This is a genomic window from Sphingobacterium rhinopitheci (assembly GCF_022627575.1).
GTDB classification, from domain to species: domain Bacteria; phylum Bacteroidota; class Bacteroidia; order Sphingobacteriales; family Sphingobacteriaceae; genus Sphingobacterium; species Sphingobacterium rhinopitheci.
Genome location: NZ_JADEYQ010000005.1, coordinates 1 through 110,012, shown reverse-complemented (window position 1 = coordinate 110,012; position 110,012 = coordinate 1). Strand labels below are relative to the sequence as shown.

Here is a 110,012-nt window from a genome sequence, read left to right as displayed (position 1 = left end):
ATAGTGTTTTTCATAATTGGATTATTCTAATAAGTAATTGTATATCTTTTTAAGATAAAAATACAATACTTATTTTTTAATTAAATATTGACGTTTAACGATTTTTAAAATAAAATATATAATTATGTATTTTGATTATTATTTGTATTACTTGAGTTACTTTGGATCTGTCTTTAGTGGATATCCTTTGATTATTCGTTTGACAGTGATTATGGTTGCTATTTTGGCGATCGTGACATTAATCGGATTCATAAGCCTAATTTTAGCAGCTTATAAAGTTAATAGAAGAGATAAAAGAATAAAGGTTACCACAGATTTTTTTGAAGACAAATTGTTCTTTATAATGAAGAGTAAAACGAACTATGAATTAAGTGAAATAAAAGAGTTACTTCAATATGAAGTCAGTAGAACGAAATCCTGGAGAGGTGATATATTGACTGATATCGTGCTTAACGTAAAAAATACACTGGATAAAGAAGGTTCGTTGAATAAGATCAATTATAAGACTTGCTTAGAAGCACTTCGTATAATGGGATTTTGGGAGAAAAGAATAAAAAGATCTAGACTTTCTAGACGTCGTGAAGCGATGTTAGTAGTTGGGCAGATCGATAATGGAGTAGATATCGGTACGCTTCACCGCTCTACTTTTCATAAAGATAAGCATTTACGAAAAACTGCTAGGGAGTTATATACAGGTAATGACAATTATGACCCATTCAAATTTATGGAAGATAATTTTGATGAGTCTTTCACGCAGTTAGATAAGTTACGTCTTCACTCCACATTGATCAAACGTGATAAGGAAGTTAAATTACCTAATCTATTACGTTGGATAAATAACACTAAAAATATAGATTATATAACTTTTATTCTACGTGAGGTAGCTTTCTTTAAGCAGCATGAAGCCATTCCTACCTTGTTGCTTATGTTAGATAAGCAAGAAAATGTGTTGATTCGTGCACAGATTGTTAAGACTATTGGCAATCTTGGTGACCTAGAATGTATTCCTTATTTGATCAATCGTTTTTCTATAGAATCAACATTAGTGAGGGACGCTATTATAGTGGCTTTAGGTACACTAAAAGACGAAACTTCTTTGAATTTCTTGACTGAAACCTATAAGTCTACAGAAGAATCAAACATAAAAATGGTAATTGCTAGAGCGATTAAGAATCATGGTGAACAAGGAAAACGCATACTTAATAATCTCCAACAGAATGCGAAAAATAATCAAGTAGAAGATACTTTGTTGAATCATGTTATCTCGGAGAGAGAAATATTACCAGTTTAATATTTAATTTATGAATTATTTTTATTCTTATCTAATTTATTTTTACGCTACCATTCTGGCTTTAATTTATTTATGCTTGATGGTAATGAGTTATTATAATACTATTAGATATAAATATCGGTATACAAAGAGAGAAGAAGAGTACCTGAATGAATTTCCAGATGCTGCCCCGGGTATATCAATTGTAGCTCCAGCCTTTAACGAGGAAGTGATTATTTATGATAGTGTTTCTTCTTTATTAAATCTTGATTACCCAAATTTTGAAGTTATTATCGTAAATGATGGTAGTAAAGATTCTACCTTGGGAATATTAATCAGGGAGTTTGAATTAGAAGAGGTTCCGTATTATTATATTTATAAAATCGCGTGTAAGCCTGTGAAAAGAGTATTGCGTTCTCGTAATCCGCTGTACAACAAGTTGATTGTTGTCGATAAATTTAACGGAGGAACAAAGGCGGATGCGATGAATGCCGGTATAAATGTAGCACAGTTTGATTATTTTGTTAACACTGACGTAGATTGTATTTTAGCAAAAGACACATTAAGCAAAATTATCCTTCCGGTTTTAGATTCAGATAAACAAGTAATCGCTGTTGGAGCAACGATGCGAATGTCCAATGGATGTGTATTGGAGAATGGTCGTATTTCGGAGTTTAATCCCCCCAATAGAATTATTCCTCTTTTTCAAGAAACAGAATACCTTAGATCCTACTTGGTATCTAAGATGGGTATGTCTATGATAAATGTGGTAACCAATGTTTCTGGTGGATTCGGTTTATTTAATAAAGAAATAGTGCTTTCTGCTGGTGGTTTTGACTCTGAGTCCCATGCCGAGGATATGGATATGACGCTACGGATGATTGCCTATATGCGGGAGAATAAAAAACCGTATCGTATTGTGCAATGTCCATATAGTTTGTGTTGGACGGAAGGTCCTTCAACTATTAAGTTCTTAAAAAGTCAGCGTACGCGATGGGGAAGGGGAATGATTCAATGTATCCTAGATCATAAAAAGTTCTTTCTTAATAAGAACTATGGCAGATTAGGTTTTGTTATAATGCCATATATCATTTTCTTCGAATTTCTGGCCCCAATTATTGAGGTATTAGGATTGCTTTATCTGTTGTTCTTATTAATTACAAGTCAGGTAAATTTCGATACTTTTTGGATGATGGTCGCTTATGCTTATTTAATAGGTTTATCGGTATCTATTATTACGGTATCCTATGACCTTGTATTGGGTAAATTGTACAAGAACTTTTGGCAATATCTCAAGCTTGTTTTATTCGCAGCGATCGAGGCTGTTGTCTATCACCCTCTTGTTGTCATCTTTACATTGCAAGGATATTTCCAATATTTAACACGAAAAACCATTAAATGGGGATCGATGCGAAGAGAAGGTTTCTTTCCATCATAGTATTTTTATACCTATAAAAAAATGTTTGAGCTAGTAAAAAAAGTCAAAATATTAACTGTTATTTGTTGTATATGTTCCATACATCAATTTGCTTTTGCACAGCGGGTTGAATCTTCTGCTGAGCGCAATGATGAAGTAAAGGAAATAAATGGTTTATATAACCAAGGAAAGTGGGAAGAAGGGAAAGGGAAAGCGGAAGCTATCCTTGAAAAAAATCCTAAAGATGCAGATATACGTATGCTTCTGGGCAAGTATTATTTAAATACAAAACAATACGATAAAGCCCGTTTTCAACTGGTGAAATCATTGGAAATTATGCCTGATATGGTAGATGCTAAGCATTTATTAGTGACGGTAGAAACAGAAACTAAGCGTTACTCAAGTGCTATATGTTATATCAATGAGCTATTAGAGGTCAACCCATATTGGAAAGGACTTTGGCGTAAAAAGATTGATTTGTACCGTACGGTCGGTAATCATGTTGAAGCAGATCGTTTATTAAAGCGTATTTCTCAGATTTATCCTGAAGATAATGACTTTAAGAAAGATGAGATGTATATTTTAGAACAGCGTCAAATTGCTGTTCAAAAAGCAGGTAAAGTAGATCAAGCTATTGATTATGCTAAAAGCCGCATTGCTACAGAGCCTAATAAACAAGATTCTTACCAATCTATAATTGATAATTATATAAAAGCAGGCGATTATAATAATGCTTTAGTCTATACAGAAAGAGGACTTAATAACTTTCCTAATAGTGACTATTTTGTACAGAAAAAGATCGCTATTTTGGAACATCAAAAACGCTTTCCTGAAGTACTTTCTTTTTTAGAACAACAAATGAAAAAAGGAGGTGCTCCACGTTCACAATACAATTATTTCTTGTTAGAAGCTGCCAGAAGTGCTAAACAAAATGATCCTGCAAGTTTATATGGTAAGACTTTTGAGATAGCACCCAGTAATAAAGAAGCCTTTGATTATGTGTTTAATGATTTAGTATCCAAGCAACAATATGAAGAAGCTATTCTTTTGGTAAAAAAACATAGGAAAAGTGTTGGTGATAGAAAAGAGTTGGATATGCGAGAATTGACTCTTTATAAGCGGTTAGGAGATAAGGCTAAAATAGCATCTCTTACGCGTGAATATTTCATGAAGTACCCAGGGGATAGTGACCTTCGCGATGCATACATTAGCGTTTTGACCCAAGAGGCGAAAGCTAATATGCAAGATGAAAACATAGAGGAAGCCAATAGAAATTGGAAAGAAATTATCCGCTTTGGAGATATGGAAGCTATTGCATTAGCAAAAAGAGGCCTTTATAACACCTATGTTTCTGGCAATAGATTGCAAGAGGCCATAAATGTATTGGATGATATGTTATTAGATCAGCCTAGTAATATAGATTTGATGCTTAAGAAATCTGATTTATATGATAAACTTGGAGATCACGAATCTGCAATTAGTATCTATGAGCAGGTTTTAGGGTTGGCAATGGAGGACGATAGAGCCCGTTTATTAAGTGGTTATAATGATTTACTTCTTTCACGGGTTAAAAGCTTACGTGAGGAATATAAATTACCTGAAGCAAAAAGATTATGTGAGCGTTGGTTATCGATGGATACAAATAATAAAGAAGCTCTTCTTTATATGATTAATCTATGTTACCAATTGAAAGATACCGATGGAATGTTGCGCTATGCGCGAATTGCAGAAAGCGAGTATGAAGAGGATGTGTTTTTCAAAATAAAATTGGCTGAAGCTTTGAATCAAGTACCGGCTAATTTTGAAGATTCTTGGGCGATGTTGCATAAGGAAGTACAGACAAAATCTTATCATGAGCCATTGGTAAATAGTTTCATTAATTCAACAGAAGAATATGCAGGCCAATTGTTAAAATACAAAGATTTTAATACGGCATTAATTGTCTTAGATACTGCTCTATATTATAAGGACAATAAGTCTTTAAAGTATATGAAGGGCCTAGCGTATGAAGGATTGAAAAATTATGACTCAGCGTATGTATATCAACAGTTTTTTGAACCATCGCTATTGGAACTCGATGATTTTAAAAGCCATTTGAATTTCTTAGCCTCTAAAACGTATCATAATAATATAAGTATTTCACACTTGCGTGCTAGATTTGGTGATGGATACGCTATTTCATCTATCTCTACTTTTGAATATAGTCGGCTTAATTCGAATGGATCATCCTACGTTGCGCGAGCAAATTATGCTGGACGAGAAGATGGTAAAGGTATTCAAGGGCAAGTAGAATGGACACAACCTTGGGGGACAAAGCTTTCTACGCGTATCGATTTAGCTTTATCAAATAAATATTTTGCTAAAGTAATGGCTAATGCCACCGCTTTATACGACTTTAAGCCTACTTGGCAAGCCGAAGTCGGGCTCGGTTTTAGAGCATTGTATACGGAGCAAAATTTATTCAACCTCAATGTAGGATTAACGAAGGATTTTGAAGATTTCAAATTGTCTGCTAAGTTGAATAATTTCCTTTTAGATAGTGATGGTGAACGTATATATTTATACAGCGTCGGACTAAAAGGACAGTACTTTATGAACAATCCAAAGAATTATTTACTTGCTGTAGGAAGTGTTGGTAACTCTCCAGATATTGAATTGTTGAATAATCAATTTTATAATAGCTTTAGCGTATTTAATGCAATGGTAGGGGCCGGAGTAGGGCGATCTTTGGCGAAGAATATAGGTGCTAGTGTAATGGGAACATGGTATAATTTTAGAGGAGAATCTGTACTATCTCCTTCGTCCTTTAGGGATTTCTATAATTTATATTTTCAGCTGAATGTATCGTTTTAGTGCCTTTTTAGCATTATTATTTTATCTATTTGGAACATCTATCAGCCAGGCAGAAGGATTTGATTTTTCGGACAATAAATTATTAGTTCTTTCAAATGGTGATGCAGCTAGTTTAGAAGCCGCTAAATATTTTTTCTACCATCTTGATAAGAGAAACCTTAATAAGGAAAAGCTGGCGATAGCTTATACCGAGCAGGAGGATTCTAGTTTTGAGAGGAGCAAGATTTATATAGAAATAGTGCCTGATTTAGATTGCGATTACGAAATCATCAACGCAAAAGGTCAACTCTCTATCTATGGTAAAGATAGAGCCGTCTTACGTTGGATTTCGTATATGCTGATTGATTATATGGCGATATATCATCAATTGGATGTTTCTGATTTGGTCCCTAATTATGTAGATTTTAAAACAGGAAAAGTAAATTTTGCATTTCAGTATAGAGATCCACATTTAAGACCAAATATGGATCAAGATATTTCTGGAATGTTGTTTACTAATAATGTAGATCGTGACTGGAGTATTTGGGGACATAACCTTGGGAAAGTATTCCCGGTAGGATACAGCAATAATATATATGCTTTAGTAGGTGGAAAACGCGACAACGAGCAATATTGTTTTTCAGCAATAGAAACAAAGAATGCTATTGTACAATATATTGTAGATAATCATGGGATTGATAATCGTAATCCACAATGGTTTACGATTTCTCCAAATGATAATGATAAGGTATGTATGTGCGATGCGTGTTTAAAACTAGGGAATAAAACCAATAATGCTACGCCTGCTGTTATTGCATTAATGAATCAACTGGGAGAGCAATTTCCCAAGGATCATTTTTATACGATTGGATATCGTACAACAGAAGAAGTACCTTTAGTGAACATGGCACCGAATACTGGAGTTTTGCTAAGTACAGTAAATATTTCGAAGGCGCCAATTTTGGATAAAGGAAATAGCCATGTTCGTCGTTTTTCTACGTTGCTAGGGCAATGGAAGAAAAAAACACCGGCTGTATATTTGTGGGATTATATTTCAAATTTTGATGAATATTTGACGCCTTTCCCAAATCTAATGCGTGTCCAAGAGCAGCTTCTATTTTTTAAAAATGAAGGAGTAGACGGTATATTTATGAATGGTAGTGGATACGATTATGCGCCATTTGATGATGTCAAAACATATGTGCTTAGTGCAATAATGATTGATCCGTCATTATCAGTTAATGATTTGGTAAAGCGTTATTATGAACGATTTTATCCGGTTAGTGGTACACTGATTTCGGATTATTTCCTTGATATGGAAAAAGGGATGTATGATCGAAATATGAATATTGATATGTATAGTTCTTTTCGTACAGCGATGTTGACGTATTTAAATCCCGCTAAGTTTAAGCGCTTTTATGCAGATCTAATTGCTATAGAAGGTCAATTGAAAGGCAATGAATATGAGCAGGTAGACCAGTTAATAAGTGCACTTAGTTATGTGCAGTTGCAATTGAATTATCATCAAGGGAGCTTGCAAAATGGCTTTTTGAAAAATAGTAATGGTATTATCGAGTTCTCTTCTGACAATGATGCTACTTTAGTACGTTTGAGAAAAGCATTGACGTATGATATTTTGAATTATAAAGAAGAGAAGGGCGAGTTAAAGATATTTTTGAAAGAATGGGATGTACTCAAAAAAAAGCGTTATCCGATTAATAAAATTAAATCAATCCAAGCTAAGGGGATTTTTTCCGGAGAAGAGATTGATCATTCGAGTCTTCTTTATGACAATATAAAAGGATTTGAATCTGACTTTCATCAAGGGTGGTTTCTTGCAGGAGAAGATGTTCTTTTGAGTTGTGAATTGAATACCTTGACTAAACGTGATGCTATATTAGAGCTTTCGTTTTTGATTAATAAAAGGCATCGAATGTTATCGCCCCAAATGGTGGAAGTACTAATAGATGGCAAGATAGTACATACTTTTGGTGCTGCAGATTTCGAATATAAAGAGAATGTCGTAAACCTTAAGAAAGAAATAGCTATTTCTAATGGTAAAAAATTGGAAATAAAAATATATAAAAGTAGAGAAGTAAATAAATCAATAATTGCTAGCGATGAAATACAGTTATATTAATTTTTTGTTTGTACTTAGTGTAATGGTACTAATGATCTCTTGTAAAGATATTTCAAAAGAGAAAACAAGTATGGAAGTACAAGATAATAATCGTCATTATTACCCTGTGCTTGCTGGGCAATTGAAGGATATATCCTTTACGCTAAAAAATACAGGTAAAAATCCTTTGGTAATTACGGATATTATTACTTCTTGCGGTTGTTTGAATGTTGAAGAAGGCTTTGGTATGTTTACTATTCCTCCGGGAAAAGAACGTATTCTTACCTTAACTTATAACAGTGCTAAGAATATAGGATACGTTAAACATTTTATCACACTATATGGTAATTTTGAAAACGAATTATTTAAAGAATTGGTCTTTGATATTAATGTCGTCCCAAATGCATTATATACCAAAGATTATGAAGAAATGTATAGCGAAGAGGTAAAAGCTTCGGGTGGTATTAAGGAATTTGTTGATGGAGATGAAAGCTCCAAAGGATATTATTTAGATGAGGATTTGAATAAGGGTATTCAATAATTATACTATTTATTATTAGAAAGGGACTTTATTATTTATAATAATTAAACTAATTCAAGGAAAAATGTAATGAAATTGTGATATTTGACAAATATTTAATGAAAGTTTTGCTTTTTTTACATTTAGCCTTTTTAAATGAGTCAAATATCATATAATTCAAAGGAGTTACTATCCACATTGATTGAGGTAGAAGCTAAATTGAATACTGTTGTTAATAATAATTATTCACAAAAGGACTTTGTCTTTGGTGAAGATACAGATGCTGCATTAGAGCAGTTTTTGCAGTACCAGAATGTAGAGGATAATAATGCTGGATATATATCTACAGAATTAGCTTTTTTCTATTTACGTAAAGAGCTAGATAAAACGATAGATGTCGTCATTGTTGCGAATGATTTACGTGCGTATTATGATTATAATAAAGAAACAATAGGAAAAGAAAAAGTGGAGGTCGTTGAAAGCTCAAAATTTACATGGATTTTGATTGGAATACTAATTGGTATAGCTATCTCAACGATTATTTTTTACGTTTTTTAATGTCTAAAATCAACAACTAACTATTAGGCTGCCAAATCGCCTTAGCAGTAAACTTCTTCCTCTTTACCATTATGCTGTCATTTGTCTTGATATAATGACTGTAATATTTAGATTAATGGTGTGCCTTTCTGATTTTTATCATGATCAATACGCCTAGCCCTAATAGTGCTATTATAAAATAACCGATGGCAAGGTTTTCTTGGGATACGGGTTTCATGAAAGTAACAACCGTATAACTGATTGCTGATGTCAAGACGTAAGTGACGCCACCCGTGAGCCCTCCAGCTATTCCTGCGGCATGTGGAAATCTTCCTAAACAGTAGGAAAAATAATTGTTAAACATAAATCCTGCTGTTACATGAACCAAAAAAGCAAAAATGGCTAAGGTATATAGTGTAGATATCCAAAATGAGCTTCCTAGCATGATAATAATGAATAATACCTGCAAATAATTGGCCATTTTTATTTTCGGTAAAAATGCTTTATTAATAAGTGCTTTCCCAAAAAATCCGCCACACATCCATGCTAAGCCCATTAATAGGGAAATATACCCCGTAGTAATAGCAGAATATCCTAAGGTCGACTCGATAATAAATGGGCCACAAAGGTTATAAAACATTATTAAGCTATAGCTGACAGCACATATCAACATCCCATAGAAGAAATCTACCGTTTTGAACATCTCTTTGAAAGATGTAAACAGGAAGTTAATACTGATTGGATTACGTGTTTTGATCGTTTCTCCCGAAAATATAAGCTCTAGTATTAATACCACTAAACAATAGATTCCTAATGCGCTGAAATTTGCCTGCCAATCAAAATGTATCTGCAAAAAACCGCCTATAAAAGGTGCTATAATAGGGGCAAGTGACCAAACAATAGTCATGATGCTCAGATAGTGTCTTCTTTCTTCTCCTTCAAATACATCTACAAAATAGGCCCGTTTAGCAACAACAGCAAATCCTGACAGTATCCCCTGAACTATTCGCATGAAGTAGATTAAATATAGGTTGCTGGTGTTGGCGGTGATCCAAAAGGACAGAACGAAAAAGAATAATGAAAATATTGATACCCTATATCTACCGTATGTATCTACTATTGCTCCAGTGAAAAATTGGGTTATACCATAGCTTATTAAAAATAAAGATAGCGTTAGTTGAATTTGGCTTTCTGAAGCTCCTAATACCATTCCCATATTGGGCATCGACGGGAGGTATATATCCGTTGCTAATCCAGATATTGGTATTACAGCAAAGGCCAAAATAGTGGCTATTGTTTTATTCTTTTCTTTTAATGTTTTATTCAGCATGTAGGCGTATTCTTTTATTAGTATTGCGCGTAGATATTAGTATTATGGGGAGATCCGTACTTCGTGTTAATCATTTCTTCTACATAGAAATGTATGCTTGTCGACGTCTTTTATGAATTGCTATTAAGTAATAAATGATACATTTATATTGTTTTAGTTTTAGGACCTAATTACCCCAAATACTATTAAAATAAAATTTTTATATACTATTCCTATAGGTAATAAATCCAGAATATAAGTATTATGAGAATGATTGCGTTGTATTAATATCGTTTTTTTAGCTATACTATTTCATAGAAATATATGCTGGCAATATAATAATGTAATTTGCTATCGGTCAAAAATATGAATTTATGCAGTACTTACAAATCCGTTTATTCTATTTTGTTTACATTGATTAAAAATGGAGTTGCGGTTTCATAGTATTTACCTATTTATTATATGTTTAAATGAGCTATCTTCTCAAGAGAACAAGTTTCTATCGGGGTTAAACTATTGCATTAAGTAGTAAATTCAGAGCTTTCCTAAGCTTAATTTTTTTTTTTACTTATTTTACTACAAAATGTATTTTCTATTGTTTACTATTCATACGATAATTAGTAAATACTACTTTAATATGAGGAAAATAGGTTTTGGTGGTGGTTGTCATTGGTGTACAGAAGCAATATTTCAATCCTTGAAAGGGGTGCACAAAGTAGAACAGGGCTGGTTATCTTCAACGCCTCCTAATGCTAATTTTTCTGAAGGTGTGATCGTACATTATGATGAGGATATTGATTTTGAAACGCTCATAGAGATACATTTGTTGACACATAGTAGTGCGAGCAATCATAGCATGCATCACAAGTATCGTTCGGCAGTTTATTATTTTGAAGAACAGGATAGGGAGGAGGCTATATTCATTATCAATAGCTTTAGGATAGTGGATCATGTTGATTATATTACACAAGTGCTGCCTTATGTAGATTTTAGATTGAATACTCAACAATATCTCAATTATTATAAAAAAGATAAGAATAAACCTTTTTGTCAGACCTATATAAGTCCGAAATTAAGGCTTATTCGTTCGCAATTTGCAAAATCTGTGCGGGATGATTATTAATGGATACCTGTTGTGCTTCAGGCATCCATTAATTTTAATTTGCTTTATATACTGTTTCTCCTGCGATTACGGTCCTTAATGTTTTTGTGTCTCTAATCTTGCTCGATTCGGTAGTCATAATATCATTGTCTAGAATGACGAAATCGGCATCTTTACCCTTCTCAATAGAACCTCGCTTATCTTCTTGAAAACAGGCATAAGCAGCCCAAATAGTCATACCCCTCAAGGCCTGTTCTCGGCTTATTCGTTGTTCACTTTGATAACCACTAGAAGGATTTCCATTTTTATCTTGTCTATATACGGCAGCATGAAAACCATACAATGGATTTATTGACTCTATTGGAAAATCACTGCCTATTGCTATTTTTCCGTAGGCATCAAGAAGAGTGCGGTAGGCATAGGCGCCTTTGTTTCTTTCTGCTCCAAGCCTATCTTCAGCCCAAGACATATCCGAAGTAGCATGCGTTGGTTGAATAGAAGGTATAATCTGATAGGTTTTAAATTTGATGAAATCTTCCAACGAAACGACTTGGGCATGTTCTATACGCCAGCGTCTGTCATTATTGCCTTTGAGGTGTTTGCCATATAAGTCCAATATTAGACGGTTGGCAGAGTCACCGATAGCATGTATAGCGACTTGAAATGGACTTGCGGCTAATTTTTGTAAGGAAACATCAAATTCTTCTGGCGAATGTAATAAAAATCCTCTTTTAGTGCTATCGTCACTATAATTGCTTAATAATGCAGCACCTCGCGATCCTAATGCTCCATCAGCCATAAATTTTATAGATTTGATAGATAATCTATCGGTTTCAAAAACACCTTCTTTTATGATACGTTCTATTCTATGCGGTTCCGCATAAATCATAGCATAATTCCGGATTTTAAGGGAATCATTGAGATAGAATGTTTTTATATGATCTAATTGTTCCTCGTTCAATCCTGCATCTACAATACTTGTTAATCCGACAGCAAATAAAGAATCTTGTGCCTGTTGTAGATAACTTAATAAGTCATTCTCTGATTCTAAAGGGATAAACTTCTTAACCAGTAACATAGCATTGTCGATAAGTACGCCCGTAGGATGGCCTGTCGTATCCCCGACTATCAGTCCTCCCTCGACAATTTGTACAGTATCTATTTGTGCGATCTCTAATGCTTTTTCATTTACTAGGGCAGCATGATAATCGATGCGCGATAAAAATATCGGGGTATCGGGGAAGTATTTATCTAAGCTATCTTTTGTAGGAAAGGATTTGTCTTCCCATATATTTTGATCCCAACCGGCACCAACAATCCATTTTTTATCGGGATTTTTTTGCTTGTATATTTTTAGGCGTTCTACTAATTCATCCATAGATTTTACATCCGTCAAATCTACTTCCTGGAGGGCATGAGCATATAAGAAAGAATGACCATGCGCATCATAAAAACCAGGGTACACTGCTTTTTGATGGGCATCTATTGTTTCCTTTGCATTATAGCGTTTTAGGATATCTTCGGATTTACCAATATCGATAAATATACCATTCTTGACAGCAAAAGCTTCAGCTGTAGAAAAAGTAGAATCAACGGTATATATTTTTGCATTATAAACTATTAAGTCTACTTCTGTATTTGTAGTGCATCGCGTAAAGAGTAATAGTAAAATTAAATATACCGTGTTTTTCATATGTAAAGGACGTTTATTAATTTAAAATAATTGTTGTAATTCTTTTAGGTCAATGATCATATTGTTGATGTCTTTGGGCTTTTGTACACCAATTGGATTGAAAAATATAGCATCCATACCTACATTTTGGGCACCACGAACATCAGCATCAATATTGTCACCTATCATAATGGAGGATTCTTTAGCTGCTTTACCATTATCTAAAGCATATTCAAATATACGAGGGTCAGGTTTATTTACGCCATATATTTCTGAGATGACAATAGTTTTAAAATAAGGTCCCAATTTGCTATGCTGTAGCTTGCTTTGGCAGGCTTCTTTGAAACCATTAGAGATCAAGTGTAAGGAGTATTTATCCTTTAGATAGTCTAATGTTTCGATAGCATGTGGAAATAAGTTTGTTTTGGTAGGACATATTGCCAAATATTCGTCCTCAAAAGAGCTAGGGAATAGATCTGGATCAACACCCAACTGCGTAAATGTATCTGCAAAGCGGAGTTTGCGAAGCGTAGCTTTATCGATTTTTCCATGATGGTAAAGATCCCATACACGGTGGTTGTTAACGGTATATACTTCAATAAATCTATCTGCAGTTTGCTGCTGAAACAAATCGTCAAATTTGAACTTAAAATACAATTCATGAAGGGTTTCTTCAGCATTCTTATCAAAATCCCAAATGGTATGGTCTAGGTCGAAAAATATATCTTTTTTATGTGTAAACATATACAAATATACAGAAGGGAATTAGGCTTTGTAGTATTGATTTTCCTATTATTGTCATAAAATCTGTAGCATTTCTTAAAGATAGGCGATTTGCCTATTTTTGTTGAAAGGAGATTTATGAAGAGAGCGTTTTTTTGGTTTTATGTACTCGTTTTTTACGCGTTATGCCAACTGATAGGCTGGGGGTATATGTTTATTAAATATGTGCCTGATCGCAAAGGGATGATAATCGGTGAAGGTATGATTTTTTTAGTCATATTTGTACTTGGTGTTATCCGTCTAAAAAAGCATTTGAGCCACGAGCGTTACTACGCTAAGCAACAACAGAATTTTTTGTTAGCGGTGACGCATGAATTAAAGTCCCCATTAGCTTCGGTCAAGTTATACCTTCAAACGATATTGAAGCGTGATTTGGATCGTGAGCAACAAAAATCTTTTATTAGCAATTCGTTGAAAGATATTGAAAGACTTGACTATTTAGTCGAGAATGTACTCTTAGCGACGAAATTAGAAAATCGTAGTTTTAATCTTCCTAAAGAGGATTTTGACTTCTCGGCCCTAGTGAATGAGATACTAGACCGTTTGCAAAAGAACTCTTGTAAGACCGAAATATTAAGACCACAGATAGAGGAAGGGATTGTACTGCATGCTGATAAATTTGCTATTACCAATGTAGTAACCAATCTCGTCGAAAATGCCATTAAGTATTCGCCACCCTGTGCTCATGTAGAGGTAAAACTGTGCCGAAAAGGTAAAGATTTGATATTTGCTGTCGCAGATCGTGGTGTGGGTATTCCTGATGACGAAAAAAAGCTTATTTTTAACAAATTTTACCGCGTAGGAAATGAGTCTACGCGCAAAACCAAAGGTACTGGTTTGGGGTTATATATAGTAAAAACGGTATTACAAAAACATGATGCTTCGATAAAGGTATTAAACAACGATCCTTTTGGAAGTATTTTTGAAGTAACATTTGAAAATTATGCAAACTAAACAAAGAATACTTTTAGTTGAAGATGAGGAGCACTTATTAGAGGCTATAAAACTGAACCTAGAATTGGAAGGCTACCGCGTAACTACTGCTACGGATGGTAAAAAAGCCTTGAAAATATTTAAAGAAGAACGTTTCAATCTTATTATTTTGGATGTCATGATTCCCGAAATCGACGGCTTCCAAGTAGCTGAAACAATACGTCTTCAGAATACTGAAGTCCCTATTATGTTCTTGACAGCTAAAAATAGTAGCGAGGATCGTATTACAGGTCTTAAAAAAGGTGCTGATGATTACTTAGTAAAACCATTCAACCTAGAGGAATTAATATTACGCGTAGGTAATTTGATTCGTCGTGGTATGAAAGGTGATGATCTCAAAGAGTTGAACTCTTATACTATTGGTGATAAGACGATCTATTTCAATTCCTACGAATTGCACCAAGGCGATGGCTCGGTTACTTCATTGACTAAGAAGGAGACTATGCTCTTGAAATTGTTGATAGAGCGTCGCAATGAAGCAGTATCGCGTGAGCAGATATTGGAGACGGTTTGGAATTATGATGTATATCCATCGACACGTACTATTGATAACTTTATATTGACCTTCCGTAAATATTTTGAACCAGATCAAAAGAATCCAATTTATTTCCATTCTATTCGTGGCGTAGGATATAAGTTTACGGATAGTAATGATGAAGGCTCTGTAAATTAATAATGAATACAAGGCGTAGATTTATAATAATCGCTATTGCTGCGATAGCGATAGCTTATTGTTTGGTGTACGGATACTATAACGTTACAATTTACCTGTTAGGAATTGTAGGGTATGTTGTCTGGAGCCAATACAGAGAAGGTACAGTTTTTTTGGCCACGCAGGCTTTTCATAATCAAGATTACGAAAAAACAAAAAAACTGCTCGCGGAGATCAAGAATCCGGACCATCTGCGTAAAGGAAGACGTAATTTTTACGAATTTATGCAGGGTAATATTGCACTCAAAGACGGGAAAATCGACGAAGCAGAGGTTCATTTTCAGCTGGCTTCGCGTCTACCATGGAAGAGAGATAACGAGAAAGCAATGGTCTTGATCAATCTTGCCAACATCAACTTGCGTAAGAAAGCGTACGACCGTGTGAATGCATACGTAGAGCTAAGCGAAAAACTAAAGCTTACCGAGCGACAAAAGGATATCTTGAATAAGATAAAATACGAAGTGAAAAAATATAATTAGGAAATAGTGAGTACAATTTTACAAAACGATTTGTTTATCAAAGCTGCCACATCGCAGCTAACGGAAAGACCTCCTGTATGGATGATGCGTCAAGCAGGACGTTTTATGCCTGAATATTGGGAGATAAAAAATAAATATACATTCTTAGAGATGTGTAAGACACCGGAGATTGCGGCAGATGTTACCATGTTGCCTGTAAATCTTTTAGGTATTGATGCTGCTATTTTGTTCTCGGATATCTTAGTTACTGCAGAAGCAATGGGTGGAGATCTTTCTTTTGAGCAAGGTGTAGGTCCACGTTTTTCTAACCCTGTTCGTAATTTGGGCGATGCCCAAAAATTGGCTGGTGCGGAGAGTGTTGACAAATTGCAATATGTAGCAGATGCTATCAAAGAGATACAGCAGCGTTTGCAAGGCTCTATTCCTTTAATAGGTTTTGCCGGTGCTCCCTTCACGATATTAAGTTATTTGGTGGAAGGTGGTTCTTCTAGAGATTTTAAACTTACCAAATTGATGCTCAATAATGAGCCTCAATTGGCGCATTTGATCTTACAAAAAATCGCTGATTTGACCATTGCTTATTTAAATATGCAAATTGATGCTGGCGTCAATGCTGTTCAGTTATTTGATAGCTGGGCTGCTGCATTATCATGGAATGATTACACTGAATTTTCGCACAAATACAACAAATACATCATCGCTAATTTGAAACGTACAGTTCCTGTAATTTCTTTTGCTAAAGGTGCTTCGGTATTTGCGCCATTAATGGTAGAGACTAATCCTGATGTTATTTCTGTAGATTGGAATGCTGATTTGTTGAACTTAAAGAAAACATTGCCGGAAGGAATCGCTGTTCAAGGAAACTTGGATCCTTTTATTATGTATGCTAATAAGCCTGTGATCAAAGCTAAGATTCATGAGTTATTTGAGCGTATGCGTGGTGAAAAAGGATTTATTTGTAACCTAGGACATGGTATTTCACCAGATATGCCTTTTGATAACGTGAAATTCGCTATCGATACCATCAAAGAATTTAGATACTAATCTCTTTGGATTACTGTCTACTATAGAATAAGGAGCAAAGCGTATTTGCTCCTTATTTTTTATTAAATATTTTGATTCGAAGAATCATAGAATAAATTAATTATTTTAGCTCTTAATATCTAAATATACTTTATGATTTATTTATACGCCAAGGCAGTCCATATTATATTTGTTATTTGTTGGATGGCAGGTCTTTTTTATATGCCTCGATTATTTATTTATCATACCGAAGCCAAGGATAAAGGAATCGAAGCTTATACTATTTTACATCAACAGTTTGTGATCATGGAGAATCGATTGTGGTGGGTGATTACCACTCCAGCGATGATCATTACTATATTGTCAGCCTTATTGATGTTGCATTATAATCCTGCTTTATTAAGTATGGGATGGATGCAGCTGAAGTTGGTTTTTGTATCTTGTATGGTAGCCTATCATTTCAAGTCTCAACAGCTTATGTATAAGCTGCGTGACGAGAAGTCTACATGGACATCAGGGCAATTGCGTATGTGGAATGAAGTTTCTACTATTCTGCTCTTCGCCATTGTTTTTTTAGTAATTTTAAAATCTACGTTAAATTGGATTTTCGGTGTTGTAGGATTATTAGGATTAGCTATTACGTTAATGTTATTGATCAAGGTTTACAAAAAATATCGTCAATCCAAAGGAGAAAAAGTAAATTAAATTATTCTATATGAAGAAGATAATATTAGGCGCATTTGCTGTTTTATTTGCTATTTCTAGCCATGCGCAAGAGTATAAATGGGGATTTGGTTTTTATGGTGATATACAAGCATCGAGCAATGCTAAGCATACTTTTGGGATGCAAGGTAAATATGACCTCGACAATCATAGTGCTCTACAAGCACAAGTGTTCGGACGTACAAATTATGTCGGTATAGGAGCTGATTATTTGTATTCTTTTATGAATAAAAAGAAAAGTGACTTCAATGTATTCTTAGGGGTTGGTGTGGAAGAGAATTTTTATTGGGATACGGAAGATGATGGTATTCTCCGTCCTGAGCCACAAGCGAGTTATTTTAATGGTGCTGGTCAAGTGGGGCTAAGCTATTACTTTAGACCTGTGAGACTTTCTCTATATGGGGCTTATAAAGTAAAATATGACTTCAATAACGACGAGGTAGCACCCAATTTTATCTCTTTAGGTGTCCGTTACCATTTGTGGTAAGCACATTATAGTTTAACAAAAGCCCCGAAAAGAAGTATTCTTTTCGGGGCTTTTGTTTGTTGTTGCTATCCCTGATATGCCTATTTCTAAGGTATGTAGTAAGGTGCCAATCGTGTACTATTTTAATAGGTGTGAATCATGTATCCCTTATAATTTAGCGTTTTAATATAGCTACTACTTTTGCAATAGCATACTATTTTTAATCTTTTGATTTGTTGATTTTGAGTCATATAGGGCTGCATTCATTTAGCTGGATGGTTCAATATTGGCGTACTACAAAAAATGTATGGACTAGAATGTATTTCTCCAAATTTTTCAATCTCTGAATAGATACGTATTATCGTTTGACACGAATTAGCGTTTTTTTGAAATATGAGCTGATGTGTGAATTATTTACAATTTACATGTCGTTATCTGAAAGTTGTTTGTCTATGTGTATAAGTATCTGGCTTTCTTAAAGATATATTCTTTCTGGTTTGTATTTTTTCTTTTCTGTTTAATGTATTAATCGTATGTGATTAATTTGTGCATTTTATTATTCTTTATTTAGATATTAAAAACATATTTTCGCGAAAATAAATTGTGACAGCCGTCACTTTTGTAGCGTCCAAAGTTGTTAATATATTACCCTGTTCTATTATTTACTTCTCTTTAATGATAATTGATCCTTTAGGAAAAATTATTCTAATGAATAGGGATTTGTGATAATGGACATTTTTTTACACCTATGAAAAAAAAATACATTGCTCCAAAGATAGTTTCTTTGGAAATATTTGCGGAAAACTCTATAGCTGCTGGTTCTAATATCGAATCCAATTTAGAAATTAATCCTAACTCCAGTAGTATTACCCTTGAAGATTGGTCTTCAGAGGATGGATTTACAAATACGGAATACACTTTAAACTAAATAGTAGGCGTTTTTATGAAATTTTATTTTATCAATAATTTAGCTTCAATTAAATCTAGGTTTAATTTTGTCGTGTTTGTTTTGGCCTTTCTATTGTTCAACAGTTGCACTAAAAAAGAACAGTTAGGTAACCTACAAAATCAAACATTAGAAATAAAAGTTGTAGCGATAGATGAGGCTAGTGATATCGTAGCGGCAGCATCCAATAGGATGAGTGAACAGCTCAATAAAAAGGTAATTGACCATAGAGGGATTGCGATAAATTATGCTACTTCTTTTGATAAATCGTCGTATTCCAATAATGAATCCAGCATTAATACTGCAAGCCTTTCGCGTAAGCATGCTGCAACTGCTGTAAACAGTTTAGGCCTCAATATATATTATCGTTTTGTGTTATTTGTGAAAGAAGCTAATACGTATAAGTATGTAGGTCATAAAGATGCTTTGCAAAGTGCAAATTCTTTACCACTGGCATTTACGGTCAACAATGGTAGTAGTTACAAATGGATTGCTTATTCTTATAATACTTCTGATACAATAACGGATGTTTTAAATTCATCCAATTTGACGATCAATACTGCTATTGATAAAGATCTATTGTACGCTAGCGGTGAGATTAATATCCCTAGTGAAAATGAAAATCTTAAAGTAGATATCCGTTTTAAACATCGGTTAGCTCGTATAGGTATTACTTTGAAGGCGAATGATTTTCCCGCAACAATACCAGGCTCTGCGGCATTAAATACGCTAGATGTGAGGCTAGCGACAAACAGTCAAGGGTATTTTAAAACAGGACAATTGAACCTACTAGAAGATAAGATCACTAATGTAGTAAGTACTAATTTTACTGATAATCTACCTTTTGTTGATTCTGCAAATGAGAATGGTGACTCTACACGAGTAGCTTATTTATATACATCGGATTTTGAAAATGTATTAAAAGACATTACGCTTAGTGTTAATAATTTAGTCCTTCAAGATATATATACTTATAGGGATGGTAATTATCCAAATATCGCCAATGTCGATATCGTGGTTAAGGCTAATAGTATTGTTCCTAAACCAGGGTATTCTTACAATCCAACGGCCAATTTTGCAAATAATAGTGGTGTCAAAGTAGGTAATCTGATTTGGGCACGAGGCAACTTGACTTATATACCCGCAACAAATACCTACAAAATAAATAAAACGCCCAATGGTGTGTTGGTGAGTGCAGAAAATGATTATTGGCTATACAATTCGTTGACCCCTTGGGATAAAGATAGGATTACCGAGCAGACAGAGCAATCTAAAGTTGATTGGGCTGTAGAATATGATCCGTGTAGAAAAGTAGCGCCACAGGGGCTGTGGCGATTACCTACCGAAAGCGAAGTCGAAGCGCTAGGAGGATCTGAGGTGGATGTCAGCAAAAGAATGCAATCTGAAGAATGGAATAAGAATAAAATAGGTAAGGTGAAATGGTCATCAAAACGACCTTTTATTGATTTGCCACAGACTTTGTATACTTCATTTAAGGGAGATAATGGGGATTGGGTTACTTTCTTTAAAACGGCACAAGTAGAACTCACAGGAGAATACTATACTGATTTTAATGAGTGGGGATTAATTGTCGATGATTCTGTTTTTATAGGAATTAGTGATGGTAATGCGAATTCAAGCTTTAATTATGATCTGATGCAGATCGATGGTGAGCAAGATTATTTTAAACATAAAGCCGCTAATCTAAATGCTAAAATGACGATTCGTTGTGTAAGAACATATACCCCATAATAAATCGTTAGCTATCATCAAAAAGGCTATATCCTATTAGGATATAGCCTTTTTTATGATAGCATAAATCTATTTCTACCCTTTACATTGGCTTATCATTTTCTATTTTATAGCCTGATTTGTAGTCTTTTCTTTACAAATAAAAATGTTGTTTTTGTGATTTATTATTGAATAGCAATAAATAATAAACCTTTAGTTATCAAAATTCATTTCATCTGATCAGCATTCATTTAACTTCTTTGTTAAGTGAAATATTATTAACTTATGGTTTTTATTATTTTGGTATTCAGCATTTTAGGTTTTGAATTTTTATTGGCTAATAAAATATTTAGAATGATTTTCTCAGTACTTTTGGCCAATTATTATATCTAAATTTAAAGTAAACTAAATGAAAAGCCTAATTATTAATTCGGTTCTTTGCATTGCCCTAGTTCTGTTAGGAGCATGTAATAAAACCAAGGATCTATTCAAACCAACATTAGAGATTATTATATCTGTAGGGAATTTGGAATTTTCGGATCTTGGAGGTACTAAAACATTTGAATTTAAATCAAATTATGATTGGAATATCACGTCTTCCGATCCATTATGTGTGGTAAGCCCCGCTTCAGGCAAAAAAGATCAAGGAGCATTAATTACAGTTACTCTGCCGGAGAATTTTCAGTCGGAGAGAAAATTTTCACTGACTATAAACTCTGATGATAGCCAAAGAGTACTTGTTGTGAAGCAATCTGGTAAAAATGGGGCAATGACAGCAGCTGAAATTGTCGTTGATAATTTTGATATTCTACCAGAATATAATAACAGTATTTATATGCCTATATCGTTTGTACAAGAAATGGGGATTCAACGTATATTCAATAGTGAGCAAAAAATAGAATACTATAAGCATGATTTAGCTGATCTTGTAGCATCTTGGTCATCGAATGCTACAAAAGTAACCGTAAATAATACTATTCAAGAAAGTGGTATCACGAAGAATAACTACCAAGGTGAGGTTACGTTTAGATTTTATGCACTAGACAATAGTTATAAAGATTACAAAATAAAGCTTACTAATCCCGAAGATTCTTGGTCTGGATTACCGGTACTTGTTTTGACGACTGATGACAAGAAAGATATCGTCAGCAAAGAGATATGGTCTATGGGTAAATTTAAACTCGATCCTCAAGGAAATACGAATACAGCAGAATTGGAAGGGATAACAGAAATTCGTGGCCGTGGTAATAGTACATGGAATATGCCTAAGAAACCTTTTGCATTAAAGCTAAAAGATAAGGCTTCTGGTACTTTTATGGGTATGAACCCGCATAAAAGATGGGCATTATTGGCCAATTATTCTGATAAGACGTCTTTAAGAAATAAAGTAGCATTTGAATTAGGTAAAAAGCTTAATCTACCATGGACTTCAGATTCTAGGTTTGTAGAGGTAATAGTCAATGGTAAATTTATGGGGAATTACCTACTGACAGAACAAATCAAAATCGATAAAAATCGTGTTAATATTGATGAAATAGATAATAAAGAAACGGATCCTACCAAAATATCTGGTGGTTGGTTGATGGAGGTAGATAGGTATTATTCAAATGGTGAAACACGCTATTTCAGACCTGCTATTTCGCAAATACCAATTATCGTTAAAGATCCTGAAGATGCGAATACAGAACAGATGAATTATATCGCTAATTATTTCAATACTTTTGAGAAAATGATATTCCCTTCTTTACCGCAAGGAGTCGCTTACAATCAAAGTACTCAACATCTAGGTGGTACGCCGGATAGTACACAATATGGAAAATATATCGATATTAATTCCTTTGTTAATTATTGGATAGTACAAGAGATTACAGAAAATAGAGATAGTAGATTGCCTGGAAGTGTATACATGCATAAAGGTGTCAATCAAAAATTAGTAATGGGCCCTCTTTGGGACTTTGATCTAACTACATTCTTAGGCTCAAGGTCATGGTTGCATTATAATTATGTGCCGAGTGAGTTGGAGTATAATACCTTGGAATATAGGGCTGTCTATTACAATCAACTCTTTAAAGATGCTAAGTTTAAGGCTAAAGTAAAAGAACGTTGGAATGCGATATATAGCAGCCTATTGAATGATATTCCTAAGTTTATCGATAAGGAATACAACACGATTAAAAAATCATTGGATCTGAATTGGATTGATGTCGGTGAAACTGATAACCAAGGAATTTGGGCATTATCTGATGAGGATAAATCTAGTGGTGGGCGCAATCATGATAAGAATTTAAAAAGTGATGATGCGGTAAATAAACTAAGAAGTAACTATTTAATACGTATCAATTGGATGAATAGCCAGATTAATAGTTGGTAGTTGGAGCATGGCTCGCGGTAATATGTTTGTAAATAGCACTAAAATTGCGATTGCTTACATGGAACGTATCAAGTTATTATAAATAAATAAGGTGTCCCAAAAGGACACCTTATTTATTTATATATGTACTACTGCTGATGGCTAAGTAGTACATATCTTGTGTGACATAAAATTATTAATTACCGTAGCACAAATACTTTATCTCCATATATTCGTCTAGGCCATATTTTGAACCTTCTCTACCTATTCCCGACATTTTGACACCTCCAAATGGAGCTGAAGCATTAGATATTAAACCTGTATTGATACCGATCATTCCGGCTTCTAATGCCTCCGATACGCGCTGTACACGGCGTATATTGTCACTGTAAAAATAAGCCGCTAATCCAAAAGGCGTATCATTGGCTTGCTGTATCCCCTCAGCCTCCGTCTTGAATTTGAATAATGCGCATATAGGGCCAAATGTTTCTTCTCTTTTTAGGAGGCATTCCTCATTGACATTGATAAGCACGGTAGGACTAAAGAAATTGCCCTCAATGACTTTACCTCCCGTCAACACCTGGGCACCATGGCTAATGGCATCATCAATATGCTGTTGTACTTTTTGTACAGCCTTAGCGTTGATAAGTGGGCCTACTTGGCTTCCTGTTTCAAAGCCGTCGGCTACCTTAAGTTTCTCTACTGCAGTAGTTAGTTTTTGGGCAAATAAATCATAAACGGACTCTTGCACATAAAACCTATTGATAGAAACACAAGTCTGTCCGGCATTTCTGAATTTACCAGCTACAGCACCTTGTACGGCGCTATCGATATCAGCATCATCAAATACCATGAATGGCGCATTGCCACCTAATTCTAAGGATACGCGTTTGATCGTACTCGCTGCCTGTTCCATTAGTGTACGTCCTACTTCTGTAGATCCTGTAAAGGTAATCTTTCGGATCAATGGGTGCGTAGCTAGCTCTTGACCAATCGCTGCACTATCTTTGGAGGTGATCACCGAAAATACTCCCGCAGGTAGTCCTGCTTGCTCCGCCAATTTGGCCAATGCTATAGCAGTAAATGGAGTCTGCGAAGCTGGTTTCAGCACCATCGTACATCCTGCAACGAGTGCCGGCGCTAGTTTGCGGGTAATCATCGCTAGTGGAAAATTCCACGGTGTGACTGCAGCGACCACACCGACAGGCTGTTTGATCGTTGACAATCGTATCGTATTATTCAATGATGGTATCGTTTCGCCGTAGGCACGTTTCCCTTCTTCGGCAAACCATTCGACAAAAGAATTCGCATAATCTACCTCACCCAATGACTCCTGAAGTGGTTTACCACTTTCTAAGGTCATGATCTGTGCAAGCTGTTCTTTGTTTGTATTTATCAAATCATACAACTTACGAACGATGCTTGTACGCTCGTTCAAAGCTGTATTTTTCCATGTGCTCCATGCTTTGTCAGCGGCGATGATCGCCTCCGTACAATGTGCTACAGAAAGATCGGGTAGTGAGCCGATAGCCATGTTTGTAGCAGGATTTATTACGTTAAAGGTATCTGTGGAGCTTATAAATACTCCGTTGATATACGCTTTTTCGATAAATAATGGATTTTTCATGATTCTTCTTTTACTAGTTAACACGTATTGAATCCTAATGTTTTATACATAAAAAAAGAGGTATAAACCTCTTTTTTTAATATTATAAATTTTTCATTATCGTATGACCCATACGATCTCTTTTTGTTTTCAAATATTCCTCATTATAAGGATTCGATTCTATCTCGATAGGGATATTCTCGATAACCTCCAGACCGTAGCCTACTAAGCCGGCGCGTTTGGTAGGGTTGTTGGACATCAATCGCATTTTGGTAACACCGATAAAACGTAATATCTGCGCACCAACGCCGTAATCTCTTAGATCTGCTTTGAAGCCCAATTGGATATTAGCGTCAACAGTATCAACACCGTCTTCTTGCAATTTGTATGCATGCAATTTGTTGATCAGTCCGATGCCGCGACCTTCTTGATTCATATAGACGATAACACCTTTACCTTCTTTCTGAATCATCTCCATTGCTTTGTGCAATTGTGGACCACAGTCGCAACGGCATGATCCAAAGATATCACCTGTCATACAAGAGCTGTGTACACGTACTAATACAGGCTCATCTTCTGTCCATTCTCCTTTATATATAACAAGGTGTTGTTCACCTGTATTTTTTTGTGTAAAAGCCTTCATCTGGAAGTCGCCAAATTCGGTAGGCATATGTATAGATACCTCTTCTTTGATCAATGAATCGTGTTTCAAGCGGTATTCGATCAAATCTTCGATGCTGATGATCTTCAAGTCAAAGCGCTTAGCTACTTCCATCAAATCTGGAAGACGTGCCATCTCGCCATCATCCTTAAGGATCTCTACCAATACACCTGCAGGCTCAAATCCCGCCAAACGTGCTAAGTCCACCGATGCTTCGGTATGTCCTGTACGGCGCAATACACCACCATCCATCGCGATAAGTGGGAATATATGCCCTGGTCTACCTAATTCTTTAGGGTCAATGTTTGGATCTATTAATGCTTTGATCGTTTTGGAACGGTCCGAAGCGGAGATACCTGTAGTACAGCCGTGCCCTTGTAAATCTACCGAAACGGTAAAGTTAGTCTCATATACTGCTGTATTTTGACCTACCATCGGTTGAAGATCTAATTCCTGACAACGCTCACGTGTCAAAGGTGCACATACTAAACCACGTCCATGTGTAGCCATGAAGTTGATCACTTCAGGGGTAGCATTACGTGCTGCAGTTACAAAATCACCTTCATTTTCTCTATCTTCGTCATCTACTACGATGATAACTTTTCCGGCTTTTATATCTTCTATCGCTTCTTCTATCGTATTCAGTCTGATGTCCATTGAATATGTTGTTTTTCTTTCAGGTACAAAGATACCTTGGATTTTTATTGTTTGTATAATTATCTGGTCATTTTACTTCGGAGAAATATTCTTTTGACCAATATTGAGTTTGTTTTTTAACCAATTTAAAGCATATTGTACTTTAATTTTATATTGTCCTGCATCAAATAATGTCGAATCGGTGGTCGATTTATAGGTCAAGAAAATAGCAAGAGGCGTGAGTACAACGATAGCCATCCACATTCCCCAGAATGGGGTTATGGCGCCATCTTTGGCAGATTTCTCTGCTACTGTAGATATGATGTGATAGATCAAAAAGAATATAATAGACATCACCACGGGAGCCCCCAATCCGCCCTTTCGTACGATAGCACCTAATGGTGCCCCTACCGCAAATAATAGCAAACACGATATAGCTAAGGTAAATTTTCTATGCCATTCGATATCGTAGCGTAGGTCTTTGTCCAGTACATTTTGGTACTCCGAAATACGGTTAAACCCTCTATCTTTATATTGTTGTACCTGACTGATCGCACTTCCTATCACATTGCTTCTAGCATCTTTTGGAATATAATCCAGAATAGGACCTTTAGGGTCTATCTGTGCTCTTTCGGTATTATTTTGCCTAAAGTAGGAAGAGGTAAATAAATTGCTACTTTGTAGTTCTTGAGCAGATACTCTTGTCAAACTATCGATCACCATCTTATTGGTATCTGATTTTAATTTCAGTTGCCTAAGATTCAACATTTGGTGATGCTGCTTAAAGAGACTTTCATCTGTACGAACCAAATCAAAACCCGACATATCGAATTTTTGCTCTGTTTCTTTAAAATAGAACCTTGTAAACTGTTGGCGTTCGTCGTATATCTGTTGGTTTTCTGTTCTCGAATCTTCATAGCGAACACCATCTATTAATTTTAAGATCATATATTTTTGATCTCTAGAATTATAAATGTAACCTTTCTTTGCAATTAATACGTTGCTGGCAGCCTTACCGGAGCTTGGTGTATTCTGGTAGATGATTAAATCATTGAGAACGGTACCATCTTTACTTTTGCCTTTGGCACGGATGGTATATCCTTGGATAGCATTGTTGAAAATTCCCGGTTTAATCAGGAAATCGGCTTTTTTATTTCGTACATCCCACAGTAGCGAACCCATCTTGAGGTTTACCACAGGCAATATATAATCAGAGAACAAAAAAGAGGTTACCGCAAATAGCCCTACCAAAAAGAATAAGGGCTTCATGGCATTACGCAAAGAGATACCCGCAGCTTTGATCGCTACCAACTCGTAACTTTCGCCGAGGTTACCGAAGGTCATGATCGAAGACAATAACATGGACAAGGGGAGGGCCATGGACAGCTGTACAGCACATTGGTAGCCAATCAGCTCCATGATGACATGCCATTCGAATCCTTTGCCTATTAAATCATCTATATATTTAAATAAAAAAAGCATTAAAAGCACAAACATCACAATACAAAATGTGACTAAAAATGGCTTTATAAATGCTTGTAATATAAGTATGTGTACTTTTTTCATGTATCTTTGTGCCTTTCAAAAAATAGTTTACGTTTTGATAGACGTTAATACAAAGATAATTATTTTTTATGCACCAATTACACTTTGGAGATAGCTTATTGAATTATCCCATATTTTTTTTCTATCGTCTACATTTTCTTCTTTTGAAAAGTCCGTGATAGATAGTGCTACATCATTCGTTAGCTCATCTTGAATAATCTCCATCTCAAAATAATTCGGTTCATCATCAATCCACTTGAAACGTACCACTTTGTTCTCTTTATAGCTAACAAGTTTTGCACGATGCGTTTCATCGTCCCAAATAAACTCATAAATACCATCGTGATATAATACATCGTCAGCAAACCATTGGGCAAGATCATTTGGTTCTAATAAGTACGGGTATAATATTCTAGGAGACGAGTTTATAATATATTCTAGCGTAATTTTTGTCTTCTCTGCCATACAGCTCTCTATTTAGTTTAAATACTTTGGTAATGTCTTTTGTAATAATACATAATTTTGTTTTAAAAGTATAATACTTATAATAAAAATTATTTTTTACCTAAAATAATCGCATTTTATATATCTTTCATTTCTAGTGTTTTGTGTGTTTCTGGCATTTTGGGCGCATTATTTTTTGAAAAAAAATAAAAAACCTTTTGAAATCTATTCCTTATTCCTATATTTGCATCACGGAAACGGCGGGGTAGCTCAGATGGTTAGAGCGCAGGATTCATAACCCTGAGGTCGGCAGTTCGATCCTGCTCCCCGCTACTGGTTAAAGCTTCAAGGAAACTTGAAGCTTTTTTGCGTTTAAGCCTTTTTAATTCACTTTTTTACTCTTGTCAACTCGTTTATAATAAATAAAGTATAGTCGAATTGACAAATTACTGGATACCCAATAGTGTTCCATTGGCTTTATCGTTTCTCTTGTAGCGATATTTGTTGCACTTATGTCTAGGAGGGTAAGAACGAGGAGACAAAAATACTAAGCTGTATAATGGTTATAGAATATATATTGTATTTTTACGTTTATATTCTCATGTTAAACTATTATAAATGAAAAACATACTATCTATTGCGGCATTAGTTGCTATTTCTTTCTCCGCAAATGCACAACAGAATTTTACTATCGGCCCTAAAGCGGGGGTAAATTTCTCTACATTGTCAGATGTACCTAAAGGGAAAATGCTTCCTGGTTTCTATGTAGGTGCTGTTGCTGAATTGAAATTGTCGGACAAGTTTTCTTTTCAACCTGAATTAGTGTATTCATCACAAGGTGCAAAGAATATCTATTCCGAAACGGTAGCCTCTGTCTCTGTTCACCATCACAATCATGACAAATTGGAGTATATTAACCTTCCACTTTTGGCAAAATACTATTTTATAAAAGGCTTTTCTGTTGAATTGGGCCCACAATTTGGGTTACTATTGAAAGCTACCAACAAAGATGAGATTACCACAAATGGGGTAGAAGTTAAGGAAGATACAGATTTTAAAAAGGAAGTAAATACTTTTGATTTTGGAATTGGTGCTGGTCTGGCATACGATCTTCCTAATGGTTTTTTTGTTAATGCCCGTTATAATTTAGGCTTGACCAATGTCGGTAAATCTAATCAGTATTATGATGGCTCTAAAAATAGAGTAACGCAATTGGGCGTAGGTTTCAAATTCTAATATAACCTAAGATGGGGGAGGCCTATTTTTATTGTGCAGCCCACATTATATCGTTTTTTATAAAATATTTAGTGTTGATGAGTTCGATTTCCTATTGGACTCATTTTTTTATACGTTAGCTCTAATTCTTGTGTTAGGGTTTTTCAATTATTTGCTTCTTTGTATGCTAAAAATGATGTCGTCCGTACTCTACAGTAGTATTATTGTGCTACTATGGAGCTCCTGTAATACCAATGTTGAAAAGGCAGAAGAGTATGTCGCTATCTATAAAAAAGATACCGCTTACTTGTCACTAACTATTTATAAGGATACTTACCATGGTAATATGCGGGTGAAAGGCGTAGGAAAGGATACTGAACTGGGAAAGGTACGCGGTAAGATTATGGGCGATACCCTGATTGGGGACTTTATATATACTCCATATAGGACCAAGTACGAGAAGCGTAAGGCTTTTGTGCTCTTGCGTCAAGGTAATATCTTGCTGCAAGGGAATGGTCTCCAGCATGTATATATGGGCATTCCCTATTACGATCCCGCTTCTATCAGCTTCGATAATCCTACATTTGTGTTTCACCGAAACTAGTGTTTTTTTGGTATTCGATGGGAATATTAATATCAATTAAAATTAAACATTTATTGCGTTTATAGTTATTTAAACCTATATTTGCAGCACGAAAAACGGCGGGGTAGCTCAGATGGTTAGAGCGCAGGATTCATAACCCTGAGGTCGGCAGTTCGATCCTGCTCCCCGCTACTGGCTAAAGCTTCAAGGAAACTTGAAGCTTTTTTGCGTTTATACCTTTTTGGAGTATCTGTATGTGACAGATTACTAGTGCCTTTTGCATTTTATATTCACGCCTATGTATCTATGGTTACAGAAGGATCAAGGGTATTTTTAGATTGATTAGAACCTAGTCCACAAGATAAATCATTTACGAATAAAGCTGTTGAATGTGGCAACTTCTTAGATATAACTATCTGTGATCATTTGATCGTAACACCACACACTTATTTAAGTCTAAAAGATGAAGGATATTTTTAATTATTACATATCTTTACTCTAGTAAAAAATATTAAAGATAATAAGCGTTAGCTTGAAGTTCTTGTGAAAAAGAAAACCTAGGAAATTTTCTAATTACACAACAAGGATGGATAGGTTATGTCCTACGTTTAAAAAATTATTAACCAATCGAAAAGGGACTTTCGAAAATTCGATGTGAGTCACGAGCGAGTCAGAATTTTGTTCTGTACATAGAACAAAGTACACAGGATAAGGTTCTACTAAAGCTATTGATGCTGGAAGGGTATTAGATATCGAGGTTTAAGATTATTTGATAGTGAATGAAGAAGGGTATTATAGTTAATGCAAAAGACCTCGCTTAGAAAGTCTTAAACGAGGTCCAATATATTATGTTTTGCTATAAAATCCGATGTTGTGCAAGAGTGACCCATGTTGTCTGCAGGCTTTAAGTTTTTTTAATTCTATATATAATATACCAAGGAATCAGCACGAAGAAAAAAACACCTGGGATATTAGATTGTGTTCTTATGCTCTTTATTAACGATGAAAATGATAGTATTTCTTTATTATTTTTTACTATTTTATACAAGTCATTCTTCTTACCCCAACTTAAAATGCTCAACCATTTTTTTCTCGTATAAATTGTAACATAATCTCCTGTAGAAATATGGCTCAAAATGTAAGGGAATAATTCTTCATTTAAATCTTGCAATCTATATTCAATATTATTATCAAGTTTTATTTTTAGTGGGTATTGTTTATGGTATTGTCTTGTTCCTTGTTCGAATTTAATTCCAATTTCTGTTATTGTTCCATTTTTAGCTTCTAAATAATCTTCTCCTATATGAATTAATATTTGATGTCCGATAAAGCCCCAAAGGAAGAAAATACACAAAGAGGGTAAAACATATTTATGGAAAAATTGTGGTTTAGTTTGATTACCTAAATAATTCCAAAATTTTAAAAACCTATTTTTCATTCGAGATTTATGTTGTGTTAGGTTTGCAGATAAAAGGCATTTCGCCTCTACCAAGATAGAAAATAATCTTGCCATAATAAAATATTATGTCACACTTATTTCTTTACCTTGATAGAGGCTTCATAAAAGTTCCTTTGGATTTTAACTAGGTATTAGCATACCTGGTTAAAATCCAATCACTTTTAGCGATTAGGCTCGCCTGCGTGTCGCTCAGGCTTCGATGTTGTCACTATTTTTGATATCCCCATCACACAATCCTTTTTTCAAAAATACCGCCAACAGTCTTCGTGTACTACGTACATATCGTTGAATCGTCCTATCGGACTTCTCTTCAACGACACCTCGCTCAACTCGCAGGACGGCGAGCGAATAGGAGATAGCAAATAGAAATTTAGATCTAGCTACTTAGTAGGATTGAGCTTAATTGTTTTTGCTAAAGGGTCATTCATTTTCTGTTGAATTTTAGTATTTTTACCCTAAATATTATTAATTATAGCGCTCTACATGCGCTCTATTAATTGCTAAAAAGATACTTTAAGAAGCTTTTAGTTACGCGGTTTAAGGGTATTTAAACGCATTTCTTGTTATTTGAGATGCCTTTCATAACCCTGAGGTCGGCAGTTCGATCCTGCTCCCCGCTACTGGCTAAAGCTTCAAGGAAACTTGAAGCTTTTTTGCGTTTATACCTTTTTGGAGTATCTGTATGTGACAGATTACTAGTGCCTTTTGCATTTTATATTCACGCCTGTGTATCTAAGGTTACAGAAGGATCAAGGGTATTTTTAGATTGATTAGAACCTAGTCCACAAGATAAGGCTATTACAAATAAGGCTGTTGAAGCTGGTAAGGTATTGGATATTGAAGTGTGTGATCATATTATTGTGTCGGAAGATGGATACTATAGTTTAAAGGATGAAAGGGATTTTTAGATTGAAATTCAAGGCTCTCAATCCCACTTGTCTTTTGAATTTTTAAATTTTGATAATCATATAATAATGTTTATTTTTCTTAAAAAAACATTATTATATGAACAAAACTGAATGGAGTGATTTAGACAAAATCATGAGACTATAATATAAAAATAGAGAAGGTATTGCTTGGTATGATGTTTATACACAATTGGGTTTTAACCGTGATTATGCTAATAATCTTTTCGAAGTTGCAGAAGCTTACGGATATGTTAAAGTAAGGCATATGGGGGTGAACTTTGATAATCCTGATCCTCACCATATAATTCTTACTAAGAAGGGGTTAGTTTTTTTTGCTAATACTAATTTTGTTGAGCAGGATACTGAAAAGTTAAATCCTACTAGTGTTGTAAACAATATTGTTAATTCTACTAATGTGAATATAGGTGATGGAAATGTTTCATCTATAACATCAAATGTACCTGATAAGAAAGAATTAATAAAAAATCAGTGGATCATAGGAATTGGAGTCACAATTATATCAGGAATAATAATCTATATAATAAAGGTATATTTGAATATTGATTTGAGCTAAACTGAAATTTCGGAGTTTCCCATTTCTGAAATTTTATTAGGTTATAAGGCATTCCGTTTCGAAATTACCGGCATGAAGATACGTCAAACTTGATAAATTAAAAATAGTGCTGCTCACAATTTGCAATTTATTGTAAAATAGTTTATCCTACTTCAAGCTTTGGAAACTTCCTCTCTTCCTAATATTTCTCAATAGCCTATTTGTATGATGTTATATTTTGGTTTCTGCTGATATAAGGTTTTCGTCTATATTGAATAGTGATAGCTGGATATTATGTTTTTCAATAAATATGTTTACTTGGAAATTTATATTAACTTTAAGTTAATGAATAAAATTTTTGAAGATAGTGAAAGAGTTTCTCGTGAGAAAGATTGGCATAATAAGGTATTTGCTAAAGACAAATATGTTCGTGCAGATTGTGGCAAATACTACGCAGCAAATGATGATGCCAATACCTTTTACTTTACGGTAATACGTTCATTACTTCATAAAAAGAAATCCATTGTGTTGGATTATGGTTGCGGTGATGGCCATCATTTGCTGCAATACAGCAAATATATTGAATACGGTTATGGTATTGATATTTCGGATATGCGTATTGCGCGTGCAAGGTCATTGATAGAAAAAGACACTATCAACAATATTGAGGTGGAGGTGATGGATGCTACGGATACGGTCTTCGAAGATCACAAGTTTGATTTGATTTATGGTACTGCGATTTTACATCATTTGGATTTAAATAAATCTTTACATGAATTGAAGCGTATTTTGAAGCCGGATGGCAATGCTATATTTATGGAACCCTTGGGTACCAATATGCTCATCAACTTATATAGAAAGCTAACGCCTAAAGCGCGAACTATCGATGAGCAACCCTTTCGAAAGGCTGATATAGATTTAATCCTTTCTTATTTTCCCAATAGCCAATTTAAGTACTTTTCTTTTCTCACATTGCTAGCTGTTCCCTTTCGGAAGAGTAGATTTTTTAAAAGATTATATATGAAGCTAGCCAATTGGGATAGTATAGTTTTGGATAAAAATAGCCCCTTCAAATGGTGGGCATGGATCTGTATTATTAATTTAAAAAAATAGCCTAATTATTTTTATGTAAAAAAGTAATGCTGAGCTACTTTTTAGTATAAATAATGGTGTCTTTCCTATTCAATACTTTCATTTATGCGTTTGCGCATAATGGTTATATATTTTTTATTTTTTGGGATGTTGTGATTTATTTCTATTCAATAAATTATTATTGTTATTGATGTTTTGTGTTTAGCTTATACATTTGCATCAGGGTGATTCAGTGGGTTTTGGAATGGTTCTTGTTTCTTGACTAAGAAATAAATCGAAATACTATGAAAAACATTTTACTTACTTTAACCGCTATTGCCGGGGTTACTTTTGTTTCCAATGCGCAAGAAATAACAGGTTTTCAAAAAGGAAATTTTATTGTCGAGGGAAGTTTAACGTACAACCACGCGGACAATGAAAATACACAAATCAAAACCTCAGCATTTGGTTTTTCACCAAAAGTAGGCGCTTTCTTAAGTGAAAGAGTGGCTTTGGGGGTCGACCTATCAATAGGGTCTACTTCACGCGAAAATTATAGCGGATCGAATACGGTCAAATTAAACACCAATAGCTTTGGCTTTGGCGCATTTGGGCGTTATTATTTCTTAGAATTAGGAAATCGCTTTAAAACGTATACCGAATTAGGCGTTGGTTATAATTCATCAATAGTGAAGACTATTACTGGGGGCAATACCACGGATTCGCCTAGCGTAAATGGAATCGGTGTGAATGCTGGTCTTGGCGCTAATTATTTCTTAACAGACAAATTAGCTATTAACTTCGCTTTTGCTAACCTTATTGGATACAATAGCAAAAGAGTAGATTGGAATGGGGATAAGGCGACGAACAATTTTGATGTCAACATCAATAATTTTAACAATTTTTTTAATGCTGCTCAATTTGGGCTGACATTCAAATTATAAGTGTAGGTATATTTAATTGCAAAAGGAGGCATATGATGTCTCCTTTTTTTATAAGCTCCTTTTTAACCTTCGATAACAGCAATTTGGGAGCTTCGCACTACCGAATTATCTATTTCATTTTTTGTAGTTGTATTAATCCGCTATTGAATAGTATTTCTAAGGGTTCATAAATCATGTTACCTGATTCTAAATAGACATCCAAATCGGCAATAAGCTAGTTTTATCGGGACAATATATAATCAATGATTGTATGCTTTTTTAGCAAACAAAAAATGTGTATTTTGGTTATTATATATTATCCTCCAAAATGCAGAGATTTTTAACATTACCATTCTATACCAAACTAGCTTGTACGCTAGTGAGTATTATAGGTTTAGGCTATATAATGCATGTCGGGCAACTCATCATAGTGCCCCTAATATTGGGATTGCTATTCGCTTTATTATTAGTTCCTGTTTGTAATTGGCTAGAAAATAAGTTGAGATTTCCTCGTTTATTGGCTGCAATCGTTGGCTTGATTGCTTTTTTTGGCCTTATTGTAGGTCTTTTAGTACTTATCGGGTCACAGCTGACTATGCTCAAAGAAGATTGGCCCTCCTTTGAACAACAGATACTCCATGAAACGCGTACTTTTCAAGACTGGGTGACATCGACCTTCAATATAGGCTATCGCAAGCAGGCACAATATCTCAACGAGACATTGAGTAGCTCGGTGAGTAAAGGTACAGCTATTGTCGGTATAGCATTGATATCGCTGTCTTCACTGCTGATATTGTTGGTTTTTACGTTATTATACACCTTCTTTCTACTTATCTATAGAAGACACATTCTACGTTTTTTAATACTATTAAATAAAAAGGAGCACGAAAGTGTCGTTATTGATATCGTTAAGGAAATACAATTCGTTGTAAAGAAATATTTGATCGGTTTAATAGTGCAAATGTGTATTGTAGCGACGATGACATTTATTGTTTTGTCTGTAATTGGGGTAAAATATACTGTTATGTTAGCAATGATCACCGGGGTTATCAATGTACTTCCTTATGTAGGTATTTTTAGCGCTATCATTATTATTTCTATTATCACTTTTGCCACTTCTTCTGCGGCAAATGTATTATTTGTCATCATAGGTTTATGGATCGTTCATCTTATAGATAGTAATTTTGTGGTGCCCAAAATTGTAGGATCAAAAGTTAAAGTAAACTCTTTGTTTGCGATGTTAGCTATTATTTCTGGGGAATTGATATGGGGTGTTTCGGGGATGTTTTTGGCTATACCTGTTCTCGCAATTGCAAAAATTATATGTGATAGAATTTATGATTTAAAGCCTTGGGGTTTTTTATTGGGTGAAGATGATTCTTCAGACCATTCTTTTCATATATTAAGAGGACAGTTGCATGGTGCTATAGAAATACAAGAATGTAAGGACGATGCTGTCGAAAACGAGGATAATGCCGTAGCACCGTAGTTCTATTTACAGCTTATTGCTGTTTCCTAATATGTATATATAGCGCTATCCAAAGTGGCTATAAAGTTTATCCAATATGGGTAAACTTTTTTTTGTCCGAAAGTGATTGCTAATCGTCTTGTAGTTAAAACCCAATTTTAACCACTTTTGATATGAAATCCACTTTTGTGAAAAAAGTATTGTATTGTTTTTTTTGTGCGTAGTCTATGTATTAAAGCATTATGCGCAAGAAGGGGATAATCAGTTAATTCTCCTTTTATATTTTCCAAATACAGCTATTTATTATCTGTTTTTTTAAACTATTCTTTGTTATCCTCAAATTATAAGATTATTATTTTGTAATTTGAGGATAATTTAAACCTTATAACCTACCAATGTTAAGTTGTTTTAACCTAAAACCTTTCAATAGGTGTTTTTTACTGTGTATAATGTTTGTGTTTTGTGCTAAAAGCACATTTTCTCAATCAATTTCACTTCGTGAATTACTTGCTACGCCATATGTTGGAAAAATAGTGGCTGCTTCCAAAGCCAATCGTTTGGCTTTTGCCGTTAATGATAGCGGTCATCGCAATATTTATTATGTCCAAGGACCAGCATATAAAATGCACAAGATTACAGCATTTGATAGCGATGATGCACAAGAAATATCAAGCTTAGCGATGTCTGCGGACGGTAAGTGGGTTATTTTTGTAAGGGGAGGGGATCACGGTGCCAATACTGCTCCTGTAGCTACAAACTCTGCCTCTTTAGTTAAGGCTACATCGATAGAAATATATTCTTATAATGTAGAAGAGAATAGGCTGTACACAATTGGGCTAGGTAATTATCCTTCTTTTCATCCTGACGGCAAGCATATTACCTATAGCAGGTCTGGGCAAGTGTGGACTGCGCCATTAGATAAGGATAATGGCGGTAAGCAGTTGTTTCACGTAAGGGGAATAGCCTCCAATATGCAGTGGTCACCAGATGGCAGCAAATTGGCTTTTGTCGCTAAGAGAGGGGATTATAGTTTTATAGGTATATTCAGTACTATGTCGAACCGAATAAAATGGATAAGCCCTTCATTTTATACAGATGCTTTTCCACAATGGTCTCCTAAAGGTGATAAATTGGCATTTGTACGTCGTGAAGCAGTAGGAGGTCCTTTGGATTCATTAACATCATTCAGTTATCAGCCTTGGTCTATTCGTATAGCTGATGTATCGACAGGAGAGTCCAAAGAGATCTACAAAGCAGCGACTAAGCGAGAGGCTACATTTCCACGGATTGCAGGGCAGGTAAATCTTCAATGGAAGCATGCTGATTATATTACTTTTATGTCCTATGAGGATGGGTGGCCACATCTATACCGTTTGGATAGCAGAAATAACAAGGTACAGCAATTAACGAAGGGTACATTTGAAGTCAATGATTTTGCATACAATAATGCAGGTACGAAAATAGTCTTTGCCGCGAATAATGGCCTTGATACCTATGATTTTGAACGTTCGCATATTGGTGTTGTAGATGTGGAGTCTACTGCTATGTCAATGATTTCCAATGGTGAAGGTATAGAGATGGCACCATTCTATTTTAATAATGATAATTTGATAGGTTTTCGTTCTAGTACGTACAATAGTCCTCCACAACCAAATATCTATGATATGGCATCAAAGAAAAATATCGCCGTGGGCAATGCTTTATTTGATGATAAAGATAACGACTTCGTTAGGCCGGAGCAGGTATTTATTACCGCTGAAGACGGTATAAAATCTTCCGCTCAATTATTTAAACCTAGAAATGGTAAAAGTAATGGTGCAGCATTGGTATATATTCATGGTGGTCCGCGTAGGCAGATGTATTTAGGCTGGCACCATTCGGATTATTATTTCAATGATTATATCGTCAATCAATATTTAGCACAGCTCGGATATACGGTATTGTCTATAAATTATAGGATGGGGACAGGTTATGGTTTTGATTTCCAACATCCTGATTCCTCTGGTAACTTGGGGGCATCAGAATATTTAGATGTACTCGCAGCAGGCAAATGGTTGCAGCAGCAGAAGGGTATAGATCCTGCTAAAGTAGGTCTCTTTGGCGGTTCATATGGTGGCTACTTAACAGCAATGGGCCTAGCCAAAAATTCAGATATCTTTAAGGTAGGGGTTGATATTCATGGCGTACATAATAGACAAAGAAAGCAAAATCCTGACTTTTATGCGCCTGATTTTGAGCTCGCGTCACGACTAAACTGGGATTCATCTCCTTCGAGGTGGGTAGATAGTTGGCAGTCTCCAGTATTACTAATTCATGCTGATGATGACCAAAATGTCGCCTTCAGCCAGAGTATCGATCTTTACAAAAGGTTGAAATCAAGAAATATAGCGGTCGAAGCGCTCGTTATTCCTGATGAAAATCATCATTGGCAAATGTTTGAAAATCTTGTTAACGTGAAAGAGGCTACTGTTGAATTTTTAAATCGTAAACTCCATAATAACAAATAAGCATATGATGTATTGTAGATTAATAGTCGCTTTATTGATAATTTCCTTTTTAGGAAGTTGTAGTATTAAAAAGTCAATCAATAAAAATGTAAACCTTAATGTGCAGAGTGATTCGCTATTAAATACCGCATTTGTAGGGTTTAAGATCATAGATTTGGATACAAAAGAAGTATTGGAGGAGAGCAATGCGGCTAATTATTTTATCCCCGCTAGTAACACCAAATTGCTGAGTATGTATAGCGCTATACGTACTTTTGGCGACTCTATCCCAGGCTGGTTTATTGCTGAAGATCATCATACATTATATATTGAGCCTAATGCTGATCCATCATTTATGCATAGCGATTTTAAAGAGCAAAAGTTATTTGACTTGTTGTGCAATACCAATAAGAAGATAGTCTTAATATTACCTAGCTCAGCAAATATAGGTAGATTTGGTGCTGGCTGGTCATGGAATTCGCATCTGTATAATTATGCTGTGGAGCGTTCTGTAATGCCTATGTATGCTAATTTGGTGCGTTTTGCTAAAAGGGGAAACAATTTTTATGCTGTTCCTTCCTTCTTTACGGATAGTATCAATAATGTAAAGGAAGAAGTTGACCACAATCGTTTTGTACGTGTGGAGCGCGACGAGCAATCGAACTCTTTTGTGTTTAGCAATAATAGTAATGCAACTCATTTGGTAACGGGATATACGCGTCAGCAAAATGAGGAATTACCATTTCTATTGTTAAGGGATACCCTTGTAAAGCGAAATCCCCAAGCCGATATAAGCTTATGGAAGGAGCGTCCTGAAGGTTTACAATTTAAGGCTTTTTATACGGTCCCTACCGATGATTTGCTAGGGATAATGATGAAGCGTAGCGATAATTTTATAGCAGAGCAAATATTGCTCATGGTCGGTAAATACAATACGGGGGAGGTGTCCGATTATATAACGATAAAGAACCTACGAAATACCTTATTTGCGGATGTACTCGATGCTGGCCGTTGGGCCGATGGTAGTGGCTTGAGCCGTAATAACTTAATATCACCCAATGAGTATATCAATCTATTGGGTCAGATCAATACGGAAGGAATAAGAGATCGCGTAATAGATATATTACCCGCAGGAAATCAAGGTACATTGAGCGGTCTATATTTGGGTTATGAACCTAATATCGCTGCTAAGACAGGTACTTTAGCAGATCACTTGGGGCTAAGTGGCTATCTTAAAACAAAGAAAAATACTAATCTAGCCTTTTCATTTTTAATTAATAACCATAGAGGTAATGCCAATGATTACCGCAAGAAAATAGAAGAGGTATTGATATGGTACATCGAGAATAAATAGACTTTAGGTATTTAACACGAATACAATTTAAAAATCCCTCTGTTATTGTGAGCAGAGGGATTTTTATATTATGGATTTGTAGACCATAGAGATGCTGATTTAAGCATTGCTCTTCGAGGTAGTTTTAGATTGGCAACGATCAACTCTGCAAAATCTTCAGGTTGTAGTACTTTATCGGGATCACCATCCGTCAATTTAAGGTCTTTGGACATGTCTGATGCTATCGTAGATGGCATCAATGTACAAACACGAATATTGTACTTACGCACCTCACGCATCAAGGAGTCTGATAATCCAATAACACCAAATTTGGAAGCGCTATAAGCAGATGTCGTAGCGGCACCATTCAATCCTGCTGTAGATGATACATTGATGACATCACCTTGATTTTTTGCTATTAGTTGTGGCAATACTGCTTTGGTAACAAAGTATGTACCTAGTAAGTTGGTATTTATAATATCTACCCAAGTTTTAGGGTCCATATCTATCAATGAACCGAATGCCGCGATTCCTGCATTGTTAACAAGAATATCAAAGGTGCCAAATTCAGCGTTTAGCTTATCGATAGCAGCCTTTACATCGTCATAATTTGCGACATCAAATGTAGCATAGGTAGCTTTTACACCTAAAGATTCTATTTCCTTTACGGTGTCTATCAATATAGCTTCATTTCGTCCTGTAATAGCGACATTGATACCTTCCTGTGCAAAAGCTAAAGCTGTAGCTTTTCCCAATCCTCTACCACCACCGGTGATTAATGCGTATTTTCCGTTCAAATTTTCCATACTTCAAATTTAAAGAATTTACAAAACTAGTACTGTCTTATTTCTGTAATACTTCTACTCGTTTTAGATGCCCGATGGAATATTTTAGCGGGTTACAAATTAGGGAGTGTTTTTTTGATTCATATAGGTTATGGATTAGGGTAGGCTAATATTGCTAAAAAGGCTGCTGATTTTTCAACTAAAAATCGTTTGTTTTCTGTTGGTGTAGGTTTCCAATTCTAAGGATTATACATTATAATTTTGAAGCCTTCTCCATTCAAGAGGAGGTTTTTTTATGTATTATGACATTACAATCACGAATTAATAGTTATCACTTTGTAAATTTAGGTTTAATACATTTATGATGTCGAAGATGAAAATTGAAATATGGAGCGATATAATGTGCCCATTTTGTTATATCGGAAAACGTAGGCTAGAACAGTCTTTAGCAAGCTCTCCCCTCCAGGATGCTATCGAGATAGAATGGAAGAGTTATCAATTGAACCCTGATTTGGTAACGGATCCTACGATACGTATCGATGACTATTTGGCTCTGCACAAAGGGATGCCCAAGGAGCAGGCACATCAATTGAATCAGCAAGTGACAGAAATGGCCAAAGAGGAAGGATTAGTTTTTGATTTTACGCGTTCTGTAGTTGCCAACACGTTCAAGGCTCACGAGTTTCTTCATTTTGCTAAGAAGTATAATAAACAAGATGAAGCTAAGGAACTGCTTTTCAAAAGCTATTTTACCGAAGGCAAAAATATCGATGATATGGATGTTTTAGAATCTATAGCAATAGCATTGGGGATTGATGCCGCTGAATTTGCTGCGGCTGTAGCACAAGGAACCTTTGTGGATGAGGTGAAGATGGATATCCATGAAGCTCGCCAAATAGGGGTCAAGGGCGTTCCATTTTTTGTGTACAATCGCAAATATGCTATATCGGGAGCACAGCCTTTGTCTTTATTTGAAGATACGCTGCAACAGGCTTATGAGGAATGGAATGGTGCTAATACCATCACGTTACAAAATATCAATACTGAAGCCCCTTCGTGTGGCCCTGAGGGATGCTAATAGTGCCCTATATACCTTATAAATGCCTTCTCTTTATCGGAGAAGGCATTTGTATGTAAAGTTATTGCCTTTTTGGTACTATTATTTAATATTTATTTCATTGATTATAAATTACTTACCGTGTAAGTTAATTACTTTTGACAATAATCTGACTTTTTGACTTTTTATTTATATTAGTCAATACTATCTTTGTTTTATAATATTTAAACAAATATAGATATGAAAAAAGTTTTACTTACACTAACTGCAGTTGCAGGATTAACAGTAGCTTCTCAGGCTCAAGTAACAGGTTTTGAAAAAGGAAATGTGCTTGTTGAAGGAAATTTAGGTTTTAATACGAGTGACAATAAAAATTCAGAGGTTAAAACATCTAGTTTCAATTTTTCACCTAAAGTTGGATATTTCTTTACGGATAAATTAGCAGCTGGTATCAATTTAAATGTTGGAACAAGTATGAATGATCAATATGGAATTGATAGAAAATCAAAAGTAAATGGTTTTGGTGTAGGCGTATTTGGTCGTTATTACTTTTTAGAGTTGGGTTCACGTTTCAAAACATATGCTGAGTTAAATGTTGACTATAACAACACAAAATCAGAATTGACTATTGCAAATACGACTACTGAAAATCCAAAAACAAATAAGTTTGGTGTGAATGCAGGAATAGGTGCTAATTATTTCTTAACGGATAAGATTGCTTTAAATTTTGCTTTCGCTAATATCGTTGGTTATAATACATCAAAAGTAGATGCAGACGGCGCAAAATCTGTTAATCAATTCGGAGTTAATGTTAACGAGTTTAATAACTTCTTTAATACAGCTCAATTTGGATTAACATTCAAATTCTAATTTAGAAGATTTATAAAATACTCCCCTCATAAGCTCCATGCTTATGAGGGGTTTTATTTTATGTGCATTTAAGCCTATATTTTTGCTACTATAGCACACATCATAAAGCACAAAAAAGCCTTCTCTTTATCGGAGAAGGCTTTCTTTTTTCAGTAACTGAAATCTATCACACTTTGATTTCTACTTCAACACCTGAAGGTAATTCAAGTTTCATCAATGCGTCAACAGTTTTAGCATTTGATGAGTAGATATCCAATAATCTCTTGTAAGAACATAATTGGAATTGCTCACGTGCTTTTTTGTTAACGTGTGGTGAACGTAAAACTGTATAGATTTTTTTCTCTGTAGGTAAAGGAATAGGTCCTGAAACTACTGCACCTGTAGGTTTTACTGTTTTTACGATTTTCTCAGCTGATTTATCAACTAAATTGTAATCGTAAGATTTCAATTTGATTCTGATTCTTTGGCTCATTTTATATGTGTTTAAAATGACCGCTAGTTAGAGCTATTCACAACCAGCGGTCGGTTTATTTTTAAGAATGAAGATATTAGTCTTCGATTCCTTTGATTTTTCCTTTTGCTTTAGCAACTACGTCCTCTTGAACGTTACGAGGTGCTTCAGCGTAGTGATCGAATTCCATTGTTGATGTAGCACGACCTGAAGTGATAGTACGTAATTGTGTTACGTAACCAAACATCTCTGAAAGTGGAACGATAGCTTTGATTACTTGAGAACCATTACGTGTATCAAGACCTTGCATTTGACCACGACGACGGTTTAAGTCACCCATTACATCACCCATGTTTTCTTCTGGTGTCAAAACCTCCACTTTCATGATAGGCTCCATCAACACAGGAGAACATTTAGGTAATCCTTCACGGTAAGCCATTTTAGCGGCTAATTCGAATGATAAAGCATCTGAATCGACTGCGTGGAATGATCCATCAATCAAACGTACTTTCATTCCTGATAATGGGAAACCTGCTAATACACCATTTTTCAATGAAGATTCAAAACCTTTTTGAACCGAAGGAATGTATTCTTTTGGAATAGCACCACCAACGATCTCATTAACAAATTGTAATGCTGATTTTGTAGTATCGAAATCTTCGTCAATTGGAGAGATAACAACTTTGATATCCGCGAATTTACCACGACCACCTGATTGTTTTTTGTATACCTCACGGTGTTCTGTACTACCTTTGATTGACTCTTTGTAAGCTACTTGAGGAGCACCTTGGTTTACTTCAACTTTGAATTCGCGTTTCAAACGGTCGATTAAGATATCTAAGTGAAGCTCTCCCATTCCTGAGATTACTGTTTGACCAGTTTCTTGATCAGATTTAACTACGAATGTAGGATCCTCTTCTGCTAATTTACTTAAACCAATACCTAATTTATCAATGTCAGCTTGAGTTTTTGGCTCGATAGCTAAACCGATAACTGGCTCTGGGAATACCATTGATTCTAACACGATAGGGTGTTTTTCATCACATAAAGTATCACCAGTTTTGATGTCTTTGAAACCAACTACAGCACCGATATCACCAGCACCGATTCTTTCGATAGGGTTTTGCTTGTTAGCATGCATTTGGAAGATACGAGAGATACGCTCTTTGTTGCCTGAACGTGTGTTCAATACATAAGAACCAGCCTCTAATACACCTGAATATGCACGTACGAAACATAAACGACCTACGAATGGGTCAGTAGCGATTTTGAAACCTAAAGCTGCGAAAGGCTCAGACTCCGATGGCTTACGTGTGATCTCTTCACCTGTGTTAGGGTTAGTACCCGTTACAGCTTCGATATCTAATGGAGAAGGTAATAATTCCATTACTAAATCCAACATTGTTTGAACACCTTTGTTTTTGAAAGATGAACCACAAACCATAGGAACGATAGAGTTATCTAATACAGCTGCACGTAAAGCGTTTAAGATCTCACGCTCAGTCAATGAATTAGGATCTTCGAAGAATTTCTCCATCAATGACTCATCATATCCTGCTACTGCTTCTAATAATTTCTCACGGTATTCAGCTACCTCATCCAACATATCTTCTGGAATAGGCACCTCCGTGAAAGTCATCCCTTTATCGTGCTCATTCCAAACCATACCACGGTTGTTGATTAAGTCAACAACACCTTCAAAACCATCTTCAGCACCGATAGGTAATTGTAAAGCTACAGCGTTAGAACCTAACATTGATTTTACTTGACCAACAACTTTTAAGAAGTCAGCACCTGAACGGTCCATTTTGTTTACGAAACCAATACGTGGAACTTTGTAGTTGTCTGCTAATCTCCAGTTTGTTTCTGATTGAGGCTCAACACCATCAACAGCTGAAAATAAGAATACTAATCCATCTAATACACGTAATGAACGATTTACCTCAACCGTGAAATCCACGTGTCCAGGTGTGTCAATTACGTTTACTTGGTATTTGCTTCCGCGATATTGCCAGAAAACTGTAACAGCAGCAGAAGTGATCGTGATACCACGCTCTTGCTCTTGTGCCATCCAGTCAGTAGTCGCTGAACCTTCGTGTGTTTCACCTAATTTGTGGTTTACTCCAGAGTAAAATAAAATACGCTCTGTAGTTGTAGTTTTACCAGCATCGATGTGTGCAGCGATACCAATATTTCTAACTAATTTTAAATCTTTTGCCATAATATTTTATGCAGTATGTCTTTTTAATAGACTTTTTTAAATTGCAGTTCTTAAATAAGTACACCGACCCTGATAAATGCACAAGCTCTTATCTAAAGTCGGTGTAATCATATTTGATTCTTTGTTTTCAAAATTAGAATCTGAAGTGTGAGAACGCTTTGTTAGCTTCCGCCATTTTGTGCGTATCTTCTTTCTTCTTAACAGCAGCACCTTCACCTTTAGAAGCTGAAATGATTTCTCCTGCTAATTTCTCGTGCATAGTTTTTTCACCACGCTTACGTGCGTATGAAATTAACCATTTCATACCTAAAGCGATTTTACGCTCTGGACGAACTTCCATTGGAACTTGGAAGTTAGCACCACCTACACGGCGAGATTTAACCTCAACAGCAGGCATAACATTGTTTAACGCTTTTTTCCAAGCTTCTAAACCGTTCTCCTGAGTTTTTGTTTCTACTAATTCTACTGCATCGTAAAAAATTGAATAAGCGATAGATTTTTTACCATCGAACATCATGTTATTTACGAAACGTGTTACCTGAACGTCATTAAACTTCGGATCAGGTAAAATGATTCTCTTTTTTGGTTTTGATTTTCTCATTTTTCTTTCCTCCGTTTAATTATTTCTTTTTGCCTTTTGCTGGAGCTGCAGCTACTTGTCCTGGTTTAGGACGCTTAGTTCCGTATTTCGAACGACGTTGGTTACGACCTGCTACACCTGAAGTATCTAATGCACCACGGATGATGTGGTAACGTACACCTGGTAAATCCTTAACACGACCACCACGGATCAATACGATCGAGTGCTCTTGTAAGTTGTGACCTTCTCCAGGGATGTAAGCGTTAACCTCTTTACCGTTTGTTAAACGTACACGAGCTACTTTACGCATTGCTGAGTTTGGTTTTTTAGGGGTAGTAGTATATACACGTGTACATACACCTCTTCGCTGTGGACATGAGTCCAACGCTGGTGACTTACTCTTGTCAACCAGAGCTACTCTACCTTTTCTAACTAATTGTTGAATAGTAGGCATTTACCTGATTTTGTTTTTAATTTTTGTTAAAAAATCTTTATAAGTCCGCAAAGATAATAAGAATATTTGACACTGTAAATAGTTGGCTCTTATATATATGTTATTTTTTTCCACATTTTGAATTAGTAAGGCTATGATTTTATACCGATCATAGTATATTGAATACTGCTGTTTTTGTATTGACATTTATCTCATGCGTTGTATGTCTAGGTGTTTAAGATTATTGTTTACCTCCTGTATCGGCTTTGTATAATTCCATAGCATGCTTTAATTGGTTGCTTTGTATGAGCTCAAATTGTGCTGATTGTTGCAGATGGGTGCTATACATTTGGATTTGTTCTTTGAGGGTATTGTATTTTTTGTAGTCTCTTTTTATTTTGAACACTTCGATATTGGGTTTGTATAGTAGTTTTGTGATCGCATTGCCTGTTACAGCTATCGTTGTTAATGCTGTGCCTGTTATGATATTACTGCCCATTTCTGCTAATGTATGTTCGCTGGAGGTTAGTGGTTCAAATACTGGTTCGCCATAGTTATTGCGTGCTGTTGTATTTGGGCTGTTATTGGCTATAAATCCAAGCCCAATTTTAGCGACATCATCATAAATCTTAAAACTCGATTGACGTGCAAATTTTATTTTCAATGTTTTGATCGAAGTAATGGGTATGGCTATTGTAGCCCTTGGTTGTCCTATAATAATAGTGGTATCGGTTGCTTGCTTTAATGTCCCTTTGACCGTGCCATTGCTAGTTTTTACGACTGCATTATAGATGTTGATGATGCGTGTTTTTTGTATTTGTGCATGGCAGGATGGATATGCTGTTGTATATAGTAATATGATAAATAATATTATTCTCATAAAATAGCAAAGTTTCGTGTAAGCCTATATTGTATAATTCACCTAAGTTAGCATAAATACATCCGTAAGGGGTTGGTATTTTTGTTCCTTGTCAATGGAAGGCTACAGGTATAGCATTTGTATTGTCATAACCTTCCAGATCACAGTTCGGTAAAACATATTTTATTCCAAATTGTTGTGCTGTAGTACGCATTAATTTAAAGAATAAGATATGAGTTTTAAAAATATTACAGTAGCAGGTTCTGGTGTATTAGGGTATCAGATAGCATTTCAATCCGCTTTTCATGGTTTCCATGTTACCGTTTATGATATTAATGAGGAGGTATTGGCTAAGGCCAAAGCTAAGTTTGACCAACTGAGCGCATCTTATGCTACGGATTTGAAGGCTTCAGTAGCACAATTGAAACATACTTTTGATCGCTTGAAGTACAATTCTAATCTAGAGGAGGCTGTTGCTGATGCAGATCTAGTAATTGAAGCAGTGCCTGAAAACCCAGCTATCAAAACTTCATTTTATGAGCAGCTAAGTAAAGTTGCGCCCGCTAAAACAATATTTGCTACCAATTCGTCTACTTTATTGCCGAGTCAGTTTGCGCAAGTGACCGGTAGGCCTAGTCAATTTTTGGCTTTACACTTTGCAAATACCATATGGATAAATAATACTGCAGAGATAATGGGTCATGCAGGTACTGATAAAAAGGTATTCGATGAGGTCGTTGCATTTGCTAAAGAGATAGGCATGGTAGCCTTGCCACTACATAAAGAACAGCCGGGGTATATATTGAATTCGCTATTAGTGCCCTTATTGAATGCGGCGACTGATCTATTGATAAATGATGTCGCAGAGGTGCAAACTATTGATAAGACATGGATGATAGCGACGGGGGCTCCTTTTGGTCCTTTCGGCATATTGGATATTGTGGGCATCAATACGGCGTATAATATTAATGCGATGCAAGCTGCCGCAACAAAGAATCCTTCGAAAATAAAAACGGTAGAATATTTGAAGACTAATTTTATTGATAAGAACAAATTAGGCGTAGCTACAGGAGAAGGTTTCTATAAATATCCCAATCCTGCATATAAGGAAGATGGGTTTCTGAAGTAAGCGTATTTATACTATTTCTTACTTATTCATAAATTTGAAAGTCTACTTAATAGATTTAATATAGAGACGTTTAGAAAGAGTCTGTAGTATATGAAAAAGGACTGGTTGAGGATTTGATATGTTGTGCGTTTTTTTTCTGTAACAGTATTATGACTATTTTTGTATCTTTCGTCCCGGAATGAATTTAGAGTATAAAACTTATTTAATAAAGAGTGTGTCGGAAGGGGATGAATTCGCTTTTAGAAAGCTTTTCGAGTTTTTTCATCCCAATATATATACCACTGCATTGCGCATTACTAATGATGAAGCAATGGCACAAGATATTGTTCAAGATACGTTTTTAAAAGTTTGGCTTAACAAAGAGGATCTGCCAGGTGTAAACAATTTTGAAGGTTGGCTTTATACTATTGCACGTAATATTACCTTGAACATACTTAAAAAAGGTAAATTTTATAAAGATTATTTGAATGAAGAAAGTCACCAATCATTATTGGGACTTTATCGAGGAGCCGATTATGAATTACAGAGTAAAGATTTTTTAGAGCTGTTGGAACGAGCAATACAAAGATTGCCAACAAAGCAACAGCAAACATACAGATTGATTAAAGAGCAATACCTCAAAAGAAAAGAGGTAGCTGAAATATTAGGAGTTTCGCCCGAAACTGTCAAATGGAATATAGATCAAGCAATGAAAAGCATTCGTGCTTATTGTTTATCGCACATGAAAGATATGCCTTTAGTATTCGTATTACATTTTTTTTCAAAATATTTTTAAATCTATTACCCCCCAAAGTATTAACCTAATTGTCATTTCATTAAAGCGTGTCAAAGTTCAGCTTGTAGAACCGTTTTTTGTTTTAAGAAACAAGTGCCAATACTATAAAAATGCCTAATAAAGACCGTATAACATATTTATTTAATAGATGCTTGTTGGAGCAAGAAACCCTTTCCGAGCGAGAAGAGTTAGATGCTTATTTATTGAATCCAGATTACAGAGAAATAGTCGAATGGTGCTTAATGGATGCTTTTGAAGTTCCTAAATCTACAGATAGCTTATCTGAAGATGTGCAAAGTCAAATTTTAACCGCTATTCTTACGAGTAAAGATATAAAACCAAAGAAAAGTAGCCGAATACAAATATTGAAGTGGGCTGCTGCTGCTGCTGTAGCTTGTCTTTTTGTAACTGTTCCATTAATTATTAAAACAGATTTGCATCAAAGAATTATGCGCTTCAGTTTTACAGCGGAAAAACTTGAAATACCAGTGACTGCTGATAAAGTAGAAAAAGTAGCTCTACCTGCTTCCGAGGCTGCAATTCTGGAAATGACTGATGGTACGAAGCTTGAATTACCCAAATTAGCAATAGGCACACAGATTATTAAAAATGGTTTGATAGTACAAAAAACTGCGAATAATGAATTGCTCTTAAAATACACTAAACATTATAAAGGTCAGTTGCTTACCGGTGAGAAACATGTGATAAAAACTCCTAGGGGAGGTACATATTCATTAACCTTACCTGACGGTTCTCGGGTACAATTAAACTCAGCTACTACATTAATTTTGCCAGCATCATTTAACGATACTATAAGGTCTGTAGAGCTTCAGGGTGAGGCATTTTTTGAAATTGTAAAAAATAAGAAAATGTTCAAAGTGTACTCTAAGCAAGGGATAAATAGGCAAGAGATAAGTGTGTATGGTACATCTTTTAATATTTCAGCGTATTCAAATGATAAACATTTGGAGACTACTTTAGTAACAGGATCTATTAATGTTAAGAATTTAAATAATAATAAAGCCCTTTGGTTACAGCCAAATCAGACAGCATTGGTTTCCAATGATCAAATGTTGCAGGTGGAGGCCAATTTGGATAAAAACCTCTCATGGATAAATAATATTTTTTATTTCGAAGATGAATCACTTGACAATGTCATCAATCAAATAGGACGTTGGTATGATGTTGATTTTAAAAATATGCCCCAATCAACAACGCAACGTATGTGGGCTCAAGTTTCTAGAGATGTTACTCTACAGGAGCTGTTAGAAATTATAGAAAAAACATATCCAATAAAATTTAAAATAATAGGAAAGGAGGTTCATGTGCTGAACTAACTAATAAATTTTAAGAGAAATAAATAACAAAAACCTAAAACTACTTCATTCAGCTTACACAGCTAAAGAAGTGAAAGATTAAAAACCTATGCGTACATTATTAATAAAGTTTTCTTATTCGGCTATATTCGTATTGGTATTGTGTGTTTTCCTTGTGGAGAATTTAGTAGCACAAACAAAGACTGTAACTATAAATGAAAAGAACATTACTTTAAACGAATTCTTAACACATATTCGTAAACAAACTGGCTATAATTTTACATTTAGCTCCAATAAGTTAGATTTTAATCAACTTATAAATCCAAAATTTAAAAACATCAGTATTCAAGATGTTTTATCTAAATATTTCAATCCAAATACTGGAGTAGTTTTTATCATCAAGAATGGCACTATAGTATTAATGGATGAAGAGCGTGCTACTAAAAGCACTATAACAGGAAAAATTATAGAAGCTTCAACAAAAAGGCCAGTAGCCGGCGCAACAATTATTTCAGGCTCGCAAAAAATAAATACTAAATCTGGAGATGGTGGATTGTTTCAGATTGTAGTTCCAGAATATGAGACATTTATTGAAGTTAGCTATTTGGGTTTGAAAAACCAAAGGGTAATTCTTAATAATGGGGCAGATATTCTAATAGAATTGGAAGAAAAGACCGAAGAAATAGAAAATGTTGTAGTGACTGGTTTATTTAGTCGTCCAACAGAAAATTTTACTGGTGCCGCTACAGCAGTTACTGGGGATCAGCTTCGAAATGTGAACTCCATGAATGTATTTGATGCATTGAAAGTTTTTGATCCAGCGGTTCGAATTCCAGATAATTTGGAATTTGGATCAGACCCTAATCAGTTGCCCAAAATTAGTCTTCGTGGTACAAATAATTTTCCTGCTCAAGGAGATGGCGGTCTAAATAATCAATCCGGAGCGGATTTTATGGCAGCATATCAATCTAATCCGAGTATGCCATTGTTTATGCTGGATGGTTTTGAGGCAAGTCTTCAAAAAATATATGATTTGGATATCAATAGAATAGATAAGATTACGATTCTGAAAGATGCTGTCGCTACCTCTGCTTATGGTTCTAGAGCTGCCAATGGTGTTATCGTTGTAGAAACTAAGCAACCTCAAGCAGGTAAGTTGACGGTCAATTATACAAGTACATTGCAAGTTACTGCTCCTGACTTGACTTCATATAATCTATTAAATGCAGCTGATAAATTGAAGTTAGAGCAGATAAGTGGTTTGTACAATACAAATAGACCTGAGAATCAACTGATATTAGATCAAAGATATTCAAATAGAATGGCTGCTGTTGCATCAGGTGTAGATACGTATTGGTTATCTCAACCCTTGCAAACTGGAGTAGGTACCAAACAATCTATTTATGTAGAAGGAGGAGATAGCCACATTCGATATGGAGCATCAGCAGGATATACCAATAATAAAGGTGTAATGAAAGGTTCTGGACGTGAGACATTTGAAGGGGGTATGATTCTTTCTTATCGTAAGAACAACTTTATCGTCCGTAATCAGTTGAATATTAATTCTAATACTTCGGACAACTCCCCTTATGGTAATTTCAGTGATTATTCTCGACTAAATCCATATTGGAATCCATTTGATGAGAATGGTAATGTTGTCAAGACTTTAGAAACAATAGCTAATTTTGGTATAGGTGGAACATCTGTTATTTCTAATCCACTTTATAATGCTACTGTAGGAACAGTTAATTATAGTAAATACACTGGAATTACAAATAATACTTTTCTAGAATGGCGATTTAATGGTGGTTATCGCATTACTGGTAAGTTAGGGTTAACTAAGCAAAATGACGAGGCTAATGTTTTCTTGCCAGCAGGACATACTGCTTTTGCTAATATTACTGATTATAACTCGGAAGCTTATGCTACTAGGGGTTCATATGATCGCTCAAACTCAAGTTTCTTTAATTATGACGCTAGTTTGGTAGGTGATTACAGTAAGACCTTTGGCAAGAATTTGATTTTTGCAACTTTGGGATTCTCTGTTGCTGAACAGCAAAGTCAAGCTACAGCAATCTCTGTTATTGGTTTTCCAAATAATAGATTGGATGAAATTTTTTATGGTAATGCATACCGAAATGGAAGTAGACCAAGTGGACAAAACAATATAAGTAGAAGATTTTCTTCATTTGCCAACTTTAACTATACCTACGATAGAAGATTTCTATTCGACTTAGCCTTAAATATTGATGGTTCTACGCAGTTCGGCGAATTGAACAGGTATGCACCGTTTGGAGCTGTAGGTTTTGGATGGAATATCCACGAAGAAAAATTTATGCAGTCAGCACTTCCGTATATTAATAGGTTGAAAATTCGTGGAGGATTAGGGACTACAGGTAGTCAGCAATTTCCGCCTTATATGGCTATCACAACATATGGATACAATACCGGTCAAGATTATTTAGGATCTTATGGTGCATCTGTATTAGGTTATGGAAATCAGAATCTTAAATGGCAAGAAACATTGAAATACAATATGGGAGCAGATCTTGCTTTTGGAGCAGATCGTTTTATTTTGCGATTAGATGCTTATTATGAGATTACAAACAATCTATTATTGGATGTAAATACTCCTCCCTCACTAGGTGTTAGTACCTATAAGGAAAATATGGGTAAACTAGCCAACAAAGGCATTGAAGGAAATTTGAATGCTTTTATCTTTAAGCCAGGACAATCTAAGGTTTCATGGTCCGTTTTTGTGAATGCTATTCACAATAGAAATGAAATAAAAGAGATATCGAATGCATTGAAAAAAATGAATGAAGCTAACGATCAAAACGATCAAAATAGACCTCAGCAGCGTTATCAAGAAGGTAAGTCTGTGAATTCTATATGGGCTGTATTATCGGCTGGTATAGATCCAAGTACTGGTCAAGAATTATTTTATGATCGTAATGGACAATTAACGTATGTATGGAATGCAGAAGATAAAGTGATTGTTGGCGATGGAATTCCAAAGGTTAGTGGAAATCTAGGAACTAATATGACATACAAAGGAATCCAATTTGGCGCTTACTTTAGTTATCAATTAGGTGCTAAACAATATAACCAGACATTAGTAGATCATGTTGAAAATGCAAATTTGAGTATGAATGTTGATGAACGTGTGTTATTAGATCGTTGGACAAAACCAGGTGATGTGACATTTTTTAAGGGTTTGAGTGATGTTGAAGGTAATACTGTTACTTCTATAACAAATGCAACTTCGAGATTTATGCAAAAGAATAATTTCTTGAATTTTACTAGTATTTCGCTAGGTTACATTTTGCCCGAAGCTTGGACAAGCAAATGGAAGTTAAAAAACACAAGGCTTAACCTTCAAGGAAATAATATATTCCAAATGTCTAGTATTCAAGTGGAAAGAGGTCTTGCTTATCCATTTGCTCGAAACTTTACATTTAGTTTAAACACATCATTCTAAATATTGATATTATGAATTATAAAGTATTTTTTATAGCGCTAACTGCAGTTGCAATGTCATCAAGTAGCTGCACAAAATGGTTAGATGTGCAACCTAAAACAAATATTTCAGAACGTGTTTTATTTGAAGATGAGCAAGGTTTCAAGGATGCATTAATAGGTGTTTATGTAAAAATGGCTAGTGCTGAATTGTATGCTAAGGAATTTACTATGGCTACAATGGATGTATTTGCGCAGCAATATGATGTTAGTGGAAATACCAATCAATATTATGAATTTGGTCGTTACAACTATAGCAATGCTGCGGTACAAAGTAGAGTGAACCAATTTTGGAATTCTTCGTACAATGCTATCGCAAACCTTAATAATCTATTAACAAACCTTGAAGGTAAAGAAAATTTATTCTCTGAAGGTAATTATGAGTTGATAAAAGGTGAAGCTTTAGCCTTGCGCGCTTATTTACATTTTGATTTATTCAGAGCTTTCGGCCCTATTCCTGCTGTAGGAATGCAAAACGAAAGTATTCCGTATGTGGATGTTTTTGAAATGAAGGTTAAGCCAAACTTAACAGGTCAAGAATTTATAAATAAATGTATGCAAGATTTGAATGATGCCATTTCTTTGTTGTCAGCACACAAGTCTGTCAATTATGGTCTTGCTGATCCTTTCAAATCACATACGCGTAATCACCTTAATTATTGGGCTGCAAATGGATTGAAAGCACGTATTTCCTTATATGTTGGTGATAAGTCTACGGCTTTGCAAAGTGCTCGTGTTGTAATCGATAATGCAGCATTATTTCCATTTATTCAGCGTAATAACTTAGCTGGAACTGCACCTAATCGTACCTTCTTATCAGAACAATTGTTTGGTATTTATATTCCAACATTGAAAGACATAAATGATGGCTTGTTCAGAAGCTCATCGGGGTCGAGTGTTTTAACTAATAAGGAGTCTTTTTTTACAGAGGTTTACGAAAGTTCAAGTACTGATTTTAGAAAGATTTTTTTATTTAATACTGATGGTACTACAAGTCAACTATATCCAGTTAAATATTATACAGATGATATTCAAACAGATTTACTCAATACAAAGAGAGTACCATTATTAAGACTTTCTGAGGTATGTTATATTGCTGCCGAAGCAAGTGTAGATCCTATTGAAAAAATCAAATATTTGAACTTGGTACGTACAAATAGAGGGTTAGGTTCTTTGAGCAATGATTTGATAGAAAGTCAAATTGAGCTGGAGATTTTTAAAGAATATCGTAAGGAATTTTATCAAGAAGGACAGTTGTTTTTTTATTATAAACGAAATAATACGCAACGAATTTCAGGTTATGGTCAAGATATGACAGATCAGCAATATGTGCTACCAAGACCAAATGATGAAATTGAATTCAATAATTAATACTATTATGAACTTGAAAAAATATATATCTATACTATTTGTGGTGACTTTGTGTTTAGCACAAATAGGATGTAAGAAAGATAAAATGCTTTCCTATAATTTTGGATCTGGAATAGCGATTTATAAAAATGGAATTGACGAGGGTAGAGATAGTCTTACCGTTTCATTCGCTGTCAAGAATGAAACGGTAAGTTCAGATACTATTGAGCTTCCGTTAAGGATATTAGGACATTTGTCTAATCAAGATAGAGAGGTTAAGTATGGTATAATAGAGGGAGAGACTACTGCTGATCGAGCTAATTATGATTTATTACCTGCCGTAATTCCTGCTAATAGCTATGAGGGGGTGTTAAGACTTAAAGTCAATAAAACTGAATCTCTGAAGACTAAAGAAGCAAAAATTTGGATTACTTTATTGGATTCGGATGAATTTCGTGTAGGACCCAAAGAGCAAATGACATACCTTATAAAAATCAATGATTACTTGACTAAGCCTGCTTCATGGCACGACATTCGATTTGGCGAATATAGTCAAGCTAAATATGGTTTGATTATACGTGAAACAGGATATACTGACTTCGCTGGGCTTCACCCAGAGGTATTATTGTTTATAGTTGGCAAGTGTCGTAATACACTTAATGAATATATACAAATTAATGGTGCAGAAATGCTTGATGAAAATCAGCTACCTGTACGATTTCCTTAACCTTTAACTTCCATAAATATGAAATTCATTATATCTGTATGTAGTAAAATAGGAGTTTTACTTTTCGTACTTATGCAAATCTCTTGTTATAAAGACAAGGGAAATTATGATCTTCAAGAAATAAACAAAATCACTATATTGAAAAATGGTAGTGATACATTGAAGGTTAATCAGTTTGATTCTTTAAAAGTGGAAACCTTGTTGGAGCAATCTCTATTAACAGGAGAGGATAATCTCACGTACAAATGGTCCGTTTTTCTATCTAATCCGCCTATAACAGGATTAATAGATGAAGTATTGTCTACAGAAAAGAACCTGAATGTTCAATTTGGACTTCGTCCAGATACTTATACCCTTCTTTACACTGTTACCGATAAAAACACGGGTGTTTCCACTTTTAAGAAATATTTGTTGCAAGTTTCGAGTCGCTTGAGTGAAGGATGGCTTATGATAAGTCAAAGTAATGATGGTAAAAGAGATGTAGGATTACTTCATCCTGATGGATATGCTATTCCCAGCTTATTGAGCTCTGCTAATCCAGACCTTATGATACCATCAAATTTACATACTGTACGTGTATTAACTACATTTTTTGGAGGGTCTCAGGATATATTTCTCCTCGGAGAAAATGAATCTGTACGCGTGAAGTATACCGATTTTACACTGGTAAATAAGGGTAGTGACTGGTTTGTCGAGAAGAATTTAAATTCAAAACCTCAAGAATTTAAGTACGATATGGTCGGTTCTAATGCTTTTTATTTGAATAATGGTAAGATTTATTCCAATCAAATTGACTTTAGATTTGGGGTGCCTGTAGCTGGTAATTATAGATTGTCCCGTTATTTTATTACTTCCCAAAGTAGTGATGCAGGGATATTCTATGATGAAATTGGTAAGCGATTTATTAATTACGCGAGCAAAAAGTTTAATAATTTTTCTGTCCAAGCTAATGCGCCATTTGATATGAGTAACGTAGGTATGGATGTGATGTTTGGTGGGGTTGCTCCAATGAGTCAGTATAGTTTTTTGATGAAAGACAGTCAACAAAAAGCGCATGTACTTCGAATACATAGTGCTGGTTTAGCTGTCGGAAAATACCCTGTTGATAATGCGGAGAAAATTCTTCAAGCGACATCAGTTGCGTTCTCGGGTCTTTATTTTCATATATATTATGCTGTTGATAATGAGTTGTATTTGTTGGATGTAGAGAAAAATAGTTCAAAATTGATCTATACTTTTCCGCAAGGAACAGATATTACTACGTTGACGTTAAAACAAACAGTTAGTAGTTGGGTCAGTTTTCCAGATAATAATAGAACATTGGCTGTAGGAACCTATGATCAGCAAGAAGGAAAGGTTTATGTATTTTCTATCGATAATTTGGGCGAATTTACAAATGATAATTATTCAAAACTGTATGAAGGTCTTGATAAGCCTATTTCATTAGTATATAAAAATAGAAAGTAATGAAAAGTAAACTCATTATAATATTATTTTTTATTTGCAATAGTGTTTTTGCACAGCAAAATGCTGTTTCAGCTTTTGTATCTATCCCATCGGTAGCAAATCAAATAAAGAATCTCAATAATGTGAATGATCTAGATCGTATTTATCAAGCTTTTCAAAAAGATTTTCCGGAGGAAAAATTTGAACAGGTTCATTTTTTATTAGATCAGGTGCATGTTGCGGCAGCAGATAAATTGTTGCTATGGAATAATAATGATGAAGCTATTAAGGTTATTCTTAAAATACAGAATCCTCAAGAGCGAAATCGAATGATGAAAAGTCTGCCAACTACTAGTTGGCAGACTAAATCTGTAGATTCTTTAGCAAAGGTGTTTAGTTTAAATATTGCCAAAAGCGAGGCTAAATTGTATCAGCAATATTTTACCTATGCGGAAATATTGAATTATACAGGTAGATATCAGGAATCTTTACTCTTTTTGGAAAATCATGGAGAAATTGAAAGTCTTATTCTTAAACATCCATATCTGTTTATTGAGCTCTATCGTAAGAATAATAAACCTTTGCTTGCTATGCCAATTTTAAGTGAAATTATAAAGTCTGGTAAAGGGAATGTCTCTTCTCGAGAATTACTTCACGAAATATGGAATGAAGCTTATGGTGGGGATAAAGGTTTTGAAGCTTATTATCAAGAACAATTAGCTTTTATTCGTAAAGAAAAAGAAAATGGTATTAGGGATAGAATGCTATCTTATAAAGCCCCAGATTTTGAATTAATGGATTTAAATGGTAATACTGTTAGTTTGAAAGATCTTCACGGGAAAGTGGTTTTTTTAGATTTTTGGGCAACATGGTGTGGTCCTTGTTTAGCATCATTCCCTACGATGCAACGTGTGTTGGATAAGTATAAGAGCAATAAAGATGTTGTGTTTTTATTTGTGAACACAATGGAAAAATCAATGGATGGAAATCAACGTAAAGAAAAGATTGTCCAAATCCTTAAAAAGAATAAATTGAATTTTCAGGTTTTATTAGACCAACAAGTGAATGGAAAATATGATTTGGTCAATAGATTTAAAGTGTCAGGTATTCCCGCTCAATTTGTTATAGATAAAAAGGGGCAAGTACGGTTTGCATTGAAAGGATTTGATGGAAGTTCGGATGGCTTGATACAAGAAATTGATTTATTGGTAGAAGAAACATTAAAATTTTAAAGAAGAGATGGTTAAAAAAAATTATATAATTGTGACTGCACTGTTAATTTCTTGTTTCAGTCAAGATGTTTATAGTCAGAAATACAGCGGATTGCAGCCAAAAGTTGACGCTTATTTTGCTGAACGTTTGAGATCAATGGATGAGGAAACGCATCTGATTTCTTTTGGTCAAAAAAGTGAAATCAAACTAGGTAAGGTAGAAGAAGGGAAATCTTTTGTTTGGGAAAGATGGAAATCAAAAGTTTTGCAAACAGATAGCTTACCTGTATGGAGTACAAATTTGGAAAATAGAGATAGTATTTCTATTCATCATTGGGAATTGAAGAAAGAAGATCCTATGCCTTTTTATTTTGTTCGGAAAAGTGATGATGAAAATCGAAAACATGCTCTTTTTTTAAATTTACACGGTTCTGGGCCTAAGAATTCTGAATTCAAAAATACGTTAGCGTGGACATTACGTTTTGAAGATAAGCCATCTGCTTATTTTATACCCCAGATACCTAACGAAAAGCGTTATCGTTGGTGGTACAAGCCTGTTCAATACGCTTGGGAACGTATGTTCAGATTAGCTATGTTGAATGATCAAATTGATGCGCATAAAATGTATGTTATGGGGATTTCTGAAGGTGGTTATGGAAGTCAGCGACTGGCCGCTTTCTATGCAGATTATTTAGCAGGAGCTGGTCCAATGGCAGGTGGTGAACCTTTAAAGAATGCTCCTCCCTTGAATTTTAGAAATATTGCATTTTCTTTAGAAACTGGAGAGCATGATAGAGGATTTGGACGAAATCGCCTAACTACCATTGCTAAAGAAGAGTTTCAAAAACTAGCAACTGAGAATCCAGGTCAATTTATTAATAAAATTCAGTTACAGCCAAACAAAGGTCACGGAATTGATTATACAGTGACATCTCCATGGTTGGTTAATTACACTAGAAATTCTCATCCTAAGCATATTTCTTGGGTATTATTCCCAATGGATGGAAGATATAGAAAGGGGTTTTATAACATTATCTTGAACAAACCTCTTGCTATAAAAGAAGGCGATGAGTATGATAGACTTGTGTTTGATATTCAATTTCATGAAAATACAATTAATGTCAAAGTGGAGTTAATGAATAATGAAATGACAGAAACTAAAAAAGTAGAAGATTTAGATTTTTCTATTTTCTTGGATAATAATTATATCGATTATAGTAAAAAAGTGAAAGTATTCGTTAATGATAAATTAATGTTTGACAAAAAAGTGAAAACGGATCTTTCTAATATGATAGAGAGTTGTGCTATATTCGGTGATCAAGACCGTATTTTCCCTAGTAAGATAGATATTTCTATTTAGTGGATTAGTATATCTATTGTTAGGAAACTAGACTTTCTAAAATGGTTTCTTAAAAACAGGATAACCCAGTCATAAACATGATGCTGGCGTTATCCTGTTTTTTTTTCTTAAGGTTTTGTAGCTTAAAAATGGATTTAATACCTACTTCTTATTAAATGGGTTTCATATAAAGTGTTAATCTCACAAGAATTTCACCTTCTTCATCTCTATCAGCCGTCTCTCTCACAAAGATGACTTCATTTGGTGTATGCTTTTTCAGCATCAAAAGTTCATCCTCTGCCTCAGCATTTTCACTAGTTAAATGGTAAGAAAGACCAGAACGTTTGATTTTTAAGTCAATCGGCTTTTCATAATCCGGAAGAAAAAAAGATACTAAATTTTCATTTTTGAAGTCATAAATTGTTTTATAACCAAGGATTTCACTTGTAGATTCAGTTATTTTTCCATCTCTAATGATTTCTCGATCTTCTTTTACTACAATATATTTGCCTTTAATAGATTCTGAAACTATGCTGTCTTGCTGAACAATTGTTGTAGTTGAAATTGCTCCTTCAGTTGCCGTTGATTGGCTATCAGATTTTTTATCTACGCTAGTCTGGCAACTAGTTCCCATAAAAAGGAGTAATGTTGCGATTAATGTAATGTATTTCATTCTTTATTACACTAAATAGTTGGCTTAAACTATTACATTTTTTATAGCTTCCAAATGAAATGTACTACTTGTTGCACATTCACTTTGTTCATTACATTATTTTATGCAAATGCAAAAATAACCTTCTTAGAGTTTTTTTCTTTTGAAGTACTACAATCTACCTTACCTTTGTGATATGAATTTACCTAAGAAATTGTTGCTAATTATATGTGTTTTTACAATTGTAGCTGTTAGTAAGGCACAAGATTTTCATAAGGAATCCAAAAATAGAAATCTTAAAATCCTCCTTATTTCTGACTTGAATGATAGTTATGGTGCTGTCACTTATAGTAAGGAATTACATGATGTGGTGTCCCGAGTGAAAGATATCAAGCCTGATATTATTCTGTGTGGCGGTGATATGGTCGCTGGGCAAAAGGCATCTTTAACAAAGGGTCGATTGGATTCTATGTGGACAGCGTTTGATCGTGCTGTATTGGACCCTATATATCAGTTGGGGGTTCCATTTGGATTTACAATGGGTAACCATGATGCTTCACCGAGTTTTCTATTGGATAGGGAGTCGGCTTCTTCTTTTTGGAGCACACATAAGCATAAGGCAAATTTGACCTATGTCGATGATACTCATTTTCCATATTACTTTTCTTATATCAAGAACAATGTTTTTTTTATTAGTTGGGATGCTTCTTCAGCATATATCCCGGAGGCAGTAAAAGAATGGATGCAGCAACAGTTGGTATTACCCGTAGCTAAGGAGGCGCGTGCACGCATAGTATTGGGGCATCTGCCTTTGTATGCTATTGTAGCGAGCAAAAATAAAAAAGGCGAGGTGATTGAAGAAGCAGATGAAACATTGGATTTTTTGAAAGCTAATAAAGTAGATATGTATATATCGGGACATCAACATGTATATTATCCAGCAACCAAAGAGCAATTGACCTTGCTAAATGCGGGATGTCTTGGTGGTGGCCCTCGTGAACTAATGGGGCACAGTGGTGCTGCATCAAAGGCATACGCTATATTGGAGTTGCCGAAGCGAAAGACCATAGAATCGATTAAGATCACTGGCTACGAGCCGGCCAACCATCGTCCTATTTTGATGGAGTCCTTGCCTGATTCTGTAAGTGGGATGAATGGCACAATTTATAAACTGAAATAGTTTTAGATATAATCTATCTCGAGTTTATAGATATAATGAGTACGTGTAAGAAGTTTTCGATAAAGCTTAAATAATATAAAAGGGAACACTAAGGTTCCCTTTTATAATTAACTTATTAACGTAAAATCGATTTGTCTTTTTTCTAAATCTACTTTCTTGACTTTGATTTGTACTTCATCACCCAATTGGTACGTTTTTTTCTTACGCTGGCCAATGATAGCGTAGTTTTTCTCGTCTAGTGTATAGAAGTCATCTGTGATATCTCTCAGACGAACCATACCCTCACATTTGTTCTCTTCGATCTCTACATACATACCCCATTCTGTTACACCAGATACGATACCTGTATATTCAATACCGATTTGATCTAGTAAGAATTCAGCTTGTTTGTATTTGATGGATGCTCTTTCAGCTTCAGCAGCTCTTTTTTCCATCTGCGATGAATGTTCACACAATTTCTCGTAATGCTCTGTATTTACATTGTTGCCACCATCCAAATAGAATTGCAACAAACGATGTACCATCACATCGGGATAGCGACGGATAGGGGAGGTAAAGTGTGTATAGTAATCAAATGCTAGACCGTAGTGCGATGTGCGTTTTGTCGTATATATCGCTTTCGCCATGGAGCGTACTGCAAGTGATGTCAAAAGGTTTTGTTCTTTGCTACCCTCAATCTTGGACATTAATACGTTTATCGATTTTGCTGTTTCTTTATCTGTTTTAGTATTTAGCTTGTGGCCAAATTTCGCAGCAAATAAAGAGAAGCTCGCTAAAGAGTCCGGTTTAGGGACATCGTGAAAACGATATACAAAGCCTAATCTATTTTTGGTAGACCCTTGTTTGCCGATGTATTCTGCTACCTTACGATTCGCTAATAACATGAAGTCTTCAATCAACTTGTGTGCATCTTTACGAACTTTAGTATATACGCCCAACGGTTTTCCGTTTTCATCAAGTTTGAATTTTACCTCTTCTGTTTCAAAACTAATAGCACCGCTTTTGAATTTACGCTCGCGCAAGATATAAGCTAGTTCATTAAGTTTTAATATTTCTTCCGAATAGTCACCTTCTTTATTCTCAATGATCTCTTGTGCTTCTTCGTACGTAAATCTACGATCCGAGTGTATGATAGTTCTACCGAACCATTGGTCTACAACATTTGCACTGTCGTCAATCTCGAATACAGCAGAGAAACATAACTTATCTTCATGTGGACGAAGGGAGCACAAATTGTTGGATAGACGCTCCGGAAGCATCGGTATTACACGATCTACGAGGTATACCGAAGTACCACGTTGGAAAGCTTCTTTGTCCAATGTGCTATCGGGTGTTACGTAGTAGGAGACGTCAGCAATATGTACGCCGATCTCGTAATTTCCATTCGCTAATGTTTTAAAAGAAATGGCATCATCGAAATCTTTTGCATCCAATGGATCGATTGTAAATGTTGTTGTATTTCTAAAATCTCTACGCTTAGCAATTTCTTCAGGACTGATGTTTTCAGCAATTTCATTAGCTGCATTTTCTACCGCTTTAGGAAATTCTAAAGGGAAGCCATAGTCTGCTAAAATGGCATTCATCTCGGTGTTATTCTCTCCTTTTTTTCCTAAAACAGCCTTTACTTTTCCGATCGGGTTTTTAGCATTTTTCGGCCATTCGAGAATTGTGACTAAGACCTTTTCTTCATGCTTTGCGCCGTTCAGATTGTTCAATGGAATGAAGATATCGTGGAGCATTTTGCGATCATCCGGAAGGAAGAAAGCATAGGTCTCGGAGATGCTTATGGTACCGGTAAAATCGGTCTTTGCACGTTGCAAAACTTCAATAACTTCACCCTCTCTTTTCTTCCCTTTTTTGCGCTCGTAAACATGTACTTTGACGATGTCATTATGTAGTGCTTGACGGAGTTTTCGAGGGGATACAAAGATGTCGTTTTCCAACTCATCTTCTGGTACAATGTAAGCAGAACCATCTGCTGTCATATCTACTTTTCCTGTGATGTAAACCTGAAGCTGACGAAGCTTGAACTTGCCGCGTTCGGGTTGTAAAAATGGACTTGACTTGGATGTGCTGTCCAGTATTTCGGCTATGGCAACCTTGGAGTCTGTGTCGTTTATGTTGAGCTTTGAAGCAACTTGTTTATAGTTCAAAAGTTTGTTTCCCGATTTTTCGAACACATCGATTATCATCTGTGTCAACACTTCTTTGTACGGGTTTTCTTTTTTTGTTTTCATGTAGTTATACTCTTGTTTTAAGAGACCATCCCTGTACTAAGGGTAGGGTAGTGGTCGCTACTGACGTAGTAGTTTTTCTTAATAATATCTAAGATACAAAATAGAAGCCAAAGTCTTAATGTAGCTGCATTTGGCTTGTAATGTTGTTTATTTACGTTGTTGGTATATTTTTTATTTATTTTAGCTTGTTTAATATATTGATAAATAGTGTATTGTGTTTGTTTATGCTAAATATTAACTGCTTTTATGCTTGTTTTAGGCCTATTTTGTTTTTAATGGTAAAATTGGCTTAATTTTTAGGTTAATTAAAAATGTATTTTAGCTTTGTTAATGTATTTGTTTTTAATAGGTTAGTGTTTGTTTAGCTAAAATAAATAACCACTGTTTTTTATTCAAAAAATGGCTTAAAACTGGTAATAGGTGGTTTTAAATTATTTAAAATTTAAAATCAACCATTACCAGTTTTATTTAAAAATATAGTGCTTTACGGCTGTTTGTTTTGGCAAGAATCGCAAATTCCTACGGCGTTAATAGCGATGCCATGAAGGGAAAAATTCGGCGGAAGGTTGATCTTTGGTACGGTTATCTCGTCTAAGCAAAATACAGAATTGCATACTGAACAGATAAAATGTACATGCTGGTCATGGTGGTGGTGAGCGCTACATTTGGTCGAACAGATGGCATAGGTAGCGGTGCCGTTTAAGTCAAAGACTTTGTGTAGAATTCCTTTATCCTCAAAACTAGAAAGTATGCGATATAGTGTTACGCGATCGATTTCACTACCTAATATTTTCTCCAGTTCTGGTTGTGATATCGCGGTATTTTTTTCGGAAACCATTTGCAAAACACGAAGCCTTGGTTGCGTTACTTTGAGGTTGTATGATTTCAAAATAGAACCAAATTCTCTATGCAAAATGTCTTTATCGTCTACGGATTCTGATGTCTTCATATTATGTAAAATTACATAAAATAATAGGTATAAAAAAGCCCCTCAATTTTATGATTGAGAGGCTTATATTTTGGGCAAAATTGGAAGGTATTATTTACCTGCAGCTTTTGCGTGATCTGCCAAAAATTGTGCTAGACCGCTATCTGTTAAAGGGTGTTTTAGAAGGGCTGTAATTACAGATAATGGACCTGTCATTACATCAGCACCGATCTTAGCACAGCCTAATAAATGAGCGCTGTGACGAACAGATGCAGCAAGGATTTGTGTAGGGAAACCATAGTTGTCATAGATTAATCTGATCTCTTCGATTAGGCCTAATCCGTCTACAGAAATATCATCCAAACGACCAACGAAAGGGGATACATAAGTAGCACCAGCTTTGGCTGCCAATAATGCTTGGCCCGCAGAAAATACCAATGTACAGTTTGTCTTGATTCCTTTGTTGCTAAAGTATTTTATCGCTTTGACACCGTCTTTGATCATAGGGATTTTAACTACGATTTTCGGATCTAAAGCAGCTAAAGCTTCACCTTCTTTGATCATGTTTTCGTAATCTGTAGCAATTACCTCTGCACTTACATCACCGTCCACGATTTCGCAAATTGCTTTGTAATGATTGATTACATTTTCTTGACCAGAGATACCTTCTTTAGCCATTAAGCTTGGATTAGTAGTTACACCATCTAATACTCCTAAATCTTGAGCTTCCTTGATTTGAGCCAAATTGGCTGTGTCTATAAAAAATTTCATTTTATTTGAAGAATGATATTGTGTTTAAAAATAAGTTATTAAAAACTATCTTTTATTTTATCTGTTACAAATGTAGTTATTTCTTTAGATTTACACGACGCCATTTTAAGTATTAATAACAGTATGCAATTATTCAGGTCTCTTCGTTACCCTAATTTTCGATTAAGCATTATTGGACAATCGATATCGTTGATAGGTACATGGATGCAGCGGATAGCGATAAGTTGGATGGTCTACGAGTTAACCGATTCCATGTTTTGGTTAGGTTTTGTTTCTTTTATATCCTTATCCCCCTCTTTATTTTTATCTCCTTTTATAGGGTCTTTCGTGGATGGACGCTCGAAATATAAATTGGTTGTTATCACGCAAATCTTATTAATGATCCAAGCTGGTCTACTTACTCTGGTCGTGTATCTCGGTATGGCCAATGTGTATTGGCTTTGTATCTTAGGGTTTATACAAGGCGTTATTAATGCTTTTGATGTGTTAGGAAGACAGTCTTTGTTATCTTATTTAGTAGGTAGTAGGAAAGATTTACCTAATGCAATAGGCTTAAATTCATCGGTATTTAACGCTACGCGTATGATAGGCCCTGCAGTGGGTGGTTTTCTTTTAAGCTCCTATGGAGAATTGGTGTGTTTCTCTGTAAATTTTGTCAGTTTTGTTCCTGTTTTGATAACATTATTTTTGATGAATGTAGATGAGTCGGCAGGAGAAGGGAAGATGACAAAGGGCTCTACTTGGCAGGGCTTGGTTGATGGATTTGATTATTTAAAACGCTCTCCTCATCTTGCTTCGTTGATTATTATCATGTCCTTCTCTAGTTTAATAGTGATTCCTTATACCTCTTTGCTGCCTGCTGTAGCACGAGATTTGTTTGATGGTAATGAAACTACCTTCTCGTGGTTTGAATCTGCTGCAGGTTTTGGAGCCATGATAGGTGCAATACGAATGGCGACACTCAAATCTGGGGACAACCTTAGGTATAGGGTATTATTTGCAGCTCTGATTATGGGGGCATCGTTGATTTTATTAGCGTACTCGCATCATCTATTCTCGGCACTGTTGTTTACGGTAGCTGTTTCCTTTGCTATGATGATGCAAAACTCCAGCGTAAATACATACATACAAACACATTCAATGTCCGCCTATAGAGGGCGAATCATGTCTTATTATGTAATGGCTTTTCAAGGGGTATTTCCTATCGGTAGTTTGATTATTGGCGCCATAGCTGAGGGCATAGGTATCAAGTCTACCTTGTATATGATGGGTGGTTTAGGCGTGATGATATCGGTTTGCTATTATGTCTACCTAAGGATGCATATTCATCGCAAATTATTTAGTCAGAAAGGAAGTTAAATCCTCTTTAGAGCAAAAGGCTCCAGTAATAGTTATTTACTGGAGCCTTTTGTATAGGTTGAACTATAGTATTAGTCTTGGTTCTCTTCGATCCAAAGTCCATCGGATTTGATGATATTGATCAGTTCATCTAATGCATTTGCTGAGGAGACATTCTTTTTTACGACTTCTTGTCCGCGATACAAAGTGATTTTGTCTGGACCAGCACCTACATACCCATAATCGGCATCTGCCATCTCACCTGGGCCATTCACAATACAACCCATGATACCAATTTTTAGACCTTTCAAATGATTGGTACGGCTACGAATCATTTGGGTCGTCTCTTGAAGATCGAAAAGTGTACGTCCGCAGCTAGGGCAGGAGATGTATTCTGTTTTAGATATACGAGATCGTGTCGCTTGTAATATTCCGAATGATATAGATACTAATTTATCCATAGCGGTAGCTGGAGAGTCAATCCAAATACCTGATCCTAACCCATCAATCAATAGCGCTCCCAAATCTGTCGCTGCATAAAGTTGAAGTTTTGAGATAGGCTCTTCAGGATTCATAATATCACCTATTGGTCCTGAAAAATCCGCTGCTTTATATGTTCGTCTTATTATTACGGGGTTATCAATTCCAATCTCTTGCAGGTTCGCAAAAAATTGGCGTTGGTCTGCCATCCCATGTAAATGATCTGTTTCTACCAAAAATACTACTGTTTTATCCAATTGTAGATTTTCAAAATCTACTGTAGCTAGGTCATCATTAGATATCCTTACGAGATTTAAAACAGTGTCTTTATGCGTGGCAGCATTGTATTCTGCCAAGCTGTAGATTGGGTGTATATTACTTTTATTCTTTAGGCTGTACCATGTTTGGTAATTGTACAATTGTTTTAAGTTACCGGGCATTGTAAAGGAGGGTAACGCGTCTCCTAAATATACAAAATCTACAGATTGATCTCCCATGTGGTACTTGTCATTGATGGCATCGTACCTATAGCCTACCTCGGAAAGAATAAATGGATCTTTTAGATTTTTGCTGGAGATATCGACGATTACACGTGGAACTAATGATCCCCCTACGAAGGTATTTACTTCTTGTGAAATATAAGGTCTTGCTGTGCTATCATTCGAAAGTGTTAGGATCTCTCGTTGATCAGTATTTGCGAGCTCTGCAGCACGCTTACTGTATCTATTGACTAAGGCAATTGCTACAGGTGCTTCTTTTTCGGGTTCTTCTGTCAAGGAAACGCGTACTGTATCTCCTAGACCATCTTCCAATAGCGTACCAATACCTACAGCAGATTTAATACGACCATCTTCTCCATCACCTGCCTCTGTCACGCCAAGGTGCAGTGGATAGTTCATGTCCTCGGCTACCATACGTTCTACTAATAACCTATAGGCTTGTACCATCACCATAGGATTTGAGGATTTCATAGAAACACATAGGTTGTGGAATTTTAGATCCTCACAGATACGTATAAATTCCATCGCCGATTCGACCATTCCCTCTGGCGTATCGCCATATCTACTCATGATACGGTCTGACAGTGATCCATGATTCGTACCTATACGCATAGCAGTACCATATTCTTTGCAGATGTTTACTAAGGGAGCAAATTTTTTGTAGATGCGGTCTAGCTCTGCTTGATACGCATGGTCAGTATAATCGATTTGATCAAATTTTTTCTTATCTGCATAGTTACCAGGATTGACACGTACTTTTTCTATTAGTCGTGCTGCAACCTCTGCGGCATTTGGTGTGAAATGTATATCGGCTACCAATGGAACATTATACCCTCTAGCGCGAAGTTCTTTTTTGATGTTGCCTAGGTTCTCCGCTTCTTTGATACTTGGTGCCGTGATACGTACGTACTCACAACCAGCATCGACCATACGAATTGTTTGCTCGACAGAACCCAAAGTGTCCATTGTATCTATAGTGGTCATACTTTGGATACGGATAGGATTATCTCCCCCCATCGGAATGTCACCAATTTGTACTTCGCGTGTGCGAAATCTCGAATAAGTTAGCTTGGAATCGCAATAGCCACCTGGTAATATCAATGTATTTTGTGCCTTCATCGTATGGGCAAAGTTAGCGATTTATAGGATTAATAGCTATTAATCTTTAGAGAATTAGCGGCTCCTGTAAAGTTAATAATGTATTTTTTGTCGGCTGCTTCATAATTCGGTGTTTCGTAGGAATCGCCTACTTTTTCAAAACCTTCTAATTTATTAGATGATAATAGAGTCGACATCAGCACACGACAGGCTGCATCTTTAGGGAGTGCAATCTGACAGGACGATGCTGCAGAATTTAATTCTATAGTAGTTTCTCCATTAATAGGCATTCCCAATTTGAAGTTGATCCTTGCCGCACCCGAATTGATCGTTAAGTTGGCTAATTTGTACTTACTGAAATCACCTATGAAGGAGGCTGCTCCCATATTTATTTCCATATCCCAAGTAGGGTTTTCGTTAAGTGAGAAAGTGATTTTTGGGTTATTTTTCGTGTCGCCTTTTACGACACTGCTTATATCGATTACTTTGTCGGTGTTGTCTTCTGATTCATTTATTTTTAAGCCGATATTTTGTGACGTACTAGCTTGAAGTAATTCACTACTAGGAATACTATCCATTTGTAAGGCAACGGCACCAATATTTAAATTAAGTTTGACATTTTCAACACCTTCACTAAAAGGACTTATTAGGCTAGGAACGATTTGGCTACTGTCTATATTTTCATTTTTTGTAATGTGATCTACCATATTTAATCGTTTGTCAGAGGTCATCCCTACATAACCTAGGTATAAACACAAGCCAATATTTATAATCGATAGCGGTAAGGTACCATTCTTCTTGTTTTGGAAGATTAGATTAACGCCCAGAGAGATAACTAATAATGGCCAATAAGGTAAAATTGCCCAAAAGTTGAACCTGATGACATCAAAATTGTGTAATAAGGCTATTATACCAAAAAATATGAACCATATACCTGTTGAAATCTTTTCTTTCATAGTAAGTTAAATATAATGTTTACTTTGAATTATGCAAACAAAGGTAAGCTGTTATGTTTATTATTTATCCCCAAATAGGCATTCCAATCCTATTATTCGGTGAAAGGATTTATTTTCTCGGTAAGTGAACTTATCTATTTGTTCTTAATTGATAAACAATTCACTCATTTTTGAGTTACTATAGTATTAAATATGTATTTTAGCACCTGAGCGTATAATTATATAATATGATCTTTTATTATTTTGGTGAATATTTATTACTCCTGAAAAAGGTCTTCAAAAGACCGGAGAAATGGCGGATATATTGGAGAGAGACCATGCATGAAATGAGTGATATTGGAATCGGTTCTTTAGGACTTATTATCATTATATCCACATTTATTGGTGCTGTAATGACGATGCAGATTGCATTTCAGTTGGATTCTGATTTTATTCCAAATTCAATTATTGGGCAAATCAACCGAGATTCTAATATCTTGGAATTAGGACCTACCATTTCTGCCCTAGTATTGATGGGCAAAGTAGGGTCTTCTATATCTTCACAAATCGGATCTATGCGTGTCACCGAACAAATTGATGCCTTAGAGATTATGGGGATTAATGCAGCAGGCTATTTAATCCTTCCCAAAATTATTGCAGGTATTGTGATGGTTCCTGTTTTGGTAATAATAGCTATTTGTTGTGCACTTATAGGTGGTATGCTAGGTGGTATTTTGACAGGTGCTGTTAGCCAGACGGATTATATATTGGGTATTCAAGCTGGATTTAATGGTTTTACTATAGCTGTAGCGATGGTAAAAGCATTTGTTTATGGCTTTATTATCACGTCTATTCCTGCATACAAAGGATTCTACGTACGTGGTGGTGCTTTGGAAGTTGGTCAAGCGGGTACTAGAGCGGTTGTGATAGGTTGTATCACGATTTTAGCCAGTGATTACCTGATTACAGCATTGATGTTATAATCCTATTTTATTTATGATTGAAATTCAAAATATACATAAATCATTTGGTACTAATGAAGTGCTCAAAGGTATAGATGCCATATTTGATCCAGGGAAAGTTAGTCTTATTATCGGTGGCTCTGGATCTGGAAAAAGTACTTTATTAAAATGTATTGTAGGCTTACATGCTCCAAATCAAGGAAAGGTATTTTTCGATAAACAAGAATTCACGGCAATGGATTTTGAAGAAAAAGTACCTATTCGTAAAGAGATCGGTATGCTTTTTCAAAATTCAGCATTATTTGATTCTATGACGGTCGAGCAGAATATAATATTTGCATTGGATATGTTTTCGGAGATGAGTAAATCTGAAAAAAGAGACCGTGCTAATTTTTGTCTAGAACGTGTTAATTTACATAATACAAATAAATTGTATCCCGCGGAGTTATCTGGAGGTATGAAAAAACGCGTCGGTATAGCACGTGCAATTAGTATGAGTCCTAAATATTTATTCTGTGATGAACCTAATTCTGGTTTAGATCCAGCGACATCAATACTAATAGATGAGCTCATTTTGGAACTTACCCAAGAATATGACTGTACAACTATCGTCGTGACCCATGATATGAATTCGGTGATGGGAATAGGGGAGTACATTATGTTTCTTCATAAAGGGCAGAAATTTTGGGAAGGATCAAATACCGATATGTTAAGTTCTGAAGTGATGGAACTCAACGATTTTGTATTTGCTAGTCCTTTGATGAAGGCCGCTCGTGATACCATGAAATAAATAATACAAACGCGTAATTGTTATATATAGACCTGTCCATTGAGATAGGTCTTTTTTATTGCACTATTTTCATTACGCTATTTTCCGTACCTTTGCAAAAAAAATATAGAATACATTGTCTACACAAACAAATATCCAACTACTTACTCCACAGCATTGGAAAGATTACGAATTGATCGATTGTGGTGATTTCGAAAAATTAGAACGTTTTGGTGATTTAATTTTAATCCGTCCTGAACCGCAGGCGGTATGGCCAAAGACTTTAGGAGATGCGGAGTGGAATAAGCTTCATCATATAAAATTCAAAGGCCGTTCGGCAACATCTGGCGAATGGGTTAAGAAAAATCCTAAAACACCGGATCGCTGGCATATTGAATATAAAAATAATGATGTAGCTATCAAGTTTCGATTAGGTCTTACTTCTTTCAAGCATGTAGGGATTTTTCCGGAGCAAGCAGTAAATTGGGATTATATATCTTCGTCCGTGAAGGCTTTAAAAACACCGAATCCTAAGTTCTTAAATTTGTTCGCTTATACTGGTGGTGCTTCGATGATCGCTAGAGCGGCAGGAGCAGATACCACACACGTAGATTCCATCAAACAGGTCGTTACTTGGGCGAATGAAAATCAAGAGCTATCGGGATTATCAAATGTACGTTGGATGGTAGAAGATGCCTTAAAATTTGTGAAGCGTGAATTGAAACGTGGTAATAAATATAATGGTATAATCCTTGATCCTCCCGCTTATGGACACGGTCCAAAAGGAGAGAAGTGGAAATTGGAAGACAATATCATGGAAATGATGAGAGATGTTGTTCAATTGTTAGATCCGGAGGAGCACTTCTTGATCTTAAATACCTATTCTTTGGGATTTTCTTCTGTAATCGTTGAGAATTTGATTAAAACAAATTTCCCTAAAGTAGAGAATTTAGAAATTGGTGAGCTTTATCTTCAAGCTACAGCAGGACCTAAATTACCTTTAGGAGTATTTGGTAAGTTTAGAAAAATCGCTAAATAAGTTTATATTAATATATACATTAAAAAGGCAACCTAATAGTTGCCTTTTTTAATATATTAGTTTTCTTTTGTTAGTCTATCTTGTGCGCTATCGAGTTCCTGTAAGAAAGCTATTTTAGAGCTTATATTGTCACCATATAGGTCATCTGCTATCCCTTTGTAGTAATTAATCCCATTTATTAATTGATTTCTAAATGAATCTATATAATTCTTTTTCTTATCATCCGGATTATTGTTGTTAACGCAGTATTTGTCCAAGTATTCTAGGTACAAACGTAGTTCATTAATAAAGAAGGAAGAACGATCGATATCTTTCAATAAATCTGTACGTCCATAGATATGATCTACCATCTCTGTCAGCGAATAGACACGGTTGAAATAAGCTGTATTTGGTCCTGGGCATATTGCTACTGCTGTATTTTCTTTACGTTTGGCGATATCATATTTTAGGTATGCAGAAGCTGCTAAGCCCTCACAAAGGCATGTTTTTTCTGTAATTTCCCTTTTTAATTTCTCGATATCATTGTTGTTGGGATCTAAGAAATCTAATTCTTGTAATAACTCCAATTCTCGAAGTTTCGTATGTTGGTACACACGTGATGCGGTACATATTGGCTCGGATGAGAAGTCATCATTCGATACAAGGTATTTTTTTGTACATGGAGCACCTGCTCTATTTCTATTTACACGCTCTTCCCTTTGGGCTTCTGCGGTACTTTTTCTGAAATTGTGAAATGGTATACCTAGTGGTGACGCTCCACTTAAATAAAAATCCTCTTTATCTGCTGTAGCCAAAGCTTCCAATGTTTGATCGTCTACTGTTGTAGCTTCAGGAACTAACAGGAAGGGGGAGCCCCATCCGATACTATCCAATTGGTAGTATTCAAGTAAAAATTGTTGCTCTTCCGCAGTGCCTACTCCGCCTTGTGCGGTTATACGTTGTGTAGGTGATTGGTCTACTGTAATTCCTTTAGCGGCTAATGCTTTGCTGTATATGGGTAATAGCTCTTCGATTAATTGTCGGCGGTTTTGCTTGAACTCTTCCAATATTGGACCTAACAAGTATCCATCTGTTGCGAATGCATGACCTCCACAGTTGAGGCCTGATTCAACCCTAAATTCGGATACCCAAACGCCTTTTTTTGCCAAATACTTAGCTTGAATGTTAGCAGAGCGATAATCGGATACTTTCAAGCATACCTTTTTATTAAAGGTACCATCGTTGTTGGGTAGAAATTCAGGTATTTCAGATAAGTAATTATATAGCTTAGGATTCATTCCCGCAGAAAGTACCACTGACGATTTTACTTTACTATTGGTGTATCCCCTCAATGCTGATGTAGCATCAGAGAATATACTTTCTAATAATTTGCCTTCCTCATCTTTATTAGCCTTATCTACTTTGGACATGATATTGACATCTATCTCGCCAGGCTGTATCATTTCTTTTAAGGTAGATTCTAGCTTCTCTTTTTGTGTGCTATCTTCTGTACTAAGGTATTGTTGGTACAAATGATAGGCAGGATTGCTTTTTGGTAGTAGTTTGAAATAGTGATGCAACGTTTCGTTATTGCTGAATTGGGAAGATTTTAAGGTGCTGACTTGCTTATCGATTATATCTTGCATCATGTCTAGATATGCCGTTAATCGTTTTGCTCGTGCATCCGATTCTTTTTTACTGATCTCAATGAACTCCAGCTTGTGTTGTTTGCTGTGGTACTCACGTAATCGCTCTGTTAGTTCATCATCAACAATGGATACAGCAGAAGAAATACCAAATTGAGCTACTTTAATAGGTGAATCTATAGAAAATGCAAGTCCTAGGACTGGGATATGGAATGTATGCGTCATAACAATTTTTATTGCTACAAAGAGCTTAAAAATTGTTCAACTAAAAAATAATGCCGTTTAGGCTAAAAAGTGCGTCTCATCATATTTCTTAATAGGTGATATACATTGAAAAGTAGTTGACGAGAATGGATAATAAATCGAGATTAATATAGTATCTCTTTAAACGGTTGTTTAATCAAAAACAACCGTTTTATTACCATTGAGCATTACTCTATCCTCTGTCAATAATCGGATAGCACGACTTAATACTGCTTTTTCAATTTCTTTACCTGCGGAGACCATATTTTTTATCCCATAGGTATGGTTGATATGTCTAATATCTTGGACGATGATTGGTCCTTCGTCGAGGTCATCGGTTACGTAATGTGCTGTTGCTCCGATAATTTTAACGCCTCTTTCGAAGGCCTGCTTGTAGGGATTAGCCCCTATGAATGCCGGTAAGAAGGAGTGATGGATGTTGATGATCTTCTTCTCAAATGTTTTTACAAAGTCAGGCGATAGAATACGCATAAATTTTGCGAGGATGATATAATCGTAATCGTATTGTTTGATTTGACTTATTATAGCTTCTTCAAAATCTTTTTTACTTAATCCTTCGTGGGAAATATAATGGAATGGTATGTCGAATTTTTCAACGAATGGTTTTAAGTCGTCATAATTACCTATAACGGCTTGTACTTCTGACCCCCATGTTTCGAAGTGCTGACGAACCAAGATGTCGGCGATGCAATGATGCTCCTTAGTAACCAAAACTACTGTTTTTTTACGCCTACTGGGGTTTACTTGTATTTGAGCATGTGCAGGTAGAACAGCAGCTAGTGACAATTGTAGTTCTTCGGTATCCGAATTTGTGCCATTGCAAACTACACGAACAAAGAATTTATTTGACGCTTCATCTACGTATTCACGCATATTGATAATATTTAAATGATACGCAGATAAGGTGTTGGAAATAATAGCAACTAAGCCTACTTGATCTTGACATTGTATCAAGACCAACATTTGTTGATTCATAAATATGGTATTTAATTGGTCGGTAAAAGCGGACCTTAGCCCGCTTTTTGTGTTAATTTATCTTCAGTATCTAACTCTACACGAAGATTATCTACAATATGACGTTGACGGTCTTGTGTATTTTTACCCATATAATATTCCAATATTTGAGGTAATCTATTTTCTTTGGTCAATATAACAGGCTCTAAACGGATGTCTTCATTGATAAATTGACCAAATTCAGATGGCGATATTTCCCCCAAACCCTTGAATCGTGTTATCTCTGGTTTATTGCCCAGCTTAGCAATCGCTTGTTGACGCTCTTCATCAGAATAACAATAGATGGTTTCTTTTTTGTTACGTACCCGAAATAATGGCGTTTGTAAAATTGAAACGTGTCCTGATTTTACTAAGTCTGGAAAAAACTGCAAGAAGAAGGTCATCATCAATAAACGGATGTGCATACCATCTACATCGGCATCGGTAGCGATCACAATATTGTTGTATCGCAATCCCTCTATGCCATCTTCAATATTTAATGCGTGCTGAAGGAGGTTGAACTCTTCATTTTCATAAACTATTTTCTTTGTTAGACCATAACAGTTTAATGGTTTTCCTCTTAAGCTGAATACCGCCTGTGTCTGTACATCACGTGATTTTGTGATGGAACCTGATGCCGAATCCCCCTCCGTAATAAATAAGGTAGTCTGTAGATTACGCTCGTGTTTATCCCCAAAGTGAAGCTTACAATCTCTTAATTTTCGGTTGTGGACTGATGCTTTTTTAGCACGTTCATTGGCCAATTTCTTAATGCCTGCAATATCTTTACGCTCTCTTTCGGATTGTAAGATACGCTTCAATAAAGCATCTGCTGTAGTCGAATCTTTGTGTAAGTAATCGTCTAAAGCTTTCTTGATAAAATCATTTATAAACGTACGAACAGTTGGTCCTTCCGGGCCAATACTTTGAGAGCCTAGTTTGGTCTTCGTTTGTGATTCGAAAACAGGCTCTTGAACTTTTATAGCGATCGCACCGATAATTGATGCTCTAATATCTGAAGCATCAAATTCCTTCTTATAGAATTCACGTACTGTTTTTACGAGTGCTTCACGAAATGCGGCTTGATGTGTTCCTCCTTGTGTGGTGTGTTGACCATTGACAAATGAATAATATTCTTCCCCATATTGTTGGCCGTGTGTCATTGCGATTTCAATATCATCCCCTTTGAGGTGAATGATAGGGTAGCGCATACCTTCCGTATCTACATTTCTTTCTAATAGATCTTTAAGTCCATTCTCTGAAATAAATTTCTGACCATTAAAATTTATAGTTAAGCCTGAATTTAAGAAAACATAATTCCAAATCATATTCTCTACAAACTCACTACGGTATTTATAATGCTTAAAAATAGTATCATCAGGATAGAATGCTACAGCAGTACCATTACGTTGTGTGGTATCTTTTTGTTCATCTGTTTGTAGTTCTCCTTTACTAAAATTAGCAATACGCGTTTTTCCATCACGATAGGATTGTACAGTAAAATTTGTTGACAAAGCATTTACCGCTTTCGTACCAACACCATTCAATCCTACAGACTTTTGAAAAGCTTTGCTATCGTATTTTCCGCCAGTATTAATTTTTGAAACTACATCTACTACCGAGCCGATAGGGATACCGCGGCCATAATCTCTTACAGATACTTTATTATCTGTAACGGTGATGTCAATAGTGCGGCCAGCCCCCATAACAAATTCATCGATACAGTTATCTACGACTTCTTTTAGCAGTACATAGATACCGTCATCATATGCCGAACCATCACCTAATTTACCAATATACATACCCGGACGTAGGCGGATATGTTCTTTCCAATCGAGTGAGCGTATACTATCTTCGTTATATGTTGTCATGTTTATTTTCTTGAGCTAAGCAAAAATAGTAAAATAACGGTGAAATAATACTGCCGAATTATTTTTGATTTATGCTATCTTATTTAAATAAAAAAGCTTTACTGTATGTAGTAAAGCTTTTTTTGATTTTTATCTTCCGAAGTCATCTTGAATACGAACAATATCGTCCTCATCTGAAGGGCTTGCAGAATCTGTATGTTGCCAGATCTCTGCCACCACACCATATTCGTTTAAACCAATTAAACGATGACGTTCACCTTGTGCTAGACGGATATAATCTCCTTCTTTTAATATTTTAATTTCATGCTGTTCATCGTTTTGACTTGTAGCTACACCAACTTCACCACGGATTACTCGCCATATTTCGGCGCGTCTGTGGTGGTATTGCCAAGAAAGTCTTTTGTTGGGTGCTACGATTAAAATTTTAGGGCTCAATTTTCCTGAAATTTTTAGGTCTTTGATATCTAAACCTTCAAAGAATTCATTCGCAAAATTTTGAGCTTGATTTTCTTCAATAACAAAAAAACCACCCCAAGGTCTGTTTTGATCAATATTTTCAACAGTAAAACCTAAAGAATTAAGCTGTTCTGCAGTTTCATTAAACAAATCTGTCTTATCAATATGTGCCATAACTGAGTAAATGTTAAAATAGTTTGTCAAGATAATATATAATAATGTAAAAGGTCTTATAAAAGTAAGAATTATTGCTTAAATGTCTTTTATGTCATTTTTTGAGGTTCTAAATATTACCTTTGTAAGGATGGAATCCGTAAACTTTGATACTTCAAATATTATATTTAAAAAGGCTGCTGCATTTGTTAATCAAACCAACCAAAATCTTTTTTTAACTGGTAAAGCTGGTACTGGAAAGACTACCTTTTTAAAATATATAAGAGAAAATTGTTATAAAAAAATGGCTATTACTGCACCTACAGGTGTGGCAGCAATGAATGCTGGTGGCACTACGCTGCATGCATTGTTTTGGCTCCCTTTTGGTGTATTTGTCGAGGATTATGACTTAAAATGGGATGATCAAGACAATCATATATATAATAAAAGCCGCCTTTTTAGTACCATCAAATTAACAAAGCAACGAAGAGCCATATTGCAAGAGTTGGAGCTTTTGGTGATTGATGAGGTATCGATGGTGCGTGCGGATACTTTGGATGCTATAGATGTGATATTGAAGTCTGTCAGACGCGATATGAGACCTTTCGGTGGTGTACAGCTTTTGTTTATTGGTGATCTTTATCAGCTTCCTCCTGTTGTGCGTGACCATGAATGGCAAATTCTTAAAAATCATTACTCAAGTACTTTTTTCTTTGATGCCAAGGTGTTACGATCTAGCCCTTTAGTAAAGTTAGAATTACAACAAATATATCGTCAGCGCGATGACCACTTTATTCATATTTTGAATAATATTAGAAATAATAGTTGTTCGGTAGAAGATTTAGAACAGCTAAATGGTCATTACAAAGAAGCATTTAAAGCTCCTGATGAAGAACAATATATTACTTTGACTTCACATAATAAACTTGCTGACCAAATCAATCAAGAAGAGCTTGTTAAGCTGAAAGGGAAGCTCCATAATGTAAAGGCTGTCGTCAAAGATGATTTTCAACAGGGGTCTTTTCCTACCGAGGAAACATTAGCGCTCAAACAAGGTGCACAGGTGATGTTTATTAAAAATGATGTAGGCGAGGATCGTAAATATTTTAATGGAAAGATTGGCTTTGTTAAAGAATTAAACCTAGATAAACATCAGGTCCTTGTAGGTTTTAAAGATGGGACAGAAGATGTTATCGTGCGTCGTGAAACTTGGCAGAATATAAAGTACAATTACAATAAAGGAGAAGATAAAATTGAAGAACAGGTTTTAGGGACCTTTTCGCAATATCCTTTGCGACTTGCTTGGGCCATAACGATACATAAAAGTCAAGGCTTGACTTTTGAAAAAGCGATTATTGATGCAGGTACATCTTTTGCTTCAGGACAAGTTTATGTCGCATTGAGTAGGTTGACAGGGTTGGAAGGCTTAGTGCTGCGCTCTAAAATATCAGCACATTCCATACGTACGGACTATCAAGTAGTCAACTTTATGAGTGAGCTAATGAATACAGATCAGTTGGATAAAGTGCTAAAGCAATGTCAACGCGCTTATTTAGGGCAAATTTTATTACAAAGTTTCCGCTGGAATTTATTGTCTGAAGCGGTAGTAGAGATCGCCCAATCATTGTCTGATCGTAATATCGATAACAAAGAAGGCGTAGAGGCTTATTTTGCGAAGTTGACACAAGATATCAAACAGCAAGAATTAGTAGCCCATAAGTTTGTGACGCAGCTATATGGGATGCTTTCTGATGTAGCTGCTGTCGACTATGATAAAATAGCCGAACGTACGGCCTCTGCTGTAAATTGGTTCTTACCAAAAATGAAAACCGATTTGCTCGATACAACAGAGCAACATATTGAAGATTGGAAAGTAAGGAAACGTACGAAGAAATATATTCAAGAATTAAAAGCTCTATTATTAGATTTCAAGCGCAAATACGAAGTGCTACAACATTGCCTAACTATAGCTAAAGCATTAACTAAAGATGAAAGTTTGGAGGACATTGATCTAAAAATAACTAAAATTAAGGACGAAACGGTCAACTCTTCACCTGATGTTGCAGAAAAAGAACCCGACACCAAAGAAGTCACATTAGCTATGTATCAAGATGGTTTTGATATAGCGCAGATCGCTGTAAAGAGGGGGTTAGTAGAAGGAACAATCTATGGACATTTGATTCATTTTGTTGGCGAAGATATTGATGCTGAGGATTTAATAGACAAGCGTAAATTGGATAGGATCATCACCGTTATTAAAGATAATGAAGGTAAATCTTCATCCGAAATTAAGATGATTTTGGGGGATGATTTTTCATATCCAGAGATCAAAATCGGTCAAAAAGTTTTAGAAGCTAAAAATACCTAGTAATCCGCTATTAATGTGCTGATATCTGCAATGTTTGTCTTATCTTTGTGACCCAATACGCAGCTATTTGAAAGATAATAAGTCAAATAAAAAGATAAATAAGTGGATTGTCTTCACGTCAATGCCTTTCCAAATGGGAGCCACTATTTATTTGTTTTATTGGCTCGGGACATGGTTAGATGATAGGTACGATATAGCTGGAGGATGGTTAACAAAAGCAATGACGATGGTAGGGGTGATTGGCTCCCTTTATCAGTTTATTAGACAAGCCAATCGAATTAGTAAAAATGAGTAACTATATCAAATATCTATTAATGCTGCTGATTGTAGCAGGAGCAGCGTACGGTGCGCAATACTTGATCTTATCTTCTATGGAAGTAAATCAATTGTGGGCACAGTCCGAGTATACGTTAGAAGGGTTGTATGCTTTTGGTGCGATAGCATCCTTGGTTATATTACTATCTATTTTTGGAACTCAATACGCTATGCCTGAAAAATTAGGATTAATTTTTTTAGCCTTAATGACTTTGAAGGGCGTGGCGAGTTACATTTACATAAAAAATGGCTTAAATAAATTTGAAAATGACTTTATTGAATATAACTTTTTAGTGGTATTCTTTGTTTTCCTTTTCTTTGATGTATATATTGCGTTTAGTGCTTTGAATCAGGAAGATACAAAACGATAAACTTTTAGAAAAAAAGTTTCCACAAATGCAGATATATGCCAAATAAAATTGTATTTTTGCGCAAAATTTTTCATTATTCAACAGTAATCTAAAAATGGTGAATCTTAAGAGAGCACTTTTATTTTTTGCAGTAATATTCCTTGCTGTCAATCCTTTTACATCAAAAGCCGCTGATGAGGCTCATGCTAGTACGTTAATGTCTAAAGCTGATTCTATCAATGCGCACATCAAACATCACTTAGCGGATGATCACTTTTTTACATTGTATAAAAATGGTGATGACTATGTTGGGTTCCCATTGCCAGTTATTTTAATTGATAATGGTTTGAAAATATTTTCTTCTGCTGATTTTCAACATGAAGCAGTAGTAGAAGATGCGGGTCAATATTATAAATTGTACCACGGTAAGATTTATAAAACTGATGCTGCAGGAACACTTAACTACGATGAGCATCATCACCCTACAAATGCTAAACCATTAGATTTTTCAATCACTAAAGGTGTAGTAGGTATGATGTTGGCTACATTGTTGTTATTTATTGGTTTTGGTTCATTAGCTAAAACGTACAAAAAAGGAGCCAACACTTTGCCTAAAGGTATAGGTCGTGCTTTAGAGCCTTTGGTATTGTATGTTCGTGATGAAATGGCTATTCCAAATATCGGTCACCGTTATAAAGAATTTATGCCTTACTTATTGTCGGTATTCTTCTTTATTTTCTTATTGAATTTATTAGGCCTTACGCCACTAGGATTCAATGTGACGGGTAATATTTCTATCACTTTGTGTTTAGCATTGTTTACGTTTGTGGTGACAAATGTAAAAGCGAACAAAGATTACTGGAAACACATCTTCTGGATGCCGGGTGTACCCGTTCCATTCAAAATTGTATTAGCACCAATCGAGGTATTAGGTATGTTTACTAAACCTTTCTCCTTGATGTTGCGTTTATTTGCCAATATTACAGCAGGTCACTCTGTAGTAATGGGATTGATCGCTATCGTGTACTTATTCCAACAACAATTGACTGTTGGTGGTAGTATCGGCGTATCTATGTTATTAACATTGATTTTATTCTTCTTAGAGTTATTGGTAGCATTCTTGCAAGCCTTTATCTTTACGATGTTATCATCATTGTTTATCGGTATGGCTGTAGAGGAACACAGTCACCATTAATAGGAATTTTTTGTTAATTTTTAATATATAATTATTATGATCCCAAATTTAGTAGGAGCAGGTTTAATCGTAATCGGTGCAAGTTTAGGTTTAGGTAAAATCGGTGGTTCAGCAATGGAAGCTATCGCACGTCAACCTGAAGCAGCTGGTAAAATTCAAACTGCAATGATCATCATTGGTGCCTTAGTAGAAGGTTTAGCATTCGGTGCTTTAATCTTAGGTGCATAATCCAAGTTGATTAAAAGGAATAAATGTCACTCGTAACGGTTGGTTACGAGTGATATTTAAAAACGAAAAATTAAAGAATTTTAAACTTAATATTTTATAAAACATATAAATGGAAGCATTAATTAATCAGTTCTCGTATGGTTTGTTCTTTTGGCAAATAATAATTTTATTGATTGTAATCTTTATTTTAGGAAAATTTGCTTGGAAACCTATTGTTAATGCTTTAGAAGAGCGTGAGCAAGGTATCACAGAGGCTTTAGCTTCAGCAGAGAAAGCTAAAACTGAAATGGCACGATTGACAAACGAAAACGAGCAATTATTAAAAGAAGCTCGTGAAGAACGTGACAATATCTTGAAAGAAGCCAAAGACTTGAAAGATAAAATCGTTGCTGAAGCAAAATCTGCTGCGCAAACGGAAGGTGCTAAATTGATCGAAAGCGCTAAACGTGAAATTGAAGAACAAAAATTAAAAGCTTTAGCGGAGGTTAAGAATCAAGTATCTGCTTTGTCTTTAGATATCGCTCGTAAAGTATTAACAAAAGAATTTGAAGACCAAAATAAACAAGAAGCGCTAGTAGCTGACTTGTTGAAAGATGTTAAAATTAACTAATTGGATCACGCAAATTAAAGAATAACGTATGTCAGTATTCCAAGTCGCTTCGAGATATGCCAAATCATTAATTGATTTAGCAAGTGAGCAAGGTAATTTAGATGCCGTAAAGTCTGATATGGAGCAAATTGCTGCTGTTATCAAGGCTAGCACTGAGTTGCAAGCTGTTTTGAGTAACCCGATTATCAAAACAGATAAGAAGCAAAACATCTTAAATTCTTTATTCGGCGGTAAAGTAAGACCAGAGATATTAGCTTTCTTTGATATTATGGTTAGAAAAGGTCGTAGCAATATTTTATATGCTACAGCTTTGGAATTTGTTCGCGAATACAACGAAATTAAAGGTATAGTAAAAGCTGAAGTTACTTCTGCGGCACCATTGTCTGCAGCAAATATCGAAGCGTTAAAAACTATTATCGGACAGCAAATTAATGCACAGATTGTCCTTACTAATAAAGTAGATGCATCATTGATCGGTGGATTTATCGTAAAAGTAGGTGATAGACAGATCGATGCTACTTTAGCTGGTAAGTTAAATAAATTAGAAAGATATTTAATCAACCAAGGCGTTTAGTCCTCCGTTGGTTATTAAGAAATAATAGAATCTAAAACCCCTTATACGAAGTAAAATGATAGAGGTAAGACCAGATGAAGTTTCGGCAATTCTTAGAGAGCAATTGTCAGGCTTTAAGTCAGAGGCCGAATTAGAGGAAGTAGGTACCGTACTAACAGTAGGTGATGGTATTGCTCGTGTTTACGGCTTAACAAAAGTTCAATCAGGTGAGTTGGTTGAGTTTGCTAATGGATTGCAAGGTATTGTATTGAACTTAGAAGAAGACAACGTAGGTGTTGTACTTTTAGGTCCTTCTGATGAAATCAAAGAAGGTGATACAATCAAACGTACTAACCGTATCGCATCTATTAAGGTAGGTGAAGGTATGTTGGGTCGTGTAGTAAATACTTTAGGACAGCCTATCGATGGTAAAGGTCCAATCACAGGTGATACTTATGAGATGCCTATCGAGCGTAAAGCGCCAGGTGTAATCTACCGTCAACCGGTAACTGAACCATTACAAACAGGTATCAAAGCTATCGATGCGATGATTCCAGTAGGTCGTGGACAGCGTGAGTTAGTAATCGGTGACCGTCAAACAGGTAAAACTGCGGTATGTATCGATACTATCATCAACCAAAAAGAGTTTTATGATGCTGGTCAACCAGTATTCTGTATATATGTTGCTGTAGGTCAAAAGAACTCTACTGTTGCTAACATCGTGCGTACATTAGAAGAAAAAGGTGCAATGGCATATACTGTTGTTGTCGCTGCTTCTGCTGCTGATCCTGCGCCACTACAATTCTACGCTCCTATGTCAGGTGCTGCAATCGGTGAATTCTTCCGTGATACAGGTCGTCCAGCATTGATCGTATATGATGATTTATCTAAACAAGCGGTAGCTTACCGTGAGGTTTCATTATTGTTAAAACGTCCTCCAGGACGTGAAGCGTATCCAGGTGACGTTTTCTACCTTCACTCTCGTTTATTAGAGCGTGCTGCGAAAATCAACTCTTCAGATACTATCGCTCGTGCAATGAATGATTTACCAGATTCTATCAAGCACTTAGTAAAAGGTGGTGGCTCATTAACAGCTCTTCCTATTATTGAGACTCAAGCAGGTGACGTATCCGCGTATATCCCTACAAACGTAATCTCGATCACAGATGGTCAGATTTTCTTAGAGTCTAACTTGTTCAACGCAGGTATCCGTCCAGCGATCAACGTAGGTATCTCGGTATCTCGTGTTGGTGGTAATGCGCAGATCAAGTCTATGAAAAAAGTATCAGGTACTTTGAAATTAGATCAAGCTCAATTCCGTGAATTGGAAGCCTTCTCTAAATTCGGTTCTGATTTAGATGCAGCTACTAAAGCGGTATTAGATAAAGGTATTCGTAACGTAGAGATCTTGAAACAAGGTCAATTCGCTCCAGTATCTGTAGAAAAGCAAACAGCTATTATCTACGCTGGTACTAAAGGATTATTACGTGCTGTTCCTGTGGACAAAGTACGTCAATTCGAAGAAGAATACTTAACACAATTAGAGCAACGTCATCCAGAAGTTTTAGCAGCCCTTAAAGCTGGTAAATTCACTGATGAGTTAACTAATGTTTTAGAAACTGTAGCTAAAGAATTAGCTTCAAAATATTAATTAGATGTGAGTAAAGAGTATTGAGTATAGAGAATATACTCAATACACAATACTCCGAACTCAAATCTCTATTATAATATGGCAAATTTAAAAGAAGTAAGAAACCGTATTGTATCGGTTAGCTCCACGCAACAGATTACCAAAGCTATGAAAATGGTATCTGCTGCTAAATTAAAACGTGCAACGAACGCTATTGTTCAATTGCGCCCATATGCCAATAAATTAAGAGATATTCTTGCTCAAGTTTCTGCTTCAGTAGAAGGTTCTGATTCACCTTATACTCAAGACCGTGTTCCTAATAAGGTATTAGTAGTAGTTATTACTTCTAATAGAGGTCTTGCAGGTGCTTTCAATGCTAATGCTATTAAAACGGCTAACAATTTGATCGCTGACAAATATGCGGATCAATTTGCTAAAGGTGATGTAAGTATTGTAGCTATTGGTAAGCGTGGTCAAGAATTCTTCGCTAGACGTAACTTCAACGTTATTGGTAATAATAATGAGTTATTCAACAATTTAGATTTCGCAAACGTATCTAAAGTGACGGAATTCATTATGAATGAATTTAAAGAAGGAAATATCGATAGAGTGGAAGTGGTTTATAATCAATTCCGTAATGCTGCAGTACAAATCTTGACTGCAGAGCAATTATTACCTCTATTGCCTGAAGAAAAAACAAATGATGTAGCCGAATTAGATTACATTATTGAACCTTCTAAAGAAAAAATTATTGAAGAATTAATTCCTAAGGCTATTAAGATTCAATTATTTAAGGCTGTATTAGATTCTAATGCTTCTGAGCATGGTGCACGTATGACTGCGATGGATAAGGCAACAGAAAATGCTGGTGACTTAATCAAAGCATTAAAATTATCATACAACCAAGCACGTCAAGCGGCTATTACAACAGAGCTTACAGAGATTGTATCTGGAGCTGCTGCCTTGTCAAACAGTTAATCAAATGTATTGATATACAAAAAAGCGGTAAGATTTTCTTACCGCTTTTTTTGTGCTTTATATTCTGTACTAATTTAGCACTAGTGAATTAATATTAGCAATTAGGGAATACCAAAATATATAGTGTGTAGTTCGCATTTATATATTTTATTTAATACTAAAGGGCATCTCAGTATCGAAATACCCTTTAGTATTAATCAGGATTTGTCCCTTGTTAGAAGGCTCTATCTTCCAGATGTTTATCCATATCCATATAGTTTATTCCCTTTGACCACCATATTGGTGCAGGTTTTCCTTTGAGGTAATGGTCAAAATATTCCATCATACGTACAGCATAATCTTTACGATTTACTTCTTTTACCAAGCCGTGATTTTCACCATTGTAGGTAAGCATGACTACTGGCTTATTCAATCTTCTTAGTCCATTGAAATATTCAATTCCTTGGGTATAATCTACGGCACCATCTTTGTCATTGTGCATAATGATCAATGGTGTATTTACTTTTTTGATATGATATATAGGTGAGTTGCGTGTGTAGGCATCCCAATTGTCCCAATATCCTGTAGTTAATCGCCCTTGGCTTGATTCAAAAATCGCTTGGTTTGAAGAACCAGAGTTCCAGTAGATTAGGGAGTACATGGATATCATATTTGTCAATGGAGCTCCTGCAACAGCAGCTTTGAAGATATCTGTTTGCGTGATCAAAAATGCTGTTTGATAACCGCCCCATGAGTGTCCGTGTATAGCTATGTTGTCAGCATCTACGATACCTGTTTTGATAGCTTCTTTGACAGCAGGTACTACGCATGCTACAGCAGACATACCTGGATCATTGAGCGTATAGCTGATGTCTGGCATCAATACAGCATAGCCGTTACTTGTATACATCGCTCTATTGAATCCGCCACCTGGATATGCTGGTTGTGAGAACGTATTCTTTTCATCGGTCAATCTTTCGTATATATACGTAATTGTAGGGTATGATTTGCCTTCTACATAATTAGCAGGTAGATATAATGTTGCCTGCAATGTATCTCCATTGCTGCTTACATAATTTATTAATTTTGAACCTGCCGATATACCGTATTGTGCTGTGTCTGGGGTATTTGAAGTCAGTTGCTTAGCTGCCTTCATGGATTTGTCAGTGACAAATATTTCGGGTGCTTGTTGACTTTTTTCTATACTGTAGAAATAGGTATCTGCTTTTTTTGCCTTGCGTAGAGGACTTATTGTGATATCATCAATCTTGAGTATCTCTACTTGGTTTTTGTTTGCAGGTAATACCGCGATGCCTTGTTGCTTATTCGCATCGTTAATGATATTGAAGTATTGATCTTTTTTAAAATCTATACCTTCATCATCCTCATACAATCTGTTGTACTGTGTAGTTTTTAATTTACTGTTTTTCCAATTGTCTGTTATTGCGGTATAAGTCTTGCCATCTGCCGATACTTTCCACAAATCAAAATTGTCTTTTAAGAGGATATATTTGTTGTCTATTGACCATCCATAGCTGCCTGTAGGTACATTGATGATATTGTGGTCATCATAGCTATCTACGAATGATGCCGGGATATTTTTAGTAATATTAACTTTTGCTAATGTATTTACTGCTAAGGTAAAATAGTGGCCATCTTGATAGTACAGCAAATATTGACTATTGGGTGAGAAGCTTAAACCTCTAGCTGCATTTAGATACAATTTTTCTATAGCCAATTTTTTTTCGCCTGTTGCTATATCCACGATATATAAATCCCCATAGCTTTGGCCATCTAAATTGGAGGTATATTCATAGGGCGTTACATCTATTGCATATCCTATCTGTTGATTTGGTGCTAACGCAATATTTTTAATGGCACTATCTGCAAGAGATATAAATCTGTTGGTTTTTATATTCCATGCACTCATGGCATTATAGTTTTTGTCGCGTGACAATTGTGTTTTTTGTGCCGATTGTAATCGCTTGTCCTGCCAATTCCAGATAATCATATCTGGTTTTTCTAAATCCTTTTTATTTACAGCTGCTGTAGGTTTGGCTTTTGCTATTTTTGATTTATTGTTGGCTGTTGTATCTGCACCTTGTGATGTACTATCTTTACGAAGTGCTATATTCGTATGCGTACTATCTTTAGCTGATGCAGTAGTTTTTTTTGCAGCTTCTTTTTCTTCCGCTGTCTTTTCGAGCTTACTGATACCGAAAAATAAAGTGTTCAAATCCTTACTCCAATAGGGGATGCTATTTTCACTGATGCCATAGCCTGCAGATATTTGGTTCTCATCTAACCCTGTATAGGTAAATAGTTCTGCATCGTTACCTTTGATATTTTTTATACCTATCAAAGTATATATTGGCGTTTTATATTTTTTGTCTTTTTTAGATTTTAGTAATGAAAAGGCTGTACCTTCTTTATTCCAGTTGATTTTAGCGTAATTGGCTTTATCATTTTCTAGGGCATTGGTCAAGCCTGTTGCTAAATCCATCACGAATATACCATTGCCATTTTTGCCATTTGCATCAACGGTATAGGCTAAATATTGCCCTGATTTATTGAATTTGTAATCACTTATATTACCTAGATTATAGCTTTTTTTTGTGATTAGATTGTATAATAATAAATCACTACCCTTCCCAGCATCTTCTCCTCTTGGTCCAGGTGTAATAGTAGGCTGAAAGCGGACAGCAATCCATCTATTGTCATCATTAGAAAAGTCAAATCCCTGTACTTTATCAAATGTTAATGACGCTGTATCCTTTAGCGAAATGACTTTTAGTTTCCTACTATTTGGTTTTTTAGCCTTTTCATTGGCTTTGATCTCCTTATAGTTTGGTGATTCAAAGAATGCTGCATATTGGCTATTTTTGTTAAACGTAATAAGGGAGTTGAGTCCCCCGATGTTGTATTTATAATTAGTAGTATCGGAGGTATTCCGTAAGGATAGTGTAAGGTCACCTTGTGTCGGTCCTGATACATAAGCTAACCATTGACCATCATCGGATGTAGCAGCCCCATTGGTACGTATATATTGCCATGATGGTATATCTTGCCAAGTTAGCGGTTTTTTGTGCTCTTGCGCATATGATGCTACCCAAGCTAATTGGCAAGCTATAAATAATAATGATTTTTTATTCATATTGAAAGATTGGTATTGTAGTTTGATTCTGTAAAAATATGCATTGTATTTTTAATACAAGGATTCTTCCTAGAAAGTAATTCTTATATTACACAATAGATATGCCTGCTTGCGATTCCATTCATATACTATTTCTTTGACGCATGTCTTGTCACTATTAGTTAATGTAATAAACTAAAAGTATGTAATGCTCTGTTATTTAATATGGGAATAATAGTATTATTTGATTTTTATGTTGTTCTTTAATCAATATATTTTTACCTTAGCCACGTCTTGAAAAGAATTATACGATGCCAGTAAAAATACCTTACAACTTACCTGCTATAGAATTATTAAAGGGTGAAAATATATTTGTGATGAGTGATTTAAGAGCGAATACACAAGATATTCGTCCTCAGAAGTTATTGATCTTAAATCTAATGCCCTTAAAAATTTCTACGGAAACTGATTTTATCCGTTTACTTTCTAATAATCCTTTGCAAGTAGAACTTGAGTTTTTACGCTTAGATACACATGTATCAAAAAATACTCCGGAGGAACATCTAGAGTTATTCTACAAAAGTTTTTCTGAAATAAGTGATAATTTTTATGATGGTATGATCATTACTGGTGCCCCAGTAGAGATGTTACCTTTCGAAGAGGTGACCTATTGGAATGAAATAAAAACAATATTTGATTGGGCACGCAAACATGTAACATCGACTTTATATATATGTTGGGCTTCTCAAGCTGCCTTATATCATTTCTATGGTATAGAAAAGAAACCTTTGGATAAGAAGTTGTTTGGTGTATTTAAGCATTCCGCTGAAGATAAATTAGACCCTTTATTCCGTGGTTTTGATGATGAGTTTTATATTCCACACAGTAGACATACAACCGTAGAAAAAGAAGACATCTTAAAAAATCCTGCTATAAAAATCCTTTCGGAGTCTGACAAAGCGGGTATTTCTATTGTCTCTACGCGTGGTGGTCGTGAACTTTATCTGACAGGACATTCTGAATATTCACCATTGACATTACATGAAGAATTTGTCCGAGATCGTGAAAAAGGCTTAGAAATTGATGTTCCTGACAATTATTATAAAAATGATAATCCCGACGAAGAGCCTGTTGTTCGCTGGTCTGGGCACGCCAATTTGCTATTTAATAATTGGTTGAACTATTATGTGTATCAAGAGACTCCTTTTGATGTTAACGAGGTTAAACATCTTGGGGACTTGAAGATTCAGAGTTAACGAGTTTTTTATTCTCTTTAAATATTTTATGCACCGAGTAGATAATCGATAGGGCCCCAAATAAAATAATACCTACTGCAATGACCCATCTTAATTGCTCGGATATATAAGGTGGAGGATCCGTATTAGTAAGATGAACATTATTCATTTCCGAAAATGCTAAGTAAAGTATTAATCCAAGATTAAATATTATCAAGGATAATATCAAGTTGTTTTTTAATGCTGATCGTATCATAAAGTTCCTCGAATTCAAATAGTATAACAAAATTTATACTATTTTTGTTTTCATTAAAGTTTAGTAGATGAAAATTTGGCAAAAAAATATAGATGTTGATTCTTTCGTTGAATCATTTACCGTAGGGCGTGACCGCGAAATGGATATGCATTTGGCAGGAGCTGATGTATTAGGTTCGTTGGCACATACACGTATGCTGAATAGCATTGGTTTGATGACGGATGAAGACTTAACGGCTGTTCAACAAGAGTTAAAGAATATATACCAAGAAGTATTAGCCGGTAAATTTCTAATTGAAGATAGTGTTGAAGATGTACATTCTCAAGTAGAGATGATGCTGACGCAACGTATTGGGGAGGCGGGTAAGAAGATTCACTCTGGACGTTCACGTAACGATCAGGTATTGGTAGATTTGAAATTGTATTTCCGTTCAGAAATACATAGTATTTTCAATAATACAGAGTTATTGTTTAATCAATTGATAAAATTGAGTGAGCAATATAAAAATGTACTTATGCCAGGATATACTCACTTGCAGATTGCTATGCCATCTTCTTTTGGCTTGTGGTTTGGTGCTTATGCCGAAAGCTTAGTAGATGATTTACACTTATTGAAAGCTGCATGGTCGGTATGTAATAAAAATCCGCTAGGATCGGCTGCAGGTTATGGCTCTTCTTTTCCGTTGAATCGTACGATGACAACACAATTATTAGGTTTTGATGACCTAAATTATAACGTTGTATATGCACAAATGGGGCGCGGTAAGACAGAGCGTATATTAGCGCAAGCTATGAGTTCTATCGCTGCTTCTTTAGCAAAATTTGCAATGGATGTAACCTTGTTTATAAATCAAAATTTTGGATTTATTTCGTTCCCGGCGCATTTGACGACAGGGTCGAGTATCATGCCACACAAGAAGAACCCGGATGTTTTTGAATTGATACGTTCTCGATGCAATAAAATTCAAGCTTTGCCGACAGAAATCGCTATGATGACGACTAACCTACCGGTAGGTTATCACCGTGATTTGCAATTGTTGAAAGAGAATTTGTTCCCTGCTTTCCAATCGTTGAATGATTGCTTAGAGATAGCAACTTTTATGTTGGACAATATAAGTATCAAAGATAGCATCTTGGATGATCCTAAATACGATTACCTATTCTCCGTAGAAGTGGTAAATAACGAAGTATTGCAAGGGATTCCTTTCCGTGAGGCATATAAAAATATTGGCCTTGCGATAGAAGAGGGGACATTTAAACCTTCTAAAGAAGTAAACCATACGCACGAAGGAAGTATTGGTAATCTATGTAATGATGAAATAAAGCGCATGTTTGCGGAAGTAAAAGCTGATTTTGGCTTCGAAAAAGTAGAGAAGGCGCTAGAAGAATTGGTTCGATAATATCCAATTCTTTATAACATAACAAAAGCGCCTTATTATTTAGGGCGCTTTTGTTATGTTATAAATCTTCAGTTTTATGCTATCGGTATTTATTAACTTGCGCAAAATACCTGTAAAGCTATTTCATTACTTATATCTTTTCGTATACTTCAAAAGTATAATCGAAAGCATGTTTTTCGTCTTTTTCATTTTTCTCCGCACTTACTAATTTCCATTGATGATCTAATAGCTCTGGGAAAAAGGAATCTCCATCTATCGTTGTATGTACACGTGTCAATAATATCTTATCTGCGATAGGTAATGTTTGTTTGTACACCTCAGCACCACCGATGATAAATACTTCGCGCTCATCACGGCAATAGTTGAAAATCTCCTGTATGCTATTGGCTACATCGACCTCATCATTGCTGTATTTTAGGTCTCTTGTCAACACGATATTACGACGGTCTGGAAGAGGTTTGCCGATCGATTCATATGTTTTGCGTCCCATCACTACCGAATGCTCCAATGTATTTTTCTTAAAATACTTGAAGTCATTTGGCAGATGCCAAGGCATTTGATTATTTTTTCCTATTGCGTTGTTTTCAGCAGCAGCAACGATTAAAGTTATTTTAATATCACTCATCTTGTTCTCTATTAATCTCTCTTATTGTTCTAACGATAAATATTATACGGCTACAGGAGCTTTGATATGTGGATGACTCTCGTAATTCACCAGCTCAAAATCTTCAAATTTGAAATCAAAAATATCCTTTATCTCCGGATTTATTACTATTTGTGGCAAAGCCTTTGGTTCGCGCGAAAGCTGTAGCTCTGTTTGTGCAAAGTGGTTGTTGTAAACATGCGCATCGCCCAAGGTATGTACAAAATCTGCTGCTTCCATATCGCATACCTGTGCTACCATCATGGTCAAGAGTGCATATGATGCTATATTAAAGGGCACACCCAAGAATATATCGGCGCTACGCTGGTACAATTGGCAGGATAGCTGTGGCTTTAGGATTCCTTTCTCTGGTTGTGCTGGTGCTACATAAAACTGGAAGAAGGCATGACATGGCGGTAGAGCCATATTTTCAATCTCTGCAACATTCCATGCCGATACGATAATACGTCGTGAATCTGGTGATGTCTTTAGTTGTTTTATCACTTGTGCTATCTGATCGATATGTCTACCATCGGGCGTCGGCCATGATCGCCATTGAGAACCATAGACAGGGCCTAAGTTGCCATTTTCATCTGCCCATTCATCCCAGATGCTTACGCCATTTTCTTTTAGATACTTGATATTGGTGTCTCCTTTGAGAAACCATATCAGCTCGTGAAGGATAGAACGTAAGTGTAATTTTTTAGTTGTTACTAATGGGAATCCTTCTTTTAGATTGAAGCGCATTTGATAACCAAAAACACTGCGTGTACCTGTTCCTGTTCTATCTGTCTTGTCTACACCTGTGGTATATACGTGCTTTAGTAAATCTAAATATTGCTTCATATTCTTTTTTTAAATATCGTGTTCTTTAATACTAATCTATATTTTGGCTTACCACATCTCCAAGGGAATGTAAAATATTTGGATCCAAAACTAAAATCTTACTAAGTTAGCATTTTAGGGAATTAGTACCTAAAAATTGCGCCTGTTAAATGTTGCGTATTGGTCAAATTTTGTATCATCAAGTCCCAATTGATCCTTAAAATAACTAATCACTAAAGGTTCTATTTCTTTGGGATTGTAGGTGTCTGAGCTTCTAAGTTTTTGATAGTTTTCTTTCACTATAATGGTAATTAGATCTTTGACGCTATGTATGGTAAAACGATTTGTAAATTTATGCATCAGTATATAAGTGGTTATTGTAGATATAAGCCCGAAGATAGCGAGCATAGGGCTTGTAAATAATAAAACGATACATCCTACAAATAGTAGCAATAGGGAGCTTGATATCCAAGTAGAAGGCTGAAGAACATCGATTTTGATACCGAGCTCTTTCTCAATCTGAGCCAAATTTTGTCTACGTTGTTTTTTGGGAAAGATATCGGTTAGTAGGCTCGTTGTGTGCAAGGATATCGTTGTATTTTGCGTATGGTAATATGCTTTTCTGAATTTGTAGAAGGCCTGCTGTGTAGTACATGTATCCCGCTGCAGGAAGTTTATTTTGGAGCATATCAAGTTACAAAGTGCTCGAATAGAATTTATTTCTGAAAGCTCTTTTTCTACAAATATGATGTCAAATGAATATTCTATTGCTTCAATCATGTCATCTATATCCTGAGAATCTGTTTTTTGAAGTACTGTAGAGAGGTAATTCATGTGCTCTTGTTTAATAGTTTAAATATATAAAAAATGTCATTAACATCTCAAATGTTTCAACTTTGTCCTTAAGTCTAAAAAAAAGCGTATTTTTGCAAAATTACTATGAATAAAAAAGTCGCTTTCTATACGCTAGGGTGTAAGCTGAATTTTTCGGAGACATCTTCTATTGGACGTCAGTTTAAAGATGCAGGGTATGATTCTGTTTCCTTTGATTCACCTGCTGATGTTTATGTTATCAATACCTGTTCGGTAACGGACAATGCGGATAAGAAATGTCGCAAAGTAGTCAAGGAAGCATTGAAGCATTCGCCCAATGCCTACATAACTATTGTCGGTTGTTATGCACAGTTGAAGCCCAAAGAGATCGCAGAGATCCCTGGTGTAGATATGGTACTCGGTGCTGCAGAGAAGTTCAATATCATTGAGCATATCAATGACTTGACTAAGCAAGAGAAAACGGTAATCCATAATGGTCCTATCGATGAAACAAATCAATTTGTAACAGCCTATTCTATTGGTGATCGTACACGTACTTTTTTGAAAGTTCAGGACGGCTGTGATTATTCATGTACCTTCTGTACGATACCTCTGGCACGTGGCGCTTCACGCTCGGGCAAGATAGAAGATATTGTACGTCAGGCCGAAGAGATTGCTGCTTCAGGGGTAAAGGAAATCGTGTTGACTGGTGTCAATATCGGTGATTATGGTATCCGTGATGGTAAACGTCAGGACAAGTTTTTGGATTTAGTAAAAGCATTGGACGATGTCGAAGGAATAGATCGTATTCGTATTTCTTCTATCGAACCCAATCTTTTAGCAAATGAGATTATTGAGTTTGTAGCCCAATCAAAGCGTTTCGTTCCACACTTTCATATGCCTTTACAATCGGGCAACAATAAAGTATTGGCGCAGATGCGTCGCCGCTACAAACGTGAGTTGTATGCAGAGCGTGTCACTAAGATCAAATCTTTAATGCCTAATGCATGTATTGGTGTAGATGTGATAGTAGGGTTCCCGGGTGAGACACGTGAGGATTTTATCGATACCTACAATTTTTTGAATGATTTAAGTATTTCTTACCTACACGTATTTACCTATTCAGAGCGCGAAAATACCATCGCTGCACAGATGGAAGGTGCTGTTCCAGGATCACAGCGTTCGGATCGTAGCAAGATGCTACATATATTGTCAGAGAAGAAAAGAAGAGCTTTCTATGAAGAGAATATAGGTGCCGTAGGAGAGGTATTGTTTGAAGGTGATATCAAAGATGGCTATATGCATGGTTTCTCTAAAAACTATGTTAAAGTAAGAACGGCATATGATCCTTTGTTAGTAAATGAGATTGTTCCTGTCAAATATAGGAGTATCTCTGACAACGGTGAGGTAGATATCGAAGAGATTCGTGAGATATTAACACATTAGTATATCACTTTACGCTAAAATAATAACGGCTCGATTGAATTTCAATCGAGCCGTTTCTTTTGTATGTATTTATACTGTTATTTATGATGCTTTTTAAATTCTTCAAACTCTTTATGTAGTTTGAGCAATTTGAAGGTAGAGCTTATTAATTCGTTTGTTTCTAAGAGTATTGAGAAATATAGCTTACTATTTTTAGGGCTATTTTCTGTTGTACGAATATGCTCAATCTGCTTATCTAAAAGATTATTCGTGATTTTCAATAGTTGATCACGTTCTGTCATATTGTTGTCTATCTTCCCAAATTCAAGACGTTTATACATATTATATACCTCAGCATACCAATTTCCTAATGCATTTGCTACAAGCATTAGATCTTCACCCTGATACGTTTTCAAGGGCTTGTGGTTATTATCTACGTGGTTGTAGGCATTATTAGCAATGACATATAGATTTTCTATGATATCTTGCATATAGCCCAATGACATGATATAATATCTACTTCCTTTGGCTGTAGTATCGTCGAGATTACGGATAAAGTCATAAAGTGTATCATTCGTAGAATCGAGATCTCTATTGATTTTTTTTATCAGTTTTTTGTTTACCGATAGTGAAGTTAGATCATTGCGTATAAGTCCATCAATGATTTCTTTGAAGAATATGTTGGTCTTTGCAAATACTTCTGCTATTTGCGCTGAGCTAGATTCTGTTACTTGTTGTAAAGTATGAATATCTTCTTTTACTAATTTTAACTTTCGTTGTGTTTGTTCGGCTACTTTCTTTTTGTGTTTACGGGCATTTTGAAATAATAGGATAGCAAGCAATATTAAAGCACCTACAAAGGTCATGATACCACCTATTTTTAAGAGATATGCAAACACAAAGGCTCCAGCAAATGCACTTGCAGCAGTAAAGAACCAACCTCCGATTACATGTAAAACCCCAGATACACGGTATACTGCAGACTCTCTATCCCAAGCACGATCGGCAAAGGCTGTACCCATCGCTACCATAAAGGTAACATAGGTCGTTGACAAAGGAAGTTTCATAGAAGTTCCTAATGCAATAAGACTACTGGCAACCATTAGATTGACGGAGGCACGTACCATATCAAACATCGGCTCTTCGTTATTTTTCTTTTTAGGTATTTCTTTACCTTCAAAGCGACTATCTAAGCGTGCTTGTAGCGCACGCGGCATGATATAGCTCAATCCTATACCTAGGTTGATAAATGCTCTAACAACAAGGCGTGAGAATGTATTAGGTTGAAATTTCTCTGTAGCACCCTCTTGACTACTCAGGTTCATCTCTGTTTCGAGTACTGTGCGTGCTTTTTTGGAGGTCCATAAAGTCGTAATCATGACAACTCCTGCAGCTGCAAGGATCCATAATGGGGCTACAATATCTGCAGAACCTAATTCTGTCATCATGTATGTATTTGGATCACCACCAGCCTGCTGAAAGAAGCCGATCGCTTGTATTGCTGCAACGGGTACACCAATAAAATTCACCAAGTCATTGCCAGCAAATGATAATGCTAATCCAAATGTACCAACACCGATGATTACTTTAAGGATATTGATATTGAGTCTCGTAATAATATAACTAAGTATAGTGAAGACAACAAAACAGCCTAGTATTAAATGCAATTCATGCGTACTGATCCATTCTTTTACACTAGCGTCAATAAATGTTACTGATTTTAGACCTTTTATTAATATGAAATAATTGATTGCAGCCAATGCAATACCACCAAATAATACACCAAATGTCTTTAGTTTTTTCTCGAAATTGAAGGTAAAAATCAAACGAGATACATATTGTACAGCCATACCTAACGTGAAAGATAGGATAACGGATAATAATATACTAATAACGATTTCGGAAGCTTTCTCCGTATTTATATATTGTGATAAGGTAGACCAATCGCCCGAAGTGGTGGCAATCTTATAAAGTCCCAAACATACAGCACCTCCGAGTAACTCAAATACTATAGAAACTGTAGTAGATGTAGGTAGACCAAAATAGTTAAATACATCCAACAGAATAATATCTGTTATCATGACCGCCAAAAATATGACGAGAACATCATTGAAGGTGAACATACTAGGTACATATATGCCTGAACGTGCTATTTCCATCATACCACTTGAGAATACGGCACCACATAAAATCCCTACAGTAGCTAAGATCATGATCAATCGAAATGGAATTGCTTTCGATCCAATAGCTGAGTTAAGAAAATTTACAGCATCATTACTAACGCCAACCATAATATCAATAATCCCTAAGGTTATTAATGTTATGATTACTAGATATAAATAATTATCCATACTATTTTTTTTTCTACAAAGTTAGGCACTATTAATTCAAGTTGTATTAATTTAATGTTAACTCTTTATGTAGTTAATATGAAATTTTATTATTTTAAGGTTGTTAACCAAGCTTCTGCCATTAGATTTACACCTGCTAGCGTAGTATGTACACCATCTGTAGTCCAATAATTTCCTGCTGCTCTTTTTTCAGCTTTATCAAATACTTCTTGGTATGGTATCAATAGGGCTTTATATTCTTTTGCGATGTCGCGAGCTACTTTTTGATAACCTAAGAATTCGGGATACCACGTATCATCTACATGCTTTACTTTCTTTACAGCAAAGGGTTCGCCGATAATTAATTGTACGTTTGGTAAGTTTTTTAGGGTATTATCCAATAGTCGTTGGTAGGATTCTTTAAAAGAGACAGCTGTACCTTTGTACTTTCCATCGCGGGTATGCCAGTAGTCGTTTACACCTATAAGTATACTTAGGATATTTGGTTTAAGGTCTATACAATCTTTTTGCCAGCGTTCTTCCAGTTGAGGGACCTTGTGCCCACTGATGCCTCTATTGTAAATCGCTATATTTTTGCCAGCATATTGATTAAGGATAGCGCTTGCAGCTACCATAGCATAGCCTCTTCCCATGCCATTGATATCATTTGGAATCAGCACATCTCTATTTCTACCATGGTCAGTAATAGAATCACCCTGAAACAAGATAACATCATTTTGCTGCAGGGTGATTTTAGACTTTTCGGGTAATATAGATTCCGCTTTTAATAGTTGTGAACCTATTAATGTAGTACCTATTGTAGCCAAAGTTTGCTTTAAGAATTTTCTTCTGTTATTCATAAGTTTAGGTTTATTTACCTAAATGTAGAGATATTAACAGAATTTATCAATAGCAGTTTTTATTACTTGGCAAGCTTCTAATATTTCTTCTTTAGATACCGTCAATGGTGGTGCGACGCGTAATGCTGTTTCACAATGCAAGTACCAATCGATCATTACACCATGATCTGCACAATATTTGCTAACATTGTATACTTGATCGAAATTAGCTAACTGCAAGCACATCATTAATCCCAACCCTCTTATTTCTTTGATCTTTGGGTGACTTAGCTCCGAACGGAATAAGGCTGCTTTAGCCGCAACTCCTTCGATAAGGTGTTCCTCTTGGATAACTTTTAGGGATGCTAATGCTGCAGCACATGATACTGGATGACCGCCGAATGTAGTGATATGTCCCAACATGGGGTTGTCTTTGATGACATCCATTATTTCTTTGGGTGCGACAAATGCGCCCAAAGGCATACCGCCTCCGATACCTTTGGCTAGCATCAATATATCTGGAACGATACCAAAATGCTCAAAGGCAAATAGTTTGCCTGTACGGCCGAAGCCCGTTTGTATTTCATCAAATACCAATAAGGCACCTACTGCAGTACAGCGGGCACGTAATGCCTGCATATATTCGGCTGATGGTACACGTACACCAGCTTCTCCTTGGATTGCTTCTACGATGACAGCAGCCGTTTTAGTTGTTATAGAATCTAAATCGACTATGTCGTTGAATGTTATAAAATCTATTTCTGGTAGCAGTGGGGCATATGCTTGTTGGTAAGCTGTCCCTCCAATCAGGCTCAATGCGCCTTGGGTACTGCCATGATAGGCATTTTTAGCGGCTATTATTTGTCTACGTCCGGTATAGCGTTTTGCTATCTTCATAGATCCTTCTACGGCTTCGGCTCCTGAGTTTGTTAAATAAACAGAGCCAAATGATGCGGGTAGTGTCGCTAATAATTGTGACGCGAATTGTACTTGTGGTGCTTGTACAAACTCACCGTATACCGTTACGTGTAGGTATTTTTCCAATTGATTTTGAATAGCCTCAATTACTTTTGGATGGCGATGCCCAATATTACTTACATTAAACCCCGATACCAAGTCTAAATATTTTTCGCCTTTGGGGCCGTATAAGTAAGATCCTTCAGCCTTTTCAACCTCAATAAGTCGTGGACTATTGGAGGTTTGTGCTGTATTCCGTAAAAAAAGTTCTCTATTGCTAATCATATCACAAAGGTACAAAGGAAAATGTTGTATAAAAACTAACTTTTTAAGTTATGTATTGCATTTTTTTCAAGATGACAATGCATATGTTTTGTTATGTTGAGCACAAGGAAACCTCTCTAATATAGTGTTAGATCCTTCCTGTCGTCAAATGGGTTTGTTATGTTAAGTGCAAGGAAACATCTCTAGTATAGTGTTAGATCCTTCCTGTCGTTAAATGGGTTTGTCATGTTGAGCACAAGGAAACATCTCTAGTAAGGTATATAGATCCTTCCTTTCGTCATATCGGTATGTTATGTTAAGTGCAAGGAAACATCTCTAGTAAGGTATTAGATCCTTCCTGTCGTTAAATGGGTTTGTCATGTTGAGTACAAGGAAACATCTCTAGTATTGTGTTAGATCCTTCCTGTCGTTAAATGGGTTTGTCATGTTGAGCACAAGGAAACATCTCTAGTAAGGTATTAGATCCTTCCTGTCGTTAAATGGGTTTGTCATGTTGAGTGCAAGGAAACATCTCCAGTATTGTGTTAGATCCTTCCTTTCGTCAAATCGGTTTGTCATGTTGAACATAGTGAAACATCTCTAGTATTGTGTTAGATCCTTCCTGTCTTGAAATCGGTTTGTCATGTTGAGCACAAGGAAACATCTCTAGTATTGTGTTAGATCCTTCCTGTCGTCAAATGGGTTTGTCATGTTGAGTGCAGGGGTACATCTCAGCTTAGGTGTTAGATCCTTCCTTTCGTCAAATGGGTTTGTCATGTTGAGTGCAAGGAAACATCTCCAGTATTGTGTTAGATCCTTCCTTTCGTCATATGGGTTTGTCATGTTGAGTGCAAGGAAACATCTCTAGTAAGGTATTAGATCCTTCCTGCCGTCAAATGGGTTTGTCATGTTGAGCATAGTGAAACATCTTTAGTAAGGTATTACATCCTTCCTGTCGTCAGGATGACAATAGAAAAGCTTGTTAGGATGAAAAATAGAGTTTTTTCTTACGGTTAAACACCATCCAATTTGATAACATTCACTGGACACGCTTCTACTACACGGAGATTTTCTTCTACTTCGTCATACCTAATAGTAGCTTGAAAGACGCCTTTTTTCTCTATTCCCCCTATTAATACTGCTTTACCATCTTTCTTGGATATACGCCAACGATCAAAAGCAATTTCTACACAAGCATTGCAACCGATACAACGCTGTCTATAATGAATGAGCTTAGGCATTAGCTTCGACGATTTTGTAAAGTTTGTCCGATGGTCTTATTTTATCTGCGATTTTGAAGGATATCGTTTGTCCTTTGCTTGCTTTGTCTACTATTTCCCCCGAATCTAATCGTATCTCCTGCACTTCTGTTTCTACAAATCCTGTGGTAGGTCCAGTGACGATTATTTTATCTCCTTTCTGTAAGGATTGGCTTTCTATTATGAATTCGCCAACGGCCACTTTATCAAAATATTTTATGCCTTTGCCAAGGTATATTTTACGCTTGGTCGCCACAGAGCCATGTACATTGGACCATTCCCCCATTTTTCGACCTAGATAGTATCCATCCCAAAATCCTCGGTTATATACTTCACTTAATTGATGCTTCCATTGTTCTACTTTTTCGATTGTATAGGTGCCATTTGCAAATGCATCGACGGCTTCTCTATAACACTTGGTAGTGGTATAAACGTAATCAGCAGCACGTCCACGACCTTCTATTTTTAGGACACCTACTCCCGCTTCTAGGATTTTATCTAAGAAATCAATGGTACATAGGTCTTTCGCCGACATAATGTATTCGTTGTCAATCTTTAATTCGATACCTTCCTCATCGGTTACCGTATATTCACGACGGCAGTTTTGTATGCAAGCACCGCGGTTAGCTGATGCATTGTGAGAGTGTAGGCTAAGGTAGCATTTGCCGCTCACAGCCATACATAAAGCACCATGAGCAAATATTTCTACCTGGACAAGTTCTCCCTTAGGTCCACGGATATCATTTTTCGCTATTACTTTGACAATATCGGCAACCTGTTTGAGGGTCAATTCGCGCGCCATCACCATTACGTCAGCATATGTAGCATAGAATTCTACAGTTTCTATATTGGTGATATTGGATTGTGTACTGATATGGACTTCCATACCTACCTTGCGGCAGTAGCTCATCACAGCTAGGTCTGAAGCGATGACGGCAGATATACCAGCTTCTTTGGCTTGATCTATGATGCGTCGCATCAAGGAGATATCATGGTCATAGATGATCGTATTTAGCGTGATATAGCTTTTTGCATTATGGCTATTACACAGCTCCGCAATCTCTGGAAGATCTTCAATAAGGAAATTATTCGTTTGGCGTGCCCGCATATTGAGCTGCTCAATACCAAAATATACGGAATTTGCACCAGCTTTTATGGCCGCCGCCATAGCTTCTTTAGAGCCTGCAGGTGCCATTACTTCAAATATCGATTTGTCTATCATTTCTCTTTCCACTAATTATAGTACGACTATGCAAAATTAAAAAGGATGGTAGCGAAAAATAGTGACGAATATTACTAGAAGAGGTGATTGTAAGTTTTATTGACGTATACAAAAATAGGCTATTCCTCTTTGGAATAGCCTATTTTAGGTATACTAAAGATTGTACTTATTCAGCGATAATCAAGAAGTAGTTCTTTTTACCTTTTTGAGCAACTAAGTATTTGTTGTTTATTAAGTCAGCTGTAGTCACATTTTGTTCGATGTCACTAAGCTTTATTTTGTTTAAGGATACGCCACCACCAGCTAACATTTTCTTTGCTTCACCTTTAGAAGCAAATACTTGTGCTTTGGTCGCTAAAAGATCGAGAATATTGATGCCTTGTGACAACTCGTCTTTGCGGATAATAAATTGTGGAACACCTTCAAATACTTCTAATACAGCATCATGCTCTAAGTTAGCAAGGAATTCTAAAGAACCATTGCCAAATAAAAATTCAGATGTTTTAACAGCAGTTTCGTAGGCCTCCTCAGAGTGTGTACGGATAGTGATATCTTTAGCTAATGCCTTTTGTACTGTTCTCAAATGTGGAGCAGCATCATGTTCAGCTATGATAGCTTCTAATTCTTCTTTTGAACGTAATGTAAAGATATTGATCCAGTTTTTGGCATCATCATCTGTAGCATTCAACCAGAATTGGTAATACTTGAATGGAGATGTTTTTTTGGGGTCTAACCAAATAGCACCTGATTCTGTTTTACCAAACTTTTGACCGTCTGATTTTTTTATCAATTGTGTTGTAAGAGCATAGGCAGTTCCTTGGTCTTGGCGACGAATCATTTCTGATCCTGTCACGATGTTACCCCATTGATCCGAGCCTCCCATTTGGATCTTACAATTGTGATGCTTCCATAGATAATAGAAATCATATCCTTGGATTAATTGATAAGTAAACTCAGTGAACGATAGACCGTTATCACCTTCTAAGCGTTTCTTTACCGAATCCTTAGACATCATATAGTTGACTGTAATCAACTTACCCACATCACGAATAAAATCCAAAAAGCTGAAATCTTTAAACCAATCGTAGTTATTTACCATTTTGGCATCGTTTTCTCCGTCCCCAAAAGTTAAAAACTTCCCTAATTGATTTTTTAAACTATTTACATTGTGCTGTAAAGTAGCTTCATCCAAAAGATTTCTCTCAGCAGACTTGAACGAAGGATCTCCGATCATACCTGTTGCGCCACCTACCAGAGCAACGGGCTTATGTCCTGCATTTTGAAAATGGATTAAAGTCATGATTTGAGTCAAATGCCCAACATGTAAAGAATCGCCAGTTGGGTCAAATCCGATATATCCTGACACTTTCTCTTTGTTCAGTAAATCTTCAGTTCCCGGCATGATGTCTTGAAGCATGCCTCTCCAACGTAATTCTTCTACAAAATTCATAACGATATGATTAATTTTAATTAAGATTGCAAAGATAACAGAATATGCCGTATCTTACATAGTATTTTCTCATAACCATTACAGTTTTGAATTTTTTATCCCACTATTATTTTGAACGTTATGCTTTAGATCCTCATCAAGTATTTGGCGGGTTTTTGCCTGATTTGTTGAAAAATGTGGATAAGAATTATTCCTTTCAAATTCAAAAATACGAACATCTGTTAGATTCAAATCCAAATTATTTAGCAATTACTACGGGTTGGAAGCGGCATCTTGAAGTGGATAAAGTGTTTCATAGTTCTCCATTTTTTTATGAACATACACATCGGTTACGTAAAGATATTGAAGATGTCGTACGTGATTTACCTATAAGACCTTCTTTTTTAGCACATATAGCTTTAGAATTATTATTAGACCATTTACTAATAGCGTATAATGTACTTTCCGTAGCACGCTTATATGATCATTTGGAAAATATAGATAAGTACTCTGTTAAAAGCTATTTGAAAGTGTTTGATAGGATCGATGAAGATCGTTTTTTTCGTTTTTATGATCGTTTTGTTGAGGCTAGATATATTGCTAATTATGCAAATATTGAAAATATTCCGCATGCACTTTATAATATATGTAAACGAATTTGGATATTTGAGGCTTCTACGTCTCATCTGGATGAACTTGCAGTTAGACTAGATGATTATAAAAATAATCATCTAAAGAATTATTTCAATATATACATTGATATTCAACAGACGTTGAATTAGACTAATAAGAAAATTAACTATTATTATATATGATGAATCAGCTTTTTCGTAAAAAAAGTGTTGACCAAATTTTAAAAGACGCTAACGAGCATAGTTCAGGGATGGCTAAAATATTAGGTGTAAAAGACCTCGTATCTTTAGGAATAGCCGCTATAGTAGGGGCGGGGATATTTAGTACGATAGGATTAGCGTCATTCAATGGAGGACCTGCGGTATCTTTATTATTTGTGTTTGTGGCTTTTGCGTGCGTATTTACCGCACTTTCTTATGCACAATTTGCAAGTACAGTGCCCGTTTCAGGTTCAGCATATACCTATGCTTATGTCGCATTCGGAGAGTTGTTCGCTTGGATCATTGGATGGGCATTGGTGTTGGAATATGCTGTTTCCAATATGGTAGTTGCAATTTCATGGTCTCAATACTTTGTATCCATGTGTGAAGGATTTGGATTGTTTATTCCTAAATGGCTAACCATGGCACCAGGCTATGCTTTAGAGGCACATGCGAAGATGCTCGAAGTAGGGGTAGACAAATTGACGGGGATAGATAAGATAGCATTGCAAGCCTATAATACAGCTCCCAAAATAGGTGATATTCCTATTGTTTTTGATTTGCCTGCTGGCTTGATTACTGTTTTAGTTACTTGGTTGGTGTACAGGGGGATTAGAGAGTCTCAACGCGCTAGTAATATCATGGTATTGATAAAAGTAGGGATTATCATATTAGTAATTGTAGGTGGAATATTTTATGTGAAACCAGAAAATTGGACTCCTTTTGCACCAAATGGAATGGGGGGAGTGCTTAGTGGAATAGCTGCTGTTTTCTTTGCTTTTATAGGTTTTGATTCAATTTCTACAACAGCGGAGGAATGCAAAAATCCACAACGTGACTTACCCAAAGCTATGATTTATTGTTTGGTTATATGTGCTGTTTTATATGTGTTAATTACCCTAGTACTAACGGGTATGGTGAATTATACAGAATTAAATGTCAAAGATCCTTTAGCATATGTTTTCTCTTATGTTGGTTTTGATAAGATGGCAGGTATTATTTCTGTAACATCAGTGATTGCTATCACTAGTGCTTTATTAGTCTTCCAATTGGCACAACCACGTATTTGGATGACGATGAGTCGCGATGGCTTATTATGGAAAAAATTTGCAACAATACATCCGAAGTATAAAACACCTTCATTTGCGACTATTGTCACAGGTATTGTTGTTGCGGTACCAGCATTGTTTTTTAAGATGGACTTTTTTGTGGATCTTACTTCGGTAGGTACTTTCTTTGCATTTATCTTAGTGTGTGCAGGTGTTCTATATATGGATAAATCAGGATTGTCTAAGAAGTCTAAATTTAAAGTGCCTTATATTAATGGTAAATATTTGGTTGGACTTAGTCTTATAATTGGCATTGTTTTAATGTTTGTCTATGGTAAAGATAGCTTAAACGAATGGGGGACATTGGGAACTAAAGACGTCATAGTACATAAATCATTAGTTATAATATTTTGGGCGACATGGTTAGTGATGAGTGTGCTTAGTTTTAAACATAATTTCTCCTTACTTCCAGTTATTGGAATTTTAATTAATCTCTATTTAATGAGTGAACTTGGCGCTAGTAATTGGATTATTTTTGTTATTTGGCTTCTTATTGGCTTAATAATCTATTTCATTTATGGATATAAGCATTCTAAATTGAGAGCTTTGAATAGCAATGATGAGTAATATTTTAGGTTATTAAATTGACTTAAAATGTACTTAGCTGTATGTTTTGAATTAATTTAAAACAAATTGATAGTTTGTATTGTATTGTAATTATATATAATTACAATACAAACTATGAAAAAATTAATTGTACTATTCACATTGGCAACTGTTTTTATCTCTTGTAAAGAGAATATTGTAGCAGGATATACTTCAGTATCTGTAAAACAAGATGTAGTAAATACTTTAGATAAAAGTGAGTGGGTTGCGAATTCTAGTGAAGCTTATTATTCAAAAATAGTATTTGATAAAGAAATAATAGAGGGAACAATTAGAAATGGTGCGCCAGAGCGAATGGGTTTTCATGTTTCAAATATTACTTCACCAACGATGGTGCTACCTGACACAATACAATTACGATTAAAATCTGGTTTATATTTGAATGAGATATATCTTTCAAATAATTATACTAGCTTACAATCTGTTGTAAGAACAGATGCTGCTAGTACATTTACTAGTGAGTCTCATTATACTAGAATTAAATAGTTTTTATTTTTATACATACACAAAAGACTTCCTTTTATTATAGGGGGTCTTTTTTTTATGATCTTTTTTTTGTTTTTAGGTTAATGAATATAATATTTTAGTTATTAGTATTAATTATTTCCTTAAAGGTGTTAGTTCTCTTTTAGTTTATCTCTTTGTGATTATATTTTTTACTTTTGCCCCCTTGAAAAACTATAATTGCCTCTTATGAAGAATATAATTGTTTTAATGTCCTTAGTCCTCTGCCTTTTCTCTTGTAAAGAAAATGTAATTAATGGTTTTAATGCTAAATCTGTACAAGAAGATCTCGCCTTAGCTTTAAATGGTAGTGAATGGGTGGCCGATTCCCCAAATGCTTATTATGAAAAAATAACTTTTTATAAGGAGGTTCTACGAGTTACACATAAAGGTGTTACTACTGGTGTAAAATATGACGTAACTAATGTTAGTGGATTAATGGAGTCTATTCCTGATCAAATTCAGTTGCGTTTAAAATCAGGCCTACCGACTGATGAGTTATATTTGAAAAATGATTATTCAACGCTTAGTTCTGTTATTAGATCAGATGTAAATACTGCAATTTGGTCTAAATATGAGTATAAGAGAGTGAAATAATCTATCATTATCTATTTTTCAGGAATACATAAAATAAAAAAGCAGTGCAACGGAATAGTTTGTTACTGCTTTTTTATTTTATGTGCATATAATTATAAATTAAACCTTATTTTTGCAGCGAAGCAAACTGGTTCTATCGCTGTCTTATTTATAAGAGAGAGGAAAGTCCGGGCAACATAGAGCAACACGCTTCCTAACGGGAAGGCTGTTATTTTTTAGCAGACAGAAAGTGCCACAGAAAATATACCGCCAAGAGTTTCTTGGTAAGGGTGAAAACGTGAGGTAAGAGCTCACGGTATTGTATGGTGACATATATTACGGTAAACCTCGTGTGTTGAAAAACCAAATAGGTTGTAAACGTTGAAGGTAGCTCGTCTTCTTCCAATTTATTGGAATTTACAATGGGTAGGTTGATGGAGCTTGTGCGCAAGTGCAAGCCTAGATAAATGATAGAAACTCTAGCTTAGAGTACAGAACCCGGCTTAAAAGGTTTGCTTCTTTTTTGATTTTCCTTTTCTTTTTCTTATTTTGATTACTAATCAATTCAAATTTATGATTACGATACTAGTTATTGATGATGAGCGTCCAATTCGGAGTTCTCTTAGAGATATTTTGGAGTACGAAGAATACAAAGTCCTAGACACAGATAATGGTAAGGATGGTTTAGATATTCTTCAAAAGGAAAAAATAGACCTTGTTTTATGTGATATTAAAATGAATAAAATGGATGGGATGGAAGTTCTTAGTGCAGCTAAAGAATTTTCTGAAGTTCCTTTCATAATGATTTCTGGACATGGAACGATCGAAACTGCTGTAGAAGCAGCCAAGAAAGGTGCATTTGATTTTTTAGAAAAACCATTAGATCTTAATCGTTTATTAATAACAGTAAGAAATGCCCTAGAAAAAGGGAACCTTGTTAAGGAAACAAAAATATTAAAGAAGAAAGTTCCTAGGACCAAGGACATCTTAGGAAATTCTGAAAGCATAGCTTTAATAAAGTCGAGTATTGAAAAAGTCGCACCTACTGAAGCACGTGTATTAATAACGGGTGCTAATGGTGCCGGAAAAGAGTTAGTAGCACGCTGGTTGCATGAAAAATCTAATAGGAGTGAATCTACTTTAATTGAGGTAAATTGTGCCGCAATACCTTCGGAGCTTATTGAATCAGAATTATTTGGACACGAAAAGGGAGCCTTTACATCTGCTGTAAAGCAACGGATCGGGAAATTCGAACAGGCGCATGGCGGTACTTTATTTTTAGATGAAATCGGCGATATGAGCTTGTCTGCACAAGCTAAAGTATTAAGAGTGCTGCAAGAAAATAAAATTACCAGAGTTGGTGGTGATAAAGAGATAATTGTTAATGTCAGGGTAATTGCCGCTACAAATAAAGATTTGTTAAAAGAAATTGATGAAGGTAAGTTTCGAATGGATTTGTACCATCGTTTAGGGGTGATATTGATTCATGTACCACCATTAACAGACCGTACAGATGATATTCCACTTATTGCAGAATCTTTTTGTAAGGATATATGTGAAGAGTATAATATTCCAATTAAAAAAATCACCAAAGAGGCTATGGTTCGTTTAAAAGCTTTACCTTGGACGGGCAATATTCGGGAGCTTCGAAATATGATTGAACGTCTTATTATACTTAGTGGTGATAAGATTACTGACAAAGAAGTTGATACTTATTCTAACCCAACGGTATCTACACATAATGGGAACTTTGGATATACTTCGATGATTGACTTAGATAAGATAGATAATTTAAGTGATTTTATGGGTTTTGCTGAGGATAGGTTTATTAGTCATAAGTATAATAAAAATAATAAAGACTTAAATAAAACAGCTAATTTGATAGGTCTTGACCCTAAATTGTTAAAGGAAAAATTGGAAAATATTCAATAATGATTAAATAAAGAAGGTGTCCC

91 protein-coding genes, 2 tRNA genes, 1 other RNA gene and 2 pseudogenes are annotated in these 110,012 nt (G+C 35.6%); 62 read left to right on the top strand and 34 right to left on the bottom strand.

The window, feature by feature from the left end; all coding sequences use genetic code 11:
- Positions 1-124: 124 nt before the first annotated feature.
- The 6 genes from IP023_RS07765 to IP023_RS07740 all read left to right on the top strand — a co-directional run bounded on the left by IP023_RS07765 (position 125) and on the right by IP023_RS07740 (position 8,716).
- The gene (locus IP023_RS07765) at positions 125-1,291 is read left to right on the top strand and encodes a HEAT repeat domain-containing protein (RefSeq protein WP_241789698.1); all 1,167 of its coding nucleotides are present in this window, start codon (positions 125-127) and stop codon (positions 1,289-1,291) included.
- Positions 1,292-1,376: 85 nt separating this feature from the next.
- Positions 1,377-2,708, top strand: a complete 1,332-nt coding sequence (locus IP023_RS07760) for a glycosyltransferase family 2 protein (protein WP_241789697.1) — start codon at positions 1,377-1,379, stop codon at positions 2,706-2,708.
- A gap of 21 nt (positions 2,709-2,729) precedes the next feature.
- Positions 2,730-5,540: a tetratricopeptide repeat protein gene (locus IP023_RS07755; RefSeq protein WP_241789696.1), complete on the top strand. Its 2,811-nt coding sequence runs from the start codon at positions 2,730-2,732 to the stop codon at positions 5,538-5,540.
- Positions 5,527-7,659: a DUF4838 domain-containing protein gene (locus IP023_RS07750; protein ID WP_241789695.1), complete on the top strand. Its 2,133-nt coding sequence runs from the start codon at positions 5,527-5,529 to the stop codon at positions 7,657-7,659. The genes IP023_RS07755 and IP023_RS07750 overlap by 14 nt, the downstream gene beginning before the upstream one ends.
- Positions 7,640-8,179, top strand: a complete 540-nt coding sequence (locus IP023_RS07745) for a DUF1573 domain-containing protein (protein WP_241789694.1) — start codon at positions 7,640-7,642, stop codon at positions 8,177-8,179. Before IP023_RS07750 ends, IP023_RS07745 begins: the two co-directional genes overlap by 20 nt.
- Before the next feature lie 135 nt (positions 8,180-8,314).
- Positions 8,315-8,716, top strand: a complete 402-nt coding sequence (locus IP023_RS07740; protein ID WP_241789693.1) for a hypothetical protein — start codon at positions 8,315-8,317, stop codon at positions 8,714-8,716.
- 112 nt (positions 8,717-8,828) lie between these two features.
- Here the strand turns inward: IP023_RS07740 and IP023_RS07735 are convergent, their stop codons facing one another.
- Positions 8,829-10,025, bottom strand: a complete 1,197-nt coding sequence (locus IP023_RS07735; protein WP_241789692.1) for an MFS transporter — start codon at positions 10,023-10,025, stop codon at positions 8,829-8,831.
- A 616-nt stretch (positions 10,026-10,641) separates the two neighbouring features.
- Between IP023_RS07735 and IP023_RS07730 the strand changes: the two genes are divergently transcribed.
- Positions 10,642-11,127: a peptide-methionine (S)-S-oxide reductase gene (locus IP023_RS07730; RefSeq protein ID WP_241789691.1), complete on the top strand. Its 486-nt coding sequence runs from the start codon at positions 10,642-10,644 to the stop codon at positions 11,125-11,127.
- Positions 11,128-11,161: 34 nt separating this feature from the next.
- Here IP023_RS07730 and IP023_RS07725 read toward each other — a convergent pair whose 3' ends face one another.
- Both IP023_RS07725 and IP023_RS07720 read right to left on the bottom strand, forming a co-directional pair.
- Positions 11,162-12,799, bottom strand: a complete 1,638-nt coding sequence (locus IP023_RS07725; RefSeq protein ID WP_241789690.1) for an amidohydrolase — start codon at positions 12,797-12,799, stop codon at positions 11,162-11,164.
- Positions 12,800-12,820: 21 nt separating this feature from the next.
- On the bottom strand, positions 12,821-13,522 hold the full coding sequence (locus IP023_RS07720) for a YjjG family noncanonical pyrimidine nucleotidase (protein WP_241789689.1): 702 nt from the start codon (positions 13,520-13,522) through the stop codon (positions 12,821-12,823).
- Between the two features lie 117 nt (positions 13,523-13,639).
- Between IP023_RS07720 and IP023_RS07715 the strand changes: the two genes are divergently transcribed.
- The 9 genes from IP023_RS07715 to IP023_RS07675 all read left to right on the top strand — a co-directional run bounded on the left by IP023_RS07715 (position 13,640) and on the right by IP023_RS07675 (position 23,005).
- Positions 13,640-14,515, top strand: coding sequence for a sensor histidine kinase (locus tag IP023_RS07715; RefSeq protein ID WP_241789688.1), 876 nt, complete (start codon positions 13,640-13,642; stop codon positions 14,513-14,515).
- Positions 14,505-15,227 (top strand): response regulator transcription factor, encoded by a 723-nt coding sequence (locus tag IP023_RS07710; protein ID WP_241789687.1) that lies wholly within the window; start codon positions 14,505-14,507, stop codon positions 15,225-15,227. Before IP023_RS07715 ends, IP023_RS07710 begins: the two co-directional genes overlap by 11 nt.
- A 2-nt stretch (positions 15,228-15,229) precedes the next feature.
- On the top strand, positions 15,230-15,745 hold the full coding sequence (locus tag IP023_RS07705) for a hypothetical protein (RefSeq protein WP_241789686.1): 516 nt from the start codon (positions 15,230-15,232) through the stop codon (positions 15,743-15,745).
- A gap of 6 nt (positions 15,746-15,751) precedes the next feature.
- Positions 15,752-16,789 (top strand): uroporphyrinogen decarboxylase, encoded by a 1,038-nt coding sequence (hemE, locus tag IP023_RS07700; protein ID WP_241789685.1) that lies wholly within the window; start codon positions 15,752-15,754, stop codon positions 16,787-16,789.
- 132 nt (positions 16,790-16,921) lie between these two features.
- Positions 16,922-17,473 carry a CopD family protein gene (locus IP023_RS07695; protein WP_241789684.1) on the top strand — a complete coding sequence of 184 codons (552 nt, stop codon included), beginning with the start codon at positions 16,922-16,924 and terminating at the stop codon, positions 17,471-17,473.
- A gap of 10 nt (positions 17,474-17,483) precedes the next feature.
- Complete coding sequence (locus tag IP023_RS07690) at positions 17,484-17,978, top strand: hypothetical protein (protein ID WP_241789683.1); 495 nt, start codon at positions 17,484-17,486, stop codon at positions 17,976-17,978.
- Between the two features lie 727 nt (positions 17,979-18,705).
- The gene (locus IP023_RS07685; RefSeq protein ID WP_241789682.1) at positions 18,706-18,885 is read left to right on the top strand and encodes a hypothetical protein; all 180 of its coding nucleotides are present in this window, start codon (positions 18,706-18,708) and stop codon (positions 18,883-18,885) included.
- A gap of 15 nt (positions 18,886-18,900) precedes the next feature.
- Positions 18,901-20,655: a fimbrillin family protein gene (locus IP023_RS07680; RefSeq protein ID WP_241789681.1), complete on the top strand. Its 1,755-nt coding sequence runs from the start codon at positions 18,901-18,903 to the stop codon at positions 20,653-20,655.
- 388 nt (positions 20,656-21,043) lie between these two features.
- The gene (locus IP023_RS07675) at positions 21,044-23,005 is read left to right on the top strand and encodes a CotH kinase family protein (protein ID WP_241789680.1); all 1,962 of its coding nucleotides are present in this window, start codon (positions 21,044-21,046) and stop codon (positions 23,003-23,005) included.
- Positions 23,006-23,180: 175 nt separating this feature from the next.
- Here the strand turns inward: IP023_RS07675 and IP023_RS07670 are convergent, their stop codons facing one another.
- From IP023_RS07670 to IP023_RS07655, 4 genes are all read right to left on the bottom strand, one after another.
- Positions 23,181-24,611 carry an NAD-dependent succinate-semialdehyde dehydrogenase gene (locus IP023_RS07670; protein ID WP_241789679.1) on the bottom strand — a complete coding sequence of 477 codons (1,431 nt, stop codon included), beginning with the start codon at positions 24,609-24,611 and terminating at the stop codon, positions 23,181-23,183.
- Positions 24,612-24,693: 82 nt separating this feature from the next.
- The gene (locus tag IP023_RS07665) at positions 24,694-25,908 is read right to left on the bottom strand and encodes a bifunctional 3,4-dihydroxy-2-butanone-4-phosphate synthase/GTP cyclohydrolase II (RefSeq protein WP_241789678.1); all 1,215 of its coding nucleotides are present in this window, start codon (positions 25,906-25,908) and stop codon (positions 24,694-24,696) included.
- 72 nt (positions 25,909-25,980) lie between these two features.
- The gene (locus tag IP023_RS07660; RefSeq protein ID WP_241789677.1) at positions 25,981-27,453 is read right to left on the bottom strand and encodes an LptF/LptG family permease; all 1,473 of its coding nucleotides are present in this window, start codon (positions 27,451-27,453) and stop codon (positions 25,981-25,983) included.
- 66 nt (positions 27,454-27,519) lie between these two features.
- Complete coding sequence (locus tag IP023_RS07655) at positions 27,520-27,897, bottom strand: START-like domain-containing protein (protein WP_241789676.1); 378 nt, start codon at positions 27,895-27,897, stop codon at positions 27,520-27,522.
- A 238-nt stretch (positions 27,898-28,135) separates the two neighbouring features.
- Here IP023_RS07655 and IP023_RS07650 point away from each other — a divergent pair.
- The 5 genes and pseudogenes from IP023_RS07650 to IP023_RS15930 all read left to right on the top strand — a co-directional run.
- Positions 28,136-28,209 (top strand) — tRNA-Met (locus tag IP023_RS07650).
- 285 nt (positions 28,210-28,494) lie between these two features.
- On the top strand, positions 28,495-29,112 hold the full coding sequence (locus IP023_RS07645; protein WP_241789675.1) for a porin family protein: 618 nt from the start codon (positions 28,495-28,497) through the stop codon (positions 29,110-29,112).
- Positions 29,113-29,284: 172 nt separating this feature from the next.
- Positions 29,285-29,695, top strand: a complete 411-nt coding sequence (locus IP023_RS07640) for a hypothetical protein (protein WP_241789674.1) — start codon at positions 29,285-29,287, stop codon at positions 29,693-29,695.
- 97 nt (positions 29,696-29,792) lie between these two features.
- Positions 29,793-29,866 (top strand) — tRNA-Met (locus IP023_RS07635).
- 165 nt (positions 29,867-30,031) lie between these two features.
- Positions 30,032-30,154: pseudogene (locus tag IP023_RS15930) on the top strand (JAB domain-containing protein); the annotation flags it as partial.
- Positions 30,155-30,578: 424 nt separating this feature from the next.
- Here IP023_RS15930 and IP023_RS07630 read toward each other — a convergent pair.
- Positions 30,579-31,187, bottom strand: coding sequence for a hypothetical protein (locus IP023_RS07630; protein ID WP_241789673.1), 609 nt, complete (start codon positions 31,185-31,187; stop codon positions 30,579-30,581).
- 731 nt (positions 31,188-31,918) lie between these two features.
- Here IP023_RS07630 and IP023_RS15925 point away from each other — a divergent pair.
- The 7 genes and pseudogenes from IP023_RS15925 to IP023_RS07600 form a co-directional block, all read left to right on the top strand.
- A pseudogene (locus IP023_RS15925) lies at positions 31,919-32,041 on the top strand (JAB domain-containing protein); the annotation flags it as partial.
- 190 nt (positions 32,042-32,231) lie between these two features.
- Positions 32,232-32,615: a hypothetical protein gene (locus tag IP023_RS07625; protein ID WP_241789672.1), complete on the top strand. Its 384-nt coding sequence runs from the start codon at positions 32,232-32,234 to the stop codon at positions 32,613-32,615.
- Between the two features lie 324 nt (positions 32,616-32,939).
- Positions 32,940-33,707, top strand: coding sequence for a class I SAM-dependent methyltransferase (locus tag IP023_RS07620; protein WP_241789671.1), 768 nt, complete (start codon positions 32,940-32,942; stop codon positions 33,705-33,707).
- Positions 33,708-33,970: 263 nt separating this feature from the next.
- Positions 33,971-34,609 carry an outer membrane beta-barrel protein gene (locus tag IP023_RS07615; protein ID WP_241789670.1) on the top strand — a complete coding sequence of 213 codons (639 nt, stop codon included), beginning with the start codon at positions 33,971-33,973 and terminating at the stop codon, positions 34,607-34,609.
- Positions 34,610-34,916: 307 nt separating this feature from the next.
- Entirely contained in the window at positions 34,917-36,077 is a 1,161-nt protein-coding gene (locus IP023_RS07610; protein ID WP_241789669.1) for an AI-2E family transporter, read from the top strand.
- A 428-nt stretch (positions 36,078-36,505) separates the two neighbouring features.
- Positions 36,506-38,563: a S9 family peptidase gene (locus IP023_RS07605; protein ID WP_241789668.1), complete on the top strand. Its 2,058-nt coding sequence runs from the start codon at positions 36,506-36,508 to the stop codon at positions 38,561-38,563.
- A 4-nt stretch (positions 38,564-38,567) separates the two neighbouring features.
- Positions 38,568-39,896, top strand: coding sequence for a D-alanyl-D-alanine carboxypeptidase (locus tag IP023_RS07600; RefSeq protein WP_241789667.1), 1,329 nt, complete (start codon positions 38,568-38,570; stop codon positions 39,894-39,896).
- Between the two features lie 68 nt (positions 39,897-39,964).
- On the opposite strand, the gene IP023_RS07595 is transcribed toward IP023_RS07600, so the two are convergent.
- Positions 39,965-40,681 carry a 3-ketoacyl-ACP reductase gene (locus tag IP023_RS07595; protein WP_241789666.1) on the bottom strand — a complete coding sequence of 239 codons (717 nt, stop codon included), beginning with the start codon at positions 40,679-40,681 and terminating at the stop codon, positions 39,965-39,967.
- Positions 40,682-41,033: 352 nt separating this feature from the next.
- Between IP023_RS07595 and IP023_RS07590 the strand changes: the two genes are divergently transcribed.
- A complete protein-coding gene (locus tag IP023_RS07590) occupies positions 41,034-41,738 on the top strand; it encodes a DsbA family oxidoreductase (protein ID WP_241789665.1) in 705 nt (234 codons plus the stop codon).
- A 219-nt stretch (positions 41,739-41,957) separates the two neighbouring features.
- Positions 41,958-42,587 (top strand): outer membrane beta-barrel protein, encoded by a 630-nt coding sequence (locus IP023_RS07585; protein WP_241789664.1) that lies wholly within the window; start codon positions 41,958-41,960, stop codon positions 42,585-42,587.
- 166 nt (positions 42,588-42,753) lie between these two features.
- Here the strand turns inward: IP023_RS07585 and rpsJ are convergent, their stop codons facing one another.
- The 5 genes from rpsJ to IP023_RS07560 form a co-directional block, all read right to left on the bottom strand.
- Complete coding sequence (rpsJ, locus tag IP023_RS07580) at positions 42,754-43,059, bottom strand: 30S ribosomal protein S10 (protein ID WP_039053489.1); 306 nt, start codon at positions 43,057-43,059, stop codon at positions 42,754-42,756.
- A gap of 76 nt (positions 43,060-43,135) precedes the next feature.
- On the bottom strand, positions 43,136-45,259 hold the full coding sequence (gene fusA, locus IP023_RS07575) for an elongation factor G (RefSeq protein ID WP_241789663.1): 2,124 nt from the start codon (positions 45,257-45,259) through the stop codon (positions 43,136-43,138).
- A 133-nt stretch (positions 45,260-45,392) separates the two neighbouring features.
- On the bottom strand, positions 45,393-45,860 hold the full coding sequence (gene rpsG / locus IP023_RS07570) for a 30S ribosomal protein S7 (RefSeq protein ID WP_241789662.1): 468 nt from the start codon (positions 45,858-45,860) through the stop codon (positions 45,393-45,395).
- Positions 45,861-45,879: 19 nt separating this feature from the next.
- Complete coding sequence (gene rpsL / locus IP023_RS07565) at positions 45,880-46,293, bottom strand: 30S ribosomal protein S12 (RefSeq protein ID WP_079641421.1); 414 nt, start codon at positions 46,291-46,293, stop codon at positions 45,880-45,882.
- Between the two features lie 220 nt (positions 46,294-46,513).
- Positions 46,514-47,152 carry a hypothetical protein gene (locus tag IP023_RS07560; RefSeq protein ID WP_241789661.1) on the bottom strand — a complete coding sequence of 213 codons (639 nt, stop codon included), beginning with the start codon at positions 47,150-47,152 and terminating at the stop codon, positions 46,514-46,516.
- A gap of 211 nt (positions 47,153-47,363) precedes the next feature.
- On the opposite strand from IP023_RS07560, the gene IP023_RS07555 reads away from it, so the two are divergent.
- The 9 genes from IP023_RS07555 (at position 47,364) to IP023_RS07515 (ending at position 59,964) form a co-directional block, all read left to right on the top strand.
- The gene (locus IP023_RS07555) at positions 47,364-48,260 is read left to right on the top strand and encodes a 3-hydroxyacyl-CoA dehydrogenase (RefSeq protein ID WP_241789660.1); all 897 of its coding nucleotides are present in this window, start codon (positions 47,364-47,366) and stop codon (positions 48,258-48,260) included.
- 178 nt (positions 48,261-48,438) lie between these two features.
- A complete protein-coding gene (locus IP023_RS07550) occupies positions 48,439-49,035 on the top strand; it encodes an RNA polymerase sigma factor (RefSeq protein WP_241789659.1) in 597 nt (198 codons plus the stop codon).
- A gap of 110 nt (positions 49,036-49,145) precedes the next feature.
- A complete protein-coding gene (locus IP023_RS07545; RefSeq protein WP_241789658.1) occupies positions 49,146-50,372 on the top strand; it encodes a FecR family protein in 1,227 nt (408 codons plus the stop codon).
- Between the two features lie 88 nt (positions 50,373-50,460).
- Entirely contained in the window at positions 50,461-53,832 is a 3,372-nt protein-coding gene (locus tag IP023_RS07540; protein WP_241789657.1) for a SusC/RagA family TonB-linked outer membrane protein, read from the top strand.
- An 11-nt stretch (positions 53,833-53,843) separates the two neighbouring features.
- Positions 53,844-55,241: a RagB/SusD family nutrient uptake outer membrane protein gene (locus tag IP023_RS07535; protein WP_241789656.1), complete on the top strand. Its 1,398-nt coding sequence runs from the start codon at positions 53,844-53,846 to the stop codon at positions 55,239-55,241.
- 7 nt (positions 55,242-55,248) lie between these two features.
- Positions 55,249-55,947: a DUF4843 domain-containing protein gene (locus IP023_RS07530; RefSeq protein WP_241789655.1), complete on the top strand. Its 699-nt coding sequence runs from the start codon at positions 55,249-55,251 to the stop codon at positions 55,945-55,947.
- 18 nt (positions 55,948-55,965) lie between these two features.
- Entirely contained in the window at positions 55,966-57,414 is a 1,449-nt protein-coding gene (locus IP023_RS07525; protein WP_241789654.1) for a PKD-like family lipoprotein, read from the top strand.
- Positions 57,414-58,625, top strand: a complete 1,212-nt coding sequence (locus IP023_RS07520; protein WP_241789653.1) for a TlpA family protein disulfide reductase — start codon at positions 57,414-57,416, stop codon at positions 58,623-58,625. Before IP023_RS07525 ends, IP023_RS07520 begins: the two co-directional genes overlap by 1 nt.
- Positions 58,626-58,656: 31 nt before the next feature.
- A complete protein-coding gene (locus IP023_RS07515; RefSeq protein ID WP_241789652.1) occupies positions 58,657-59,964 on the top strand; it encodes a hypothetical protein in 1,308 nt (435 codons plus the stop codon).
- 151 nt (positions 59,965-60,115) lie between these two features.
- On the opposite strand, the gene IP023_RS07510 is transcribed toward IP023_RS07515, so the two are convergent.
- Positions 60,116-60,616 (bottom strand): hypothetical protein, encoded by a 501-nt coding sequence (locus IP023_RS07510; RefSeq protein ID WP_241789651.1) that lies wholly within the window; start codon positions 60,614-60,616, stop codon positions 60,116-60,118.
- A 175-nt stretch (positions 60,617-60,791) separates the two neighbouring features.
- On the opposite strand from IP023_RS07510, the gene IP023_RS07505 reads away from it, so the two are divergent.
- Complete coding sequence (locus tag IP023_RS07505) at positions 60,792-61,775, top strand: metallophosphoesterase family protein (RefSeq protein WP_241789650.1); 984 nt, start codon at positions 60,792-60,794, stop codon at positions 61,773-61,775.
- Positions 61,776-61,882: 107 nt separating this feature from the next.
- Here the strand turns inward: IP023_RS07505 and rnr are convergent, their stop codons facing one another.
- From rnr to fsa, 3 genes are all read right to left on the bottom strand, one after another.
- A complete protein-coding gene (rnr, locus tag IP023_RS07500; RefSeq protein ID WP_241789649.1) occupies positions 61,883-64,012 on the bottom strand; it encodes a ribonuclease R in 2,130 nt (709 codons plus the stop codon).
- 484 nt (positions 64,013-64,496) lie between these two features.
- Positions 64,497-64,961, bottom strand: a complete 465-nt coding sequence (locus IP023_RS07495) for a Fur family transcriptional regulator (protein WP_241789648.1) — start codon at positions 64,959-64,961, stop codon at positions 64,497-64,499.
- Between the two features lie 90 nt (positions 64,962-65,051).
- Positions 65,052-65,711, bottom strand: coding sequence for a fructose-6-phosphate aldolase (gene fsa / locus IP023_RS07490; protein ID WP_241789647.1), 660 nt, complete (start codon positions 65,709-65,711; stop codon positions 65,052-65,054).
- A gap of 123 nt (positions 65,712-65,834) precedes the next feature.
- On the opposite strand from fsa, the gene IP023_RS07485 reads away from it, so the two are divergent.
- The gene (locus IP023_RS07485; RefSeq protein WP_241789646.1) at positions 65,835-67,070 is read left to right on the top strand and encodes an MFS transporter; all 1,236 of its coding nucleotides are present in this window, start codon (positions 65,835-65,837) and stop codon (positions 67,068-67,070) included.
- Between the two features lie 71 nt (positions 67,071-67,141).
- Here IP023_RS07485 and ispG read toward each other — a convergent pair whose 3' ends face one another.
- Together ispG and IP023_RS07475 are read right to left on the bottom strand one after the other, a co-directional pair.
- Entirely contained in the window at positions 67,142-69,148 is a 2,007-nt protein-coding gene (gene ispG / locus IP023_RS07480) for a (E)-4-hydroxy-3-methylbut-2-enyl-diphosphate synthase (protein WP_241789645.1), read from the bottom strand.
- Between the two features lie 29 nt (positions 69,149-69,177).
- Positions 69,178-70,083 (bottom strand): LiaF transmembrane domain-containing protein, encoded by a 906-nt coding sequence (locus IP023_RS07475; protein WP_241789644.1) that lies wholly within the window; start codon positions 70,081-70,083, stop codon positions 69,178-69,180.
- Between the two features lie 227 nt (positions 70,084-70,310).
- Here IP023_RS07475 and IP023_RS07470 point away from each other — a divergent pair, with 227 nt between their 5' ends.
- From IP023_RS07470 to IP023_RS07460, 3 genes are all read left to right on the top strand, one after another.
- Positions 70,311-71,045, top strand: a complete 735-nt coding sequence (locus IP023_RS07470; RefSeq protein ID WP_241789643.1) for an MlaE family ABC transporter permease — start codon at positions 70,311-70,313, stop codon at positions 71,043-71,045.
- 13 nt (positions 71,046-71,058) lie between these two features.
- Positions 71,059-71,814: an ABC transporter ATP-binding protein gene (locus IP023_RS07465; protein WP_241789642.1), complete on the top strand. Its 756-nt coding sequence runs from the start codon at positions 71,059-71,061 to the stop codon at positions 71,812-71,814.
- Between the two features lie 115 nt (positions 71,815-71,929).
- Entirely contained in the window at positions 71,930-72,832 is a 903-nt protein-coding gene (locus IP023_RS07460; protein WP_241789641.1) for a class I SAM-dependent methyltransferase, read from the top strand.
- A gap of 56 nt (positions 72,833-72,888) precedes the next feature.
- On the opposite strand, the gene IP023_RS07455 is transcribed toward IP023_RS07460, so the two are convergent.
- From IP023_RS07455 to IP023_RS07440, 4 genes are all read right to left on the bottom strand, one after another.
- Entirely contained in the window at positions 72,889-74,682 is a 1,794-nt protein-coding gene (locus tag IP023_RS07455; RefSeq protein ID WP_241789640.1) for a hypothetical protein, read from the bottom strand.
- Between the two features lie 171 nt (positions 74,683-74,853).
- Complete coding sequence (purU, locus tag IP023_RS07450; RefSeq protein WP_241789639.1) at positions 74,854-75,696, bottom strand: formyltetrahydrofolate deformylase; 843 nt, start codon at positions 75,694-75,696, stop codon at positions 74,854-74,856.
- Between the two features lie 35 nt (positions 75,697-75,731).
- Entirely contained in the window at positions 75,732-77,585 is a 1,854-nt protein-coding gene (locus IP023_RS07445; RefSeq protein ID WP_241789638.1) for a DNA topoisomerase IV subunit B, read from the bottom strand.
- Between the two features lie 129 nt (positions 77,586-77,714).
- Positions 77,715-78,215 carry a cupin domain-containing protein gene (locus tag IP023_RS07440; RefSeq protein ID WP_241789637.1) on the bottom strand — a complete coding sequence of 167 codons (501 nt, stop codon included), beginning with the start codon at positions 78,213-78,215 and terminating at the stop codon, positions 77,715-77,717.
- Positions 78,216-78,306: 91 nt separating this feature from the next.
- Between IP023_RS07440 and IP023_RS07435 the strand changes: the two genes are divergently transcribed.
- The 9 genes from IP023_RS07435 (at position 78,307) to atpG (ending at position 86,421) form a co-directional block, all read left to right on the top strand.
- Complete coding sequence (locus IP023_RS07435; RefSeq protein ID WP_241789636.1) at positions 78,307-80,562, top strand: helix-turn-helix domain-containing protein; 2,256 nt, start codon at positions 78,307-78,309, stop codon at positions 80,560-80,562.
- Between the two features lie 67 nt (positions 80,563-80,629).
- Entirely contained in the window at positions 80,630-80,857 is a 228-nt protein-coding gene (locus IP023_RS07430; RefSeq protein WP_241789635.1) for an AtpZ/AtpI family protein, read from the top strand.
- On the top strand, positions 80,850-81,248 hold the full coding sequence (locus IP023_RS07425; RefSeq protein ID WP_241789634.1) for a hypothetical protein: 399 nt from the start codon (positions 80,850-80,852) through the stop codon (positions 81,246-81,248). The genes IP023_RS07430 and IP023_RS07425 overlap by 8 nt, the downstream gene beginning before the upstream one ends.
- Positions 81,249-81,342: 94 nt before the next feature.
- Positions 81,343-82,422, top strand: coding sequence for a F0F1 ATP synthase subunit A (gene atpB, locus IP023_RS07420; protein WP_241789633.1), 1,080 nt, complete (start codon positions 81,343-81,345; stop codon positions 82,420-82,422).
- A 36-nt stretch (positions 82,423-82,458) separates the two neighbouring features.
- Entirely contained in the window at positions 82,459-82,650 is a 192-nt protein-coding gene (locus tag IP023_RS07415; RefSeq protein ID WP_241789632.1) for an ATP synthase F0 subunit C, read from the top strand.
- 109 nt (positions 82,651-82,759) lie between these two features.
- Positions 82,760-83,260 (top strand): F0F1 ATP synthase subunit B, encoded by a 501-nt coding sequence (locus IP023_RS07410; protein ID WP_241789631.1) that lies wholly within the window; start codon positions 82,760-82,762, stop codon positions 83,258-83,260.
- A 28-nt stretch (positions 83,261-83,288) separates the two neighbouring features.
- Positions 83,289-83,834 (top strand): F0F1 ATP synthase subunit delta, encoded by a 546-nt coding sequence (locus IP023_RS07405; RefSeq protein ID WP_241789630.1) that lies wholly within the window; start codon positions 83,289-83,291, stop codon positions 83,832-83,834.
- A gap of 55 nt (positions 83,835-83,889) precedes the next feature.
- Entirely contained in the window at positions 83,890-85,464 is a 1,575-nt protein-coding gene (gene atpA / locus IP023_RS07400) for a F0F1 ATP synthase subunit alpha (protein WP_241789629.1), read from the top strand.
- A gap of 78 nt (positions 85,465-85,542) precedes the next feature.
- Entirely contained in the window at positions 85,543-86,421 is an 879-nt protein-coding gene (atpG, locus tag IP023_RS07395; RefSeq protein ID WP_241789628.1) for an ATP synthase F1 subunit gamma, read from the top strand.
- 214 nt (positions 86,422-86,635) lie between these two features.
- Here atpG and IP023_RS07390 read toward each other — a convergent pair whose 3' ends face one another.
- Positions 86,636-89,554, bottom strand: coding sequence for an alpha/beta hydrolase family protein (locus tag IP023_RS07390; RefSeq protein ID WP_241789627.1), 2,919 nt, complete (start codon positions 89,552-89,554; stop codon positions 86,636-86,638).
- 290 nt (positions 89,555-89,844) lie between these two features.
- Here IP023_RS07390 and metA point away from each other — a divergent pair, with 290 nt between their 5' ends.
- On the top strand, positions 89,845-90,789 hold the full coding sequence (gene metA / locus IP023_RS07385) for a homoserine O-acetyltransferase MetA (protein ID WP_241789626.1): 945 nt from the start codon (positions 89,845-89,847) through the stop codon (positions 90,787-90,789).
- Between the two features lie 302 nt (positions 90,790-91,091).
- Positions 91,092-92,423 carry an argininosuccinate lyase gene (gene argH, locus IP023_RS07380; RefSeq protein WP_241789625.1) on the top strand — a complete coding sequence of 444 codons (1,332 nt, stop codon included), beginning with the start codon at positions 91,092-91,094 and terminating at the stop codon, positions 92,421-92,423.
- A gap of 130 nt (positions 92,424-92,553) precedes the next feature.
- Here the strand turns inward: argH and IP023_RS07375 are convergent, their stop codons facing one another.
- The 3 genes from IP023_RS07375 to IP023_RS07365 all read right to left on the bottom strand — a co-directional run bounded on the left by IP023_RS07375 (position 92,554) and on the right by IP023_RS07365 (position 94,725).
- A complete protein-coding gene (locus IP023_RS07375; RefSeq protein ID WP_241789624.1) occupies positions 92,554-93,048 on the bottom strand; it encodes a dihydrofolate reductase in 495 nt (164 codons plus the stop codon).
- 42 nt (positions 93,049-93,090) lie between these two features.
- Positions 93,091-93,912, bottom strand: coding sequence for a thymidylate synthase (locus IP023_RS07370; protein WP_241789623.1), 822 nt, complete (start codon positions 93,910-93,912; stop codon positions 93,091-93,093).
- Between the two features lie 129 nt (positions 93,913-94,041).
- Entirely contained in the window at positions 94,042-94,725 is a 684-nt protein-coding gene (locus IP023_RS07365) for a hypothetical protein (protein ID WP_241789622.1), read from the bottom strand.
- Positions 94,726-94,830: 105 nt separating this feature from the next.
- Between IP023_RS07365 and mtaB the strand changes: the two genes are divergently transcribed.
- Complete coding sequence (mtaB, locus tag IP023_RS07360; RefSeq protein ID WP_241789621.1) at positions 94,831-96,150, top strand: tRNA (N(6)-L-threonylcarbamoyladenosine(37)-C(2))-methylthiotransferase MtaB; 1,320 nt, start codon at positions 94,831-94,833, stop codon at positions 96,148-96,150.
- A 77-nt stretch (positions 96,151-96,227) separates the two neighbouring features.
- Here mtaB and IP023_RS07355 read toward each other — a convergent pair whose 3' ends face one another.
- The 6 genes from IP023_RS07355 to tyrS all read right to left on the bottom strand — a co-directional run bounded on the left by IP023_RS07355 (position 96,228) and on the right by tyrS (position 104,450).
- A complete protein-coding gene (locus IP023_RS07355; protein WP_241789620.1) occupies positions 96,228-98,480 on the bottom strand; it encodes an inorganic phosphate transporter in 2,253 nt (750 codons plus the stop codon).
- 89 nt (positions 98,481-98,569) lie between these two features.
- Complete coding sequence (locus IP023_RS07350; RefSeq protein ID WP_241789619.1) at positions 98,570-99,319, bottom strand: SGNH/GDSL hydrolase family protein; 750 nt, start codon at positions 99,317-99,319, stop codon at positions 98,570-98,572.
- 33 nt (positions 99,320-99,352) lie between these two features.
- Positions 99,353-100,540, bottom strand: a complete 1,188-nt coding sequence (locus IP023_RS07345; protein WP_241789618.1) for an aspartate aminotransferase family protein — start codon at positions 100,538-100,540, stop codon at positions 99,353-99,355.
- A 992-nt stretch (positions 100,541-101,532) separates the two neighbouring features.
- Entirely contained in the window at positions 101,533-101,760 is a 228-nt protein-coding gene (locus IP023_RS07340; RefSeq protein WP_241789617.1) for a ferredoxin, read from the bottom strand.
- A complete protein-coding gene (locus IP023_RS07335; protein WP_241789616.1) occupies positions 101,753-103,000 on the bottom strand; it encodes a peptidase U32 family protein in 1,248 nt (415 codons plus the stop codon). The genes IP023_RS07340 and IP023_RS07335 overlap by 8 nt, the downstream gene beginning before the upstream one ends.
- 166 nt (positions 103,001-103,166) lie before the next feature.
- Positions 103,167-104,450, bottom strand: coding sequence for a tyrosine--tRNA ligase (gene tyrS, locus IP023_RS07330; RefSeq protein WP_241789615.1), 1,284 nt, complete (start codon positions 104,448-104,450; stop codon positions 103,167-103,169).
- A gap of 86 nt (positions 104,451-104,536) precedes the next feature.
- Between tyrS and IP023_RS07325 the strand changes: the two genes are divergently transcribed.
- The 6 genes from IP023_RS07325 to IP023_RS07300 all read left to right on the top strand — a co-directional run bounded on the left by IP023_RS07325 (position 104,537) and on the right by IP023_RS07300 (position 109,989).
- A complete protein-coding gene (locus IP023_RS07325; protein WP_241789614.1) occupies positions 104,537-105,211 on the top strand; it encodes an ACP phosphodiesterase in 675 nt (224 codons plus the stop codon).
- A 29-nt stretch (positions 105,212-105,240) separates the two neighbouring features.
- A complete protein-coding gene (locus tag IP023_RS07320) occupies positions 105,241-106,938 on the top strand; it encodes an amino acid permease (RefSeq protein ID WP_241789613.1) in 1,698 nt (565 codons plus the stop codon).
- A 114-nt stretch (positions 106,939-107,052) separates the two neighbouring features.
- A complete protein-coding gene (locus tag IP023_RS07315) occupies positions 107,053-107,463 on the top strand; it encodes a hypothetical protein (protein WP_241789612.1) in 411 nt (136 codons plus the stop codon).
- 228 nt (positions 107,464-107,691) lie between these two features.
- Entirely contained in the window at positions 107,692-108,078 is a 387-nt protein-coding gene (locus tag IP023_RS07310) for a hypothetical protein (protein ID WP_241789611.1), read from the top strand.
- Between the two features lie 119 nt (positions 108,079-108,197).
- Positions 108,198-108,580, top strand: an RNA gene (rnpB, locus tag IP023_RS07305) — RNase P RNA component class A.
- Positions 108,581-108,630: 50 nt separating this feature from the next.
- Positions 108,631-109,989 (top strand): sigma-54-dependent transcriptional regulator, encoded by a 1,359-nt coding sequence (locus IP023_RS07300; RefSeq protein WP_241789610.1) that lies wholly within the window; start codon positions 108,631-108,633, stop codon positions 109,987-109,989.
- Positions 109,990-110,012: the final 23 nt, after the last annotated feature.

Excerpts from the sequence above, each read along its gene's own strand:
- IP023_RS07765 (WP_241789698.1), top strand. The coding sequence starts at position 125 with ATGTATTTTGATTATTATTTGTATTACTTGAGTTACTTTGGATCTGTC.
- IP023_RS07760 (WP_241789697.1), top strand. The coding sequence starts at position 1,377 with ATGAGTTATTATAATACTATTAGATATAAATATCGGTATACAAAGAGA.
- IP023_RS07755 (WP_241789696.1), top strand. The coding sequence starts at position 2,730 with ATGTTTGAGCTAGTAAAAAAAGTCAAAATATTAACTGTTATTTGTTGT.
- IP023_RS07750 (WP_241789695.1), top strand. The coding sequence starts at position 5,527 with ATGTATCGTTTTAGTGCCTTTTTAGCATTATTATTTTATCTATTTGGA.
- IP023_RS07745 (WP_241789694.1), top strand. The coding sequence starts at position 7,640 with ATGAAATACAGTTATATTAATTTTTTGTTTGTACTTAGTGTAATGGTA.
- IP023_RS07740 (WP_241789693.1), top strand. The coding sequence starts at position 8,315 with ATGAGTCAAATATCATATAATTCAAAGGAGTTACTATCCACATTGATT.
- IP023_RS07735 (WP_241789692.1), bottom strand. The coding sequence starts at position 10,025 with ATGCTGAATAAAACATTAAAAGAAAAGAATAAAACAATAGCCACTATT.
- IP023_RS07730 (WP_241789691.1), top strand. The coding sequence starts at position 10,642 with ATGAGGAAAATAGGTTTTGGTGGTGGTTGTCATTGGTGTACAGAAGCA.
- IP023_RS07725 (WP_241789690.1), bottom strand. The coding sequence starts at position 12,799 with ATGAAAAACACGGTATATTTAATTTTACTATTACTCTTTACGCGATGC.
- IP023_RS07720 (WP_241789689.1), bottom strand. The coding sequence starts at position 13,522 with ATGTTTACACATAAAAAAGATATATTTTTCGACCTAGACCATACCATT.
- IP023_RS07715 (WP_241789688.1), top strand. The coding sequence starts at position 13,640 with ATGAAGAGAGCGTTTTTTTGGTTTTATGTACTCGTTTTTTACGCGTTA.
- IP023_RS07710 (WP_241789687.1), top strand. The coding sequence starts at position 14,505 with ATGCAAACTAAACAAAGAATACTTTTAGTTGAAGATGAGGAGCACTTA.
- IP023_RS07705 (WP_241789686.1), top strand. The coding sequence starts at position 15,230 with ATGAATACAAGGCGTAGATTTATAATAATCGCTATTGCTGCGATAGCG.
- IP023_RS07695 (WP_241789684.1), top strand. The coding sequence starts at position 16,922 with ATGATTTATTTATACGCCAAGGCAGTCCATATTATATTTGTTATTTGT.
- IP023_RS07690 (WP_241789683.1), top strand. The coding sequence starts at position 17,484 with ATGAAGAAGATAATATTAGGCGCATTTGCTGTTTTATTTGCTATTTCT.
- IP023_RS07685 (WP_241789682.1), top strand. The coding sequence starts at position 18,706 with ATGAAAAAAAAATACATTGCTCCAAAGATAGTTTCTTTGGAAATATTT.
- IP023_RS07680 (WP_241789681.1), top strand. The coding sequence starts at position 18,901 with ATGAAATTTTATTTTATCAATAATTTAGCTTCAATTAAATCTAGGTTT.
- IP023_RS07675 (WP_241789680.1), top strand. The coding sequence starts at position 21,044 with ATGAAAAGCCTAATTATTAATTCGGTTCTTTGCATTGCCCTAGTTCTG.
- IP023_RS07670 (WP_241789679.1), bottom strand. The coding sequence starts at position 24,611 with ATGAAAAATCCATTATTTATCGAAAAAGCGTATATCAACGGAGTATTT.
- IP023_RS07665 (WP_241789678.1), bottom strand. The coding sequence starts at position 25,908 with ATGGACATCAGACTGAATACGATAGAAGAAGCGATAGAAGATATAAAA.
- IP023_RS07660 (WP_241789677.1), bottom strand. The coding sequence starts at position 27,453 with ATGAAAAAAGTACACATACTTATATTACAAGCATTTATAAAGCCATTT.
- IP023_RS07655 (WP_241789676.1), bottom strand. The coding sequence starts at position 27,897 with ATGGCAGAGAAGACAAAAATTACGCTAGAATATATTATAAACTCGTCT.
- IP023_RS07645 (WP_241789675.1), top strand. The coding sequence starts at position 28,495 with ATGAAAAACATACTATCTATTGCGGCATTAGTTGCTATTTCTTTCTCC.
- IP023_RS07640 (WP_241789674.1), top strand. The coding sequence starts at position 29,285 with ATGATGTCGTCCGTACTCTACAGTAGTATTATTGTGCTACTATGGAGC.
- IP023_RS07630 (WP_241789673.1), bottom strand. The coding sequence starts at position 31,187 with ATGGCAAGATTATTTTCTATCTTGGTAGAGGCGAAATGCCTTTTATCT.
- IP023_RS07620 (WP_241789671.1), top strand. The coding sequence starts at position 32,940 with ATGAATAAAATTTTTGAAGATAGTGAAAGAGTTTCTCGTGAGAAAGAT.
- IP023_RS07615 (WP_241789670.1), top strand. The coding sequence starts at position 33,971 with ATGAAAAACATTTTACTTACTTTAACCGCTATTGCCGGGGTTACTTTT.
- IP023_RS07610 (WP_241789669.1), top strand. The coding sequence starts at position 34,917 with ATGCAGAGATTTTTAACATTACCATTCTATACCAAACTAGCTTGTACG.
- IP023_RS07605 (WP_241789668.1), top strand. The coding sequence starts at position 36,506 with ATGTTTGTGTTTTGTGCTAAAAGCACATTTTCTCAATCAATTTCACTT.
- IP023_RS07600 (WP_241789667.1), top strand. The coding sequence starts at position 38,568 with ATGATGTATTGTAGATTAATAGTCGCTTTATTGATAATTTCCTTTTTA.
- IP023_RS07595 (WP_241789666.1), bottom strand. The coding sequence starts at position 40,681 with ATGGAAAATTTGAACGGAAAATACGCATTAATCACCGGTGGTGGTAGA.
- IP023_RS07590 (WP_241789665.1), top strand. The coding sequence starts at position 41,034 with ATGAAAATTGAAATATGGAGCGATATAATGTGCCCATTTTGTTATATC.
- IP023_RS07585 (WP_241789664.1), top strand. The coding sequence starts at position 41,958 with ATGAAAAAAGTTTTACTTACACTAACTGCAGTTGCAGGATTAACAGTA.
- rpsJ (WP_039053489.1), bottom strand. The coding sequence starts at position 43,059 with ATGAGCCAAAGAATCAGAATCAAATTGAAATCTTACGATTACAATTTA.
- fusA (WP_241789663.1), bottom strand. The coding sequence starts at position 45,259 with ATGGCAAAAGATTTAAAATTAGTTAGAAATATTGGTATCGCTGCACAC.
- rpsG (WP_241789662.1), bottom strand. The coding sequence starts at position 45,860 with ATGAGAAAATCAAAACCAAAAAAGAGAATCATTTTACCTGATCCGAAG.
- rpsL (WP_079641421.1), bottom strand. The coding sequence starts at position 46,293 with ATGCCTACTATTCAACAATTAGTTAGAAAAGGTAGAGTAGCTCTGGTT.
- IP023_RS07560 (WP_241789661.1), bottom strand. The coding sequence starts at position 47,152 with ATGAGAATAATATTATTTATCATATTACTATATACAACAGCATATCCA.
- IP023_RS07555 (WP_241789660.1), top strand. The coding sequence starts at position 47,364 with ATGAGTTTTAAAAATATTACAGTAGCAGGTTCTGGTGTATTAGGGTAT.
- IP023_RS07550 (WP_241789659.1), top strand. The coding sequence starts at position 48,439 with ATGAATTTAGAGTATAAAACTTATTTAATAAAGAGTGTGTCGGAAGGG.
- IP023_RS07545 (WP_241789658.1), top strand. The coding sequence starts at position 49,146 with ATGCCTAATAAAGACCGTATAACATATTTATTTAATAGATGCTTGTTG.
- IP023_RS07540 (WP_241789657.1), top strand. The coding sequence starts at position 50,461 with ATGCGTACATTATTAATAAAGTTTTCTTATTCGGCTATATTCGTATTG.
- IP023_RS07535 (WP_241789656.1), top strand. The coding sequence starts at position 53,844 with ATGAATTATAAAGTATTTTTTATAGCGCTAACTGCAGTTGCAATGTCA.
- IP023_RS07530 (WP_241789655.1), top strand. The coding sequence starts at position 55,249 with ATGAACTTGAAAAAATATATATCTATACTATTTGTGGTGACTTTGTGT.
- IP023_RS07525 (WP_241789654.1), top strand. The coding sequence starts at position 55,966 with ATGAAATTCATTATATCTGTATGTAGTAAAATAGGAGTTTTACTTTTC.
- IP023_RS07520 (WP_241789653.1), top strand. The coding sequence starts at position 57,414 with ATGAAAAGTAAACTCATTATAATATTATTTTTTATTTGCAATAGTGTT.
- IP023_RS07510 (WP_241789651.1), bottom strand. The coding sequence starts at position 60,616 with ATGAAATACATTACATTAATCGCAACATTACTCCTTTTTATGGGAACT.
- IP023_RS07505 (WP_241789650.1), top strand. The coding sequence starts at position 60,792 with ATGAATTTACCTAAGAAATTGTTGCTAATTATATGTGTTTTTACAATT.
- rnr (WP_241789649.1), bottom strand. The coding sequence starts at position 64,012 with ATGAAAACAAAAAAAGAAAACCCGTACAAAGAAGTGTTGACACAGATG.
- IP023_RS07495 (WP_241789648.1), bottom strand. The coding sequence starts at position 64,961 with ATGAAGACATCAGAATCCGTAGACGATAAAGACATTTTGCATAGAGAA.
- fsa (WP_241789647.1), bottom strand. The coding sequence starts at position 65,711 with ATGAAATTTTTTATAGACACAGCCAATTTGGCTCAAATCAAGGAAGCT.
- IP023_RS07485 (WP_241789646.1), top strand. The coding sequence starts at position 65,835 with ATGCAATTATTCAGGTCTCTTCGTTACCCTAATTTTCGATTAAGCATT.
- ispG (WP_241789645.1), bottom strand. The coding sequence starts at position 69,148 with ATGAAGGCACAAAATACATTGATATTACCAGGTGGCTATTGCGATTCC.
- IP023_RS07475 (WP_241789644.1), bottom strand. The coding sequence starts at position 70,083 with ATGAAAGAAAAGATTTCAACAGGTATATGGTTCATATTTTTTGGTATA.
- IP023_RS07470 (WP_241789643.1), top strand. The coding sequence starts at position 70,311 with ATGATCTTTTATTATTTTGGTGAATATTTATTACTCCTGAAAAAGGTC.
- IP023_RS07465 (WP_241789642.1), top strand. The coding sequence starts at position 71,059 with ATGATTGAAATTCAAAATATACATAAATCATTTGGTACTAATGAAGTG.
- IP023_RS07455 (WP_241789640.1), bottom strand. The coding sequence starts at position 74,682 with ATGACGCATACATTCCATATCCCAGTCCTAGGACTTGCATTTTCTATA.
- purU (WP_241789639.1), bottom strand. The coding sequence starts at position 75,696 with ATGAATCAACAAATGTTGGTCTTGATACAATGTCAAGATCAAGTAGGC.
- IP023_RS07445 (WP_241789638.1), bottom strand. The coding sequence starts at position 77,585 with ATGACAACATATAACGAAGATAGTATACGCTCACTCGATTGGAAAGAA.
- IP023_RS07440 (WP_241789637.1), bottom strand. The coding sequence starts at position 78,215 with ATGGCACATATTGATAAGACAGATTTGTTTAATGAAACTGCAGAACAG.
- IP023_RS07435 (WP_241789636.1), top strand. The coding sequence starts at position 78,307 with ATGTCATTTTTTGAGGTTCTAAATATTACCTTTGTAAGGATGGAATCC.
- IP023_RS07425 (WP_241789634.1), top strand. The coding sequence starts at position 80,850 with ATGAGTAACTATATCAAATATCTATTAATGCTGCTGATTGTAGCAGGA.
- atpB (WP_241789633.1), top strand. The coding sequence starts at position 81,343 with ATGGTGAATCTTAAGAGAGCACTTTTATTTTTTGCAGTAATATTCCTT.
- IP023_RS07415 (WP_241789632.1), top strand. The coding sequence starts at position 82,459 with ATGATCCCAAATTTAGTAGGAGCAGGTTTAATCGTAATCGGTGCAAGT.
- IP023_RS07410 (WP_241789631.1), top strand. The coding sequence starts at position 82,760 with ATGGAAGCATTAATTAATCAGTTCTCGTATGGTTTGTTCTTTTGGCAA.
- IP023_RS07405 (WP_241789630.1), top strand. The coding sequence starts at position 83,289 with ATGTCAGTATTCCAAGTCGCTTCGAGATATGCCAAATCATTAATTGAT.
- atpA (WP_241789629.1), top strand. The coding sequence starts at position 83,890 with ATGATAGAGGTAAGACCAGATGAAGTTTCGGCAATTCTTAGAGAGCAA.
- atpG (WP_241789628.1), top strand. The coding sequence starts at position 85,543 with ATGGCAAATTTAAAAGAAGTAAGAAACCGTATTGTATCGGTTAGCTCC.
- IP023_RS07390 (WP_241789627.1), bottom strand. The coding sequence starts at position 89,554 with ATGAATAAAAAATCATTATTATTTATAGCTTGCCAATTAGCTTGGGTA.
- metA (WP_241789626.1), top strand. The coding sequence starts at position 89,845 with ATGCCAGTAAAAATACCTTACAACTTACCTGCTATAGAATTATTAAAG.
- argH (WP_241789625.1), top strand. The coding sequence starts at position 91,092 with ATGAAAATTTGGCAAAAAAATATAGATGTTGATTCTTTCGTTGAATCA.
- IP023_RS07375 (WP_241789624.1), bottom strand. The coding sequence starts at position 93,048 with ATGAGTGATATTAAAATAACTTTAATCGTTGCTGCTGCTGAAAACAAC.
- IP023_RS07370 (WP_241789623.1), bottom strand. The coding sequence starts at position 93,912 with ATGAAGCAATATTTAGATTTACTAAAGCACGTATATACCACAGGTGTA.
- IP023_RS07365 (WP_241789622.1), bottom strand. The coding sequence starts at position 94,725 with ATGAATTACCTCTCTACAGTACTTCAAAAAACAGATTCTCAGGATATA.
- mtaB (WP_241789621.1), top strand. The coding sequence starts at position 94,831 with ATGAATAAAAAAGTCGCTTTCTATACGCTAGGGTGTAAGCTGAATTTT.
- IP023_RS07355 (WP_241789620.1), bottom strand. The coding sequence starts at position 98,480 with ATGGATAATTATTTATATCTAGTAATCATAACATTAATAACCTTAGGG.
- IP023_RS07350 (WP_241789619.1), bottom strand. The coding sequence starts at position 99,319 with ATGAATAACAGAAGAAAATTCTTAAAGCAAACTTTGGCTACAATAGGT.
- IP023_RS07345 (WP_241789618.1), bottom strand. The coding sequence starts at position 100,540 with ATGATTAGCAATAGAGAACTTTTTTTACGGAATACAGCACAAACCTCC.
- IP023_RS07340 (WP_241789617.1), bottom strand. The coding sequence starts at position 101,760 with ATGCCTAAGCTCATTCATTATAGACAGCGTTGTATCGGTTGCAATGCT.
- IP023_RS07335 (WP_241789616.1), bottom strand. The coding sequence starts at position 103,000 with ATGATAGACAAATCGATATTTGAAGTAATGGCACCTGCAGGCTCTAAA.
- tyrS (WP_241789615.1), bottom strand. The coding sequence starts at position 104,450 with ATGAATTTTGTAGAAGAATTACGTTGGAGAGGCATGCTTCAAGACATC.
- IP023_RS07320 (WP_241789613.1), top strand. The coding sequence starts at position 105,241 with ATGATGAATCAGCTTTTTCGTAAAAAAAGTGTTGACCAAATTTTAAAA.
- IP023_RS07315 (WP_241789612.1), top strand. The coding sequence starts at position 107,053 with ATGAAAAAATTAATTGTACTATTCACATTGGCAACTGTTTTTATCTCT.
- IP023_RS07310 (WP_241789611.1), top strand. The coding sequence starts at position 107,692 with ATGTCCTTAGTCCTCTGCCTTTTCTCTTGTAAAGAAAATGTAATTAAT.
- IP023_RS07300 (WP_241789610.1), top strand. The coding sequence starts at position 108,631 with ATGATTACGATACTAGTTATTGATGATGAGCGTCCAATTCGGAGTTCT.